Source organism: Sunxiuqinia indica (assembly GCF_009847015.1).
Taxonomy (GTDB): Bacteria; Bacteroidota; Bacteroidia; order Bacteroidales; family Prolixibacteraceae; genus Sunxiuqinia; species Sunxiuqinia indica.
The window spans coordinates 1-114,002 of the sequence record NZ_WVEM01000015.1 but is presented as its reverse complement, the minus strand read 5'-3'; the positions used below and the strand labels follow the sequence as shown (position 1 = coordinate 114,002).

The 114,002-nt window shown below is 41.1% G+C and carries 85 protein-coding genes and 1 tRNA gene; 38 read left to right on the top strand and 48 right to left on the bottom strand.

Features of this window, described 5'->3' with window-relative positions; all coding sequences use genetic code 11:
* Window positions 1–562 precede the first annotated feature (562 nt).
* The 15 genes from modC to nifH form a co-directional block, all read right to left on the bottom strand.
* Entirely contained in the window at window positions 563–1,654 is a 1,092-nt protein-coding gene (gene modC, locus GR929_RS18510; protein WP_159522635.1) for a molybdenum ABC transporter ATP-binding protein, read from the bottom strand.
* A complete protein-coding gene (gene modB, locus GR929_RS18505) occupies window positions 1,651–2,358 on the bottom strand; it encodes a molybdate ABC transporter permease subunit (protein WP_262886061.1) in 708 nt (235 codons plus the stop codon). The genes modC and modB overlap by 4 nt, the downstream gene beginning before the upstream one ends.
* The gene (gene modA / locus GR929_RS18500) at window positions 2,355–3,095 is read right to left on the bottom strand and encodes a molybdate ABC transporter substrate-binding protein (protein WP_159522633.1); all 741 of its coding nucleotides are present in this window, start codon (window positions 3,093–3,095) and stop codon (window positions 2,355–2,357) included. The genes modB and modA overlap by 4 nt, the downstream gene beginning before the upstream one ends.
* 10 nt (window positions 3,096–3,105) lie before the next feature.
* On the bottom strand, window positions 3,106–3,504 hold the full coding sequence (locus tag GR929_RS18495; protein ID WP_159522631.1) for a hypothetical protein: 399 nt from the start codon (window positions 3,502–3,504) through the stop codon (window positions 3,106–3,108).
* A gap of 92 nt (window positions 3,505–3,596) precedes the next feature.
* Window positions 3,597–3,941 (bottom strand): LysR family transcriptional regulator, encoded by a 345-nt coding sequence (locus tag GR929_RS18490; protein ID WP_159522629.1) that lies wholly within the window; start codon window positions 3,939–3,941, stop codon window positions 3,597–3,599.
* Window positions 3,938–5,074, bottom strand: coding sequence for a homocitrate synthase/isopropylmalate synthase family protein (locus GR929_RS18485; protein ID WP_159522627.1), 1,137 nt, complete (start codon window positions 5,072–5,074; stop codon window positions 3,938–3,940). The genes GR929_RS18490 and GR929_RS18485 overlap by 4 nt, the downstream gene beginning before the upstream one ends.
* On the bottom strand, window positions 5,075–5,380 hold the full coding sequence (locus GR929_RS18480; protein WP_159522625.1) for a (2Fe-2S) ferredoxin domain-containing protein: 306 nt from the start codon (window positions 5,378–5,380) through the stop codon (window positions 5,075–5,077).
* Between the two features lie 225 nt (window positions 5,381–5,605).
* The gene (nifB, locus tag GR929_RS18475) at window positions 5,606–6,865 is read right to left on the bottom strand and encodes a nitrogenase cofactor biosynthesis protein NifB (RefSeq protein ID WP_159522623.1); all 1,260 of its coding nucleotides are present in this window, start codon (window positions 6,863–6,865) and stop codon (window positions 5,606–5,608) included.
* Window positions 6,866–6,938: 73 nt separating this feature from the next.
* On the bottom strand, window positions 6,939–8,348 hold the full coding sequence (locus tag GR929_RS18470) for a nitrogenase component 1 (protein WP_159522621.1): 1,410 nt from the start codon (window positions 8,346–8,348) through the stop codon (window positions 6,939–6,941).
* Between the two features lie 87 nt (window positions 8,349–8,435).
* Window positions 8,436–9,764: a nitrogenase iron-molybdenum cofactor biosynthesis protein NifE gene (gene nifE / locus GR929_RS18465; protein ID WP_159522619.1), complete on the bottom strand. Its 1,329-nt coding sequence runs from the start codon at window positions 9,762–9,764 to the stop codon at window positions 8,436–8,438.
* A 150-nt stretch (window positions 9,765–9,914) separates the two neighbouring features.
* A complete protein-coding gene (nifK, locus tag GR929_RS18460) occupies window positions 9,915–11,297 on the bottom strand; it encodes a nitrogenase molybdenum-iron protein subunit beta (RefSeq protein WP_159522617.1) in 1,383 nt (460 codons plus the stop codon).
* 17 nt (window positions 11,298–11,314) lie between these two features.
* The gene (gene nifD / locus GR929_RS18455) at window positions 11,315–12,946 is read right to left on the bottom strand and encodes a nitrogenase molybdenum-iron protein alpha chain (RefSeq protein ID WP_159522615.1); all 1,632 of its coding nucleotides are present in this window, start codon (window positions 12,944–12,946) and stop codon (window positions 11,315–11,317) included.
* A gap of 15 nt (window positions 12,947–12,961) precedes the next feature.
* Window positions 12,962–13,336 (bottom strand): P-II family nitrogen regulator, encoded by a 375-nt coding sequence (locus tag GR929_RS18450; protein WP_159522613.1) that lies wholly within the window; start codon window positions 13,334–13,336, stop codon window positions 12,962–12,964.
* A 20-nt stretch (window positions 13,337–13,356) separates the two neighbouring features.
* Window positions 13,357–13,683: a P-II family nitrogen regulator gene (locus GR929_RS18445; protein WP_159522611.1), complete on the bottom strand. Its 327-nt coding sequence runs from the start codon at window positions 13,681–13,683 to the stop codon at window positions 13,357–13,359.
* A gap of 55 nt (window positions 13,684–13,738) precedes the next feature.
* A complete protein-coding gene (gene nifH / locus GR929_RS18440; RefSeq protein ID WP_159522609.1) occupies window positions 13,739–14,563 on the bottom strand; it encodes a nitrogenase iron protein in 825 nt (274 codons plus the stop codon).
* A 540-nt stretch (window positions 14,564–15,103) separates the two neighbouring features.
* Here nifH and GR929_RS18435 point away from each other — a divergent pair.
* The 6 genes from GR929_RS18435 to GR929_RS18410 all read left to right on the top strand — a co-directional run bounded on the left by GR929_RS18435 (window position 15,104) and on the right by GR929_RS18410 (window position 23,033).
* Entirely contained in the window at window positions 15,104–16,144 is a 1,041-nt protein-coding gene (locus GR929_RS18435) for a CNNM domain-containing protein (RefSeq protein ID WP_159522607.1), read from the top strand.
* A gap of 183 nt (window positions 16,145–16,327) precedes the next feature.
* Entirely contained in the window at window positions 16,328–17,827 is a 1,500-nt protein-coding gene (locus GR929_RS18430; protein ID WP_159522605.1) for a glycoside hydrolase family 10 protein, read from the top strand.
* A 3-nt stretch (window positions 17,828–17,830) separates the two neighbouring features.
* Complete coding sequence (locus tag GR929_RS18425) at window positions 17,831–19,285, top strand: glycosyltransferase family 2 protein (protein ID WP_159522603.1); 1,455 nt, start codon at window positions 17,831–17,833, stop codon at window positions 19,283–19,285.
* 4 nt (window positions 19,286–19,289) lie between these two features.
* Window positions 19,290–20,267, top strand: coding sequence for a DUF4922 domain-containing protein (locus GR929_RS18420; protein WP_159522601.1), 978 nt, complete (start codon window positions 19,290–19,292; stop codon window positions 20,265–20,267).
* Window positions 20,264–21,595: a SpoIID/LytB domain-containing protein gene (locus GR929_RS18415; RefSeq protein WP_159522599.1), complete on the top strand. Its 1,332-nt coding sequence runs from the start codon at window positions 20,264–20,266 to the stop codon at window positions 21,593–21,595. Before GR929_RS18420 ends, GR929_RS18415 begins: the two co-directional genes overlap by 4 nt.
* A 160-nt stretch (window positions 21,596–21,755) precedes the next feature.
* A complete protein-coding gene (locus GR929_RS18410) occupies window positions 21,756–23,033 on the top strand; it encodes an AmpG family muropeptide MFS transporter (RefSeq protein ID WP_159522597.1) in 1,278 nt (425 codons plus the stop codon).
* A 50-nt stretch (window positions 23,034–23,083) separates the two neighbouring features.
* Here the strand turns inward: GR929_RS18410 and GR929_RS18405 are convergent, their stop codons facing one another.
* Window positions 23,084–23,962: a sugar phosphate isomerase/epimerase family protein gene (locus GR929_RS18405; RefSeq protein WP_159522595.1), complete on the bottom strand. Its 879-nt coding sequence runs from the start codon at window positions 23,960–23,962 to the stop codon at window positions 23,084–23,086.
* 219 nt (window positions 23,963–24,181) lie between these two features.
* Here GR929_RS18405 and GR929_RS18400 point away from each other — a divergent pair, with 219 nt between their 5' ends.
* Window positions 24,182–26,653 carry a TonB-dependent receptor domain-containing protein gene (locus GR929_RS18400; protein ID WP_159522593.1) on the top strand — a complete coding sequence of 824 codons (2,472 nt, stop codon included), beginning with the start codon at window positions 24,182–24,184 and terminating at the stop codon, window positions 26,651–26,653.
* 158 nt (window positions 26,654–26,811) lie between these two features.
* On the opposite strand, the gene GR929_RS18395 is transcribed toward GR929_RS18400, so the two are convergent.
* Window positions 26,812–27,342: a peroxiredoxin gene (locus GR929_RS18395; RefSeq protein ID WP_159522591.1), complete on the bottom strand. Its 531-nt coding sequence runs from the start codon at window positions 27,340–27,342 to the stop codon at window positions 26,812–26,814.
* A 295-nt stretch (window positions 27,343–27,637) separates the two neighbouring features.
* Between GR929_RS18395 and GR929_RS18390 the strand changes: the two genes are divergently transcribed.
* The 14 genes from GR929_RS18390 (at window position 27,638) to GR929_RS18320 (ending at window position 53,775) form a co-directional block, all read left to right on the top strand.
* Window positions 27,638–29,152, top strand: a complete 1,515-nt coding sequence (locus GR929_RS18390) for a Gfo/Idh/MocA family protein (RefSeq protein ID WP_159522589.1) — start codon at window positions 27,638–27,640, stop codon at window positions 29,150–29,152.
* Window positions 29,153–29,313: 161 nt separating this feature from the next.
* Complete coding sequence (locus GR929_RS18385; RefSeq protein WP_159522587.1) at window positions 29,314–30,801, top strand: Gfo/Idh/MocA family protein; 1,488 nt, start codon at window positions 29,314–29,316, stop codon at window positions 30,799–30,801.
* A 234-nt stretch (window positions 30,802–31,035) separates the two neighbouring features.
* Window positions 31,036–35,307, top strand: coding sequence for a hybrid sensor histidine kinase/response regulator transcription factor (locus tag GR929_RS18380; protein ID WP_159522585.1), 4,272 nt, complete (start codon window positions 31,036–31,038; stop codon window positions 35,305–35,307).
* 136 nt (window positions 35,308–35,443) lie between these two features.
* On the top strand, window positions 35,444–38,536 hold the full coding sequence (locus tag GR929_RS18375) for a SusC/RagA family TonB-linked outer membrane protein (protein ID WP_159522583.1): 3,093 nt from the start codon (window positions 35,444–35,446) through the stop codon (window positions 38,534–38,536).
* Between the two features lie 21 nt (window positions 38,537–38,557).
* Window positions 38,558–40,099 carry a RagB/SusD family nutrient uptake outer membrane protein gene (locus GR929_RS18370; RefSeq protein ID WP_159522581.1) on the top strand — a complete coding sequence of 514 codons (1,542 nt, stop codon included), beginning with the start codon at window positions 38,558–38,560 and terminating at the stop codon, window positions 40,097–40,099.
* 67 nt (window positions 40,100–40,166) lie between these two features.
* On the top strand, window positions 40,167–41,165 hold the full coding sequence (locus tag GR929_RS18365; protein ID WP_159522579.1) for a glycoside hydrolase family 43 protein: 999 nt from the start codon (window positions 40,167–40,169) through the stop codon (window positions 41,163–41,165).
* A gap of 11 nt (window positions 41,166–41,176) precedes the next feature.
* Window positions 41,177–42,178, top strand: coding sequence for an arabinan endo-1,5-alpha-L-arabinosidase (locus GR929_RS18360; protein ID WP_159522577.1), 1,002 nt, complete (start codon window positions 41,177–41,179; stop codon window positions 42,176–42,178).
* 29 nt (window positions 42,179–42,207) lie between these two features.
* Window positions 42,208–43,815 carry an alpha-N-arabinofuranosidase gene (locus GR929_RS18355; protein WP_159522575.1) on the top strand — a complete coding sequence of 536 codons (1,608 nt, stop codon included), beginning with the start codon at window positions 42,208–42,210 and terminating at the stop codon, window positions 43,813–43,815.
* On the top strand, window positions 43,808–45,442 hold the full coding sequence (locus GR929_RS18350; protein ID WP_235934474.1) for an arabinan endo-1,5-alpha-L-arabinosidase: 1,635 nt from the start codon (window positions 43,808–43,810) through the stop codon (window positions 45,440–45,442). The genes GR929_RS18355 and GR929_RS18350 overlap by 8 nt, the downstream gene beginning before the upstream one ends.
* A gap of 38 nt (window positions 45,443–45,480) precedes the next feature.
* The gene (locus GR929_RS18345; protein WP_159522573.1) at window positions 45,481–47,013 is read left to right on the top strand and encodes an alpha-N-arabinofuranosidase; all 1,533 of its coding nucleotides are present in this window, start codon (window positions 45,481–45,483) and stop codon (window positions 47,011–47,013) included.
* Window positions 47,014–47,585: 572 nt separating this feature from the next.
* Window positions 47,586–49,607, top strand: coding sequence for a transketolase (gene tkt / locus GR929_RS18340; RefSeq protein ID WP_159522571.1), 2,022 nt, complete (start codon window positions 47,586–47,588; stop codon window positions 49,605–49,607).
* A 66-nt stretch (window positions 49,608–49,673) separates the two neighbouring features.
* Complete coding sequence (tal, locus tag GR929_RS18335; protein ID WP_159522569.1) at window positions 49,674–50,792, top strand: transaldolase; 1,119 nt, start codon at window positions 49,674–49,676, stop codon at window positions 50,790–50,792.
* Between the two features lie 469 nt (window positions 50,793–51,261).
* Window positions 51,262–52,221 (top strand): CorA family divalent cation transporter, encoded by a 960-nt coding sequence (locus GR929_RS18325; protein WP_159522567.1) that lies wholly within the window; start codon window positions 51,262–51,264, stop codon window positions 52,219–52,221.
* Window positions 52,222–52,863: 642 nt separating this feature from the next.
* Entirely contained in the window at window positions 52,864–53,775 is a 912-nt protein-coding gene (locus GR929_RS18320) for a nuclear transport factor 2 family protein (protein ID WP_159522565.1), read from the top strand.
* Window positions 53,776–53,891: 116 nt separating this feature from the next.
* Here GR929_RS18320 and GR929_RS18315 read toward each other — a convergent pair whose 3' ends face one another.
* Window positions 53,892–56,429: a glycoside hydrolase family 95 protein gene (locus GR929_RS18315; protein WP_159522563.1), complete on the bottom strand. Its 2,538-nt coding sequence runs from the start codon at window positions 56,427–56,429 to the stop codon at window positions 53,892–53,894.
* A gap of 283 nt (window positions 56,430–56,712) precedes the next feature.
* Between GR929_RS18315 and GR929_RS18310 the strand changes: the two genes are divergently transcribed.
* The 6 genes from GR929_RS18310 (at window position 56,713) to trxA (ending at window position 64,504) form a co-directional block, all read left to right on the top strand.
* Complete coding sequence (locus GR929_RS18310) at window positions 56,713–57,408, top strand: energy transducer TonB (RefSeq protein WP_159522561.1); 696 nt, start codon at window positions 56,713–56,715, stop codon at window positions 57,406–57,408.
* A gap of 173 nt (window positions 57,409–57,581) precedes the next feature.
* Entirely contained in the window at window positions 57,582–57,812 is a 231-nt protein-coding gene (locus GR929_RS18305) for a putative signal transducing protein (protein WP_159522559.1), read from the top strand.
* Between the two features lie 385 nt (window positions 57,813–58,197).
* Window positions 58,198–59,754, top strand: coding sequence for an ATP-binding cassette domain-containing protein (locus GR929_RS18300; protein WP_159522557.1), 1,557 nt, complete (start codon window positions 58,198–58,200; stop codon window positions 59,752–59,754).
* 38 nt (window positions 59,755–59,792) lie between these two features.
* On the top strand, window positions 59,793–60,260 hold the full coding sequence (locus tag GR929_RS18295) for a regulatory protein RecX (protein WP_159522555.1): 468 nt from the start codon (window positions 59,793–59,795) through the stop codon (window positions 60,258–60,260).
* Between the two features lie 238 nt (window positions 60,261–60,498).
* The gene (gene dnaE / locus GR929_RS18290) at window positions 60,499–64,140 is read left to right on the top strand and encodes a DNA polymerase III subunit alpha (RefSeq protein ID WP_159522553.1); all 3,642 of its coding nucleotides are present in this window, start codon (window positions 60,499–60,501) and stop codon (window positions 64,138–64,140) included.
* Between the two features lie 46 nt (window positions 64,141–64,186).
* A complete protein-coding gene (trxA, locus tag GR929_RS18285; RefSeq protein ID WP_159522551.1) occupies window positions 64,187–64,504 on the top strand; it encodes a thioredoxin in 318 nt (105 codons plus the stop codon).
* 147 nt (window positions 64,505–64,651) lie between these two features.
* Here trxA and rpmH read toward each other — a convergent pair whose 3' ends face one another.
* The 4 genes from rpmH to GR929_RS18265 form a co-directional block, all read right to left on the bottom strand.
* Window positions 64,652–64,810 carry a 50S ribosomal protein L34 gene (gene rpmH / locus GR929_RS18280; RefSeq protein WP_159522549.1) on the bottom strand — a complete coding sequence of 53 codons (159 nt, stop codon included), beginning with the start codon at window positions 64,808–64,810 and terminating at the stop codon, window positions 64,652–64,654.
* A gap of 284 nt (window positions 64,811–65,094) precedes the next feature.
* Complete coding sequence (rsmG, locus tag GR929_RS18275; protein WP_159522547.1) at window positions 65,095–65,718, bottom strand: 16S rRNA (guanine(527)-N(7))-methyltransferase RsmG; 624 nt, start codon at window positions 65,716–65,718, stop codon at window positions 65,095–65,097.
* A 35-nt stretch (window positions 65,719–65,753) separates the two neighbouring features.
* Window positions 65,754–66,365, bottom strand: a complete 612-nt coding sequence (locus tag GR929_RS18270; protein WP_159522545.1) for an RNA polymerase sigma factor — start codon at window positions 66,363–66,365, stop codon at window positions 65,754–65,756.
* A complete protein-coding gene (locus tag GR929_RS18265; protein ID WP_159522543.1) occupies window positions 66,356–67,492 on the bottom strand; it encodes a glycosyltransferase in 1,137 nt (378 codons plus the stop codon). The genes GR929_RS18270 and GR929_RS18265 overlap by 10 nt, the downstream gene beginning before the upstream one ends.
* 140 nt (window positions 67,493–67,632) lie before the next feature.
* On the opposite strand from GR929_RS18265, the gene tgt reads away from it, so the two are divergent.
* The 4 genes from tgt (at window position 67,633) to GR929_RS18245 (ending at window position 71,972) form a co-directional block, all read left to right on the top strand.
* Window positions 67,633–68,763 (top strand): tRNA guanosine(34) transglycosylase Tgt, encoded by a 1,131-nt coding sequence (gene tgt / locus GR929_RS18260; protein WP_159522541.1) that lies wholly within the window; start codon window positions 67,633–67,635, stop codon window positions 68,761–68,763.
* A gap of 24 nt (window positions 68,764–68,787) precedes the next feature.
* Window positions 68,788–69,876: an LptF/LptG family permease gene (locus GR929_RS18255; RefSeq protein WP_159522539.1), complete on the top strand. Its 1,089-nt coding sequence runs from the start codon at window positions 68,788–68,790 to the stop codon at window positions 69,874–69,876.
* Window positions 69,877–70,075: 199 nt separating this feature from the next.
* Window positions 70,076–71,620 carry an acyl-CoA carboxylase subunit beta gene (locus GR929_RS18250; RefSeq protein WP_159522537.1) on the top strand — a complete coding sequence of 515 codons (1,545 nt, stop codon included), beginning with the start codon at window positions 70,076–70,078 and terminating at the stop codon, window positions 71,618–71,620.
* 16 nt (window positions 71,621–71,636) lie between these two features.
* A complete protein-coding gene (locus tag GR929_RS18245) occupies window positions 71,637–71,972 on the top strand; it encodes a biotin/lipoyl-containing protein (RefSeq protein ID WP_159522535.1) in 336 nt (111 codons plus the stop codon).
* Between the two features lie 63 nt (window positions 71,973–72,035).
* On the opposite strand, the gene GR929_RS18240 is transcribed toward GR929_RS18245, so the two are convergent.
* The 5 genes from GR929_RS18240 to GR929_RS18220 all read right to left on the bottom strand — a co-directional run bounded on the left by GR929_RS18240 (window position 72,036) and on the right by GR929_RS18220 (window position 77,529).
* Window positions 72,036–72,281, bottom strand: a complete 246-nt coding sequence (locus GR929_RS18240; protein WP_159522533.1) for a hypothetical protein — start codon at window positions 72,279–72,281, stop codon at window positions 72,036–72,038.
* Window positions 72,282–72,409: 128 nt separating this feature from the next.
* Entirely contained in the window at window positions 72,410–73,222 is an 813-nt protein-coding gene (gene ispE, locus GR929_RS18235) for a 4-(cytidine 5'-diphospho)-2-C-methyl-D-erythritol kinase (protein WP_159522531.1), read from the bottom strand.
* A gap of 54 nt (window positions 73,223–73,276) precedes the next feature.
* The gene (gene gcvP, locus GR929_RS18230) at window positions 73,277–76,141 is read right to left on the bottom strand and encodes an aminomethyl-transferring glycine dehydrogenase (RefSeq protein ID WP_159522529.1); all 2,865 of its coding nucleotides are present in this window, start codon (window positions 76,139–76,141) and stop codon (window positions 73,277–73,279) included.
* A gap of 88 nt (window positions 76,142–76,229) precedes the next feature.
* Complete coding sequence (locus GR929_RS18225; protein WP_159522527.1) at window positions 76,230–76,871, bottom strand: MBL fold metallo-hydrolase; 642 nt, start codon at window positions 76,869–76,871, stop codon at window positions 76,230–76,232.
* Between the two features lie 7 nt (window positions 76,872–76,878).
* The gene (locus GR929_RS18220) at window positions 76,879–77,529 is read right to left on the bottom strand and encodes a protein-L-isoaspartate(D-aspartate) O-methyltransferase (RefSeq protein ID WP_159522525.1); all 651 of its coding nucleotides are present in this window, start codon (window positions 77,527–77,529) and stop codon (window positions 76,879–76,881) included.
* Between the two features lie 141 nt (window positions 77,530–77,670).
* Here GR929_RS18220 and GR929_RS18215 point away from each other — a divergent pair, with 141 nt between their 5' ends.
* Complete coding sequence (locus tag GR929_RS18215) at window positions 77,671–78,507, top strand: hypothetical protein (protein ID WP_159522523.1); 837 nt, start codon at window positions 77,671–77,673, stop codon at window positions 78,505–78,507.
* A 91-nt stretch (window positions 78,508–78,598) separates the two neighbouring features.
* Window positions 78,599–80,014, top strand: coding sequence for a sugar transferase (locus GR929_RS18210; protein WP_159522521.1), 1,416 nt, complete (start codon window positions 78,599–78,601; stop codon window positions 80,012–80,014).
* Between the two features lie 143 nt (window positions 80,015–80,157).
* Here GR929_RS18210 and thpR read toward each other — a convergent pair whose 3' ends face one another.
* Together thpR and GR929_RS18200 are read right to left on the bottom strand one after the other, a co-directional pair.
* Window positions 80,158–80,721: an RNA 2',3'-cyclic phosphodiesterase gene (gene thpR / locus GR929_RS18205; RefSeq protein WP_159522510.1), complete on the bottom strand. Its 564-nt coding sequence runs from the start codon at window positions 80,719–80,721 to the stop codon at window positions 80,158–80,160.
* Window positions 80,722–80,735: 14 nt separating this feature from the next.
* Window positions 80,736–81,326, bottom strand: a complete 591-nt coding sequence (locus GR929_RS18200) for a DUF4294 domain-containing protein (protein ID WP_159522508.1) — start codon at window positions 81,324–81,326, stop codon at window positions 80,736–80,738.
* 112 nt (window positions 81,327–81,438) lie between these two features.
* Between GR929_RS18200 and GR929_RS18195 the strand changes: the two genes are divergently transcribed.
* On the top strand, window positions 81,439–82,713 hold the full coding sequence (locus GR929_RS18195) for an arginine deiminase (RefSeq protein WP_235934473.1): 1,275 nt from the start codon (window positions 81,439–81,441) through the stop codon (window positions 82,711–82,713).
* Window positions 82,714–82,719: 6 nt separating this feature from the next.
* Window positions 82,720–83,250 carry an RNA methyltransferase gene (locus GR929_RS18190; RefSeq protein WP_159522506.1) on the top strand — a complete coding sequence of 177 codons (531 nt, stop codon included), beginning with the start codon at window positions 82,720–82,722 and terminating at the stop codon, window positions 83,248–83,250.
* Window positions 83,251–83,327: 77 nt separating this feature from the next.
* Here GR929_RS18190 and GR929_RS18185 read toward each other — a convergent pair whose 3' ends face one another.
* The 6 genes from GR929_RS18185 to GR929_RS18160 form a co-directional block, all read right to left on the bottom strand.
* Window positions 83,328–83,582: an LPXTG cell wall anchor domain-containing protein gene (locus tag GR929_RS18185; protein ID WP_159522504.1), complete on the bottom strand. Its 255-nt coding sequence runs from the start codon at window positions 83,580–83,582 to the stop codon at window positions 83,328–83,330.
* Window positions 83,583–83,600: 18 nt separating this feature from the next.
* The gene (locus GR929_RS18180) at window positions 83,601–85,673 is read right to left on the bottom strand and encodes a tetratricopeptide repeat protein (RefSeq protein ID WP_159522502.1); all 2,073 of its coding nucleotides are present in this window, start codon (window positions 85,671–85,673) and stop codon (window positions 83,601–83,603) included.
* The gene (locus GR929_RS18175; protein WP_159522500.1) at window positions 85,673–86,602 is read right to left on the bottom strand and encodes a glycosyltransferase family 2 protein; all 930 of its coding nucleotides are present in this window, start codon (window positions 86,600–86,602) and stop codon (window positions 85,673–85,675) included. The genes GR929_RS18180 and GR929_RS18175 overlap by 1 nt, the downstream gene beginning before the upstream one ends.
* Window positions 86,603–86,707: 105 nt before the next feature.
* Window positions 86,708–88,057 (bottom strand): Gfo/Idh/MocA family protein, encoded by a 1,350-nt coding sequence (locus GR929_RS18170; protein ID WP_159522498.1) that lies wholly within the window; start codon window positions 88,055–88,057, stop codon window positions 86,708–86,710.
* Window positions 88,058–88,070: 13 nt separating this feature from the next.
* Window positions 88,071–89,597 carry an SUMF1/EgtB/PvdO family nonheme iron enzyme gene (locus GR929_RS18165; protein WP_159522496.1) on the bottom strand — a complete coding sequence of 509 codons (1,527 nt, stop codon included), beginning with the start codon at window positions 89,595–89,597 and terminating at the stop codon, window positions 88,071–88,073.
* A gap of 215 nt (window positions 89,598–89,812) precedes the next feature.
* A complete protein-coding gene (locus tag GR929_RS18160; RefSeq protein ID WP_159522484.1) occupies window positions 89,813–92,380 on the bottom strand; it encodes a LamG-like jellyroll fold domain-containing protein in 2,568 nt (855 codons plus the stop codon).
* 165 nt (window positions 92,381–92,545) lie between these two features.
* Here GR929_RS18160 and GR929_RS18155 point away from each other — a divergent pair.
* A tRNA-Val gene (locus GR929_RS18155) sits at window positions 92,546–92,620 on the top strand.
* 310 nt (window positions 92,621–92,930) lie between these two features.
* On the top strand, window positions 92,931–94,181 hold the full coding sequence (locus GR929_RS18150) for a site-specific integrase (RefSeq protein ID WP_159522482.1): 1,251 nt from the start codon (window positions 92,931–92,933) through the stop codon (window positions 94,179–94,181).
* Between the two features lie 121 nt (window positions 94,182–94,302).
* On the opposite strand, the gene GR929_RS18145 is transcribed toward GR929_RS18150, so the two are convergent.
* The 3 genes from GR929_RS18145 to GR929_RS18135 are packed head-to-tail and all read right to left on the bottom strand — an operon-like array spanning window position 94,303 to window position 96,216.
* Window positions 94,303–94,926 carry a hypothetical protein gene (locus GR929_RS18145; protein ID WP_159522480.1) on the bottom strand — a complete coding sequence of 208 codons (624 nt, stop codon included), beginning with the start codon at window positions 94,924–94,926 and terminating at the stop codon, window positions 94,303–94,305.
* Between the two features lie 41 nt (window positions 94,927–94,967).
* Window positions 94,968–95,873, bottom strand: a complete 906-nt coding sequence (locus GR929_RS18140) for a relaxase/mobilization nuclease domain-containing protein (RefSeq protein ID WP_159522478.1) — start codon at window positions 95,871–95,873, stop codon at window positions 94,968–94,970.
* Window positions 95,863–96,216, bottom strand: a complete 354-nt coding sequence (locus tag GR929_RS18135; RefSeq protein ID WP_159522476.1) for a plasmid mobilization protein — start codon at window positions 96,214–96,216, stop codon at window positions 95,863–95,865. Before GR929_RS18135 ends, GR929_RS18140 begins: the two co-directional genes overlap by 11 nt.
* Before the next feature lie 554 nt (window positions 96,217–96,770).
* Here GR929_RS18135 and GR929_RS18130 point away from each other — a divergent pair.
* Entirely contained in the window at window positions 96,771–97,835 is a 1,065-nt protein-coding gene (locus GR929_RS18130; RefSeq protein ID WP_159522474.1) for an IS110 family RNA-guided transposase, read from the top strand.
* A gap of 147 nt (window positions 97,836–97,982) precedes the next feature.
* Here GR929_RS18130 and GR929_RS18125 read toward each other — a convergent pair whose 3' ends face one another.
* From GR929_RS18125 to GR929_RS18080, 10 genes are all read right to left on the bottom strand, one after another.
* Window positions 97,983–98,417: a hypothetical protein gene (locus GR929_RS18125; RefSeq protein ID WP_159522472.1), complete on the bottom strand. Its 435-nt coding sequence runs from the start codon at window positions 98,415–98,417 to the stop codon at window positions 97,983–97,985.
* Window positions 98,401–99,345: a relaxase/mobilization nuclease domain-containing protein gene (locus tag GR929_RS18120; RefSeq protein ID WP_159522470.1), complete on the bottom strand. Its 945-nt coding sequence runs from the start codon at window positions 99,343–99,345 to the stop codon at window positions 98,401–98,403. Before GR929_RS18120 ends, GR929_RS18125 begins: the two co-directional genes overlap by 17 nt.
* Before the next feature lie 43 nt (window positions 99,346–99,388).
* Window positions 99,389–99,691 carry a plasmid mobilization protein gene (locus GR929_RS18115; protein ID WP_159522468.1) on the bottom strand — a complete coding sequence of 101 codons (303 nt, stop codon included), beginning with the start codon at window positions 99,689–99,691 and terminating at the stop codon, window positions 99,389–99,391.
* Between the two features lie 1,084 nt (window positions 99,692–100,775).
* Window positions 100,776–102,290, bottom strand: coding sequence for an SLC13 family permease (locus GR929_RS18110; RefSeq protein WP_159522466.1), 1,515 nt, complete (start codon window positions 102,288–102,290; stop codon window positions 100,776–100,778).
* A 60-nt stretch (window positions 102,291–102,350) separates the two neighbouring features.
* Window positions 102,351–103,613 carry a mandelate racemase/muconate lactonizing enzyme family protein gene (locus GR929_RS18105; RefSeq protein ID WP_159522464.1) on the bottom strand — a complete coding sequence of 421 codons (1,263 nt, stop codon included), beginning with the start codon at window positions 103,611–103,613 and terminating at the stop codon, window positions 102,351–102,353.
* On the bottom strand, window positions 103,610–106,825 hold the full coding sequence (locus GR929_RS18100; RefSeq protein WP_201301060.1) for a YhcH/YjgK/YiaL family protein: 3,216 nt from the start codon (window positions 106,823–106,825) through the stop codon (window positions 103,610–103,612). The genes GR929_RS18105 and GR929_RS18100 overlap by 4 nt, the downstream gene beginning before the upstream one ends.
* 250 nt (window positions 106,826–107,075) lie before the next feature.
* Window positions 107,076–108,554 carry a RagB/SusD family nutrient uptake outer membrane protein gene (locus GR929_RS18095; RefSeq protein ID WP_159522460.1) on the bottom strand — a complete coding sequence of 493 codons (1,479 nt, stop codon included), beginning with the start codon at window positions 108,552–108,554 and terminating at the stop codon, window positions 107,076–107,078.
* 33 nt (window positions 108,555–108,587) lie between these two features.
* Entirely contained in the window at window positions 108,588–112,031 is a 3,444-nt protein-coding gene (locus GR929_RS18090; protein ID WP_159522458.1) for a TonB-dependent receptor, read from the bottom strand.
* A gap of 112 nt (window positions 112,032–112,143) precedes the next feature.
* On the bottom strand, window positions 112,144–113,199 hold the full coding sequence (locus GR929_RS18085; protein ID WP_159522456.1) for a FecR family protein: 1,056 nt from the start codon (window positions 113,197–113,199) through the stop codon (window positions 112,144–112,146).
* A gap of 60 nt (window positions 113,200–113,259) precedes the next feature.
* Window positions 113,260–113,847 carry an RNA polymerase sigma-70 factor gene (locus GR929_RS18080; protein WP_159522454.1) on the bottom strand — a complete coding sequence of 196 codons (588 nt, stop codon included), beginning with the start codon at window positions 113,845–113,847 and terminating at the stop codon, window positions 113,260–113,262.
* Window positions 113,848–114,002 lie beyond the last annotated feature (155 nt).

Genomic DNA, 114,002 nt, shown 5'->3' with positions numbered 1-114,002 from the left:
TTAATTCGCAATTCTTCCTTATCTTTCTACTTTTTCAATATTTTCAATGAACTATTTGTGGCAAAAAATAACCGCAACTCATCACCGCGGCTTCTGTGTACTTCTTGCTGATATGTCGATTTTGAACTCCCTGTCAACCTTCCCGGTGTAAACCGTTTCAATCGTTCGGGGCGGCAAAGTTAGAAAGCTTTTTTATTTCTGCAAAATATATAAGCGCTTTTTCTATTCTTTTTTTTGTCGCCGAAAACCAGCTTCTCTGTTACGAAAACAAACCTAAAAAGGTTATAACTGATCCTCTCAAAATGTCGTTGAACGTTGCTCCGAAAAGCGAGTGCAAAGTAAAGCGTTATTTCTGAAACTTCCAAACGTTTTTGAAAAACTATTTTCAGCCTCCGCAATACCCCTCAAACCCCTTTAGAACGCTGCATCCAGAAACATCTGGCTGACCAGTATGTCTCTCAAAGCGGCTGCAAATATAGAGACCTTTTCCGGTCTCACAATACCTTTTGTAATTTATTTTTAACCTTTTTCAGAAGATGCTCCGGTACGCCCTAAAAAACAATCACTTACCAATGCTTAATATTTTGATGCTACTCGACTTGATCAGACAAAACACTTGTTTACCTTCTTCTAAATTCATTCGTTCCATTGATGAGCTGGTAATTTCAACTAAAACCGGGAAGCCAATATTAACCATGCAAAACACCTTTTTGCCTACTCTGTTTATCGAAGTTATTGCCCCTTGTAACTGATTTCTTGTTGAAATAGCATCAACGCGATCTAACGAAAGGCTAATATTTTGTGGAGCAATACTTATTATTAACTGGTCATCGGGGACTAATTGCTCCTCAACATCCACCATTAAATAATTGGAAGAGTAGTCAGAATAATAATAAAAGGCTGTCATTCCATTGACAACATCTATACTTTGTGCTTTCAACCGAACCGAATTTATTTCTTCTTCCTGTTGGAGAATCGGCCCGACAACGGAATCAAAAAGCAAGTCATAATAGTTTCCACTCCCCAGGATTCGTCCATTACTAATAATTATTAATTGGCTGGTGAGCATTAACAGGTCCGCAATATCGTGACTAACTACCCAGATGGGCAAGCGGTATTTTTCATGGATTTTTATGAGATACGGTATTATATTACGTCGCAAGCGTTGATCGAGCGCTGAAAATGGTTCATCCAACATTAACACCTCGGGGGAATTTAATAACATGCGACCAATAGCGATGCGTTGCTTTTCGCCACCAGAACATTGATCCGGCTTCTTATCCAGCAAGTGATCGATTTCCAGAAGGTCAACCACTTCTTTCAAACTAATGGAAGAATCGGAGTCGTGACCATACAATAAGTTCTTTCGTACAGTCATGTGCGGAAACAGTCGCCCTTCCTGAAAAACCAGTCCTACTTTTCGTTTTCGGGCAGGCACCTTTATTTTGCACGACCGATTATAAAACTCGTGCCCACGAATAATAATCTGCCCGTCGTCTGGAAATTCAATGCCAGCCAATATTTTTAGCAGCGAAGATTTGCCCGAACCAGATGGGCCAAATATGCCGACTATTCCTTCGGGAATAAAATCTTTCATCTGTAGCAGAAAGTTTCCGCGCCTGTATTTTATATCGACATAAACAGGCCTACTCATACTTTAACTGATTTTTGATAGCGACGATTAACCAACTCCGAAGCCAGCATGGCAATAAATGAGATCACAATAGAAATAAGCATCAGGCGAAATGCCTCACCTTCCTTTCCCGGGGTTTGCATGGCCGAAAACAAAGCCAATGGGATGGTTCGCGTTTCGCCAAAAATATTGCCGGCAAAGGTGATGGTTGCGCCAAACTCTCCCAAGCTACGGGTAAAGCTCAGCAGAAAGCCACTTAATATTCCCGGGAAAGCCAAAGGAACGGTGATCGTAAAAAAAACTTTAACGCGCCCTGCTCCTAAAATTTCTGCGGCATCTTCCAAGCGCTCATCCACCATTTCGATGGCCTGCTTAACAGCCCGAACAGCCAATGGGAACGACACAATAATAGAAGCAATAACGGCCGCGGTAAAACTAAAGGCTATTTTGATTCCGAAATATTCGTTTAAGAATTCGCCCAAGAAGCCGTGAGCACCAAATACCAAAAGCAACACGTAACCAGTGGTAACCGGTGGCATTACCATGGGAACATGCAAGAATGCCTCAACAAAAGCTTTTAATTTGAAATCCTTTCGAGCCAGAATCCATCCAAAAACAACGGCAAAAGGCAATGAAATAAAAGCGCAGAGTAACGACACCCTGACTGAAATTGCCAAAGCTGACCACTCTGCGTTTGTTAATCCTATGGATAATAATTCAGTCAATCGATAATAAATGAATAATTGGTTAACACGTTCTCTGTTTCTGCGGAATAAAGATAATCGTAAAATTGCTTCGCCAAATCTTTATCCGAAATTAGTGCTCGAAAGTATTCCACTGGTTTGTGTGTTTCCTCAGGAAAGGTATAAATCACTTTCACCTTTTTCGATTGCAGGGCATCAGTTTTATAGACCACGCCAAAATCAGCTTCTTCCAATTCAACCATCATTAAAGCGGAACGAACATTCTGGCTTTGCAAATAACGATCGTCGATATTGAGCTGGTAATAATCGAAAACCTGAATGGCATATTTACCAGCCGGCACAAAGCCCGGATCTCCAATTGCAATTTTACTCTCGGAATTCGTCAATAATGAGTCTACCTTTTCAAATCGGAAGTCCTTGTTCTGTGGTGAAATCAAAACCAAATCGTTTTTTGCAAAAACAGCTGTTTCCTTTGTCTTCTGATTGTCCACCAAAAAGTCCATCCAGTTTTTATTTGCCGAAAGATACACGTCGGCTTCAGCTCCCTGGTCAATCTGGCGAGCTAAAGTCCCCGATGCGGCTAAATTCAGTTTTACAGTTACATCGTACTCCTGCTCAAAATTTTCAGCAATGTCGGTAATGACATCAGTTAAGCTTGCTGCAGCAAATACCCTTAACTCCCTTTCATTCGATTTTTTCACCCCGGAACATGAAATAAAAAACGCCACTACTACGAATATGGACACATTTTTTTTCATGGCTCTAAAATTAACAGGATTCTTCCAAAACACCTATGCTTTTGTCAATCCAGTTTTTTAAATCCTCAACGAATTTGATCATCCGGTCGATTTCTTCGTCGGTAGGCTCCTTCATTTCGAGTACCTCTAACGAACAGAAATTCATGAATCTGTTAAAGAACCGACTTTCATCAGTGAAATATTCAGGCACCTCATATTTCTTCTTAATCATGCGTAACATGCTCGAGATGCTTGAGTGTTCGGGCAAATCGTTGTCTTTGGCAATAACGGCTGTTAAAAAACCTTCTAACGAAAGACCAACCATGTTGTAATAAACCAGATTTCCAAATGGCCGATTTTTCCTTCGTGCGCCTACTATGGTTTTATAGTACGCCGCTGCCTCTTCATAATAACCAATCCAAGTTTCCATAATTCTATTTTTTTTATTTTTCTGTGTATGATTTTCCTAATTCAAAGCTTGATAAAAGCGAATACCCGTTATTTATTTTTGAATAACGACCTCTAAAAAAAAGGCTCCAGATTCTGGTTCATCTCAACTATAAATTGATTAAACTGCTTTTGAGCTTTATTGAACACGCGAACAATTTGTAGTGCCTCTTCAGTTAGTTCAGCAAAACCGCCTCCAATGCCGCCTCTGCCTGAGACAATCATTTTCTTTCCGGCAGCACAATTCAGTCTTTCTATTTCATTGTATATTTTTGAATATGATGTTCCCAAATCTTGCGCTGTCCCCGATATTGATCCGGTACTTTTGATAGAGCAGAGAATTTGCATCCAAAAGTAGCATTTCACTCCCTGGTCATTCATGTCAAACCAAACGGCACCGTCGATCAAATTCCTTTTCATTTCTGTTCGTTTATTGAATACGAATTTAAAAGCATCAATGCATCTTCGTAATCCAGGGCTTTTTTTGCTTTATGGGCAATTTCCTTCATCCGGAACATGATATCCTGCAACTGCTCTTTCGAGATCAAAATTCCCTTCGACTTCAAAAAGTGGTTTAATCCACCGCTGCCGGAATGCTTTCCGAAAACCAATTCGGTTTCGCGACCAAAATCAGCTGGACTAAAAGCCTGGTAACTCAATTCGTTTCGAACCAAACTGCGGCAGTGAATACCCGATTCGTGACGGCAAATCATTTCGCCAACGATGGGCTTCGATTCGGGCAATTTGCGGAGCGACAATTCTGAAACCGTTTTGCACAGTTCCTGCAATTTATCGAGCTGAATTCCGCAGTCAGATTGAGCTGAAACTTTCATCGCCGCGGCAACTTCTTCTAAACAAGCATTCCCCGCGCGTTCTCCCAGTCCGTTTACAGTTAAACTTGTGGAAGCACATCCGGCAAGAGCAGCTGAAACCGTATTGGCAGTGGCCATTCCCAAATCATTGTGTCCATGAAATTCGAACTCAACACCAGGAAATTCCTGAACTAACCAACTAAACAAGTCCATTGTAGACATTGGGTTCAGGGTACCAACCGTATCGGCAATTCGAATGCGATTCGCTCCTTCGGTTAAACATGCCGTAATAAATTGGTGCAAAAACGCTCGGTTTGCGCGACTGGCATCCTGTGCGCCAACAGCCACAAAATCGAACCGTTCACGAGCAAAAGCCATCATCGGTTTGATGCGATCCATTACCCACTTCCGGTTTTTATCGATTGCTGATTGCTGAATGTCGGAAACCGGAAATGAAATATTCATCCGTCCGGCACCTGTTTTTTCGGCTGCTTCCATATCTTCTTCGGTTGCGCGCCCCCAACAGGTAGATTGAAACCGAAACCCCGCGTTTACAATTTCGCGAATAACCGTTTGCTCGTTCTCCCCCATAATCGGAGTGCCAACCTCCAGTTCCTTCACCCCCGCTTCGTCGAGTAAAGCGGCAATTTTCAGTTTTTCATCAAAGCTGAAAACCACTCCGGGGGCTTGTTCGCCGTCCCGGAGGGTTGTGTCAATTATATGGAGTGATCTAGCGGTCATTTAATCTGCAATCAAATATTCCTCTACTGATTCTCCTTCTTCCAGCGCATCTAAAATTTCATCGATGCGCTCTTCAGTAATTCCACCATACCATAAGTTTGATGGCTGGATAACCATAACTGGTCCTTGAGAGCAGACATTTAAGCACGCAGTTGATGAAATGGCTGCGTCAATTCCACGGTCGTTACATTCTTCCATGATGTATGGAATAAAATCAGAAGCGCCGGTTTTGTTACAAAACCCTTTGGCGTCGCCTGCCACCCGGTACGAGTTGCAAACTAAAATGTGATATTCAGGTTTTTTCATACGATTAAAATTGTTTATTTATAAAGTATCATATGGAACTCGCACTTTAATCGCTACCTTTTGTGTTTTGACTAAACGTGCTCGTTTCATTGTTGAAAATATTAAAAGGTTGATTTATTTATTCTTGTCCCGAACTCGTTTCAGGATCTCTTTCTATTTAAGGCGGGTTAACAGTGCTGACAGATCGCGAAACAACTTCGGAATGACTTGATCAGCCAAGATTGATCAACCGCAGCCGGTTCCTGCTCCCGAGCATTCGGCACCACAGCGGAAAACATCTGCTTTCTTAACCGTCTTCAGGCTTTTACCTTTGTAGATTGCGTCCAGACCATCGTCGATCAGCCCGGTCATTTCTACAATTTTAATTCCTGAACGACCAATAATCGATGATGGAGAGGGTCCAATTCCTCCCACTAACAGGGCACGACAGTCGTCAATGCTTTTGCCCAGCTCTTCCCAGCGGTTTTTACCGGTCCCTGATGGTGGCGTACGACGCTCTTCAACCAAACGGTAACCCGAAGGTGTTTCTTTGTATATATATAAGGAGTCGGCTTCGCCTAAGTGCTGATTAACCAGCATACCTTCGTTACTGGCTACAGCAACATATTTCCTGGTTTCATCAACTTCAACCGACATTTTTGCTACGTCGCTCAGCAATTTTTTTGCTTCCGGGTCATCCTGACCAAGCAGCCCAACCGCGTCTGCACGACAGCGGGCACAGTGTGTCATTGGCTTGATGTGTTGCGCGATTTTAGCACGTACTTCGCGCATGGTAATCGCTGATGGCTCTTCCAAATCTTCGAATGGCGTATCGGCAACCGGATAAAGAGGAATCGCATTCATCAGATCGGCTCCCAGTTCTTTCGCTTCCTTAGCAATATCACCAACCAGGTGGTCGTTGACTCCCGGCACAACGATGGTATTTATTTTAACCGTAATACCATACATTTTCAGCATTCTAATTGCTTCCAACTGTTTTTCCAACAACACTTTTGCCGCTTCTTTACCAACATATCCGCGCTTGTCTAATCTCACCCAGCTATAAATATCTTTGGTTACGTCAGCGTCCAAGGCATTCATGGTAATGGTAACGTGGCTTACTTCAAGCTCAGCCAACTCATCAACATACGGAGCTACATTCAACCCGTTTGACGAAAGGCATAAAATCATTTCGGGAAACTCTTTACGAATCAAACGTAAAGTAGTCATGGTCTCTACCGGATTCGCAAACGGATCGCCGGGACCGGCAATCCCAACCACTGAAAGATGAGGCATTTTCTCCTTCAACTTTATCAGGTAAGTTAATGCTTGCTCGGGTGACAAAACTTTACTGGTTACTCCCGGACGGCTTTCGTTAACACAATCATTATCCCTTTTGCAATAATTACATTGAATGTTACATTTGGGAGCCACAGGCAAATGAACCCGGGCATATTTTCCTTTCGCGTCTTTGCTAAAACATGGATGTTTTTCAATATCAATCATAGCTTTCAATTTTTTAGTTTCAAGTGCCGAGTTTCAAATTTTTCTGAATTATCACTCCTGACTCAATACTCGGTTACATATATTTATAGCCGACCGGAGAATGGTCTTGTTTATATTCTATTAAAGCGTTTACAACTTTGTCGAACAGTTCCTGAGTGCCCGAATAGCCAACATGCTTAATACGCTGTCCGCCGATACGGTCGTGAATTGGAAATCCGCATCGAATAATTGGTACGTTCAGTTCGCGGGCGATGTAGTAGGCTTTACTGTTTCCCACAAAAAGGTCGGGTTTGTTTTCCTGGCACCACTCATGAATATTTTCGTAGTCGAAATGATTTTTAGCCAGAATCTTTTCTCCCCGCTCGGGGCAATACTTGCGAATTTCAGATTCCAACTTTCCACTCTCGCCGCCAGTAGCAGCAAGCACTACTTTTATTCCGATCTCATCAAGAAAAGTCGTCATCGCAATTACAAAATCTTCTTCGCCATAAACCACTGCTTTCTTTCCGAAAATATATTTGTGCCCATCAGCATAAGAATCGATCAAACGACCACGCTCACGTTTGTAGCGGGTAGGCATTTCCTTTCCCGAAATTTTCTCCAGAGCATTAAAAAATGTATCGCTTAACTTCACTCCTATTGGCATCGGCATTTGGTGATTTTCAACCCCAAATTCATTTTCGAGGTATGAGGCCGCCGTCGATGACAAGCTCTTACTTCTGACCCGACCAGAGAGTGATCCTTGGTTGATAATTGTACCAAACTCAATAGAGGCTGCTGCTGAACCACAGGTTTCAATTTCGCTAATTGGAGTACCACCTTCAGGAATTCGCTTGTAGCTTTCCCAAATTGGGTTGTCAAGCGTGTCCGAATAATCGGGAAGCATCACATAATCAAGACCAAAATCACTCAAAATATACTTTAGCTGACGTAAATCTTCGGTAGAAACAAAACCAGGGAACAGGTTCACATGCTTGCCTTTCGCGCCTGCTTTGGCAAAGGTTTTTACTGCGGAAGCAACCGCTTCATGAAATCCGTCCATGTGTGATCCCTGGTAGCTCGGGGTAGATGCAGTCACGATGTGAGGTAAATTTTCATGCTTATTATCTTCCTTGTAATTGTGCATGTATAAATTAACATCGTCGCCAATTGTTTCTGAGAGACAAGTGGTGCACATGGCAACCACTTCGGGGTTGTACTGGCCAATTACATTGTTGAGCGCCGTGTAGCAATTGGCACCGCCACCAAACACGGTTGCTTCTTCGGTGAAGTTTGACGAAGCAATATCAACCGGTTCTTTGTAATGGCTGATCAGGTAGCGACGAATGTAGGTCGCGCAGCCTTGCCCGCCATGAATGATGGGGACACATCCGCGAATTCCTTTGAAAGCGATGCTGGCACCTAGTGGAGCACAGAGCTTACAGGCATTCCGCGTGGCTGTATAGTCTTTTGTAGATTTTAATATGGGTGCATTTTCAAACATATTCTTCAATTTTTTTTGAGTTACGAGTCGAAAGTTTCGGGTTACAACTACCGCTTCACCGGCCTTCGTTTTCCCTTTTCCGCCTTTCTACTTCATGAATTGCCAAACCGGACTGCAAACCGAAGCGTGTACTTCCTTTGCAAAGTTCAGCATGCCATCATATCCCGCGAGAGCTTCTTTACGTTCGTGGTTGTGATCGCAAAAACCTAATCCCAATTTGTAAGCAATTGGTCTTTCTTTCACTCCACCGATGAATAAATCAGCACCGGTTTGTTTCACGAATTCTGAGAGTTCATTTGGATTGGAATCATCAACGATGATTGTTCCTTCATCGCACAAGTCTTTCAATAAATCATAATCGTCCTGATTACCTGTTTGTGAGCCAACCACAACAGCTTTCATTCCGATTAAGCGAAGTGCTTTTACCAGAGAAATAGCTTTGAAAGCGCCGCCAACATAAATGGCTGCTTTCTTGCCCTCCAGATCCTGACGATACTTTTGTAAGGCAGGCAGCAATTGGCTGAGTTCCTCTTTGACCAGCTTCCGGGCTTTTTCCATCATTTCGTCCGACTTGAAGAACTTGGCCACTTCGTAAAGGGCGTCCGACATATCTTCAATCCCGAAATAGGAAACTTTCATAAACGGAATGGCGTATTTCTCTTTCATCTCTTTTGCCAGACCAATCATTGATCCTGAACATTGCACCACATTTAACTGGGCCGTGTGCGCTTTGCGAACATCATCTATCCGGCCGTCACCAGTCATGCAGGCAACCATGTTCACTCCCATTTTTTTGTAATATTCTGATAACATCCAGAGTTCTCCAGCCAAGTTAAAATCTCCGAGAATGTTAATACTGTGTTCCGGTGCTTTATAGGTCGTATCGGTACCCATTAATTTTACTAAAGCATCGCAGGCTACTTTATAGCCATCTTTTTTACTTCCTGCGAAACCTGCTGCCATTACCGGAATAACATCGATGCCTTTTTCGCGTGTAACCCGCCTACACACAGCTTCAACATCGTCGCCAATTACTCCGACTATACAGGTTCCATAAACAAAAGCGCCTTTGGGTTTGTATTGATCAATCAAACTAACCAAGGCGTTATACAGTCGTTCTTCGCCACCAAAAACGACTTCTTTTTCTTTTAAATCCGTGGTAAAACTCAACCGGTGAAGTTGTGGTCCGGAAGAAAGAGAACCACGAATATCCCAAGTGTAAGCAGCACAACCAACCGGGCCATGAATTAAATGCAAGGCGTCGGCAATGGGGTACAACACAACACGTGATCCGCAGAATACACATGCCCGCTGACTGACCGATCCGGCCACACTGGCTTTACCACAAGCGATTTTCGTATCGCTATTCCCTTTGGTGAGAATTTGGTTTTGCCTGTCTTTTATAAATGTATTCATACGTTTAATTTTTTGAAGAAAAGGGGGCTGCGGGTAGCCCCCTTTCTTATTTGACATTATGAAGAACATGTTTAGAGGGATGTCTCCCTGAAGATCCTTCCAATTTGGCTGAAGAGAAGGATATCTTATATATGTAGAGATAGATGTAAATTACATGACCAGTTCGAATGACTCTTCAGGAGCTGTTGCATCGATTTTATCCATGATACCACTCAGGATTTTTTCGACGATACGCAAACCACCCAGGTAACCCACCGTTGGGAAATAACTGTGTCCGATACGGTCGATGATTGGGAATCCCATGCGAACGAATGGAATATTCTCATCGCGAGCAATGTATTTCCCATAGGTATTACCAATAATCAAATCAACCGGCTCTTCCTTAATCCACTGGTGCATCAAGAACATATCCGCTTGAGGTCCGTTTTTGTACTTGGCTTCCGGGCAACGTTCCCCAACTAATGCTTCCATTTTCTTCGTGAAGGCTTTTCCCGGAGTTCCTGAAACAGTGTAAACTGGTTTCATATCCATATCCAACAAGAATTCGACTAATGGAAGAATGTTATCAGGGTCGCCATATACAGCTACACGTTTTCCGTACAGGTATTGGTGCATATCGGTAATAGCGTCAACTAAACGTCCGCGCTCATCGGCAATGCTTTCAGGAATCGAAACTTTACCTGCAGTTGCTAAAGCCTGAATAAAACGGTCAGTTGCTTTCAATCCAATTGGAAGGTCAGTGATATCGTAAGATACTTTGCATTTGTTGTCTAAAACTTTGGCAGCTTTTTCAGTTCCCCAAGTTCCTAGTCCAACAGTTTTCATGCTATCACCCATACTGACCATTTCAGGAATAGTTGTTCCACCTTTTGGGTACATTTCGTATTTTCCTACCATTGGAGTATCCAATACATCCGAAGTATCCGGAAGAAGTACAGATTTAACTTTCATTAATTCTGTGATTCTTTTCAACTCGCGCATGTCCGAAGGCTCTACCCAACCAGACAACAAGTTTATTTGCTTAATTTTATCGCCCGATTTTTCTGCGAAGTATTTTGCAAATGCTTCCAACATGTTGGCATAACCAGTAACGTGAGATCCAACATATGAAGGTGTTGAAGCTTGAATTACGTGTCTTCCTTCCGGAATTCTACCATCATCTCTTGCTTTCGCTACGATTTGGCCAAGGTCATCACCAATTGTTTCAGACAAACAAGTTGAGTGAACAGCGATGATTTCAGGTTCGTAAATTCCAAAGATGTTGTCGACAGCTGTCAGCAAGTTCGCTTGTCCTCCGAATACGGAAGCTCCTTCGGTAAATGAACTTGTTGCAGCCATTACCGGCTCTTTGTAGTGACGGGTTAATGCACTTCTGTGATAAGAACAGCATCCTTGTGAACCATGACTATGTGGTAAACATCCGTGCACTCCTAATGCGGCGTACATTGCTCCTACCGGCTGGCATGTTTTTGCCGGGTTAACGGTTAGGGCTTTCCGCTCTCTTACTTGATCTGTTGTATGTTTTAGTAACATGATAATTCCTCCTGTTTTTATGCGTCAATAGTCATACTTCCAACGATTTCAGGCTCATTCTTCCATGGTGTATCAACCAGTTTCCAAATATTTGTAGCCAACATACGTTGCATTTCTTTGTAGAAGTTAATTGCACCATCGAAGGCCGTATAAGGACCACCGTAGTCGTAAGAGTGCAACTGTTTTAGAGGGACGCCATATTTTTGAACAACGTATTTCTCTTTGATACCAGCACAGAATACATCCGGCTTGTAGAATTCAATCAACTTTTCAGTTTCCCAGTGGTTTACATCGTCGATAACCAGTGCGTTTTTGCTCATCTCGGGCATCATTCCAACGTAATCGCTGAATTTGTATCCGGCTTTTTCAAGCTCTGATTTTTTTGTGGCTAAGTCGTCGCGGAACAATTCTTCGTCTTTTGAAACCACGAGATCTTCGATGTTTCTGGTATCAGCGTCAATCTTGATGTTTGGAATAACCTCACGTCCTTCGTAGTCATCACGGTGGGCAAACTCATATCCGGCAGAAACAACATTGATTCCTAGTTCTTTAAAAAGATCTTGATAGTGGTGAGCACGCGAACCTCCAACAAACATCATTGCCAATTTACCTTCGACAGCCGGTCTTACTTCGGCAACAACAGCTTTCACTTTGGCCATTTCGCGTTCACAAATCTCATCAACCTTTGCGGTCAATTCAGCATCGCCAAAATACTCAGCAATCTTCTTCATTGATTTTACGGTTGACTCAGCACCAACAAAGCTGACTTTGATCCATGGAATACCGTATTTCTCTTCCATCATCTCCGCAATGTAGTTGATAGAACGATGACACATGACCATGTTCAGGTCGGCCGTATGAGAATATTCCATGCTTTCGATGGTTGAGTTACCTGAGAAAGTGGACAACAGGCTAATACCAGCTTCTTCGAATAATGCTTCAATTTCAAAAGCATCACCACCAATATTATACTCACCCAACAAGTTCACCTGGAACTTACCTTCGCGGGGGCGGTCGTTGTTACCAACAACGTTTTTAAATACACCGTTGTTAGCGATATGGTGACCTGCAGACTGAGACACTCCACGGTAACCTTCACAACTAAATCCGAAAATGTTGATTCCTAATTCAGCTTTCATTTCGCGAGAAACAGCGTGAACGTCATCACCAATCAAACCAACCGGACAAGTTGAGAAAATACCAATTGATTTTGGGTTGAACATTTCGTATGCTTCGCGAATCGCTTCTTTCAGTTTAGTTTCTCCACCAAAAACAATGTTTTCATCTTGCATATCGGTAGAGAAAGAATAGGTGATGAAGTTATCACCGCCTTCTGGAACACGTGTTTGGTTACGACGAGTCAGCCAAGCGTAAAAACTACATCCGATTGGTCCGTGCACCAGGTTAATGATGTCACGTGTTGGGCCTAATACTACCCCTTTACATCCGGCGTAAGTACAACCACGTTGTGTAATGATACCCGGAACCGTTCTTACGTTAGCAAGAATTTCCTGCTCTTTCCCCGGCTCATTAATAATCATTCCTTTGTCGCGTTTTTTAGCGACTTTTCGGGGATATTTTTTCAGAATCTCTTCTTTCAGTTGAGAAGGATCTGGTAATCCGTTAGTATAATCTTTTTTCTTAACCATAACTTTTCAATTTTATCAAAGGATTGTAGTTCCTGTTTCACCGGTGCGGACACGAATAGCGTCGCCTAAAGGCAATACGAATATCTTTCCGTCGCCCGGGCTGGACGTTTGGTTCACCTCAATGATGGTGTCAATCGTAGTTTGAATGTTTTCGTCAGAAACAGCAATATTTAAAACACGCTGAGGTCTGAGTCTGGGTTCTTTTCCAAGGAGAGCTAATGCTTCGGGTTGGTCGTTTTTCACACCTTCCAAAACTTTAGCATCCCATAATCCTTTTCCACGTCCGAAGACTTTTCCTGTGGCAGTCATTGAAGTAATGCCTGCTTCGGTTAAGGCCTTCTTGGTGGCGTTCATTTTATCGATGCGTATAATCGCTAATATCATTTTCATAGTCCTGGATTTTATCGGGTTTATAACTCTTTCGATCCACGACTAATGGTATAAGCTTCATCGACTGGGGTCACAAAGATTTTTCCGTCTCCGAATGCTCCTTTGGGTTCGGTAATCGCTGCATCCATGATGGCTTTTAATGCGAAGTCTTTGTCTTCGTCGTTTACCACCACGATCAACATTTCCTTTGGTAGCTCATCGTAAGTAACATCGCCAATTTTGATACCACGTTGTTTTCCGCGACCAACAACTGGAATTTTGGTTACCGCGGGATACCCAGCTTCAAAAAGGGCTGTCAATACTTTACTTGATTTTTCGGGGCGGATGATTGCTCTGATCATTAACATATCTGTGTTCTCCTATTTTTTTTGTTAGTTGACTTATTAAAGACGGGGTGATAAATTAGTTGGCGATACCGAAATCGATCAACAGTTTCTCCAAGGTATCCATTTCTAATGGCGTTGGAACAACGAACATTTCGTTTGCATCGATAGCAGCAGCAAGTTGAGCGTACTCAGCAGCCTGTGGGTGGTCAGGAGCGAATTCGATTACTGTTTTACGATTAATTTCTGCATGTTGAACCATATTGTCGCGAGGTACAAAGTGAATCATTTGAGTTCCCAGCTGACGGGCAAGCTCTTGGATCATCTCTGCTTCGTTATCAACTTTACGAGAGTTACAAATCAATCCACCTAAACGTACTGAACCAGCTTGAGCGTATTTCTTAATTCCCTTACAGATGTTGTTTGCAGCATACATCGCCATCATCTCACCAGAAACTACAATGTAAATTTCTTCAGCTTTACCGTCACGAATAGGCATGGCGAATCCACCGCATACAACGTCACCAAGTACATCATAAAAAGTATAGTCAGTTTCATATTTTTCATCCCAAGCGCCTAATTGCTCCAACAGGTTGATAGAAGTAATGATACCACGACCGGCGCAACCAACACCTGGTTCAGGACCACCTGACTCAACACAACGAACATCACCGTAACCTCTTTTGATTACATCATCAATTTCAACATCTTCACCTTCTTCACGAAGTGTATCCAAAACTGTTTTCTGTGCCAGTCCACCTAATAAAAGACGGGTTGAATCGGCTTTAGGATCACAACCTACTACCAATACATTTTTTCCCATTTTTACTAATCCTGCTACTGTGTTTTGCGTTGTGGTAGATTTACCAATACCACCTTTTCCATAAATTGCTATCTTTCTCATCTTTTAAAATTTTTGAGGGTTTAACATTTTTCTCTTTGGCCTTCCCCTTTACGAGAAGGATGCCAAAACTCCAATAGAGGAATCCAATGACACCATAAACAAAATCTATATTCTTGATTTTATGAAACTTAAACCCGCTACACTTTTTTGGCACGGCTTTTTACACCTTCCGGATTTCCTACATTTTTGTAAGAAGCGCCTATTTCAACTACATTTCATGTTAAAAAGCATAAAGCCCTAAATTTAGGGCGTTCCGAGGGTGTTAATATAGGCTTAACCTACATTTATGTGGGAAATGGCGATTTAGGAAAACGAGTGCTCCGGTTGGATTCTACTTCTTCTATAATCCTATCTGGCGATGCCTGTACCAATAAAGAAAATTCTTGAAGCTGACTATCCCCGCGGTAAAGTCTCGTGGAATTATTTGATTGAAAAAATCGCAAAAAATTAACCTCTCCCATATTAAAAGCGATCTTCTTTTTTGATCGTGTTGGATTGTCCGATACAATTCTTATCTTTTCAAAAAAACAAATTACACCTATGGGTATGCTCATCTTTTATCTGGTATTGGCATTGGGAATTTCATTTTTGTGTTCCATTCTTGAGTCGGTGCTTCTTTCGGTCAACATGTCTTTTATCTATTTAAAAGAAGAAGGTGGCAGTCGGCCTGCGAAAGTTTTGAAAAAACTAAAGAACCAGATCGACCGCCCTCTCGCAGCAATCTTAACTTTAAATACAATGGCTCATACTATTGGAGCAGCAGGTGTTGGATCGGAAGCCACCAAGTTGTTCGGTGAAGTTTATTTTGGAATCATTTCAGCCGTGCTCACGATCCTGATTCTGGTATTCTCCGAAATCATTCCCAAAACGATTGGCGCTCAATTCTGGAGGCAGCTTTCATTGCCTTCCGCCAGAATTATACAGGTACTTATCGCTATCACCTATCCATTGGTTCTACTCACTGAGTTTATAACCAAGCTAATTTCAAAAGGAAGCAAAAAAGAATCCGTTAGTCGGGAGGAAGTCGCCATGCTGGCATCTCTGGGACTGGATGAAGGTATTTTTAAAGAAACTGAAAGCAAAATAATCATCAACCTGATCCGGCTGAGAGACATCAAGGTCAAAGACATTATGACTCCCCGAACCGTTATGCTCACAGCCGCTGAAACCATGACACTTGCTGAATTTTTCGGGCAGGAAAATTTTTTCCAGTTTTCACGCATTCCTATTTTTCAGGAAAGCGTTGATAAAATATCCGGCTATGTACTCAAACAAGATGTGATGGAAAAGCTGGCTGCCGGAGAAAATAACAATCAGATTAAGAACCTGAAAAGGGATATTATTGTGAGCTACGAAAATATCACCGTGCCAGTACTTTTCGAAAAACTACTTTTCAAAAAAGAACACATCTCCCTGATTATAAATGAATATGGTGGAACAGAAGGACTGGTAACGATGGAAGATATTATTGAAACGATTTTGGGGCTTGAAATCACCGACGAAAGAGACATTCAAACCGACATGCAAGAACTAGCCCGCGAGCGTTGGGCAAAACGGACTAAACACATCAATATTAAGTGAGCGACAGCGACAGATAATGGTGTAGCAATAGCCTAATTCAATACTAAAACTCTTTAAAACAGCAAGCTATGCAGACGCCCCATGTGATACCTGCAAATACTTAAATATTTATTGCTCATTTGGTACTATATTTGGCAGAATAGACCTAATTTTAGGTTTGAAAATCGTTTTAATGATTGATTTATGCGCATAAAACTATCTATCCTATTTTTATTTCTTTTCCTAACAGGTTTTTCACAGGTAGCACCCAAACGAGAATTTAGAGGAGCCTGGGTCGCAACGGTAAATAATATTGACTGGCCTTCAAAGGCAGGGATGAGCGCAGCGCGGCAAAAATACGAAGCGATCGCGATACTTAACCTTCTTCAAAAAACGGGAATGAATGCCGTAATTCTGCAAATTCGTCCTTGTTCCGACAGCTTTTACCCGTCAGACCTTGAACCCTGGTCCAGATACCTGTCCGGAAAACCCGGAGAGGATCCAGGCTATGATCCGCTGCAATTTTGGATCGAACAATGTCACCTGAGAAATATGGAGTTCCATGCCTGGATAAACCCATTCAGAGTTGCTTTGAAATACGATGAACCATTGGCTTCAAACCACATTGCTTTTCAACATAAGGACTGGGTACTCAAATATGGTAATTCGCTGTACTTTGACGCCGGTATGCCAGAAGCCAGGCAATTTATCACAGACGTGGTCATTGATATTGTCCGCCGATATGACATTGATGCTATCCACTTTGACGACTATTTTTACCCCTACCCGATTATTGGTGAAGCCTTCCCTGATAGCACTTCTTTTAAAAAGCATGGTGGAAATTTTGCCGAAAATCAACTTGAAGACTGGCGGAGAAATAATGTTGACCTTACGATTGAAAAATTGAGCAATGCCGTTAAATCAGTTAAGCCGTGGGTGAAATTTGGCATTAGTCCGTTTGGTGTCTGGCGTAACATTGCAAATGATCCACTTGGCTCGAAAACATCAGCTGGCAATACCAATTACGACCACCTGTATGCCGATGTCGTCAAATGGATGAAGAATAGCTGGATTGATTACTTGATGCCTCAAATTTATTGGCACATTGGACATCCGGCAGCCGACTTTGAAACGCTCTGCCACTGGTGGAAATTACATACCTACGAACGAGCCCTCTATGTTGGCCATGCGCTTTATAAAATAAACCCGTCATCATCAATCATTGAGTGGCAACAAGCTGACCAACTACCCAAACAGGTCAGACTCGTGCGCCAAATTCCGGAAATACAAGGTAGTGCTTTTTTTAGTGCCCACCATTTTTATCGCGACATAATTGGGTTTCAAGATACCCTGGAAAATCAGCTCTATAAGTATCCGGCATTAATCCCTGAAATGCCTTGGATTGACAACCAGTCACCGACGGAACCACGAAAAGTGAAAAAAGGATGGGGAAAAGTGCTGAAATGGAAAAAAGACAAATCGGAAATTGAGTTGGATAAGACAAATCGTTACATCGTATACAGGAATAAAGTTGGACAACAATTTGACCCCAATGACCCGCGATTTATTTTCAAAATAACTCCGGAGAACAAGATTCACCTCACAAAGAAAGACAATGAGGTGGAATATGAATTTAGGGTTTCTGCACTCGATAGGCTGAACAATGAAAGTAAAATCTCGAATCCTGTTATTATTAAATTGTAATTCATGACTCAGCAAATTGATTGTTTTATTGCTTTCACGGGCCAATCAGAAACACAAGATGTCATCAATCAACTTCGTAAATCGAAACAGGTTCAATCTATTTCTGTGATTAGCACTGAAAAGCAAAACCTAACAGGAGCAGAATTAATACTTGCCGACCAGATTTATTCAACCGACTGCATCAATAAAATTGCAGAAGCGACAACAAATCAATATGCATTTCTGGCTCTTCAAAACACCAAATTGGGTTTTGGGCAGTTCCCAATCGAACGACTTCTTCAACTAGCACATGCGAGCCAGGCAAGCATGTGCTATTCCGATTATACCGAAGTGAAAGAAGGCGTCCGGTCAAATCATCCGGTAATTGATTATCAACTGGGAAGTCTTCGTGACGATTTTAACTTTGGGCCCGTTCAACTATATCGCAACGATGTGTTGAAAGCATTTTTGGCTGAAAAACATCCCGATTGGAAACAGGCCGGATATTATGCTTTGCGTTTACAAGCTTCGAGAATGGGCGACATTTGCCGTGTGCCTGAATTTTTAGTTGGCATGACCGAAACCGACATCCGCAAATCGGGCGAAAAACAATTTGATTACGTGAGTGACGATGCCCGCGAAAAGCAAGTTGAAATGGAGCAAGCCTGTACAGAGCATTTGAGAGCAATTGGAGGTTTTCTGCAACATCCGTTCAAGTCGATTCTTTTTGAAGGCGAGTTTCCCGTTGAAGCCACCGTGGTTATTCCTGTTCGCAACCGGATTAAAACGATTCAGGATGCCATAGATTCGGTGCTGGATCAAAAAACCGAATTCCCATTCAACCTAATTGTTGTTGATAATCATTCGACTGACGGAACAACAGAGCTATTGAGCAAATATGAAGATGAACGTCTGATACATGTAATTCCTGAATCAAATAGCTTAGGAATTGGTGGCTGCTGGAACGAAGCAGTTTTCCACCCATCATGCGGAAAGTTTGCCGTTCAATTAGATAGTGATGATCTGTATTACGACGAAACGACCCTGCAACAGGTGGTCGATAAATTTTACGAGGAGCAATGTGCCATGGTCATTGGATCGTACCAAATGTATGACTTTCAATTGGAGAAAATTCCTCCCGGCCTGATTGACCACAAAGAATGGACTGCAGAGAATGGTCCAAACAATGCCCTTCGGATTAACGGACTTGGAGCGCCGCGTGCTTTTTACACTCCTGTGTTGCGAGACATTCGCATTCCAAACACCAGTTATGGAGAAGATTATGCGGTAGGCCTGGCTATTTCCCGAACCTATAAAATAGGCCGTATTTACAATCCGATTTACCGCTGTCGACGTTGGGAAGAAAACTCGGATGCTTCGCTGGATATTTCCAAAGAAAACACGCACAATGCATACAAAGACAGCTTGAGGACTTTTGAGTTAAAAGCACGCATCAAACAAAACAAAGAAAACCACTGATACTTTGAGTAGCCGCAACGAAAATAGACCTTACAATTTGCCCGATGAAGTAAATAAGCTCATTCAACAGCAAAAAGAAGGATGGGAGTTGGCTCGCAAGAACTATGAAGGGCTTAAGTCCGTCAAAACAAAAACCTTCGACTTCGAAGTCTTTAAGATTATCGCTCAATTCAACCCGAAACGAATCCGATCATCTGCTGCAAAAACCGATTCCAAATCGATCCGCAAGCGGCCATGTTTTCTTTGCGAAAAGAATAAACCACAGGAACAAACCGGAATCGACTTCAATTCCAACTATTCCATTTTAATTAATCCATTTCCCATTTTCAGCGAGCATTTAACGATTCCGTTAAAAGAACATCTCCCACAAGAGATTGCCCCTTATTTTGACGATCTGCTGAAAATAAGTAGAAAATTGCCACAATTTACCTTCTTCTACAACGGACCAAAATGCGGTGCATCAGCTCCCGATCATTTTCATTTTCAGGCTTGCACTAAGAATAAAATGCCGGTTGAAATAGAAAAAAACGGAATTGCAGCAGCCTATGGAGATCTTCTTTTTCAAGATCAAACCTCAACAATTACCGCGATTGGTAACGAGTATCTTCGAAAGTTGATCCATATAAGCTCAAAATCAGAACAGGATATGATTCATCATTTTAAAATTATCATTAATTCTCTGGCAGAAAAGGGGCAAGAAGGCGAGCCAATGCTAAATCTACTTGCTAACTTTGAAGGAGATCGATGGGAGATTATTCTTTTCCCGAGAGACCAACAACGACCAACGCAGTTTTTTGCTGAAGGGCTCGATCAGATGTTGATCAGTCCGGCTTCGGTAGAAATGGGCGGCCTTGTTATTCTTCCCCGGAAAGAAGATTTTGAGAAACTCACCCAAGATGACCTGAAGGATATCTACAATCAGGTGAGCATGAACGATGAAGATTTTGAGCAATTAAAAGAAAAATTAAGAGTGCGCTTATGACAGTACAACCAACCCTGCAAGTAGGCATAATGGCCGAAGAAACCATCAGCTTCGAACTGTCTGGCGACTATACGTTGAATGGTGAACGATGCGAGTCTTATTATCAAGCGACCATTGAAGACGACCTGATCATTGTAAAATCGAAAAATGAACCAATACTCACCGATAAAGAATTCATCTTTCACTCAACCAATATTGACGATTCTTTTTTGCTCGAACAGGTTACCATTGGCATTAACTTCCATTGGGAACAAAGAGAGAACCAACGCTTTCGCGGCGACTTAAAACTACTGATTGAAGACGGTAAAGTGAGGGCTGTTAATGTTGTTCCACTTGAAGAATACCTTCGGTCGGTCATTTCTTCGGAAATGAGTGCGAGCAGCTCGACCAGCTTACTCAAAGCACATGCGGTTATTTCGCGAAGTTGGTTGCTGGCTCAAATGGAAAAGAGCAAAAGGTTAAAAGCTGCTTCAACAAATTCTCCTTCAACACAGCAAAACGAAACCGAACACATCCGTTGGTACGATCGAGAAGACCACCAGCTGTTTGATGTCTGTTCCGACGATCATTGCCAACGCTACCAAGGCATTTCCAAAATCATCGGCAAAAAAGCCAGCCAGGCTATTGATGAAACTTTTGGAGAAGTGTTGGTTGCCGGCGATGAAATTTGTGATGCCCGTTTCTCAAAATGTTGTGGAGGCGTTTCCGAGAATTTTGAAAACGTTTGGGAACCCGTGCGACACAGTTATCTGACAAAAATAGTTGACTCGGAGCAGGCAGCAACAACCTGTATTGACCTGCGGCAAGAGGAAGAAGCAGAGGATTGGATCAGAAATAATCCACCTGCATTTTGTAATACAGACAACAAGCAAATACTATCGCAAGTATTGCCCGACTTCGATCAGAAAACCGTTGATTTCTATCGTTGGCAAATCAGTTATCAGCAACAGGAACTTTCAGCCCTTCTGCAAAAAAAGACCGGTATTGACTTTGGCAAAATCATCCGCTTAGAAGCTGTTCAGCGGGGTCATTCTTCTCGTATCATCAAACTGAAGATTACAGGCAGCAAGCAAACGTTAGTAATTGGCAAGGAGCTGGAAATCCGTCGGGCACTGTCCAAATCTCATTTGTACAGTTCAGCTTTTGTGGTCGATCATTTGGGTGAACAAAATGGCATTCCGCAACAATTTGTGATCAACGGAGCCGGCTGGGGACATGGCGTTGGCCTCTGCCAAATTGGGGCAGCCGTAATGGGCGAAAAAGGCTTCAACTACCAATCCATATTAAAACACTATTTTCAAGGATCAGATTTGAAGAAAATATATTGAAAGTTGACACGAGCATGTAAAAGTCATTCCATGCCAGTTCCATCAAATACCGATAAAAATTAAATTTAAAATGAAACGAGCATGTTTAGTCAAAACACAAGACGTAACGATTAAAGTGCGAGTTCCATATGATACCTTATAAATAAACAATTGTAATCATATGAAAAAAGCCACAACCCGCAATGCCTGGGCTTGGATTCCCTCTCTGTATTTTGCTGAAGGTTTGCCCTACGTTTTTGTAATGACCGTTTCGGTAATCATGTACAAGCGGCTGGACATTTCCAACACCGACATTGCACTATACACCAGTTGGCTTTATTTACCTTGGGTCATCAAACCCATTTGGAGCCCGATTGTGGACAACCTCCGCACCAAACGATTCTGGATCATCAGCATGCAAATACTCGTTGGCGGAGCACTTGCCGGAGTGGCGTTTACCCTACCCATGAGCAATTTCTTGCAATACAGTCTGGCCTTCCTTTGGTTGATGGCTTTTAGCTCGGCTACCCATGATATTGCTGCCGATGGCTTTTACATGCTTGGGCTTTCCAAACACGACCAGGCATTTTTTGTGGGCATTCGAAATACGTTTTACCGTTTTGCCATGCTAGCCGGACAAGGGCCCTTGGTTATTCTGGCGGGCCACATGGAAACCATCGCCAACAATACGTCGTGGGCATGGAGCATCACCTTCTTTATTTTTGCAGCGCTGTTTGCTGCCTTTTCGCTCTACCACCTGTTCATTCTGCCCTACCCAAAAACCGATCAGAAACGGGGAGACAAAAGCATGCAAGAAATAATGGCCGACTTTGGAGAAACTTTTGTTTCTTTCTTCAAAAAAGAAGGCATCTGGACCGGACTAACTTTCATTTTAGTTTTTCGTTTAGGAGAGGCACAACTAGCGAAATTGGCTTCTCCGTTTCTGCTTGATGACGCATCGGCAGGAGGCCTCGGGCTCACGACCAGCAACATCGGCTTCGTATACGGAACTGCCGGCATTATTGCTCTAACACTTGGGGGGATACTGGGAGGCATTGCCGTTTCAAAACATGGAATTAAAAAATGGCTTTGGCCAATGGTCATTGCCATGAACTTACCCAATCTGGTCTACGTTTTTCTGGCCTTTGTTCAAACGCAACAACTCGGAATCATTACCGCTTCGGTTGTGATTGAACAGTTTGGCTATGGATTTGGGTTTACCGCTTATATGCTCTACATGATTTACCTTTCGGATGGCGAGCACAAGACAGCCCACTACGCGCTGTGTACCGGTTTCATGGCTTTGGGAATGATGTTGCCGGGAATGATTAGTGGATGGATCCAGGACATGATTGGCTATCAATATTTTTTCATCTGGGTCATGTTATGCACAATCCCCGGCTTTGTGATTGTCAACTTCCTGAAAATTGATCCGAATTTCGGCACGAAAGAAAAATAAAAAAAGCCTGACTTTAATGAGTCAGGCTCTCAAAATACTTTTTGCACAAACTATTCCGTGTATTCGGCATTGTTCAAGAACTCGTAACTTTTCTCAACACTCACCATCGGCTCAAAGTTGTATCGTTCAACCTCAACAATATAATCTTTCATTCCCGCTTTTTCAGCAGCCTCGAAAATTGGTTTGAAATCCATCTCGCCACTTTCTCCCAGCTCTTTTTCATCCTTTACATGGTATAGCTCGAAACGACCAGGATATTTTTCGAAGTAGTCCAATGCGCTTTTTCCACCTTGCTGAATCCAGTATAAGTCCAATTCAAACATCACCTTATCCGGATCGGTATTCTCAACCAGATAATCGTAAAAAAGATGTCCATCCAGCTCTGTTTCAAACTCATGAGCGTGGTTGTGGTATCCAAACCGAATTCCCGCGTCATTACACATCGCTCCAACCTTATTGTAATAGTCACAATACATTTGCAAGGTATCCAAACTCCGGTAGGCTTCCTGTCCCATTGATGGTTTAACAATCCATTCAGCCGCGGCTTCTTTGTGAGCAGTAATGCATTGTTCCCACCAAGTCATGGCTTCATCCCACTCATCTTCCTTAGGCAAGTTTATCCCGGTATGAGAACCTTTCATACTCATACCATTTTTCGCCAAAAGAGCTTTGAATGCGGAAGGCTCCATTCCATAAAATTTTCCATCACCATATCCTGCTGCTTCAACATAAGCATAACCAATCTCTCCAAGTTTCGCAATTGTTAACTCGGGGCTACTTTTCATGTCATCGCGAACCGACCAAAGTTGAATACCAATTTCCTTCTCGTTATCAGAACCGGTCGTACAACTCGAAAAAATTAGTGACGTGCATGTGGCAAAGAAAAGGGCAAAGAACAACGCTTTACCGTAAAAAAAAGACTTTTTCATTTTTTAGGTTTTAATAGATTATAGTTGGTAAAAAAATCAGTTTCAAAGATAACGAAATTCATTTTAATGCTCAGACCAATGCTTAAACATAAACACGAACTGAAAATCGAATCAAATTCCTCCTTTCTATTCACAATCATTAACAACAAAATACCTCTACGTCTTTAAACTATTGTCCAATGGCAGTGTCATAATGGATAGATAACCAAAATATTTAAAATGAAAGTTAATTTACTCTTAGCCATAACAATCTTATTTACAAGCTACACAACAATTGCTCAGCCCCCAAAACCGAATCCCGATGAATCTCCTTCGCTTAGCAAAGCAGTTATCAGCGGTAAAATTATTGATGCCGGAACCGGCAAAGCAATGGAATATGCTAATTTCTCCATCTTCTTATCGCAAGACTCATCGCTGGTTTCGGGCGGTATTACCAACGCAAATGGCGAATTTGTAATTCGGAAAATTGATTTTGGCACCTACTACGCCGAAGCTAACTTTATCGGGTTTAATAAAGTGCGTATTAACAATATCACGATAACAGCAGACAATCGACAAGTAAACATGGGCGTGTTACGGCTTGAGCCTTCGAATCAGGAAATTGGAACGGTTGATGTTGTGGCGGATCGTTCGAGAGTTGAATATAAAATTGATAAAAAAGTAATCAACGTCAGTCAGGACATAAATGCAACAGGAGGAACAGCTGTGGATGTGCTGGAGAATACCCCTTCAGTTGAAGTCGATATTGAAGGAAATGTCAGCGTACGAGGGTCTTCAAATTTTACGGTGCTTATTGACGGTAAGCCAAGCGTACTGGAAGGCAATGATGCCTTGCGGCAACTACCGGCATCAGTAATTGAAAACATTGAGATCATTACCAATCCGTCAGCAAAATACGATCCGGATGGGATGGCAGGAATCATAAACATTGTGATGAAGAAAAATATCCTTTCAGGATTCAATGGTATTTTAAATGCCATGATTGGCAGCCGTGATAAATACCGGACAGACTTAACGCTGAATTACAAAACAAAAAAAACCAACTTGTTTTTTGGAGCCGACATTAGCGATGAAACCTATTATGGAAGTGGAAATTCGTATCGGGAAACCTACCAAGGCGACACCACGACTTACCTCATATCAGACGGCGACCGCAATTATGGGCGAAGTGGACACCGCTTAAAAGGTGGAGTTGACATCTACTTAACTGATTTAGCAACCTTAACTTTTTCAGGAACGTACGGCGAATATGGACGAGAAAGTGGTGGAATGGGTAATGTCCACGAATATAAAGTTCCGGGAGATTATGACGTTTACTCGGTAGAAGATGAAAACTCGAAAAGGGAAGGCACCTACTACAACACAAACATCAACTTTCAACAAAAATTTAATGAAGACGGAACGCATAAACTGGATGCACTATTTTACTATTCGAATAGTGTAGGCGACGATTATGAATTTGAAGACGAATATTATACGAACGAAAATTATGAGCGAACTGAAGGCTATTTAGCCCGGGTAAAAACCCTCGAAACAGAGGATGAAGACGAATATCGAATTGAATTGGATTACACCAAACCAATTGGAGATGATGGTCGCTTTGAAGCCGGTCTGCAAAGTCGTATCGATCGCGAATTTGAAGATTATTCGTTCAACGATTGGGACAATAGCGCCAATGATTATATTGATAACCCACAGTTTTCGAGTTCGCAACATTTTAAAAGAGATATTATCGCCGGGTATTCCACTTTTGCCAACGGAATCGGTAATTTCAAATATCAACTCGGACTACGCGGAGAATATACCAACCGGAGTATTGAACACGAGAAAGCTGCAACCCCCGCAGAAATTAACCGTTTCGATGTATTTCCAACGCTTCATTTCTCGTACGAATTTCTGAACAAATTACAATTGATGACCAGCTATAGCCGACGTATTGACCGTCCCGGAGGTCGTGATCTTGACCCGTTCCCCAATTACTATAACCGCTACACCATCCGCTACGGGAATCCGGAACTAAAGCCGGAATATACCGATTCATATGAGTTGGGAGTCATGAAAAACTATGGCAAGTCTTTCGTCTCTCTTGAAGGTTTTTACCGGGTAACCAACAATTTAATCACCCGAGTTACTGAACTGGGCGACGATGGCATTTTCTATCTTAATACGATGAACCTGAACAACGATTATTCCCTCGGATCTGAATTGATGGGAAATCTGAATATCGACGACTGGTTGATTTTCAACTCCAGTTTATCTGTTTATCGTTACCGTATTGAAGGCGAAGTTTTAGGCGAATCAATTGACAGAAAAAGCACCAACTATACCGGACGCTTAAATACCACGGTGAAATTTGCTCCGGATTCTCGTTTGCAATTAACAGGTTTTTACAGGGGACCGTCAGTTTCAGCTCAAGGCGAGCGTTCCAGTTTCTTTTTTACGAACATTTCCTATCGACAGGATTTACTAAAACGAAAACTAACTGCAACGCTTAGCTTGAGAGATGTCTTTGGTACAATGAAATTTGAACGAACTTCATCCGGAATCGACTTCACCGATACCTATAGGCGAGAACGAGAATCTCAAGTTGTAACTTTAACCCTGAGTTATAAAATCAATAATTTCAAAATGGATCGCTCAAGTGGTGCCGATGGTGTAAGAGAGGTAGAATATGATGATGGAGGATTTTAATTCGTTTTTTTTACAGTTTTAGAGTTAGTTTGTTTGTTAAAAAGGAGGTCATATCGACCTCCTTTCTTATCCAGTTTAAAACATAAAAAAAGGATGCTCGAACGAACATCCTTTTGATACTAATATAAACCTCTAATCTTACTTGTTATGGTATTTTCTTACAATGTTGCTTGTCCTGGCTCCCAGTCACAAGGAGTTAGCTGCCCTGTTTGAAGCGCTTCTAAAACACGCAATACTTCAGGAACATTCCGGCCTATCGCCAGATCATTTACACTCACCCAACGAATGATACCTTTATCATCAATTATAAATGTTGCCCGGTAAGCAATTTTCTCATTTTCTTCTAAAATTCCAAGATCCTCTGCCAATGACTTCGAAGTATCAGCCAACATCGGAAATTTCAATTTTTTCAAACCAGCATGATCATTTCTCCAAGCTAAGTGAACGTATTCTGAATCTGTAGACGCTCCAATTAAATTGGCATCCAATTTTTTAAAATCCTCGTAATGATCATTGAATGCTGTAATTTCTGTTGGACACACAAAAGTGAAATCTTTAGGCCACCAAAAAACAACACTCCATTTACCATCGATATCTTTATTTGAAATAGTATCAAATTCTTTACCGGCATCTAGCGAAACTACGGCAGTTTTTTCGAACTCTGGAAATTTTTGTCCTATTGTTAACATGATCTTATCGTTTTTAATTGTGATTGAATAAAAAATTATAGAACAAAGATAAAGGTAGACGGCATACCAATCAAATTGATTTTTTTTATTCGAAATAGACAAAAGCTATATTCAATAGCAACGAAACAAACTCCTCTTATCAACACAACCCGCAAGTAATTAACAAAAAAAAGAACTCCTGTTCGCCAAACTAATAATTTGTGCTTATGTCTAAAGAATTATATCTTTATCGCGTCTTTCGAATTTCTTAAATTTTCGAAAAACAGATACACCTAAATCAAATAAATAGTAAACCATGAAAAAGCTTTCAAAAGAATCGAAGCAATTTTCTAGAAGGTCATTCCTGGGCACTGCCGCAACGGCAGCTGCCGGAATCACAATTCTTCCCAGCAATGTTATTGCTGGTCTTGGGCACAAAGCTCCTAGTGATAAACTAAATATCGTTGGAGTTGGAGTCGGCGGTATGGGCTTTGCAAACCTGAAAAATCTGGAGTCGGAAAACATCATTGGTCTTTGCGATGTCGACTGGAAATATGCAAAGAATTGTTTCGACCATTTCCCAAAAGCCAAAAAGTACAAAGACTGGCGAAAAATGTATGATGAGATGGGCAAAGAGTTCGATGCTGTAGTAATTGCCACAGCCGACCATACCCATGCCATTACTGCTGCCCATGCCATTACTATGGGAAAGCACGTTTACCTGCAAAAACCTTTGACCCACACTGTTTATGAATCACGTTTGCTGACCAAACTTGCTGACCAATACAATGTGGCAACTCAAATGGGAAATCAGGGAGCCTCAGGAGCAGGTGTTGCTGAAACATGTGAGCTGATTTGGAGTGGTGCCATCGGCGAAATAACAAAAGTTGAAGCATTTACCGACCGTCCGATATGGCCTCAGGGTTTGAATACTCCTGAACAGGGTCAATGGGTACCTGACACACTGGATTGGGATCTCTTTGTTGGGCCTGCAAAAATGCGTCCTTACAACGAAATTTACCATCCCTGGAACTGGCGTGGCTGGTGGGATTATGGAACAGGTGCGTTAGGAGATATGGCCTGCCACATCCTTCACCCCGTGTTTGAAGGATTGAAATTAGGCTATCCAACAAAAGCACAGGGCAGTTCAACCTTGTTGTTAAACGACTGTGCTCCAACTTCGCAAGCTGTAAAACTAACTTTCCCCGAAAGAGAAAAAGTAGGAAAAGTAAAAATGCCTGAAGTAGAAGTAAACTGGTTTGATGGAGGTATTAAGCCGATGTTGCCCGACAATTGGCCAGCCGGTAAAAATCCAAACAAATCTGGTGGCGGTACTTTTTTCTATGGAACAAAAGGGACACTGCACGTTGGCTGTTATGGTGTACAACCCGAAATTATTGGAGGCGAAACTCCTAAGGTTGCCAAAACAGAAAGAAGAGTGGAAGACGAATTAGGCTTAGCATGGAACAAAGGAGCTCATGAAATGGACTGGGTTCGTGCTTGTAAAGAAAAAGCTGAGAACAGAAAACCAACCACTTCCGATTTTGCTGAAGCAGGCCCATTCAACGAAATGGTTGTTATGGGAGTGCTTGCTGTTCGCTTGCAAGCTTTAAACAAAACACTTGAGTGGGACGGTGAAAACATGAAATTCACAAACATTGGAGATGATGAGGTTATTAAAACCGTTGTAAGAGATGGTTTCAAAATCCACGATGGTCATCCAACTTTTGATAAGACCTGGACTGATCCGGTTCCTGCAAAAGAATTTGCAGCTGAATTGATCAAGCATGATTATCGTAAGCCATGGAGCTTGCCAGATATGCCAGCTTAATTAGTGAATTCAATTTCAATTAGATAACAACGGGGTAAGATTTTTTCTTATCCCGTTTTCTATTTACGGTGAAACCCCGGTTTCACTTCCCAAAAAATTGCACTTCACAAAACCAACATTTCTTACTAAATTGCTTTCCGCATTTTCAAACAATCAACCCGATGAAATCAAAAAATAGTGCACTGAGCCGCAGACGTTTTATCCAATCGACAGGTGTCGCTTTGGCCGGATTCACCATCTTACCAAGCCACGTTGTTGGGGGAATGGGACATAAAGCACCAAGCGACAAACTCAACATCGCAGGTATTGGTGTTGGAGGAATGGGCTACCGCAACCTGAAAAATATGGAGACTGAAAATATTGTTGCCCTATGTGATGTGGACTGGAAGTATGCAAACAGAAATTCGTTTCGCGAATGGCCAACTGCTCCACAATACAAAGACTACCGGGTAATGTTTGAAGAGCAAAATGACATTGATGCTGTTATGATCGCAACGCCGGATCATTCGCATGCACTACCAGCGTTAATGGCTATGCGCCAGGGAATGCATGTCTACCTGCAACAACCGCTGACGCATTCGATATACGAAAGTCGGGTATTAACAGAAACCGCCCGGAAGTACAATGTGGCCACACAAATGGGGAATCAGGGCAGCTCAAACGATGACATTCGCAAAATTTGTGAATGGATATGGGCTGGAAAAATTGGCGACATCACCAGAGTAGATGCCTGGACAAACCGACCGATTTGGCCTCAGGAGTTAGAAAGACCAAAAAAGGAAATGCGCATCCCGAAAACGCTGGATTGGGACTTATTTATTGGTCCGGCCGAGTACCGTCCATACAACGAAATTTACACCCCCTGGAACTGGCGTGGCTGGTGGGATTTTGGCACAGGTGCTCTTGGCGACATGGGCTGTCATGTTCTCGCCCCCGCTTTTAAAGCGCTGAAACTGGAATACCCTATTTCGGTGCAAGGAAGCTCCACTCCTGTAAACACGGAATCGCCTCCTAATGCTGAAATGGTGATTTATGAATTCCCGGCGCGCGACAACTTGCCCAAAGTAGCCATGCCGCCGCTGACTGTTAATTGGTACGACGGAGGTCTGCTACCTCTGCGACCTGAAGAGTTAAGTGAAGGAGAAGGAATGGGCAATGAGAGTGGCGGTTGTATTTTCTACGGCACTAAAGGAAAAATCATGTGCGGATCATTCTCTGAAAACCCAACGCTTCTGCCAAGCTCAGAAATGGCAAACTTTAAACAACCCGAAAGAATCATACGTCGAATCCCCAATGCCATGAATGGTGGTCATGAACAAGACTGGATTCGGGCTTGCAAAGAATCACCGGAAAACAGACTAGCACCATCTTCCAACTTCGATTATGCCGGCCCGTTAAATGAAATGGTGGCTATGGGCAACCTGGCAGTTCGTTTACAAAGTCTTCAACGCAAGTTATTGTGGGATGGAACAAATATGCGTTTCACCAATATCGGAAGTAATGACCAATTACAAATACTGACTCGTGATGATTTTGAAATGACTAAAGGCGATCCGAAATTCAACAAGGAATACACGACACAATCGGCAAAACAAATGGCTGAAGAATGGATTCGCCACACCTACCGCCAAGGTTGGGAGCAGATTTAAATGAATTCTTTTGTTCGTTAAACTCAATGGTACCAGATATCCACATCACAACTCTTTCATAATAAATTCGGGGATCAGCCCATTAAGGATCGTCATGGTTGTTTAATTATTCGAAGCACCATTCTGCATGACTTAAGTGGTATTTTAATCTAGACTAAGAATAATAAAAATAGATTAAGGGTTTTGTCTTTTATTGCATAGATTTACACCATCACTATACAACGAATAACCAGCATGCTGATTATTTTGAGAAATACGCTAATAACCCTTTCTTTTCTAGCAATTAGTTGTGTTGCTTTTGCTTTCAATTCGGATATACATCCTGATCAAATCAGATTTAGCTATATCACAACAAATGATGGACTACCCCAAAATACAGTTGACTGCATCTTGAAAGACAGCCGTGGTTTCATGTGGTTTGGAACCGGTAACGGGGTTTGCCGCTACGACGGATATACCTTTAAAACGTATCAACAAAATCATAATCTGGGTTCACTTCCCAGTAATTTTATTCAAACCCTATGCGAAGACAGCTACGGCAACATATGGATAGGCACGGCCAAAGGACTGGCACATTTCATCTATGATAAATCAAGCTTTGCGAGTAACAATTTGCTGAACGAAAATGTGGCTAACTTTTCCATAACACATGTAATAACAGACAATGCCAGTAATTTATGGGTGGCGACCGAAAAAAACGGACTTTGGAAAATAAGTTATCATGAAAACGGAGAAACGGCAGCCACAAAAATGTTTGGTGAGGTACTTTCAAATCGAAATATCAGCAATCTATGTCTGCTAAACGATCAGCATTTGCTGATTGGTACTGATTACGGCCCCGTAGCAGTTCATTTAAACAACGAAAAAACAGCCATGGTTTGGAAACAGCTTGAAGAAAATCTTGCGGGGCAGAGTATTACTGACCTATTCCAGGATTCGAGAGGCAATATATGGATCGGCACCAATGGCAATGGGGTATTTCTATACGACACCAAGCGGCTTCAGACCACCTATTTTGGAGCAGAAAATGATATCGATTCTGATTTGAACCACCTAACCGTTTACGATATTATTGAAGACATAAACGGGGTTGTTATTGTAGGAACACTCGGAGGGCTAAACTACTTTGACTACAGCTCAATGGTTTTTTCGAGTATCTCGGATAAAACAGAATCGAAAAGATACCTGAATACTCCTTTTGTCAATTCGCTTTATGCTGACGAGCTCGGAAATATCTGGATTGGAACAGAAAAAGGTGGCGTTAATTATTACAACAGCTTTCAAAAACCGTTTTATTCAATTCAGCATAACCCAAGCAATAGCAATACAATTAGCCATAACACCATCAACTCCATTTACATCGAGAAAGATAATTTGTGGATTGGAACAGCTGGCGGCGGCCTGAATAAGCTTAGTGCCAATGGGAAAAAGAACATCCGTTTTGAGCTTGACCCAACGATAAGGGGTAGCATCAACAACAATTTCATTTCTTCGCTTTTGCGGGATCAGAACAAAAACATGTGGGTGGGTACCTGGGGGGGCGGTATCAACCTAATGCTTTCTGAAAATAAGAACCAGTTCGCCACTTTTCTTAACGACCCTTTAGATTCGACCAGTTTATGCAACAGTTTCGTTTCATCATTAAAGCAACTCGATAAAAACAGAATTTTAGTAGGTACCCGAGACGGACTCGATATTTTTACCCCTTCAGAAAACACGTTTCGGCATGTTCACGAAAAAATGCAACTTGAAAGTAATTTAGAGGTGGGCTGCCTGTTGGCCGATCAAAAAGAACGAATATGGGTTGGAACACGAGATGGGCTATACCGTTTATCACGTACTGATCTACTCGAGCTCACCACAGAGACGAAATCGATAGAATTCCTTAAGTTTTCCAACAACATCAACAATCCTAATTCACTGGCAGGAAACTATGTGATCTCACTTCGCGAAACGAAAGCCGGGATTATTTGGCTAGGCACATACGGTAACGGAATATGCAAATATGTGGAAGATAGCGACACCGGCCATTTCATCAGTTATTCAGAAGAAGACGGACTGTGCAATAATTTTGCCTACGCGATAGAAGAAGATTTGCAAGGAAATTTGTGGATAAGCACCGATAGAGGGCTCTCTAAATTCAACCCAAAAACAGAAGAATTTCAAAATTTCTATACCAGCGATGGGCTGTTAAGCGATCAGTTTTACTGGTCAGCCTCTTTCGCCGACGAAAGCGGAGATCTTTACTTTGGAGGAATTGAAGGAGTAAACTATTTTTCGCCAGAGCAAATTGAATCCTACCCCAATACACCGACGCCAGTTTTTACTGAATTATCAGTTTTTAATTCCCCTGTTAAAGTTGGCGATAAATACCATTCAAAGGTAATTCTTGAGAAACCCATTGAAGAAACTGAACACATCGATTTATCTTATAAAGATGCTGTATTTTCGATTGAATTTTCAGCATTGGATTATTTTCACCCTGATAAAATTAAGTACCAATATAGGATGGAAGGTGTCGACCAGGATTGGGTAGAAGTACCGTCGACAAGGCGATTTGCCAATTACACGAACCTTTCGGGTGGCAACTACCGATTCATGATAAAAGCAGCAAACAGCGACGGAGTGTGGTCGAAAACTCAACGACAGCTTTTGATTACCGTAATTCCCGCATTTTGGAAAACTGCCTGGTTTCAGCTTTTAGTCATCCTCCTTCTATTATTAACAGTAATGGCCTACATCCGTTACAGAACCCGTTTTTTGAAAGAACAAAAACAAAAATTGGAAAAACAGGTACGTGAAAGAACATACAAAATAGAAGAGCAAAAAGAAGAGCTTGCCAAGCAACGCGACGAAGTCATTGAACTGAACGAGAAAGTGAAACTTGTAAATCAATTGCGGTTACGCTTTTTTACCAATATCTCGCACGAATTTCGGACTCCGCTGACACTGATTATTGATCCTTTGGAACAATTAATGGAAACGTTAAAAGACGATCAAAATGCAAAAAATACGATCACCATTATCAATAGGAATGCACAACGCCTGCTCCATTTAATCAACCAACTCTTGTATTTCAGGCGGATTGAAACAGGTAAACTGGATTTAAATGTAAGTAACGGGAATATGGTACAATACCTCAACGGTATTTTTGAATCGTTTAAAGACCTCGCCGAGCATCAGCAAATTGACTATCGTTTTTCAGCAACCGAAATAAATGAAGAGACCTGGTTTGACGCCGAAAAAGTAGAGAACGTATTTTACAACCTGCTATCTAATGCGTTTAAAAACACACCTGTGTCGGGAAGCATTAAAATGAAAGTTGAATTTATCAACAGCAAAATCAACAACTGCATTGATTTACCTTATGTTTCCATCAGTATTCACGACTCTGGTTCAGGAATCTCGAAAGAACATCTATCCAGCATTTTTAAGCGATTCTACAAAGCGGAGGAAACCAGCAAGGATTCGTACTTTACCAGCTCGGGAATTGGACTGGCACTAACCTACGAAATTGTGCAGGCTCTGCATGGCGAAATTAAAGTTGAAAGTGAAAAGGGAAAAGGCAGCACATTTACAGTGTGTATCCCCTGCACCAAAGATCGCTTTTCGGAAAATGAGATCAATCAAACAGCAGTTCCAACAGACATAAACATTGAAGGCCGGGTAAATGTGCTAGCCGAACACATTATCGCCGAAAAATCGGGTTATAAGCAGGAAGAAGAATCACACAATGACAAATCCAAACCGACAATATTAATTGTAGAGGACAATTTTGACCTACGAAGTTTCTTGTTACAAACCTTACGGTCAGACTATCGGGTTTTAGGTGCCGAGAATGGGAAAATTGGTTTAGCAATGGCTAAAAAGTATTCTCCCGAATTAATTATCAGCGATGTGATGATGCCCGTTATGGATGGCATTGAGCTCTGTAGCCGACTAAAGAAAAACATACAAACAAGCCATATTCCGATCGTGTTGTTAACAGCAAAAAATATGGTGGAAAGTTGGATTGAAGGATTAGAAACCGGTGCCGACGATTACATTCCAAAACCGTTTAACTTCCAAATTCTTCAGGTAAAAATGCGCAATCTGATTGAATCACGCAGGGCGATTAAGCGATTGTTTAGCAGCCCCGACAATATTCCTTCCGAACAAATAATGCCCAACACGTTGGATCAGGAATTTATAAACAAAGCATACGAGGTACTCGAAAAAAATTACATCGAATCTCAATTTTCAGTCGATCAATTCGCTAAAGAAATGTTTGTCAGCCAAAGCTTGTTGTATAAAAAAATAAAAGCATTGACCGATCTTAACATCACCGACTTTATTAATTCATTCAAATTAAAAAAAGCCATCGAACTAATAAAGACAACGAATGAGCCATTATCAGAAATTGCTTATAAAGTTGGTTTCAACGACCCTAAATACTTTAGCCGTATCTTTAAAAAGTTTTACGGTATGAGTCCAAGCGAATTTTCAAAAAAGCAGGCCATCCGATAAACACAGGGCACAAGCCCCCATCAGAAACGACTTCTTTCTCAATTTGTCCACTTCATTTCACAATTCGTCCTCCCCTTTAATGTAATAGTCTGGGTAGTTTTATACCAGATTTTAACGCTAACTAATTTTTGATCTTATGAAAAAATTCTTAACCAGTGGATTAATGTTCTGCTTCCTGCTTATTGCAGGTACAAATTATGCGCAACATACGGTAACGGGTGTTGTTTATGATGCAGGTGATAATAACAATACATTGCCTGGAGTTAATGTAGTTGAAGAAGGAACCACAAACGGGACGATCACCGACGTCAATGGCAACTTCTCCATTTCTGTTTCTGAAGAAAATACAACCCTTCAGTTTTCATTTATAGGTTTTATTGCGCAAGAAATTCAACTTGATGGAAGATCAAGTATTGAAGTACAATTACAACAAGATGTATTTGGAATCGAAGAAGTAGTTGCCATTGGCTATGGCACTCAAAAGAAATCGGATCTTACCGGTTCTATTTCAATTGTTGAAACTGATGAAATGGCCAAAGCCGCAACAAACGATGTTAGTAAAGCTTTACAAGGTAAAGTGGCCGGTGTTTCCATTCAAAGTTCCGGCGATCCGGGTTCTGCTCCAAAAGTAAAAATTCGTGGTGTTACTTCCTTTACCAATAACGATCCGCTCTATGTCATCGATGGTGTTTTTGCTCCGGCAAATGATATTCCAACCGAAAACATCGAATCGATTCAGGTATTAAAAGATGCATCGGCAGCTGCAATTTATGGTTCGCGTGCTGCAAATGGTGTAATCATTATTACGACAAAACGTGGTACAAAAGGCGAAATGAACGTTTCGTACAGCGGATATTACGGTTTTCAGGAAATTACAGAAAGAATGGATGTACTTGGACGGGAACAGTATCAAACACTGGTCAACGAGTCAACAAACAATGCAAAAGCATATCCTGAGTATAACGAGCTGTACATTTTCCCTGCAAATGATCCATCGAGCCCATACTATGTTGACAATGTAAACACCAACTGGCAAGACGAATTGTTTAAAACAGGCCATATTAACAACCATACGGTTTCGGTTAGCGGTGGAAACGATGTCTCGAATTTTAGTATGAGCTTGAACTATTTTGACCAAACAGGTACGGTCGAAGGAAACGGACCAAATTACACAAGATACGGTATAATGGTTAATTCCGATCACCAACTGGGTAAACTAAAAGTTGGCGAATCGCTCCATTACACTTATGCTGATCGTGATCTGATGTCGTTCCTTCACGATGGAACGATGTTAGGTTACACGGCTTCTGCTATTCCTACACTCCCGGTATACGACGAAACTAAAATGAATGGTTACTCTTCGGCCAGCGCCGATTTGCACGGAGCCTATTCTGCCAACGTTGTTGGTATGAATAATTTGATTGAGAGTAATACAAAAAGAAATCGTTTGATTGGCAACGTTTATGGTGAGTATGAAATCATCAAAGGATTAAAATACAAGCTTAGTTTAAGTTACGAGCGGACCGACTGGCGCGACTACCACTTCGAACCACTTTACGACTTGGGTTGGTTTGCCGGCTTTTCAAACACCATTGCAAAAATGGATGACAACCGCGGTTACGGTTCTACAGGTACTATTGAAAACACCTTGTCGTACAATACAACAATCGACAAGTTTACGTTAAATGCTTTGCTCGGACAAAGTGCACTCAATACATTCATGTCAAGATCTTATGGACATGCTGAAGGTTTCTCAAAACCGTATTTCAAACAATTGAGTAACGGTGAAGACAGAACAAGCAGTGGAGACGAATTCCAGTCACGTTTGGCTTCTTATTTCGGTCGGGTAATTGTTGGATACGACGATAAATACTTGATGACAGCAACAATACGTCGCGATGGTTCTTCACGATTCAGCCCGCAGAACAAATGGGGTAACTTCCCGTCAGTAGCAGTGGCCTGGAAAGCGCATAAAGAAGACTTTTTGGCTTCAAGCGAATTTATCAGCCAGTTAAAAGTTCGTGCTAGTTACGGTATATTGGGTAACCAAAACATTGGAGATTACCTCTACCAGGGTTATATCAACCCATACGCAACTTATGTGTTGAATGGTAGCCCAGTCGCTGGAGGAGCTCAATTTATTCCTGCTTCAACAGACATTAAATGGGAACAATCGAAAACCACCAACATTGGTTTGGATTTCGGGTTTCTCGAAAACAGAGTCCTGATTACTACAGAATATTACGTAAAAAGAGTTGACGACCTGTTAGGAACTGTTCCTACTCCAACTCACCTGGGATGGTACGATTGGGAATCGCCTGTACAAAACGCTCTGTCGGTTAAAAATCAGGGATTTGAATTTAACGCAACCTATCGCAAGGCTGAAGGTCAATTCAAATACAGCGTTAATGCTAACTTTTCGACTCTTAAGAACGAAGTATTGAGCCTTGGTGAAGGTATTAACCCAATTGACGGAAACTGGAGCCGTACCGATGTTGGTACCGAAGTTGGTGAATTATATGGTTATGTTGTTGAAAAAGTATTCCAAAGCAAATCAGAAGTTGAGGCATTGAACGCCAATGCTCCTGACGGACTTTACCAGGAAAATCTGACCGATGCTGGTGACTTCATGTTCAAAGATCTTAATGATGACAACGAAATTACGGAAGACGACCGCACACACATGGGTAGTGCATTACCAAATTTCTATTTCGGTTTTAATTTCAACGCGGAATACAAAAATTTCGACCTTACTATTTCAGCTCAAGGTGCTACCGGAAACAAAGTTGTTAATGCAATAGGAAATGGTCTTCGTGCCGGTGCCGGTTTAGAAAACATGAGTACTGACCTGATGAACAGATGGATAACGAATAATACCAATACCGGAAGACCAAGAATTATCCGAGATGATCCGAACCGCAACACAAGAGCGTCAGATTTCTGGTTAGAAGACGGTGATTACCTAAGATTCTCGAACATTGAGTTAGGATACACACTACCTGAGTCAGCACTCGATTTCTTAAGTCTCTCTTCAGTTCGCGTCTATGGTTCACTTCAAAATGCCATTACAATTACCAGTTACTCGGGCTACGATCCTGAATTTGATAACGACGGATTATTCGATAGAGGAACAGACAATGGCGTAACAGCAAACAGAGCATTTACCGATTTCTCAGGTGGATTACCTACTCCTAGAACAATTCTGTTCGGCGTAAAAGTTGGATTTTAATAATATCTAAAAAGCATTATCATGAAATTAAAATATATTTTCCTCACCTTTTTAACTTTGTTCATGGCATCATGTAACGAAGAGTGGTTGGAGTTAAGCAACCCAAACCTGCAAACGACCGAAACCTACTGGCAATCAGAAGCTGATGCAAAAGCTGGCGTAAGTGCCACATACATGGGATTACTTTACGATGGTACCTGGCTACGTTTTGTCCCTTTCGCATTAAGTCTTAAAGGCGACGATATTCAAAGTTTCAGCCCATGGCGAGTATTAAGTTTAACGGGTAAATTTAACCTGGATGAAGACCCGATTATGGCACAATGGCCATGGACAGCATTTTACGGTGTAATAAACAGAGCCAACCAGGTTCTTGAAAATATCGATAACATAGAGTTTGCTAATCAGGCAACTTACGATCAATACAAAGGAGAAGCCTTATTCCTAAGAGGTTTATCAAACTATTACCTTGTTTCATTTTTCAGAAATATTCCTTTGGTAATGAATACGTACCAAAGCGAAGAAGACCTGTATCCTGAACAAGTAAGTCCTGAAATTGCATGGAAAGCCGTAATAGATGATTTTAAAGCAGCAGCTGATTTATTGCCAACAACTTATCCTGAATCGGACTTGGGCCGTGCTACAAAAGGTGCTGCACTTGCATTTACCGGGAAATCATATTTAATGAACCACGACTACGAAAATGCTTCTATTTATTTGAAAAAAGTGATTGACCTTGGCATTTATGATTTGGTACCAAATTACGCTGACAATTTCACCACTTCAAATGAGAACAATTCTGAATCGATCTTCGAAATTCAGCTCGACCGCAGTGTAGGTGGAACAGAACTTGGGTGGGTAAGCCAACCTGCTGCCGACTGGTCGAAAACAACAGCCCATGCCATTACTTTTGCACCAACTCCGTTTGGATTTGGTGATGCTGCCGCAACACAATGGATTTTTGATGAATATATGGCTGAAAAAACTGTTGACGGTGAAGTTGACCCACGTGCTGTTGTAAGCATGAGCTACGATACAACTGCAACAACCATGTACGGAACTCCTTTCAGAGAAGCTTTTAATGAGTCGAGATGGGACGGCGTTTACATCCGTAAATACACCAACGCTTATTCATCCGAAAGAGAAAATGAATTGGATTGGCGTTCAGACATTAACGAGAGAGTAATGCGTTATGCCGAAGTGATGATGATGTATGCAGAATGTCAGTATGAACTTGGAAATCCTGAAGTAGCAGCAGAATACATCCAAACGGTACGTGACAGATCTAATTTGCCTGATATATCATCTGATATCGCTGCAATGGGAGACCAGGAATTCTACACTCAGCTTTCACATGATAAAGTGCTGGAGTTTGCGTTCGAAGGAATTCGTTTTGAAGATATCGTCCGCTGGGGTTGGTTATACAACGCAGACAGACTTCAGGAACTGAAGGATCATGATTCAGAATTTTCAGGATTTATCGAAGGGCGTGAATACTTCCCTATTCCACCTGCAGAACGCGATAAAAACCCGAATTATACTCAAAACCCAGGTTGGGGGATTTAATAAATAGATAAATCAGAAAAGGCAGGTTCCTTTAGCTTGCCTTTTCTTTTCATAATCACTCAATGGCATGCGCACATTAATCAAAATATCACTTTCGGTTCTGTTTCTGGCATTAAATTTCAGCTGCACACAGAGCGTTAAAACCGAGGGAGAAAAGACCTCTTCCAGAGATTCCACTCCAACGCAGATCAATAATCCCATTATCACGGATAAATACACCGCCGATCCGGCTGCATTGGTATACAACGATACGGTTTACTTGTATGTAGGACACGATCAGGCTCCTGTAGAAAAGAATTTCTACGAAATGAATGAGTGGCTGGTGTATTCATCAACCGATCTGGTTAACTGGAAAGAACATCCGGTTCCGTTGAAGCCCTCCGATTTTGAGTGGGCTGCACACAGTGCCTGGGCTGCTCAGGCAATCGAGCGCAACGGAAAATTTTACTGGTATGTAACAGTTGAACACGGAAATATTCCGGGAAAAGCGATTGGGGTAGCTGTATCCGACAGTCCTGTAGGTCCGTTTAAGGATGCCCTTGGGAAAGCTTTAATCACAAACAATATGACCACAGATCAAACACAGATTAGCTGGGACGATATTGATCCGACCGTTTATATTGACGACGATGGCCAAGCTTACCTGTTTTGGGGAAATACAGCTTGCTACTGGGCAAAACTAAAAGACAATATGATCGAACTGGATGGCAATATACACACGCTTGATTTGCCTAACTTTACCGAAGCGCCCTGGATTCATAAACGTGGCGACTGGTATTATCTGTCATACGCCTATCAGTTCCCGGAGAAAACAGCTTATGCTATGAGCAGATCCATTACCGGTCCATGGGAATTTAAAGGTATCCTGAATGAACTGGCTGGCAATTCAAACACAAATCATCAAGCAATTATCGAATACAACAATAACTGGTACTTCTTTTATCATACTGGCGGAATTCAGCCACATGGTGGCAGTTTCAGGCGCTCGGTTTGTATCGACCAACTTTATTATAACACAGACGGCACGATGAAACGTGTTGCTATGACCTCAGAAGGAATTCAATAAACTTTATCAAAATGAAAAAAGGAATCACCCTAATTATCGCCCTATTACTTTTATCAATAAAAGTTTTCCCAAATGAAATTGTTGTTCACGATCCCGTAATGATTCAGCAAAATGGAACTTATTACTTGTTTTCCACGGGATGGGGAATTAGTGTGTGGTCATCACCAGACATGAAAAACTGGACCAGTGAAGACCCGGTCTTTGATGAAGCCCCACAATGGGCTCTGGAAGCAGTAAAAGGATTCAAAGGGCACATATGGGCGCCCGATATTGCTTTTTACAATGGAGCTTACTATTTGTATTATTCGATATCAGCTTTTGGAAAGAATACCTCGTGCATTGGCTTAGCGACTAACAAGACCCTGAACCCTGAAGATCCGGATTTTAAGTGGGTCGATCATGGAAAAGTTATTCAATCAATACCCGGAGAACACAATTGGAATGCCATTGATCCGAACTTAATTATTTCTGAAGATGGAACTCCGTATTTAAGTTTTGGTTCTTTTTGGGACGGATTGAAGCTCGTAAAACTGACGAAAGACGCGATGAAAGTGGCTGAAGATTTAACGAACATTCCAACCATTGCCTCACGAGAAAAAGATTCCGACGAGTCCAACCCTCCGTCTATTGATGATAATCCGGTTGACGCCGGCGGAAATGCTATTGAGGCTCCATTTATTTTTAAAAAGGGAGATTACTACTATCTTTTTGCATCGATTGATTATTGCTGCAAAGGAGTTGAGAGCACCTATAAAGTGATTGTCGGACGATCGAAAACTATACCGGGTCCATATCTAGATAAAGCAGGAAATTCTCTGGCAAAAGGTGGTGGTTCCATCTTGCTGAAAGGAGATGAAAATTGGCACGGTGTCGGTCACAATTCGGCATACACATTTAATAAAAAAGACTATCTGATTTTTCATGGTTATGATGCTCATGATGATGGTAAACCGAAATTGATTATTAAGGAATTGTCATGGGATGAGAATAATTGGCCTTTCATTGATGAGTAACAAAAAATGGAAACGATAAAATTGAGAATATGAAACATAGTGGTCCTGGTTTTGGGAAGTTCATTCTGGCGGTAGCAATAGTTTCAACAGTTCTTTCAGGAAGCTCAGTTGCTCAAAATGCACGCATAAAAATTGACGTTGACCGTGAGATAGGAGAAGTAGATAAAAACATTTACGGTAATTTTGTAGAGCATCTTGGACGATGTGTTTACGGAGGAATTTACGATCCTGGAAATCCGCTTTCCGATGAAAACGGAATCCGTTTAGATGTACTGGAAGCAGTCAAAGGATTGAATGTTTCATTAACCCGCTATCCGGGTGGAAACTTTGTTTCGAACTACAACTGGAAAGATGGCGTTGGCCCAAAAGACGAGCGTCCTCCAAGAATGGAATTGGCTTGGGCACGTTTAGAAACCAACCAGTTTGGCACCAACGAATTTATGGATTACGCCAAACGAATGAATACCGAACCCTATTTTGCCGTTAATCTGGGAACAGGAACCATTAAGGAAGCACAGGAATGGGTCGAATACTGCAACGTAAAAGAAGGACCGTATTATGCAGAGCTGCGCAAAAAGCACGGATATCCCGAACCTCACAATATTAAATACTGGAGCCTGGGGAACGAGATGGACGGTTTTTGGCAAATGGGACATCTGAATGCTGAAGATTACAGCAAAAAAGCACGTGAAGCCGGTAAATTGATGAAATTAACTGATCCGGATATTAAACTGATTGCAGCCGGAGCTTCAAATTTTCGCCCGAATAACGACCCACACGAATGGAATGCAACCGTCCTTTCTGAACTCAGGGACGTTGTTGATTACATTGCCTTGCACATGTATTTGGGCAACCATCAGGACAATTACTACAATTTTGTTTCGGCTCCTTTGGTTTTGGAAGAGCGCACGAAAGTAGTGAAAGGAATGATCGATCGAGAGATGGAAAAAGCCGACCGCGGCGATCGCGATCCGATTTACATTGCCTGGGATGAATACAACATCTGGTATCGCTGGAGGGCTAAAGAAACCATGACCGGAACCCGCGCCCTTGAAGAGCGTTACAACCTGGAGGATGCCTTGGTTATTGCAGGTTTCCTGAATGCTTTTGTACGCAATGCCGATATCGTGAAAATGGCAAATATGGCGCAGTTGGTAAATGTTATTGCCCCAATTTTTGCTGAAGAAGATGGTGTTTTCTTGCAAACAATATATTATCCACTTCAACTGTTCGCCAACAATATGTTTGGTACCTCGCTCGATGTTTTTGTTGATTGTGAAACCTACAACACGGGCCATTTTCAGCTGGGACTTGCAGAACAGGTTGCCCAAATTGACGATGTTCCCTACTTAGACGTTTCGGTAACTTACAACAATGGAGAAGTTGTTATCGGTGTAATTAACCGACATCGAGATGAAACGATTACGACTGATATTATTTCGCAGGAAGGACTTTTTGATGGTGAGTTTGAAATATTTGAAGTCAACGGTCCTGATATTAAAGCGGAGAACGACTTCGATCAAACCAAGGTTAAAACGGTTCAAAAAGAATCAGTTAATATCAAAAAGGAAGATGCATTTACCTATAATTTTCCTCCTCACTCATTTACAATGCTAAAAGGTAAAATTGTTGAATAGATTTATTTCCGACAAGAAAATGAGAAAATACCTGCTTTATATAGTCGCCCTTACTATTCTGGTCGTTTCCTGTAAAAAGGATGCGGAGATCGAGGAGCCGAAAATTCCTGATCCTGATCCGGCTGACGAGGTTTCTCCCCCGCGAAACGAAGATTTTATTGGTCCAACGTATGCTGACAACTATATTCCATTAGCAGGCTGGGAAAACCGCTCTCAATGGAATCTCGCCAATGTGCACGATCCAACTGTTGAAAAAAGCGGGGAATATTATTACATGTACCAAACCGATGCATCGTACGGAAATGCCCACGATGGACATGGACATTTTCCATACCGTCGCTCGAAAGATCTGATAAACTGGGAGTTTCAGGGCATGGCTTTTCAAACCGTCCCGGCATGGTTAAAAGACTCGTTAAACAACAAACGATCTCGAATGACGCCTGCCCTTCCGGCGATTGAAAATCCAAGTTATGCTTTCTGGGCTCCTTGCATTCGAAAAGTTGGGGATATATACCGGCTTTATTACAGCATTGTAGTTACCAACCCAATTGTTGGGAATAACACGGAAACATCGTGGACAGAACGAGCATTTATTGGATTGGCAGAAACCGACGATCTTGCTTCAAATAATTGGGAAGATAAAGGAATGGTGGTATGCTCTGAACCGGATGGAAAAGAAACATACACCCGAACAGGATCCAACGACTGGAGTGGGTATTTCAAGTTCAACGCCATCGATCCAAGCTTTATTGTTACACCCGAAGGAGAACACTGGCTGATTTATGGCTCATGGCATTCCGGCATTGCCGCTGTTCAGTTAAACCCCAAAACCGGAAAACCTGATAAATTAGAAACACCCGAAGATTATGGCGTTCGGATTGCCGGGCGGGGAAATGTAAATAGCAACCGCTGGCAAGCACTGGAAGCACCCGAAATAATCTATAATCCGGAAACGGAATATTACTACCTGTTTTTAGCGTACGACGAACTTTCGGTAGCCTACAATACGCGGGTAGCACGTTCAAGAAACATGACCGGTCCTTTCCTGGGAATTAATGGCGAAAACATTACCAATGGCGATGAGTGCTGGCCCATGCTCACCCATCCTTACGCATTCAATGCACACACCGGGTGGGTTGGAATATCGCACTGTTGTGTATTTCAAAATCCGGCTACAAAACAGTGGTACTTTTCATCGCAAGGAAGATTGCCCGAAAATGTGCCGGGCATTAATGCTTCAAATGCGCTAATGATGGGACATGTGCGCGAGATGAACTGGACCGATGATGGTTGGCCGGTAGTTATGCCCGAGCGTTTTGCCGGAGTTCCACAACTGCCATTAACCGATGAGGCAATGATTGGCGAATACGAAATAATTCTCATGGAATACCAGTACCAAATAATTAAAACCTCAAGAACGTTTAAACTTCACCTTGACGGAACTGTAAGTGGGACACTATCTGGAAACTGGACGTTAGATGACACAAAAGGAATTTTACGTATTGGTAACTTGCAACTGATTGTTCGCGATGGCTATAACTGGGAGTCACACCCACGGGAAGCAACACTCATCTTATCTGGGTTAACAGATCAGGGAAAACCAGTTTGGGTGAAAAAAAATAACTAGTATTGCAATAAGAACAAATTCAATAGAAATACTTAATCATGAAAAAACTAAAATTTAGCCTTTCAATCTTATTCTTAATGTTTGCGATGGCAGCATTTAGTCAAACTACGCTTAGCTTACATACCGACCAGGCGAAGACCCAAATAAGCAAAGACATTTACGGGCATTTTGCAGAACACCTGGGACGCTGTATCTACGGAGGTATTTATGTCGGTGAAGATTCTGAAATTCCAAATATCAGAGGATTCCGCGATGACGTGATCGGTGCGCTGATTGATATGAAAATTCCATTATTACGATGGCCAGGAGGTTGCTTTGCCGACACGTACCATTGGAAAGACGGAATTGGCCCCCGCCAAGAACGCCCATCAATGGTCAATGTTCATTGGGGTGGAGTTACTGAAGACAATAGCTTCGGAACACACGAATTTCTCGATTTCTGTGATTTGATTAAAGCAGAACCATATATCAATCTGAATGTCGGTTCAGGAACTGTACAGGAAGCTTCAGAATGGGTTGAATATGTAACGTCGGCAAACATTAGCCCGATGACAGACTTACGCAAAAAGAATGGTCGTGAAGAACCATGGGACGTAAAATACTGGGGAATTGGCAACGAGAACTGGGGCTGTGGTGGAAACATGACTCCGGATTACTATGCCGATTTGTACAACCGGTTTGCCAGCTATTGCCGTGGTGATTTGTACAAAATTGCCGGTGGTCCAAATGTTGACGACTACAATTGGATGGAAGTTTTGATGCGCAAAACAATGCGTCATCCGCACCTGGTTCAGGGAGTTTCGCTACACAACTACACATTTACAACAGGCTGGACCGACAAAGGCCACGCTACCGATTTCGGCGAAAAAGAATGGATTGCAGTATTAAACAATACCCTAAAGATGGAAACACTGGTGAATCGTCATTCAACCATTATGGACAAATACGATCCACAAAAACGTGTCGGTTTAATTGTTGACGAATGGGGAAACTGGTTTAATGTGGAAGAAGGAACAAATCCAGGCTTTCTTTATCAACAAAATACATTGCGTGATGCCTTGGTAGCTGGAATAAACCTCAACATTTTTAACAATCATGCCGATCGTGTAAAAATGGCAAATATTGCGCAAACCGTAAATGTTTTGCAATCGGTTATTTTAACCAAAGAAGATGAAATGGTACTAACACCGACTTACTATGTGTTTAAAATGTACAGTGTTCATCAAAATGCAAAACTGATACCGGCAAACCTCGAAACAGGAACCTACGAATTAGATGGCAAATCAGTTCCTGCGGTGCATGCTTCGGCATCAACAAAAGACGATGTGGTTTCGATTACACTGTGCAACCTGAACCCGAATAAAAGCGAATCAGTCGATATAAATATAACCGGCAATGACTTTTCTTCAGCATCGGGACAAATTATTACGTCAGAAAATATGAATGATCACAACGAATTTGGCAGTGAGGAATCGGTAAACATCAAAACCTTTGAGGTGTCAAAACCAAAGAATGGAAAACTAACTGTTGATCTCCCAGCAAAGTCAGTTGTATTAGTACAAATGAAGTAAAACTTACTGCTCACGATATGAAAAGGCTGTCCAATTTTGGGCAGCCTTTTTTTCGCTTAAGCAGTGCATCTTCGAATCAACTGTTGAGTTCCGGACAACGCTTTTTATTATTAAACACTGTTGCCCGGGAAAAATAAAAACTTGGGTGATGCGAGAAACGAATAAAAACAGAACGACTGATATTCAACAAGATGGAGTTATGGACTAAAGCCCGGACGCTCTAGTGCGATACCTATGACGCGGGCTTTAGCCCATCATTTGAAATTTCAACCCGGACACTAATGATTATTAAACCCCATCCTAATCAATTCCATTTCCGACCCCAACCCCACCAGAAAAACAAGCCATTCCCTTCGTATTCGTTTCAATTCTACTCATTTGTCGCAATTCTTCCACACTTCGGAGAAACTAAAAAAACAGCTCATATTCCGAATTCCTTTTGCACAGTTGGTTATCAAGAGTAAACCCTACATTGCAAAATACTGGCATGGTTTTTCTCCTATATCCTGTAAAAGGTTATTACCGAATTCAGTTTAAACCGAAATAACCTTATCAAACTAAAAACAGAGATTATGAAGAAAGAAAATATTGAAACCCGATCGATTAACACGATAAGAACCTTGGCGATGGATGCTGTACAGAAAGCTGGCTCAGGTCATCCGGGAACAGCCATGTCGCTGGCACCGGCAGCCTATGTTTTGTGGAATAATATCATGAAGTACAATCCTAAAAACCCCCATTGGTTTAACCGCGATCGGTTTGTGTTATCGAGTGGTCACGCGTCCATTATTCAATATGCTATGTTGCATCTAACCGGCTATCCGTTATCGTTGAATGATCTGAAAGATCTTCGACAGTGGGGCAGCAAAACCCCCGGTCACCCCGAATATGGACTCACCGAAGGTATTGAAACAACAACGGGACCACTGGGACAAGGATTTATGACTGCTGTGGGAATGGCCATGGCAGAAGCACACCTTGCTTCACGATTTAATAAACCAGACGCCCCAATAATTGATCATCACGTTTATGGCTTTTGCAGCGACGGAGACCTGATGGAGGGAGCTTCAAGTGAAGCCGCGTCACTGGCTGGTCATTTTGGATTGGGAAAACTTATTTTTCTTTACGACGACAACCACATCAGCATTGACGGGGACACCGAAGTAACCTACAGCGACGATGTGAAAAAACGATTCGAAGGATACCACTGGCACGTGCAGGATTTAGGTGAAAGTGCCAACGATACCGAAAAAATTACCAAAGCTTACGAGGCCGCTCAACAGGAAAAAGATAAACCCTCGCTGATAATCTTACGTACCCACATTGCTTATGGCGCACCCAACGCACAGGATACAGCAGCAGCACACGGCTCGGCGCTGGGTGAAGACGAAGTAAAAGCAACCAAAAAAGCCTATGGCTGGCCCGAGGACAAATCCTTTTATGTTCCGGAGGAAGTGGAAACTCACATGCAAAAAGCCATTGACAGAGGCGAGGAGCTCGAAAAAAAATGGCAGACGATGTACGACCAATACCAGCAAAAACACCCGGACTTGCATGCGTTGCTGGAACAAGGGAGAGCACTTGAGCTCGATAAAGACTGGGATAAGGATATTCCCGAATTCAAGCCCGATGACGGCCCTGTGGCAACGCGTAAAGCATCGGCAAAAATTATTAATTCATTTGCGGAGCAGGTTCCTTACCTGCTGGGTGGAAGTGCTGATCTGGCAGCTTCAACAAAAACATTGATGGAAGAATCGGGGTATTTTGGCAAAGGAAACTACCAGAACCGAAATATCGCCTGGGGAGTCAGAGAACACGGAATGGCAGCGGCCACTTCAGGAATGACACTTCATGGAGGACTTCGGGCTTTTGCGTCTACATTTTTCATCTTTTCCGATTATGCCCGCCCGGCGATCCGGCTGGCAGCATTGATGGAACTGCCAGCCATTTATGTGCTCACCCACGATTCCATTGGTCTGGGAGGCGATGGCCCCACTCACCAACCCGTGGAGCACCTGGCTTCGTTTAGAGCCATGCCCAACATTTTTGTTTTTCGTCCGGCCGACGCCAACGAAGTAGCTTACACCTGGCGAGCCGTATTAAAGCGAAAAGAAGGTCCCTCGATGATGGTATTGACACGGCAAAATGTTCCGATTGTAAACCGGAGTAAATATGCCTCGGCTCAAGGTGTAATGAAAGGTGCTTACATCCTTTCGAACGAAAAAGGCGATACGCCTGATGCAGTTCTTATGGCGACTGGTTCCGAAGTTTCGCTGGCACTGGAAGCACAGGAAAAACTGCGCGACATGAATATTGACTCGCGGGTAGTGAGCATGCCTTGCTGGGAACTATTTAAGGTGCAGGACGAAGCCTACCGTAATGAAGTATTTCCGCCCAAGGTGAAAGCAAGAACAGCAGTAGAAGCAGGTGCTTCACTCGGCTGGAAAGAATGGGTTGGCGACAGTGGCACCGTGGTATCGGTGGAACGTTTTGGCTCAAGTGCTCCTTATCAGGAAAACTTCAAACATTATGGCTTTACGGTTGACAATGTGATTGATCATGTAAAACGATCAATAGAACAAAGTAAATCATGAACGTAAGGCTTGCCGTGCCGAAGAAAGAAAACAATTCAATCAGAAAAAGTAACATAAAATACAGCTATGGAAAAGTTTGATAAACTATTGGAATATGGACAAAGCTACTGGCTTGACAACTTATCGAGAGAAATAATTACAAACGGAGAACTGGAAAACAGAATCAAAAATGAAGGTTTGAGAGGAATTACCTCTAATCCGAGTATTTTTAATAAAGCGATTTCCAGCGGTCATTTGTATGACGACCAGATAAAAGCGCTGGCCGGAAAAGGAAAAAAACCAGACGAAATTTACGAGGCACTGGCCATTCAGGATATTCAGAAAGCCTGTGACCTGTTGCGCCCCGTGTTCGATGCATCAAACGGCGAAGATGGTTTCGTAAGTTTAGAAGTTTCGCCTTATTTGGCAAGGGAAACAGAAAAAACCAAGGCCGAAGCCCGACGACTGTATAAATCGGTTGACCGCCCAAACTGTATGATTAAGATACCCGGAACCCCGGAAGGAATTCCGGCCATTGAAGAAATGTTGTATGAAGGAATTAACATCAACATCACGCTGCTTTTTTCCATTGAAAGCTATGAAGCCGTTGCCGAAGCTTATTTGAAAGCTCTGGAACGTCGGGCTGAAGAAGGCAAACCCATTGATAAAATAGCATCAGTAGCCAGTTTCTTCTTAAGCCGGATTGATGTGCTTACCGATAAAATACTGTCGGATGATATTATTCCCAATTCACACGGCGATAAAAAAATATTAGCAGAAAATCTGCTGGGTGAAACGGCTATTTCAAGCGCCAAAATTGCATACCAAAGTTTCTTGAATGCATTCAGCGGCGACCGCTGGGAGAAACTGGCCTCGAAAGGCGCTCGGGTGCAACGTCCACTTTGGGCAAGTACCAGCAATAAAACCGAGGGATACAGTGACACCCGATATGTAGAACCACTTATTGGTCCGTTCACTGTAAACACAATGCCCGCCGAAACCATCGAAGCATTTAAACATCATGGTAAAGTTCTTCCCAATACCGTCAACGAGGATGTTAAAAAGGCTTTAAGCGTTTTTAGTGATCTTGAAAAAATTGAACTCAATTTAGACGCGATCACAGATCAACTGGTGAAAGAAGGTATCGAAAAATTCACCGACCCGTTTGACAGCTTACTCAAAAGCATTGAAAAAGAAGCAAATTAAGACTTAGCGTGTGAGAATTATTACTTGACACGGAGAAGATACTCAACATAACGGTTTAATACAGCTATGGAAAAATATGATTTTGGATTGATCTGATTCAGGCGCAGCGCGAATATTTTGGTTACCAACGAATTGGAGAAGAGGGTACCTTTCATACCGATTGGTAGAACTGTATTTTATCAAAAACGCTACACGTTCCTGCATACTCGGATAATGGTTGCCGAAGTTTGAACGTGAACGTATTTATACGATTATTCAATACACCAATTTCGCTGAAGTAAAAGGTTCAGATGTCGGTTTGATTTAACCGTTATACTGTGTAAATTGTTAGCTCATTAATATCGGGTCGCAGCAGACACCAAACCCGAAGGGAACATGGCTTGGCTATTGCGGTATCTGAATGGCTTGGCTTTTCACCTGGCTGCCTGTCCGCAACCCATTTGTTGTCCTTCACTCAAAGCGAACAACTATGATAGAAATATTATTAAAAAATAAGGAATGCTTGACTTTTCAAGCCGTTAGCGACATTTCGTCTTCCAAGCTCGACTTTCATTTAATGCAGTTTCATGATTCCACGGATGTTGAATTGGATTGGCTATCGGAGAATTATGGGCTCGACTTCACAATCATGAAAAATTATGAAGACATTGAAATCAGCTCTCACTTTTTAGAAACCACCTACCAGGCCTCATTCCATTTTTCCATTCCCTACCTGGATCGTGAAAAGAAAATGGTTGAAGAGCCTGTTTTTATCATTGTCACGAAGGATGGCGTTTTTCTGTTTTCAAGTTGCAAGCTGGATACGGTTTTTAACGAAGCTTATTCCAACAAGATCAGATCCATCCAGGAATCATCGGATACTGAAGGTATCTTTAAATTCCAGTTTGAGTTCATTTCAGACTATTTCGCAGATATTACTGAACATCAATCGAAAAAAATTAAAACGCTTGCAAGCAGAATTTTAATCGAAAAAGAGTTTTCGAAGGAAGAGCTGGATGTCATTACCACCTACAATTTCAACAACCTGTTAATCAAAGAGGCACTGTTGGAAACCTCCAGGATTTTCACATTGTATATGAAGAGCAATTGGGAACAAACAACCAGAATAAAAGAAAGTGTTTCTGTTGAATTGACCGACTTGTCGGCTGTTTCCGACTATATCCATTTTAATTTCGAGCGCCTGGACGATTTAAAAGAAAACGTATCGAATAAGATTGATTTAGAGCAAAACCATATTTTTAAAATGCTCACAGTGGTTACCGTGTGTATTTCTCTACCAACCTTTATAGCAGGTGTCTACGGAATGAACTTTGAAACGATGCCTGAACTTGAATTGACTTATGGCTACCCAATCGCTCTGGTGGCTATGATCTTATCGGCCCTGTTGCCTTTTATCTACTTCAAAAAGAAAAAATGGTTGAAGCAGTAGCCCCGCTGGCGCAGGTCTGTGACCCGGGTCTTGCTTTGAAAAAGCAAAAGTAACCTGTGGGTCAAACAATGACAACTTCAAGTCGTGCAATGGGCGCTTTACCTGCATCAACGCCTATTCCAAGTGAAACAACGACCTCTTTTCACCTCGTGCAACTCCTGCTCCCGAGCAAATCTTTTCGCGTGGTTTGGCTTCGCGTTTGTTGGAACAAGGTATTGATTTAACATTCATACAAGAGCTTTTAGGTCACTCTTCGTCCAAACCAACTAAAATAGATACTCCTGTTTCTTTACGGGAGTTAAAACCAATTGTCAACCCACTGAAAAACTGATGGGATGACACAAACATAACAGAGTCAACAATACTTGCTAATTATGGTAGGTATTGAGCACTTTTAAATTCGATAGAGAAAAAATAAAATGAAGAGTTATATTGCTAGACGAAAACAAAATCGCTCATGATACAGCTCCTGTTGTCAACGCAATAAACAAACGATCCAACCCCCGAAATTAAAAAACACAATTACCAACTAAAAATCAACATGTTAAAAAGCATTTCTTTTGAAGATTCTTTTGCTTATTTTTATTTAGACTGTATCTAAATAGTCAGCTTGCATTTATTAATCTTAAAACTGAATTGACGATGAAAAAAATTCCTATTCTTATTGTACTGCTATTGGCTATGATGGCCGCTTTGGCACAGAAAAAAAACGGCGAAGTATTTATTGAGCATCCAGCAATGGATAAAGTGGATAAACTATGGAATGCCCTCGAAAAAGGTGATAAAACAACTTATGGCAGCTTGTTGGCAGACACTGTAATGGTTGTTATCAACGGAAATCGAAATTTAAAAACTCGTGATGAACAGGTCAAGAGTGTTGATTGGTGGAACAAAGAATTTGAAGATCTGAAAGTTGCAACGGACACTCCTGCTTATGCCGATGCTATTGATTATAAAGAGAGTGGCGTATGGGTTCAGGATTGGTTACGATTAAAAGGGACGCACAAAGAAACAGGAATTAAGCTCGATTTATCTATTCATAATTTGTATAGTTTTAATGATGAGGGACAAATAACCTCAATCCATCACTATTCAAACAACGATGTTTTTCAGGAAATAAACAGAAGTAAAACAACGAGAGAAAACGGTAAAGTCTATATCGGACACCCTTACATCACCAAAGTTCGAAAACTTGCTAATGCCTATTGCGACAAAGATCTTGACGCCATGAAAGCGTTCTATGCAGATGATGTTTTCTTCTCAAACACCACCATGAAACTGAAAGAACAAAATGACATGGAAGCTCAGACTAAGGTATGGGAATCACAGTTTTCTGAAATGGACGACATCAACATGAAGCAAGTTGGATATCCGGATTGCATCTACTATGCTTTAAATGATGACTATGTTGTTTACTCCTGGTGGGTTTTTACGGCAACGTCGATTGCAGATGGGAAGAAAATAGAATTCCCAATGATGCTTTCGCATACTTTTAACGACGAGGGAAAAATTGTGAATTCGATGGGCTACTACAGCAGCAATCATTACGAATAATTGAATAACATCAATTATTGAAAAGACTCCATTATTCGAATAATGGAGTCTTTCTTTTTATCTAGTTATGCCAAGGAAGTTAATCCTAAAGCACGCGTTTGCATACAAAAATCAGATCAATCTGCCCTTTCAACCAAAACATGCTCTCCCACTTTCGTTTCAAGTTCGTATAAAAAATATGTTTTCAGCTCTTTCGGTTGCAAATCAGGATCACCAGCTATTTCAGGCTCTGGAATCGCTGTTGCTTTCATCAACGAATTCGCTTTCCCGGAGCCCGGATCGTACCCGGGCAAATTAAGTCGCCACTCCGAACGAATAATTGCTTTTCCCCCCAAAGAAGAATAAATGGTTGCACGCTCAAATTTTCCGTCAGCCCAACTCACGTCAATAGTAAAACCACCCCGAGCTTTTAACCCCTTAACTTCGCCTTTTGACCAGGAACTGGGTAATGCAGGCAAAAAGTGAATGGCTCCGGCATGACTTTGCACCAGCATTTCGGCAACACCGGCAGTTACACCAAAATTACCATCAATTTGAAATGGCGGGTGAGCATCAAGCATATTTTTATAGAGACCTCCTCCTGAATGGCCAGCTTGATCTCCAAAATTAATGGGAGTAAACAAATTCTGAATAATCTTTAAAGCATGATCACCATCTAACATTCGTGCCCACATGTTCGATTTCCAGCCCATAGACCAACCAGTGGCCTCATCACCTCGTCGCTCAAGTGAATTTCTAACGGCCGTAAACAATTCCGGGGTATCCCATGGATTAATTTGGTTCCCCGGATGAATTCCATACAAGTGGTTCAAGTGTCGATGATGCGGGTCTGTCTCTTCAAAATCTTCGTTCCACTCCATCAAAATGCCGTTGTCATTAATCCGAAAAGGTTGCAACTTAGGAATCAGCATTTGTAACTCCGACTGGAACTCCGGATCAATACCCAAAACAAGCGTTGCCTTTAAACAATTGTTTAACAACTCATTGGTCATAGCCAAATCGCATGCAGGCCCCGCACAAACAGCCACCGCACGGCCAGTCTCCGGATCGATGAATTTATTTTCAGGAGAGGTCCCAAACTGGGTTTCCAGGTAACCACTATTATTTGTATTCAACATCCCAATAAGAAACTGAGCGGCTCCTTTCATTGCCGGATACATCGTTTTCAAAAAATCCTGATTACCCGTAAATAAATAATGCTCCCAAACATGACTGAGCATCCAAACGCCTCCCATACTCCAATTCGCCCACGCCGGGTCAGCAGTTCCTCCTTCGCCAACAGGTGCACAATGCGCCCAAATGTCGCCATTATGGTGCGACGCCCAACCTTCCAAGCCATAATACGAGTCAGCAATAGCCCTCCCTTTTAGGCTGTTATTCGTTACTAAATTCATCAGCGGGTCGGTCAACTCTGACAAGTTGGTTACTTCGGCCGGCCAATAATTCATTTCAACATTAATATTTTGGGTATAGTTACTACTCCACGGAGGCTGAACGGTGCTACTCCAAATCCCTTGCAAATTGGCCGCTTGCGTTCCAGGTCTTGATGAAGATATAAGCAAATAACGACCATACTGAAACAACAGCGCAACCATATCCGGATCTTTGTTTTCCTTGAATGAAATAATTCGCTCATCAGTTGGAAAACTGTCTACATGCTGCTCCTCGCCCAGTGTCAGGGCAACCCGATCAAAAAGCTGCTCATAATCCGTAACATGATTGCTCTTTAAGGTCTCCCAGTCCAACTGAGCCGCTTCTTTCAAATTTCGATTTGCAATCGTTTCAAAATCTTTCCCCTCCAAGCCCGGAGACTTAAACGGCCCGTTAAAGCTGGTGGCCGCTGAAATTAATACAATTGCTTCTGTTCCACTTTTCAGGGAAATTTTGTCATCGGCTACCTGGACTTCGCCGTCTTCCGAGCGAATCTGCACATTCACCTGAGCCTTCATCCCTTCTCCAGTCCAATCATCATAAACAATGGGTTGATCAACATCCCGATAATTAGGTGCTACCTGTTTCGGAGCCTGAACAATCATTTTATAAACCCCATCTTCTGAAAGAATTTTATGTTTCAGCAGGCTATTCAGCGACAACGAAAAACTAAGTTGACTGGGCTCTGAAGCTGTAAGTTTTACTGCAATGACTTGATCGGGATAACTGGCCAAAACCTCACGCTTGTATCCAACCCCGTTTGTTTCATAAGTCACCTCGGAAACAGACTCAGAAATATTCAACTGCCGCTTGTAATTCGAAAATGTCTGATGTCCGGTTTCAAGCACTAAGTCTCCCAGGGGCTGATAGGATTCGGTGTAAGGCCCCTGGATGTTTCGTATTACTTCATCGGCTTCCGTATATTTTCGATCCTCAACCAATCGGGCAACCTTCGCAGCATAGCCGGCAGCGTCCGCATTTGTCAAATCCCGTGGATATCCCGACCAGAATTCGTCATGATTCAATCGAATAACTTCATGATCAGGCCGCCCAAAAATCATCGCTCCAAAGCTGCCATTTCCAATAGGCAAGGCTTCCATCCATTCGCTGGCGGGCTCATTGTACCAAAGTTTGAGATCTTTTTTTACTTCTTTTTGCCGACAAGAGAAGAAGGTGCTCGACACCAATAAAACAAGCATTAGGTTTAGGAGTATTGATTTCATAGTAGCTAAATAGTTTTCATCAAAAATAGAAAAAGTAAGTTGAATGAGGATAGTGAAACAAATACTTTCCTACGAAATAAACACAAATAGCTGTCAATAATCATATTTCTTTTGTTGAGTAAAAGGAAACACACTGAGCCGGGAAAACGTATATTAAACCAAAACCGATACGCTTAAAAGCAGCTCATGAACCGTGTTCATATCCTTTTCCAAAAGGACATTTAATCGCCACCATCGTTCCTGCACCGCCCCCTATCATCCAAATAAATTAAAACTAAAAATCATGCAAGTCAAGAAGTATCCATATTGCGATTTGAATCGTTATCGGGGTCTACTTATTGAGGTTGGTTTAATCCTCTCTCTTGGGATTTGCTTATTGGCTTTTGAGACGAAAACAACGGTCAAAAAAAGTGAAATTACCGGCTCAATTGTTACTCAGGATATCGACAACGAAATCATACCAATTACCAGACAAGAACAAGTTAAACCGCCACCTCCTCCTCCGCCTCCAAGAGTAGTAGAAGTTCTCAACATTGTTTCCGACGATATTGAAATTGATGAGGAACTGGAAATTGAAGACACGGAAGCCGATGATCAAACAGCTATCGACATTACTCCGGTCGTTACCGCCTACGAACAAGAACAGGAGGAAGAGGAAGAAGAACAGATCTTCTATATTGTTGAGGAAATGCCGGAATTTCCGGGCGGCGAACTTGCCCTGAGAAAGTTTCTGGCCAATTCCATCAAGTATCCGGTTATTGCTCAGGAAAATGGTGTCGAAGGGAAAGTGTATGTCTCGTTTGTTGTAGGCAAAGATGGCTATGTTACCAATGCAAGAATAATCCGCAGTGTTGATCCATCGCTGGATAAGGAAGCATTGCGTGTTGTAAACAGCCTGCCTCAGTGGAGCCCGGGCAAACAACGCGGGCAACCTGTCCGGGTGGCATTTAGCGTACCCATAACGTTTGTATTACAATAGGAAAATAAGTGGTTTGCTCCAACCAACAGCGGCTTCCAAATTGGGGGCTTTTGTTCGTTGATAATAAATACCAAGCGGAAAACATATTTATTTATCACTGCAGTTGTTTAACACGATTCATTAACTTGTACAACCATAAGTGTCTGCAATTACCACCATAAAAAAATTAAACAATGCGAAAAGCTAAAACAGTAAGAATATTTACGGGAAACAAGGTCGACATATCCTATATTAAGGGAGAGCTCGAAAAACAAGGAATACCATCCGTTATTCAAGATGATTTTAATTCTGGTGCAATAGCGGGCTTTTCAGGAGGAATTCCCTCTGCAATCGACCTTTACATTCAGGAGGAAAATCTGGCACAAGCAAGCTCAATCATTAAAGACCTAACACAGAACTCGTAGAAGATAGTTTAAATACTACTTTTTGCTTTTCTACAGCAGTTGGGAATTGTCTTTATCCCCCAGGGGCAAGGCCCGATCCTCAAGGTACTTCTTGTTTTCCCCAAGGGGCGCGACATGATCCCCGAGGTAACTGGAGCAATCCCTTTGGGGCGCAAGCTTATCCCCGAGGTAACTGGAGCAATTCCCTTGGGGCGCAAGCTTATCCCCAAGGTAACTGGAGCAATTCCCTTGGGGCGCAAGCTTATCCCCAAGGGGCGTGCGACAAATCACAAGGGGAAAAGGATCATCCCCAAGGGGCGAGAGCTTATCCCCAAGGTACGCGTGGCAAGTACCGCGTCAATTATCTCTCGGTTTTGTATCTTTGCTTCTCCTGAAACTCATGTTTATGCCAATTTCAAAATACCAGCTGGAGGCAACTAATATCAATCTGAAAATTGACGGTGAAGCCATTCTGGAAAACGTTAATTTCCGATTAAATCCCGGAGAATCACTCACAATCACGGGGGCTTCCGGAAGTGGAAAAACCACACTGGGTCGGATATTAGCCGGCATTCGAAAACCGACTTCCGGAGAACTTTTTCTTGGTGGAATTGAGAACCGTCTTATGGTTGATCAGCAAGACCACTTCATTGCTTATTCGGGTCGCCGAAGTATGCACCACGGGCAGCGCTACGAAAGCTCAGGGATGGAAAGCGTTCCCACTCTTTTAAAATTCCTGGAGCGCAGCCTGGCGCAAAAACCCAACCGACCGAGCATGCAAGAACTAACAGGTATGCTGAGTGAATTGGAGATTTCACATCTGGCAAACAGCAAGATTCTTGAACTGAGTAATGGCGAACGCAAACGAACCCAACTGGCTTTGGCTCTTCTAAAAAAGCCGGATTTACTGGTACTCGATCAACCTTTTGTGGGCTTGGATTTTCTCTCGCGCAAAAAATTAGCAATACTACTTGATGAAAAAATCGATGCCAAAACGTGCCTGATTATTATCACCGATCCCCAAACGATTCCCGAAAATTCAAGCTATGTGTTAGAATTGGATCAAGGGAGAATCACACAACTTACGCAACGCAATAAGTACATTCCCAAAATCGATCATTCACCTCAACTCCGGCATGAAATTGACCTAGGGCTCCTTTCATTGCTTCCGACTAAGAACGAAGTTTCGAACGATGTTATTTCCATGAAAAACCTCCAGGTCGAACTCAATGGAAAATCGATTCTCAAAAACATCAACTGGCAAGTTAAGAACGGAGAACAATGGGCATTACTGGGGCCCAATGGAGCCGGCAAAAGTACTTTACTAAGCTTGATAACAGCCGACAATCCACAAGGCTACAACAATCATCTCATTTTATTCGACCGCCAGCGGGGAAGTGGTGAAAGCATTTGGGACATCAAAAAACGAATTGGCTTTGTTTCTCCCGAGCTGCATCTTTACTTTCTGCGAGGCGCGGGCATCTACAACACCATCCCGGGACTTTCAAACCCGAACACCACCATCCACAGCTCTCTATCGTGTTTAGAGGTCATTCTTTCGGGCATAAATGACGAAGTTGGATTTACTTCTTCCCCAACCAGTCATCAGCTAAAAATGGGACAAACCTGGCTCAAAATACTAGGGCTGGAAAAATTACACAACCGTGCGTTTACCCACACTTCGCTCGGCGAACAGCGTGTTTTGCTACTAGCCAGAGCATTGGTAAAATTGCCGCAACTGCTTATTCTGGACGAACCGTGCCAAGGTCTGGATCAGCAGCAAACCGCCCGTTTCAACCACCTGCTAACGATCATCAGTCAACAGTTTCAACCAACTTTAATTTATGTCTCCCACCGAATAAATGAAATCCCTTCTACGGTTACCCACCTCCTGGAGCTTGAAAAAGGGAAAGTCAAAAATCAAGGCCCGTTTAATCAAGACAGTTTTCAATGGAATGCTTAAATTTGAGTCCACAACTGCTTTCAATTTGAATTTAAAATATGGAATTGAACCGAGAACAAACACAAGCTTTCCATCGCGCAGCAGCTCTTTGCAGCCGGGCCGAAAAATGTTCCAACGACATATTGGTAAAACTCAGCCAGTGGGGCGTAAATGAAGATGATGCCGAGTTAATCCTCGATCGGTTAATCGAAGAAAAGTACATCGATGATGAACGTTTTGCCCGTAGCTTCGTGCGCGACAAATTTCGGTTCAACAAATGGGGAAAAACGAAAATCGCTTATCAACTTCGAGCTAACCGGATCAATTCAACAACCGTTAGTGCAGCCATGGAAGAAATTGACGGCGATGATTACTGGGAGGCTTTGATTGACCTTGTTAAAGAAAAGAACAAAAACATAAAAGCCGCGAACCAATACGATCGAAAAGGCAAGTTGGTTCGTTTTGCCCAAAGCCGTGGATTTGAAATGGATTTGATTTATATGGCATTGGACGAAATTTTGAAATAACATCCCACTGAAGCAATTCGAATATATGGAAATTGTCCGGCTCCCATTAGGACTTGGGCGAACCGGAAAATCAGAAAAAGCCCAACTAAAAAAGCCTCAACTTACTACCTGAAAACCAATTCCGGTTTTATCACGTTTTATTAACAATCGGTTTCATAAGCACAATGAAAAACTTAATTTTAGGGGGCTGATTTATTCAGTGGAAAAGATAGTTGGAGAACGACAAAACAGATTGAAAATGATTCCTTTTACTCACTTACACGTACACTCGCAATATTCAATTTTAGACGGAGCCGCCAGCGTTAAAGGGCTTGTTGCAAAAGCAAAGGGCGACGGCATGAAAGCCCTGGCCTTAACCGACCATGGAATGATGTTCGGAATAAAAGAGTTTTACGACGCTTGCAAACGCGAAGGAATCAAACCAATTTTGGGATGCGAAACCTATGTGGCCAACAGAGCAATAGAGTCGAAATCAGACAAAGTCGACCGCTCGGGTAATCACCTGATTTTGCTAGCCAAAAACATGAAAGGCTACCGCAACCTGGTGAAACTTATTTCCATAGCCAGCAACGAAGGATTCTACTACAAACCCCGTATCGATAAAAAGATACTCGAAAAACACAGCGAAGGAATCATCGTCTCTTCAGCCTGCCTTGGTGGCGAGGTTGCTCAGCATATCATGAAAAATGATCTTGAAGCTGCCGAAGAAACAATCAAATGGTTTAAATCAGTTTTTGGTGAAGATTATTATCTGGAATTGCAACGACACCAGTCAGATGACCCCGCACGTAACGAAGATGTATACAAAAACCAGGTGATTGTCAACAAGGAAATTATTGAGTTGGCAAAAAAGCACGATGTCAAACTGATTGCCACCAACGATGTCCATTTTATTAATGCTGAAGATGCCGATGCACACGACTTGCTCATTTGCCTGAATACCGGGAAAGATGTTGACGACCCCAACCGGATGCGATACACCAAGCAGGAGTGGTTTAAAACATCGGCCGAAATGAACCAGCTCTTTGGCGATGTACCAGAGTCGCTCACCAATACGCAGGAAATTGCCGATAAGGTTGAAGAATACGAACTCAACTCCTCGCCCATTATGCCGGAGTTCCCCATTCCTGAAGAGTTTGGAACGGAGGAAGATTATGCAAAAAAATATACCGAGGAAGCATTAAAAGAAGAATTTAAAGACGGAGCTTTTGAACGGCTGGGTGGTTTCAAAAGCGTACTCCGTATTAAACTGGAAGCTGACTATTTAAAGCATCTGGCTTACCAAGGAGCCCAGGAAGATTATCGCTATGGAAATCCAATCCCTGACGATGTTAAAGAACGGCTCGACTTCGAATTAGCCACCATTAAAACAATGGGATTTCCCGGTTACTTCTTGATCACGCAGGATTTTATTAACGCAGCACGCGAAATGGGAGTTTTAGTTGGTCCCGGGCGTGGTTCCGCCGCGGGAGCTGCAGTTTCGTACTGCGTTGGAATTACCAATATCGACCCAATCAAGCACGATTTGCTGTTTGAGCGTTTCCTAAACCCCGACCGGATTTCCATGCCCGATGTCGATATTGACTTTGATGATGATGGCCGACAACTCGTATTAGACTGGGTAACGGAAAAATATGGTCGCGATCGTGTGGCACACATTTGTACCTTCGGAACAATGGCCACAAAGTTAGCCATTCGCGATGTTGCCCGCGTGCTAAAGCTGCCACTTCCCGAGGCCGACCGTTTGGCCAAGCTGGTTCCCGAAGCTCCAAAAATGAGTTTTGTAAAAGCTTATAAGGAAAGTCCGGAATTGAAGAAAGAACGGAAATCGGATATTCCACTGGTGGCTGCCACCTTAAAATTTGCCGAAACGCTGGAAGGCTCTGTTCGCCAAACCGGCGTTCATGCCTGCGGAATTCTGATTGGTCGCGACCCATTGAACGAGCATATTCCTCTGATGCCCACCAAAGAAGAGGACTTGTACACAACCCAATACGATGGTCGTTATGTTGAAGATATCGGACTTCTGAAAATGGACTTTCTGGGCTTGAAAACACTCTCGATTATCAAGGAGACACTCGAAAACATTCGTCTTTCCAAGGGATTAGAAGTAGACATTGATGCAATTCCCGACGATGATGAAAAAACATTCCAGCTGTTTAGTCATGGAGACACGACTGCCATCTTCCAGTTTGAATCGCCCGGAATGAAAAAACACTTGCGCAACCTGAAACCCAACCGGTTTGAGGATCTGGTAGCCATGAACGCCCTATACCGCCCGGGACCAATGGAATACATTCCCGATTTTATTGACCGGAAACATGGCCGCAAAAAGGTAGAGTATGACCACCCAATGATGGAAAAATACCTGAAAGACACATACGGAATTACAGTTTTCCAGGAACAGGTGATGTTACTCTCGAGACACCTGGCCAACTTTACACGTGGTGATTCCGACTCGCTGCGTAAGGCAATGGGTAAAAAGATTATTGCCATGATGGACAAACTGAAAGTTAAGTTTATCGAGGGATGCAAGGCTAACCCTAAGTTTGTTGAAGGCTGCGAAGAAAAGGGCAAGGACCCCGAGGTAATTATCGAGAAAATATGGAAAGACTGGGAGGCCTTCGCTTCCTATGCATTCAACAAATCGCACTCGGTTTGCTATGCACACATTGCCTATCAAACAGGTTACCTGAAAGCACACTTCCCATCAGAGTTTATGGCAGCCAATATGAGCCGAAACCTGAGTAACATGATCGACATCACGAAACTGATGGGAGAATCGCAACGAATGGGAATCAACGTACTTGGACCGGATGTAAACGAAAGTTTCAACAAGTTCATGGTAAATAAGGAAGGTCACGTTCGCTTTGGAATGGCAGCCATCAAAGGTGTTGGTGCTGGCGCCGTGTCCGATATCGTGAAAGCCCGCAAAGACGGTTTATTTACTTCCATTTTCGATTTTGTTGAACGGGTTAATCTGCATACCGTCAATAAAAAAAACCTGGAAGGACTTGCCATGGCCGGAGCCTTTGATAGCTTTGGGCTGAAGCGCAGCCAGCTTTTCGCAAGCAACGAGGAAAACGAACCCTCTTTTATTGAACGAATAGTGAAATACGGGCAACAGATGCAACTGGAAAGCAACAATGCGCAACAATCGTTATTTGGCGAGGCAATGTCGGCGCAGGCGGTTAAAACACCTGACATACCCAATGTACAGGAGTGGCCAAAAATTGTGCTTCTGGAAAAAGAAAAAGCCTTGATCGGTATTTATCTTTCGGCACACCCGCTGGACGATTACAAATTGGAGATTGATAATTTCACCAGCAAGGAATTTGCACTGAAAGACCTCAACAACAACATTGAAACCCTTCAGGGAAGAGATATTACATTTGCCGGCATGGTTACTGAAAGCCGGGAAGCAGTTGGAAAAACGGGAAAGCCATACAGCACACTAACCCTGTCGGACTATACCGACTCCTATACCTTCTTCTTTTTTGGGAGAAACTATGTCGAGTTTTCAAAATACAGCAAAACCGGTCTCTTTCTAATGATAAAAGGACAGGTTCAACCTCGCTTTAACTCCGACCAGCTGGAATTTAAAATCCGAAGTATTGAGCTTCTTTCTGAAATAAGAAAGAATAACATCAAGACGGTTACTCTACAAGTTCCTCTTCAAGTGGTTACACCCAAATTAATCCAGGAAATTGAAAGCATCAGTATTAAAAATAAGGGAAAAGCTCTTTTGCGATTTAATATCTGGGATTCAGAAACAAAAAGTATGGTTAACCTGTTTTCAAGAAACACAAGGGTTGAAATGACTCGCGAATTGGAAAAGTTTTTCCGCGATCATAAAAATCTGAATTTTAAAATTAATTAGCTTTACGGCTTAAAATAGAATAATTACTCATAAAAATATTTGAATTATGGCACAAGAAGTAAATGATGCAAACTTTGAAGAAGTTGTACTTAAATCAGACAAACCGGTTTTAGTTGATTTTTGGGCTGAATGGTGCGGACCTTGTCGCATGGTAGCTCCTGTTGTTGAAGAATTGTCGCAAGATTATGAGGGAAAACTACTGGTTACCAAAGTAGACGTAGACAGCAACCCTGAAACCGCAACCAAGTTTGGCATCCGCAATATTCCAACCATCTTGTTTTTTAAAGATGGCGAAATAGTTGACAAACACGTTGGAGCAGCACCAAAATCGGCTTTAGCAACCAAAGTAGACGCACTACTGTAAGGAATATAGATTGAGAAAAGAATTATGGGCGCTCGTTGAGTGCCCATTTTTTTGTGTGGAGCCAGAAAAAAGGCAAAACAAAAACCGTCTCAAATCAGATTTGAGACGGTTTTTGTATGTATCTTAAATTTTACTGTTGCCTACAGCTTAACGCTTGTGACGAGGCTCGTCAGAAACAGTCAATTTCTTTCTTCCTTTTGCACGACGTAATTTTAATACTTTACGACCGCTGACAGAAGACATTCTTTCGCGAAAACCATGTTTATTTTTGCGCTTTCTGTTTGATGGTTGAAATGTCCTTTTCATTTGTCAATATTTTTATGTGTAATTCTACTCTTGTTTTATTTCGGACTGCAAAAATAATCCTTTTTTTATTCCATCCAAAATAGTTGATAACTATTTTCTTCTATTTGTTCCACAATCAATTCCACACATAGCGCTGTAAAGTTAGAAAGGCTCACAAGCTATCTGTTTTTCTTACTCAATAGAGCTGGATTTACGCCAAGCGGGAAACTGCTCGGCAGAATATCCGGGCGACCCCTCTTTGGAGATCTAGACTGGGCTCAAAAGCCAACGAAAGAAATGAACCGCTAGCGCAAAGGCAAATGAATCACCTTTTTAGTTTCAAAAAACTCTTCGTCAAATTGATCACTCAGATTATAAATCTGCACTGTTGACTTAAACGATTTTAGCTCTTCGTCAAAATCGCCTCCCTTGAGATATAGAATGCCATTTGCCAACGTGTTTTTTTGATTCACCGCAATCTTCTTTCGAACCAGCGATACAAATTTCGGAAAGGCGGTAACAGCACGGCTCACCACAAAATCAAATTGTCCGCTCACTTTCTCAGCCCTGTTTTGTTGAGCCTTCAAATTTTCTAGTCCCAAGGCTGAACTAACTTCTTCCACTACTTTTATTTTTTTGGCAATCGAATCGACCAAAAAGAAATTCGTTCTGGGGAATAATATGGCCAACGGAATCCCGGGAAATCCACCACCACATCCTACATCCATAACCGATGTTCCCGGAGCAAACTGAATGTATCGTGCTATTCCCAGCGAATGCAACACATGACGCTCGTATAATTGATCAATATCTTTACGCGATATCACATTAATTTTTTCATTCCACTCCTGATAAAGTGGCTCCAGCCGGCTAAATTGTTCAATTTGATGAGCTGTTAAATCAGGAAAATATTTTTTGATGATTTCCATAAAACTTCACGGTTTGGGCAAGAAATGAAATACGATCAGGACTCGTGATCGTCCATTTCGGTAGATTCAATCATTCTAAAAAGCATTTCCCGGGCACGAAACAATTGTGCTTTTACCGTACCAAGCGGCAGATCAAGTTCCTTGGCGATCTCTTCGTAAGAAAACTCCCGGAAGTACCTGAGCTCCACCAAGGTTCGGTAACGAGGCTTTAACTTATGAACGATGCGACGCAGCAAAATGGCTTTTTGAATGCGGATCAATTTTTCTTCCGGATCGGGATCTTTCGATTTCAACCTCACCGATTGCTCATTATCATTACCGTCCTGGCTATTCTCGATCGAGACGTGAACTCCTTTCTTTTTACGCAAAAAATCGATGCAATTGTTTGAGGCAATTTTAAAAAGCCACGTGCTAAATGCGTAACTCGGCGAATATTGATGAAGGTTTTTAAAAGCTTTTCCAAACGCTTCAATGGTTAAATCTTCTGCATCACTCTTATTATTAACCATTTTCAGCAACATGAAATAAATGGCATCTTTGTATTTACTCAGAAGCTTTGCAAATGCTTTTTCATCCCCTTTTAGTGCGGATTCAACCAAGGCAAAATCTTGTTGAGCCTTATCTGATAAATTGGGGTTCAATTCCATTTATTACTTTTAATCCTTTTATCGTATAAATAAATTTCGAAAGCCCTGACAAAATACAGAACCGGCCGAACATAAACGTATGCTAACGAAGATAAAAAGATTTTCCTTTCCCGCAAACGGGTAGTCATTCTTTTAATGATAAAAATCTGAAGACCGATTAGAACTGCCATGGGAGTTGACACAAATAACCAATTTGCAGGTTCAGTAACCAACATCCAAGTCAACGATATGATTAGGGTTAGCTTACCAAACTCCTCAACCCATTGAATAAGGCGCTTTCCAAATCCAACTTGCTGATTCAAACGAATTTTCTTTTTCAACAATCCAGAAAAATCCCCCTTTTGAAGAGTCGCATTTTCCCTGATAAAAGTTTCTGGTTCAATCGAAACAAGTACTTTCTTCTTAAACCGGTCGTTAAAAATGAGCTCCAGATTCCCAAAATGACAGTTCATTTTTCCGCGAAAACCCGACCGCTGAAAATAGACTGTCTTTTTAAAAAGAACGTTTGTATCATTAAAAAAGACGGGGATGCCTGCCAAAGAATAAGCTGCTGAATTTAAAAACGACAAGAAGCGTTCTATCCGAATCAGTTTATTGATAAATTTCTTCTGAGGAATGATGTTTGAATAGTTGATCAAAAATTCTGATTCGTCTGAAAGATCGTTCATCTTCTTAAGAAAGTTGGGGTCAATCTCTCCAAGCTCCGGACGCAACATAATCACCTGCTCCGAACTTGCTGCCTTCATGGCCAGGTTAATGGCCAGTTTTTCAGAAAAATTTGTTTCCTGATTGATCGAGGTAAATTTCAGTTTAGGATACTTCCTGGCCAACTGAGCTACTTTTTGAATGGTATTGTCTTCTGAGAAATCATCAACCAAAATAATTTCGAAATTAGAATAGTTTTGCTTCAGAAGCCGGGTTAACACCGCTTCAATTTGCTCCTCTTCGTTACGCACACACATACAAATGCTCATCGGCTTCTCAAGCAGCGTATCCGTAGTTCTTTTCTGAAACAGTAGCCTCAAATAGAAAAACAACAGAAAAAAGAGCTCAGTCAGAACAGAAAAAAAGAAAATAGCCGGAGCAATCCATTCCGCGCCCGTTCGGTCAAAGAAATCAAGAATCATATTTTGAGTTTGACAGCAAAAATAACAATCACACAGACTATATAAACATCATTTTTAAACTATTTTAACTCGTACAGAAAACAGGTATTCTCTGGCCGTTTAACTTTTATGCCTATCTTTGAGCACTCAAAAATTAGTGCATGGATTTTACGCTTCATCATCAAGCAGTTAACAGCAGCGCCCGGGCAGGAACACTGGAAACCGGACATGGGAAAATTGAAACTCCGATTTTTATGCCGGTCGGAACGGCTGGGTCTGTAAAAGGCATTCATGTAAAGGATTTACATGAAGATATTCAAGCCCAGATCATCCTTGGAAATACTTATCATTTGTATTTGCGCCCCGGAACTGCAATTATTGAAGAAGCGGGCGGCCTGCACAAATTTAACGGATGGAATGGCCCAATTTTAACCGACAGCGGTGGCTACCAGGTTTTTTCATTAGGCGATATTCGAAAATTGACGGAAGAAGGAGCAAAATTCCAGTCCCACATTGATGGCTCGCGTCATTTATTTACACCGGAAAGTGTCATTGACATTCAGCGAAAGATTGGAGCCGACATCATTATGGCTTTTGACGAATGCACACCCGGCGATGCAGAATATGATTACGCTAAAAAATCGTTGGAGCTCACCCAACGCTGGCTTGACCGTTGTGTAAACCAAATGGAAAAAACAAACCCGTTGTATGGACACGGCCAGTCGCTGTTTCCAATTGTGCAAGGAGCTGTTTATCCGGATTTGCGAGAAGCAGCGGCTAAATTTGTGACGAATATCCCAAGTGATGGATACGCTATTGGCGGCCTTTCGGTAGGTGAAACTGAAAAAGATATGTACGCCATGATTGAAGTGGTTACGCCAATTCTGCCAAAGGAAAAACCTCGTTACCTGATGGGAGTGGGAACCCCGATCAATATTTTACAAGCCATTGACCGCGGTATTGATATGTTTGACTGCGTAATGCCAACCAGAAACGGTCGTAACGGAATGCTTTTCACAAAGAACGGACTGATCAATATAAAAAACAGAAAATGGGCCGATGATTTCTCTCCGATTGACGCAGATGGAACTTCTTTTGTAGACACGCAATATTCGAAGGCTTTTTTACGTCATCTAATTGTTTCCAACGAAATGCTGGGATCTCAAATAGCCAGCCAACATAATTTGGCATTTTATTTATGGTTGGTAAAAGAAGCCCGAAAGCAAATATTGGCGAATACGTTTAAAGATTGGAAAGAAGAAATGGTACAAAAACTAGGAAACCGATTATAAATTCTCAGAAAATTAGTGGTGGATATGAAAATATCAGGACTAAAGACAATTGACTTCTATATTATTAAGAAATTTCTGGGAACGTTCTTTTACGCTATTGCACTCATCATTAGTATTGCAATGGTGTTTGACATTTCTGAAAACCTGGATGAATTTATCTCGAAAGATGCGCCTTTAAACGCGATCGTCTTTGATTATTACATGAACTTTATCCCATTTTTTGCCAACCTGTTTAGTTCACTTTTTACCTTTATTGCAGTTATTTATTTCACCTCCAAAATGGCATACAATTCAGAGATTATTGCCATCCTGAGTAGTGGGGTTTCCTATCGGCGGCTAATGCTTCCATACATGGTTGGGGCGTTTATTATCGCTCTGTTTTCGTATACACTTGGCAACTATATTATTCCTCCTTCAAACAAAAAGCGAATTGATTTTCGGAATACGTACATCGATTCGAACCGCAGCTATAACGAACGAAATATTCACCGCCAAATATCACCCGGAGTTTATATCTACATCAGCAGTTACAATACCTCGAGTGATGTCGGCCATCGGTTCACAATTGAGGAATTTGCAGAAGGAAAACTAAAATCAAAGCTACAGGCCGACTATGTCAAATGGGATCGGGAAGAAAAAAAATGGGTGATACACAATTACGTCATCCGCGATTTTGATGGATACGAAGAAACCTTAACAACGGGCACTAAAATGGACTCAACCCTTAATATGTCGCCGGAAGATTACCGGGTTGTGAAAAACATTGTTGAAACGATGACACTCCCCAAGCTGAATGAAGAAATAAAAGACATGAAGCTACGGGGAGTAAATACCCTTGAATTTGAGATTGAAAAACACAAGCGACTTTCCGGGCCATTCTCTGCTTTTATACTTACACTAATCGGAGCATCGCTGGCATCCAGAAAAGTAAAAGGAGGTATTGGATTTCATTTAGGATTGGGAATTTTACTCGTATTCACGTACATCATGTTTATGCAGATATCGACCGTTTTTGCTCTTTCGGGGGCCGTCTCCCCTCTTTTAGCAGCTTGGATTCCGAACATGATTTTTGGTGCGCTAGCCGCTTATTTATACAAAATGGGAAGCCGATAAATGAAACTTCAAACCATTCAATTAATTGTTCAAAACCAAATTACAAGCCACACGTAAGCCCAGAGGGTATAATGTTGTGAAATAATTCCTTGATGTGTGAAAAAGTTATAATTTTGACACTTCTTAAAAAGAAAAAAGTCAACTATTTTTCAAACTCCGGATTTTACCGGAGCATTTTTTTTAATTAAAACTAAATGATATGTCGTTGAAACGGAATATCCTGGACCTTAGAAAAAGGAAAAGTGAAGTTCTCAAAGGTGGCGGAGAAAAAGCCATTGAGAAACAAGTTGCAATGGGGAAACTCACTGCCCGCGAACGTATTTTATACATCCTTGATGAGGGTTCATTTCATGAGTATGATCTGTTCGTTGAACATGTTGCACGCGATTTTGATATGGAAAATAAAAAATTGCATGGCGATGGTGTTATCATCGGAACAGGAACCATTCATGGTGCTCCCATCTGCATCTTTGCTCAAGACTTTACCGTTGCCGGTGGATCGCTGGGATTGATGCATGCACGTAAGATCACCAAAATTATGGACCACTCCTTGAAAATGCGAGTACCATTAATTGGAATCAATGATTCGGGTGGTGCCAGAATCCAGGAAGGTGTGAACTCACTGGCTGGGTATGGCGAAATTTTCTTCAGAAACACACTGGCCTCCGGTGTTATTCCTCAAATTTCGGTTATTCTTGGCCCGTGCGCCGGTGGAGCAGTTTATTCTCCTGCATTAACCGACTTTGTTTTTGTGGTAAATAACATTTCAAAAATGTTTATCACAGGCCCAAGTGTTATTAAAACTGTTTTGGGTGAAGAAATTTCAATGGAAGCTTTGGGTGGAGCAAAAGTACATGCCGAGATTACCGGAAATGCTCATTTCTACGCCGAAAGTGAATTGGAATGTTTTGATCAAATCAAAAAGCTCATGGAATTTCTTCCATGGAACAATAAACAAAAGGCTACCAGAGTTGAGCCTGCCAATCCAAAGAGAAGAAAAAAAGTCGAGAATATCGTTCCCAGTGATCCTAAAATGCCTTATGACATTCGGGATATTATTGAGGCTATCACCGACAAATCCGAGTTCTTCGAAATCATGGAATTGTTTGCGCCAAATATTGTGATCGGGTTTGGACGATTAAATGGAGAAACTGTCGGATTTGTTGCCAACCAACCTAAAGTGCTAGCAGGTGTTTTGGATTGTGACAGTTCTGATAAAGCTGCTCGTTTTATTCGCTACTGTAACGCATTCAATATTCCAATTATCACTCTTGAAGATTTACCGGGCTACTTGCCGGGAGTTGACCAGGAGCATGCTGGAGTTATTCGTCACGGTGCAAAAATTCTATATGCATATAGTGAAGCTACCGTTCCTCGAATTACAGTTATTATTAGAAAAGCCTACGGAGGTGGTTACATTGCGATGAACTCACGCCACTTGCGTGCCGACTTTGTTTTCGCATGGCCTACTGCCGAGATTGCTGTTATGGGACCTGAGGGTGCTGCAAACATTGTATTCCGCAAAGAAATTGCTGAAGCAGAAGATCCGGATGCTATGCGCCAGATTAAAATTGATGAATACAAAGAAAAATTTGCCAACCCATATGTCGCTGCTGGCAAGGGATACATTGACGAAGTTATTGAGCCTGAAGATACACGCAAAATGCTTTTACATGCCTTACAGGTTTCTGCAAACAAATCGGTAATGGGACCAAACAAGAAGCACGGAATTCCTCCGTTTTAATCGAAATTTTAATAGTATGGCTGAGAAAAAAGTTGAAGAAAAGCAATACGATACGATAATTGTACACAGCGCCGTCTACAAGACAGAATATACGCAAAAGTACATCAATCGTCCAGTTTGGGAATACCCAAATGAAAATCATATTTTTTCTTTCATGCCGGGATCAATTATTGATGTTCACGTAAAACCCGGTGAGAAATTAAAAGAAGGCGACAGCCTTTTGATTTTGGAAGCAATGAAAATGCACAACAATGTACAAATGCCTTTTGATGGCAAAATTGTAAAGATACATGTTAAACCGGGACAAAAAATACCGAAAAAACATTTAATGCTAGAAATCAAACGATTATAAAAAAAAGAAGGGGTTAAAACCCCTTCTTTTTTTATTTACTGTTTGCTTGCCAGTAATGGAAAGTTACCTAGAATAATACTTCCAATAAGCATCATCGTACATCCATTTTTCAATAGATAAACTCTTTTCAGTAGCTGGAGTTAAATCAATTAACTCATCATTCCAAAATGCTGCATCTACCATCCAACTTTCAATTTGCAGTTCTGGTTCAACTTCAACATTACTTAATAAACCTGATGATTTTGCCTGAACTCCGGTTAAGACGATTACTGCAATTACTAAAGCTAATTTCCCAAACTTTGTTTTCATAACCTTAAAACTTACTTGTTTGTGTTTCTAAATGTTTTCTAATTAGATAGACCAACAAACAGCACAAAGGTTAAAGCGGAAAATGTTAAAGCTTGTAAAGAATTTCTTAATGAAATCTTAAACGCAAACTAAAGCTTTTGGAAGAAAAAACGATAGTTCTCCGGAAAATAAGATTGAATAGATTTTTTTTCGGTACGAAATAAACCATATACAGCAGAACCACTGCCCGACATTAACGAAAAAACGGCACCCATGTCATATAACTTCTGTTTAACTTCTCCAATCTCGAGGTGTTTCTCAAACACATGTTTCTCAAACTGGTTGGTTATATTGCCCCGCCATCGGCGCACCGGAAACTTCGATAATGCCTTTAGCGATATCCGACTGTGAGCAGGACGAACATGCTGATATGCCTCGGCAGTGGAAACATGAACCGGAGGCTTTACAAGCACCAAATAATAGCCGGACAGATCAAGTGGAATCTCCTCCAGTCTTTCTCCCCTACCTCTTGCAAAAGCAGGCTTTGGTTGAATAAAAAACGGACAATCGCTGCCTAATTTCAACGCATAGTCCATTAGTTTCTGTTGGTCAAGTTTTAGCTGAAATAAGTCATTTAACAATTTCAACATGTACGACACATCAGCCGATCCGCCGCCAAGTCCTGCTCCAACCGGAATATTTTTGTGTAAATGAATACGAACCGGCGGTAAGTCAAAATCATCCTTTAGTAACCGATAAGCTTTTACTACCAGGTTTGATGTCGGGTCTTCCTGCAAATCAATACCGGTAATGGTTATTTGAAACTCATTCGCATGCACAACCTCCAAGGCATCCTGAACAGGAACCGGATAAAAAATGGTTTCAAGGTTATGAAACCCGTCGGCCCGCTTTTCGGTGATCAGCAAGCCTAAATTTATTTTTGCAATGGGATAAACAATCATGGCATAAAAAAATGGCTGCTGTAAAGATACAAAACAGCAGCCATCAAATATCGATTATTGATAAGTTTCGATCGGATCGCAGGTACACATCAGGTTTCGATCTCCATAAGCATCGTCGACACGTCCTACAGGGGGCCAGTACTTATTTTCAACCAAATAAGGTAAAGGAAACGCAGCTTGCTGACGGGTGTAAGAGTGCTCCCATTTATCTGCAACCACCGTTTCGGCAGTATGTGGTGCATTCTTCAACGGATTATCCACTTGATCAGATTCTCCTTTAATGATAGCCTGAATCTCCTTATAAATTGACTTTAATGCAGAAATAAACCGGTCAAGCTCTTCTTTCGATTCACTTTCAGTTGGTTCAATCATCAACGTACCATGCACGGGAAAAGACAAGGTTGGTGCGTGGAAGCCATAATCCATCAATCGTTTAGCGATGTCCGCCTCCGTAATTCCTGAGTCAGCTTTAAAATGACGGCATTCTAAAATCATTTCATGAGCTACTCTCCCTTCTTCTCCAACATATAAAATTCCGTATGAATCTTTCAATTGGCTGGCGATATAGTTGGCATTTAATATGGCAACTTTGGTCGCCTGGGTCAATCCGTCGGCACCCAACATTTTGATATAACCATACGTAATTGGCAGCACCGAAGCACTTCCCCAGGGAGCGGCCGAAACAGCTGAAATTCCCACATGTCCGTTATTCATCACCGGATGGGAAGGTAAAAAGTCGACCAGGTGTTCAGCCACAGCAATTGGCCCAACACCGGGACCACCACCTCCGTGAGGAATGGCAAATGTTTTATGCAGATTCAAATGACAAACGTCAGCGCCAATACGCTTTGGATTAGTTAAGCCAACCTGAGCATTCATGTTGGCACCATCCATGTACACCTGCCCTCCATTTTGATGAATGATTTCACACATCTCAACGATTGATGCTTCGAAAACACCGTGTGTTGACGGGTAAGTCACCATAAATGCCGATAGCGAATCTTTGAACTCTTCCGCTTTCTGGCGAAGTGCCTCCACATCAATATTTCCTTTTTCATCGCAAGGCACAACAACGACTTTCATTCCGGCCATCACTGCACTCGCTGGGTTTGTTCCGTGAGCTGATGATGGAATCAGAACAACATTCCGTTGCTCATCACCTCGACTCAAGTGATATTCGCGAATTACCATTAAACCCGCATACTCTCCGGCAGCACCTGAGTTTGGCTGCAAGCTAACATCTGAAAAACCGGTTATCTCGGCTAAATCACGGCGCAGTTCCTCCATCATTTCCTGATAACCCCTTGCCTGGTTTTTGGGTACAAATGGGTGAATGCTTCCAAACTCAAACCAACTTAATGGCAGCATTTCTGTAGCCGCATTCAGTTTCATCGTGCACGATCCCAATGGAATCATGGAGTGCGTCAGCGATATATCGCGATGTTCCAAGCGTTTAATGTACCGAAGCATTTCCGTTTCCGACCGGTATTTATTGAATACGTCCTGCTGCATAAAAGCAGAAGTTCGCAAAAAATCTTTATCGATATTGGCATCTTCCGGGTAATTTACAATGTTTGGATAAGGCCTATTTGCCGCTTTGGCAAACACTTCTATCATCCAGTTGATATCATCGAGATTGGTTGTTTCGTCAATACTCAGTCCAACTTCTCCATTTTCCAGGTAGCGGAAATTCATTTCCAACTCATGCGACAACCATTCAATATCTTCTCGTTTCACATGTTTTGGTAATGCAAATCGGATGGTATCAAAGTAGTTGGTATTGAGCTGCTGATAACCAAGAGCAGTAATTTCTTTATCGAGTAAAACAGCAATGCAATGCACCCGGTCGGCAATCGCACGAATTCCTTCCGGTCCATGATAAACACCGTAAAATCCGGCCATTGTTGCCAAAAGTGCTTGCGCTGTACAAATATTTGATGTTGCGCGTTCGCGCTTAATATGTTGCTCACGAGTTTGCAAAGCCATTCGCAAAGCATGGTTGCCATGTTTATCTTTTGAAACACCTATGATACGTCCCGGCATATTTCGTTTGAAATCAGCACGAGCAGCAAAAAAGGCCGCATGTGGACCACCATATCCCATGGGTACTCCAAAGCGTTGCGAGTTTCCAAAAACCACATCGGCACCCCACTCTCCCGGAGGAGTAAGCAAGGAAAGGCTCAGCAAGTCAGTTGCCACAGCCACTTTCGCATCAACGGCGTGCGCTTGTTCAACCAAATCAGCATAGGACAAAATTTCGCCATTCGAATTTGGGTACTGAACAATCACCCCAATGACATTTTCATCAAACGAAAAGTCAGAAGCTTTCCCAATTTTCAAATCAATATCTAATGGAGTTGCCCGCGTTTGCAATACATCGAGCGTTTGAGGCCAAATGTGCTTATCAACAAGAACCACGCTGGCACCAGCTTTCGCTTTCGCCCGTGATCGGGAGTTAAACATCAATACCATAGCTTCTGCCGCAGCGGTAGCTTCATCAAGTAATGACGCGTTGGCCAATTCCATGCCGGTTAATTCACAAACCATGGTTTGGTAATTCAGCAAGGCCTCCAGCCGACCTTGTGAAATTTCAGCCTGATAAGGCGTATATGACGTGTACCACACCGGATTTTCCAGCACATTCCGAAGAACTACAGCCGGAGTAATGGTGTCGTAATAGCCCATTCCGATGTAGGTATTAAAAACCTTATTCATTTTAGCCAGATCGTGAATCCGGCGATAATACTTTCGTTCAGTTAAGCCATCGGCTAACTGAAGTGGTTTCTCCATCCGGATATTTGCAGGCACCGCCTGATCAATCAGTTCATCCAAAGAAGATACCCCAATGGCCTCCAGCATAGCTGTTATATCCGAATCACGAGGCCCAATATGACGGGCTACAAATTTATCACTTCCCATGTTTTTGTATGTATTTCTGAAATTTGAGACAATACTATATAGAAGATGCGGATAAAAAAATGATTTTTATCCGTTTACAAAGTTCTTATCAGTCAATAAGAAAGGGGTTGTTCTCTTGCTCAAACCCAATGCTTGTTTCGGGGCCATGGCCACTGTAAACAACCGTTTCGCCGGGGAGTGTAAACAACTTACTTTTAATGTTGCTTATCAGCTGCTCGAAATTACCTTTGGGAAGATCTGTGCGACCAATGCTTCCGTAAAACAGGACGTCGCCTGCCAGCATAAACTGCTGACTCGGCTGATGTAAAACCACGTGACCCGGAGCGTGACCCGGAACATGAATAACATCCAGGGTTGATTCACCAAAAGAAACCTGATCTCCCTCGTTCAAGAAGTGGTCTGCCGGATCAACAGGTTCCACGGGAACTCCAAACCGATCGCCACTCGCCACAATGCCCTCTACTAAAAAAGCATCTTCTTCATGTGCATAAAAAGGAATATTATACTTTGTCCGGCAATGGTTGATTCCCAAAATATGGTCAAAATGACAATGGGTATTCACCAACTTAACCGGTTTTAGTTGGTTCTCTGCTATAAATTTATCCAATTCCTGACATTCATAATCAAAAAAACACCCCGCATCAACAATAATGCATTCCTTGGTATCATCGTAAAGAACGTAGGTATTTTCCTGAATTGGATTGAACGTAAACTTTTTAACTTGAATCATTTTAATATTAGTTTGTTGTTCCCTTTAACATCGGAACAAAAACAAATGTTCCGTGCTTTTCCTTTTCAAATTCATCTTCGGAAACCCGTGTAACTTTGTACATAATTTGTTTTTCGGTTGGCCCTATTGGTGCTACCAAAACGCCTCCAATCCGAAGCTGCATCAACAAATCCTGAGGAATCATCGGTGCTCCGGCGGTAATTATAATCTTATCGAATGGGCCATAAGTAGGCAGTCCCTTGTAGCCGTCGCCAAAAAAGAATTTGGGATTATACCCTAGTTCAGGTAGCAGCACCTGCACTTTCAGGAACAACTCGCGCTGACGTTCGATGGTGTATACCTGAGCTCCCATTTCAACCAAAACGGCTGCCTGATAACCACTTCCGGTGCCCACTTCCAGTATTTTTTCGTTAGGTTGTACATCGAGTAATTGAGATTGAAAAGCAACGGTATATGGCTGAGATATTGTTTGGCCGGCGCCAATCGGGAAAGCTTGGTCTTTGTATGCAAACTGAATAAAGCTGCTATCCATAAATAAATGGCGTGGAACTTTGGCAATTGCATCCAATACCCGTTGATCCCGGACTCCTTTTATTCGAATGCCATCGATTAAGCGTTTTCGTAAGCCCTGATGTCTTAAACTGTCGCGGGAATCCATCTGTTTTTAGTTTTTTTGTAAAAATAGTCCAAAATGCTTATTTCGCCCAGCGCTGAATAGCCTACATTATCAACAAAAAGCGTTGAAAAGTTCTGGCATTTTGAGCCCATTAAAATAGCTTTTTATTTCTAATTTGCAGCTATGATCAGAATCGGAATTCTTTCAAAGGTGGCTTCGCCATCAGCATCAATAAAGTTGATCCAACATTTTAAAAGTTTCAAGATTACCGGAATTGTTGATGACATTGTAAGTCAAGACAATAGTCACCAAAAATATACCATTGAAGAACTGATTACCAATTCGGATGCTTGTTATATTGATGTTGGCCAGCCTTCTTTTGATTTAATTCAAATGGGAATCAAAAAGAGTAATCATCTTTTTTTACGGTCTATTCCGGCACTATCCATCTACGAAACCCGTCAGCTAAATAATCTGGTGAACGAAGCCGGAACATGTCTGATGATCTTCAATCCGCTCACCTATGTGAATGAAAACATCCAAATTCTGGATCATTTAACCAAGCTCAAGCTAATTAGCATCAGGCTCAAACTTGATCCGGAGGAATTCGAAAAACAGATTCTAAGCCTCTTGCTTTATCTCAAAACCATTGAAAAGAGCGAAATTAAACGAATTGATGTTTTTGCATTAGAAGGAGAAACCCAATTGAGCCTAATTAATTTGCGGATTTCGTTCTCGACCGGCTCAATTGCCCAAATAGACCTGAGCGAAAAATTCAGCAGCAAGCACGCGTTTATTGAGATTTTTCAAAATGATGAGTCAATTATCTCATTACCGTCCAATCATATCGAAAATCGTGCGATCCAGAGCACGGAAAAGAATGCCCTTCAGAATTTCATTCACTCCATTCAGAAAAACCCAGCTATTATTATATCTCTTAGCGAGTTAGAAGAAGCTTTAACATCGTTAAATGAAATCAAGGACAAATTAAAGTACCTGAACAATACACCCTTGATGTAAAAAGCCTATTTTTACCGCAATAAATAAGGTGTTTTGTCGTTTTCGAACTACTAAACACTGAAGGATTGACCAGACAAAACTCCGCTTTCTAATGAGCAAGAAGGTACAAGTTGCCAAGTACTTATTTTTTGACTTGTTTGCAGCAGCTGCAAGCTGGATTCTGTTTTACATTTACCGTAAGCTTTATATTGAACCTCAATATTTCGGAACAGACGTTCCGCTTGAGTTTAATAATCGTTTTTTTCTGGGCCTAATTATTATACCAGCGTTGTGGATTTTGTTTTACTACGTTACCGGCTATTACAGTAATATTTATCGCAAATCAAGATTGATTGAACTGGGACAAACCTTCTTAACTTCGCTAGTTGGCGTTCTAATAATCTTTTTTGCACTGATGTTGGACGATTTTATCGGCTCGTATAAAAACTACTACAGTTTATTCCTCACTCTTTTGGGGCTTCATTTTGGCTTAACCTATATTTTTCGCTTAATACAAACCAGTCGAATTATTCATCGGATTCATAATCGGAAGTTTGGATTTAACACACTATTAGTTGGCGGAGATGAGAAAGCTTTAAAAATATATAAGGAGTTAAACACCCAAATTCGACCTACCGGGTACAAATTTATCGGCTTTTTAAGTGTTGATGAAAGCGAACAATACCCGCTGGAGAAGCACTTGCCGAAGCTAGGTACAATTTATGAGTTTTCAGGAATTACCGACAAATATGATGTGGAAGAAGTGATCATCGCCATTGAATCATCTCAACACGAGTTACTGTCATCAATTTTAACCAGATTACAAAATCGAACCTTGACCATATGGGGAATTCCCGACCTCTTTGACCTGCTCTCAGGCAATACAAAGACGAACAGCATTTTCAGCAGCCCGCTTTTAAAAATCTCAAACGGCATCATGTCGGCTTGGCAAGCCAATATGAAACGATTGATCGATGTTAGCTTTTCAATTCTGGCAATCATCATTTTTCTTCCGGCTTTTTTACTTATTGGCCTACTCATAAAGCTGGAAAATAAGGGACCGATTTTATACACGCAAAAGCGCATTGGACGATTTGGCAAGGCATTTACAATTTACAAGTTTCGTACAATGATTCATAATGCCGAGACAAATGGCCCAAAATTATCCAGCAATCACGATGACCGGATAACAAAAATCGGACAGTTTCTAAGGCGGACTCATCTGGATGAAATACCGCAATTTTACAATGTCATTATAGGGGAAATGTCGTTGGTTGGACCTCGCCCCGAACGTAAATATTTCATTGACCAGCTTGTTAAAATAGCCCCCCACTATACTCACCTGCATAAAATAAGGCCTGGCATTACATCGTGGGGGCAAGTTAAATATGGCTACGCCTCTACCCTGAATGAAATGCTTGAACGGCTTCCATACGACATGGTTTACCTGAAAAATATCTCATTATACATCGACTTTAAAATACTCATCTATACGATCATCGCTTGCTTTAAAGGAGATGGCAAGTAGTTGTTGGTGAACCCGAAGAACAACCTATTTTAGAACAGCAGAACAAGCCTGAAAACAATTTACAAACGAGTGAATTTTAGATGCTTCCCATTTTCTAAATTCAAACCGGGTTGCGGCAAGTTTTTTTTTTAGTGATGCGCTATTTATGACAATCTATATTCATCTAAAACATGATATTCAGCTCCAGAAGGCTTTAAAACACTCTCATAAAAAACAATTCGATCCACCTTTATCTCCTGAGTCGGTATTTCCTTGTATTTATCAACGACATGATAGAAATTAGAAAGGCCTTTAATTTTCTTTATTCGTGCCAATGTTAAATGCGGAGTAAACTTTTTGTTCGAAGAAATACCTTTCTCATCCAATCTTTTCTGAATGATGCCGGATAAACAAATGAGATCTTCAACGTGATCTAAATTGAAAAATAACACAGAAGGATTTCCCCGGTGTTTGAAAAAACCAACCTGATGCAATTTGAAACCAAAAGCTCTTCTTTGCGAACAAACCTGATCCAAAATCAATTTTGCGATTTCTATCTGATCTGGCTGAAGATCACCTATAAATCGTAAGGTAATATGAAAGTTATTTTCAGGCACCCACCGAATCCGTTCACCTTCCAGTTCATCTTTCAGTTCTTGAAAAACACGCTCAAGGTCACAATTTAGCTCAACGTTTACAGCAATAAAAACACGCTTCGTTTTCATCATCAACTACCATTCTTTTAAATGATACCAGCTTCAATTTTAAAAATAATTTGCTCAATGAGAATATCCTCCTCAACGGGATCATATTCATCTTTTAAATTGTTTCCAAAAATCCGAGCCACTCCCTGCCAAAAAAAGGCGACTAACCCTCCTTTTAAATCTTTGATTAACTCATAAGAGGTATGCCCGGTTTCCCGATCAATCAGTTTAATCAAGATCCGACCTTCAGAAATCGACAGTTTTTTCAACTCATCGCCATATTCATCAAACAACTCTTCCTCAACCTTCTTGATGTATTTTTTTTGCTCGCGCCTGCTTTCGGCTGCTAAATATTCATCTTCGTATTTTTTAAGTAACTCAGCTGCTTTTTGAGCATAGGGATATACTTTTTTTACTTTCCGTTCAAGTCGATAATAACGTCGCTCCCACCTTTTCGATTTAAAAACAATTTTTGGATACACCGATATCGTTTTTAAATCCTGATGCGGCAGCGTATCTCCATTCTCTTCAACTCCTTCCAGAAAATGAAGTGTATCAGATTCCTGTCCGAGTCCAAGTCCAGACAAAATCAAAACAAATATGGAGGTAATCAACAGCTGTTTCATCATTCAAAATACGAAGATAATCACATGTTATTTAACCTGAAATGAATCATAGAAGTTTCAGATTATCTTCCGGTTTAGAGTTACTATATTTGTGCCAAACTTAAGAAAGGGGTTAATGATGTCTGAAAGACTAAAAGTAAACGTAACTTCAGAGTTTGGGGAACTCGAAGGCGTTATTGTACATACTCCGGGGCTCGAAGTAGAGGAAATGACACCGGAAACCGCTAAGCGGGCACTGTATAGCGACATCCTGAATTTGGCTGTTGCCGGGAAAGAATATCAGCAACTAAAAGGCGTGCTATCAAAAGTTAGCCGGTGTTTTGAAGTGAAGGATTTATTAAGCGATGTTTTAACGAATGATGCAGCGCGCAGCAGCTTATTGCAGGAGATTTGCCACACCGAAGGAGCTTTGGATATTCTTCCCTCATTACGGGAAATCAATGCTGACGAATTGGCAAAACAACTCATTCAGGGGGTTCCTATAAAACGAGACAACCTGACCCGTTATTTAAGCCAAGAGCGTTTTAGTCTGGCTCCTTTGCACAATTTTCTGTTTACCCGCGATGCTTCGATGTCGTTTCGCGATGAAGTTGTGATTGGTAAGATGGCTAATAAAGTACGCGATCGGGAAGCTTTGATTATGGAAGCAATCTTTAATCACCACCCATTGCTGGAAGCCAAAACGGTGAACCCACTTCAAACAAACCGATTGAACTCAAGTCCGGATATTATGATTGAAGGCGGCGATTTTCAGGTTGCCCGCGAAGATGTTCTTGTCATTGGAACCGGCCTCAGAACAAGCACCACCGGCATTGACTTTATTCTGGAACAAATTCAATCGAAGAAGGAAAAAATCAGACACGTAATTGTTCAGGAACTGCCTGACATGCCGGAATCTTTCATTCACCTGGATATGGTTTTTACCTTTTTAGACCGCGACACCTGCATGGTATACGAACCGCTCATCCTGGGAACAAACCGGTATCATACCATTCATATCCAAATTGAAAACGGAAAGGTTTCACATATAACAGAAAGAAAGAACCTCCCAAAAGCATTAAAAAAACTAGGCATTGACTTAAAGCCGGTGCAATGTGGAGGTAGTAAAGACATTTGGACACAGGAACGCGAACAATGGCATAGCGGGGCTAATTTCTTTGCCATTGCTCCAGGCCAGGTTATTGGCTACGAACGGAATGTCAACACCGTAGAGGAACTCAACAAGCACGGATTTGAAGTTATAAAGGCGAAAGATTTTATCAACGGAAATGCCGAAATTACGAAAGGCCAAAAATGTGTGATAACCATTGCCGGTTCGGAGCTCGCTCGTGGTGGAGGTGGAGCCCGATGTATGACCATGCCCTTCCGTCGAAAACCACTTGAATGGTAGTTAATTATGCGAAAACTTAGAACAAACGAACTGGACCGGATTAGCACCGAAGAATACAAGCGAACAACAAAAACGCCCCTAATTGTTGTGCTCGATAATATTCGGAGCTGCAACAACATCGGATCAGTTTTTCGTACCTCCGATGCCTTGCTAATTGAAGGGATTCATTTATGTGGCATAACGGCAACTCCTCCGAATAAAGAAATTCATAAAACGGCACTGGATGCCGAAAAGTCGGTTCCATGGACTTACTTTGAGCGAACAGAAGATTCGGTACAAAAGTTAAAAGCAAAAGGATACCAAGTTTTTGCCATCGAGCAAGTTGAAAAGAGTATTATGCTTCCTGATTTTGAAGTTAAAGAAACCGATCGTCTGGCATTGGTTTTTGGGAACGAGGTGAAAGGTGTTCAGCAACAAGTTGTAAATATGTGCGATGGAGCCATTGAGATTCCGCAATTTGGTATCAAGCATTCATTCAACATTTCGGTGAGTGCCGGCATTGTTTTATGGGATTTATTTAAAAAATTCCGTTATTAACGAATCGCTATCAAAAAGAAGACATAAAAAAAAAGCGGCCTCATCTGAAGCCGCTTTTCTTTTTTTTACGCAGATTGTTATTTCTTTTTCTTCTTTGAAACAAAATAAATACCGGCGCCAACAATCACCACTGCAGCTATAACTACGATTGTCACCGTCTGGCTGTCCTTGGCTTCCTCATTTTCCTCGTAAAAAACCGGATCCATATCGTCAATTGATAAGGTATCTGCCATTTCAAATAAATCATCTTCTTGTTCCTGGGCAAGTGCCGGGCTCATTCCACCCACTGCCAACATACCAAAAAGTGTCAAAATCATGAATAATTTTTTCATCGTATCGTATTTTAGTTATCAATTAAATGTATTCAAATATTCCTTGTATTTATCCACAATTTCGGGATGTGTTTCCTGATAGGTATCAGCCAAAGCCCGAATTGCCGGTTTATATTGCGGATAAATCTTTAAACAACGCTTCAATACTTCCCGAGCTTTTTCAGGTTGGGTCGTTTCATAAATTTCTGCCAAATTAACGTAGGCACTGAAATACTTTGGGTTAACATCCAACAAATGCTCAAGATAATATTTTGCTTCCACAAAACTTCCCTCCTTTTCCTTCAATCGCCCCATCAAACTTAATGTAGGCTCATAATTCGGATTTACCTTCAAAGAACCCTCAAGGGCTAGAATTGCCTGATCATTCTTGTTTTGCAAACTTAAGGTTTTTCCCAAACGATAGTAAATATGTTCATCTTTTTTATAAAACTCCAACGCCTTCCAAAAATAATCTTCGGCTAGCTCATAGTTCTCGTTTCGAATGGCCTTTACGCCAAGGTGAGAAGCTTCTGACTTTCTTTTTACAACGGCGCAAACCGGCACCTCATCAACCTCAACCACATGAATTGTTCCTTCAGGTGGGAAGTTTCCATTTGCCAATTGATCAGGTGAAATATAGCTGTTACCGATAATCGCATAATCCCAATCCTTATCACTCCGGAGCCGGTATTGAAAATACGTAAATTTCAGATTAGGCTGATCTCGAAAATACCAATCCACAGGGAAATTACTGCCCACAACGACCTGCCCGCTCACATTATTCTCCTCCATATAATCGTTCAACCATTCGGCTCCACTTCGCATGGTATGGTAATAATAATCAGTCTCATAATCTCCATATGCACCTTTTAATCCACCAATAAACTGATTGTAATATAAGTAGTAATATGGATGAGCTTTTACCATAAACCTTAACGGGTGAATTAACAAGAATAACAAAATGACGATTGACGTAATTTTTACCGACTTCAATTTAATGCGGCTGTAAAATTCGTGAATTCCAACGGCAGCTAAAATTACGATACCAGGGTAAATAAAAAGGAAATGCCGCCAGGCACCATACAAATTAGCTTTCAATAAAATTACAAAAACCACTGGAAAGACAGTGGTCAGGATCAGAAAAAAGTAGGTGAAGCGATGCCTGCTGTTACCAGACACCGCTTTCCAATGATAAAAAAACATGACCACTCCAACAAAAACAATTATTGGGATGGTAATTAACATGTACTTGGGAAGATAATACCACGGCCGAAAGTCTGACCAAATAAATTCGCCCTCGAAAATCTGTCGAACTGTAGTCGGAAAATCTGTCATCACCTGATATGATTTCCAGGGGTTGACAATTGGATTTTGGAGGGCGTACGGCCAAAACAAAAGACCGAGCAAATAACCTGCAATTGAAAATACAACTAACTTAACAACTGTTCGTTGTACCTGAGCCCAATTTATCTGCCCTCTGTCGAAGTACTCAACCAAATAGAAGAGCACTCCGGCCAGGAGCAAATAAAAAGCTAATAAGATTCCTCCTGCCCTGATACTGACGGAAAAAGCAATACTCGCAATTAAAAGTGAAATCGAATGCGACGAGCTGGTTTTAAATCTGGCATAGGTTAATTTCAGTGTGTAAAACACACCGGCAATATAAGCCAGGGCAAAAGGAATATCTTTTAAATTATTTTGTAAATGTCCGATAAAGCGGGGGGAAACTGCAAAAAGAATAAGCGTAATAATACCGACGCGATACCCTTTTAGCCAGGTAGCAAACAAGGCTGTAACAAAAATGCACAGCCAACCAATAACGCTGCTAACCAGATGTCGAAAACCATAAACATCTTCAATATTGAACCAGTGGATTAAAAAGGTTGCAAGATTATCGGGGAGCTGTCCATAATATTGAAGATGGGTTTTAGGGGTTTTCAATGCGTCACGATCTTTACCCATCGATGCAAAATAGTCGTACACTTTTTCTGAATGCAGATAGTGTACCTGCTCATCTCCTGAAATACCTGCATCGCGGCTAATAAACAGCAAGCTCAAAAGCAGTGCTATTGCCGACGCATAAAATATGATCTTCAGGTGACGTTGTTGCATTATTTTTTTTCTTCGTTCTGATATATTTTCCTGATAAAATAAAGTGGTCGCTTTTGCGATTCTTTATAAATACGATAAACGTACTCGCCAATAATTCCTAAAAAAATCAGTTGTATTGAGCCTAAGAAATAAATGCTCAAAACTGTTGATGGCCATCCAGTAATGGCAAATCCCAATATTTTAGCGGTCAACACATAAATACCTGCAAACATGAAAACAATGGTTCCGACGAAGCCTAAAATGAGGCATAAGCGAATTGGAAATTTTGAAAAGGAAAAGATGGCATCAGCTGCTAAAAGCGATAGCTTCCCAAAGGTCATTTTAGCCTGCCCTTGCAAGCGTTCGTCCCGCACATAATCTACAAATCCCTGTTTAAATCCCACGAAACTTCGTAAGCCGGGAAGATAGCGAACCCGTTCTTTCATTGATAAAAGCGCCGTTAACGCCTGGCGGTTCATCATGGAAAAATTGCCGGCATTTTCAAGATCCTCCAGATTGGCCACTGACTTAAAAACCTGATGAAACAGGCGTGTCATTCCATTTTTCGTTTGGCTCCCTTTCCGATCAGACCTTCTACCACTTACAATATCGTAATCTTCGTTAACGATTTTCTGATACATCGCCTCAAGCACTTCGGGGGGGTCCTGCAAGTCTCCATCCATCATAGCTACATAAGCTCCCGAAGCATTCTCCAAGCCCGCCGTAAAAGCTGCTTGATGTCCAAAATTCTTGGATAGGGAAATAACTTTTATCCTGGAATCATGCTCCTGATGACCGATTAATTTGTGTAAGCTCGTGTCGGTACTTCCATCATCTACAAAGATCAACTCAAATTCCTCAGAAAGCTTTTCGAGCACACTGACAGATCTTGAAACTAATTCATTAATCAGTTCTTCTTCGTTTAATATTGGAACTACCAGAGATATCATTTACTTCATTTTTAGTTCGTTCTTTTGCTCGTTTCGAAATGGAGAAGCCAAATGGCTCCCCCAATTCAGGTTAATAGTGGTTTAGTTGGCTTGCTAGTTATATACTCAAGCTTTGTGTGCTGTTCCCGGCACAGGAACCGGAAATTCAAGATCAACAGGACCAAACTTGATTTCTTTTGGCCCAAGATCCATATCTGATTTAAAAATTTCGTCGTAGCTAACTTTTTGCCCGGTGTAAGCCGCAGTTCGTCCCATAATCGCAGTCAGGGTTGAAATTGCCGTTTGTTCTGCTTCATTAACATACTCTCCGGTTCGAATGGCATGCACTAAATGCATATGTTCCTGAACGTAGGGTGGGATTTTCACCTTGCTCATTGGTTCACCATCTTCCCCCAGCGGGTATTCAAACTTCCATTTTACCGAACCATCCAGGTTCCAGATTGTGTTCTGGCAATTCGTGTAACCTTCAGTTCCAACAACCATTTCGCCGGTTCCATTGGCACAGTTATCAATCTGGCGGCTCATACTATGGGAGCTCACTCCGTTTCCAAAGTCAAAATCGACACTAAAAAAGTCGTACTGATCGCCTGTAATTCGCCGTGCTCTTCCTCCATAGCCTATTGCACTTTCGGGATGTTTGCCGATGAACCAATTCACCACATCAATGTTGTGCACGTGCGTATCCAAAAAATGGTCGCCACACAACCAGCAGAAATTATTCCAGTTACGGATCATGTAAGTCATATCATCCCAATCGTCTTCCCGCGTGCGAAACCAAACATGATTTTGATTCCAGAAAGCTTTTGCTGAAGTGATTTGTCCAATGGCTCCATTGGCAACCTGCTTGTAGGTTTCGATATAATCTTCCTGATGACGACGTTGCGTTCCGGTAACCACATTCAAGCCAATCGCTTCCGCTTTTTTAGCCGTCGCAATTATTGAACGAATTCCAACTGGGTCGACTGCCATAGGTTTTTCTAAAAAAGCATGCTTTGTTTGTTTAACTGCTTCCTTAAAATGCTCCGGCCTGAATTGTGGTGGTGTTGCTAAAATAACGACATCGACTTCTTTCAAAGCCATTAATTTCTTGTAGGCATCAAATCCTACAAAGCAATTCTCTTCCGGGATTGGTCGCTTGTAACCTGCAAATCGCTTCCGACAAGCATCAATTTTATCCTGAAAAACATCAGCCAAAGCAACAATTTCCAAATCGGGTCCGGCACTGATAAAGTTTATCGCAGCCCCCGTTCCGCGATTACCAACTCCAACCAATCCTGCTCGTAGTTTTTTGCCACTTGGCGCTGCTCTTAGTATTGGCGGCAATCCAAGTTCACTTGCATCTTTCGTTGACTTGCACGACGATAAAACTGCACCTGCTCCCATTGCTCCAATTCCTGCCAAAGCTGTTGCTTCGAGAAACCGGCGACGATTAATATTTTTTGATTTATTTGTCATTGTTCACTGAGTTTTATTGCTCTAATGTTTCATCTACTTCACATACAACGCGGAAACCCACTTCCACGACATCAGAATACCACCAAATTGATTTAGGCATCTGCGGATCAGTCATTAACCAGGCTTTCGTTTTTGTGTAATCCCGGGCAGCACATCGCACATCTTTAGCATCGCTTTTAAACGATCCGCCACGAATGACATGCTCTCGTCCTTTTTGTGGTCCTCTTGGATTTACCACTATATCTTGCTCGCTGTACTTCTGGTAGATATGAGGATCGTAATAATCCAAACAGAATTCAGCAACATTCCCCGGCAAATTTTTCAACCCAAAAGCATTGGCTTTCACCTTAGCAGGATCTACTGTCATCCCCTCGCTGTTCATCTCATAGGCAACAAACGAATTGATAATTGCAGTATCCGGCGAAAATATCTTTCTCAATATTCCTTTTGAAGAATAGTCTTTTGGATTGCCTTTAAACGGGTATGGGGTTGACTGACCGGCACGACATGCATATTCCCATTCCGCCTCTGTTGGTAAGCGATATTTCTTGCCAGTCACCTGGCTTAACCACCTACAATAAGTATTAGCGGCATGCCAGCTCATGGTAATAGCCGGTTTTGCTCCTTTTCCCCATCCCTGATCAGGTGCTCCCCAAGGCGGTGTTGGCCCGGTAATTCCATCAACCTCTTCATCAATGTCCATTGCTTCTTTTCTTCCTTGCGAAGAGGTTGCTTTAAAAAATGCCAGATATTCATCCCAGCTAACTTCTACTTTTGCCATCCAGAAGTCAGAAACTTTTGCCTGAAAAACGGGTCCTTCATCTTCATCTCGCAGCGGTTCATCTTTAGGACTTCCCATTGTAAAAGTCGCCCCCGGAACAGCAACCATCTCGAAGGAAACACTTGTGCCTGGAATTTTTTCAGTAAAATCGCTAAATGAAGTTACTTCAGTTGGTTTTTCGTATACTTCAGTATTTATTTCCGGCACTTTGCCAAAACCTAAGTTGTGTTCGTGTTTAGCATTAGGGTCATAATGGCCAACATGTAAATGACAATTGATGCATCGCAACTCATCTTCGCTCGTCAGGTAATATAAATGAGCATCATCTCCTTCGGTGGAAAGCGTTGTAGGAAATAAGTTTTGATGACACTTTAAGCAAGCATCTTTGTAAACAAAGTGTTTGGCATTTTCAAGCTTTCGCTTATCCTCCCAGTTGTAGTCTGCACTATCCTTAAACAACATGCCATAAACATCATTAAAGCCGTGTTTGGCTTTGGCTGCAAGATGTCCATGTCCTTTTGGTGGCAAATGGCACTCAACACAATGCACAATTACACCTGCGCTGTTGTTGTAGTGAGTTGAAAGTTTCCAACTTTGTTCAGCATGTGGATGAACGTGGCACGACATACAATAGTCATCAGTAGAAGTATATTCAATTGCTTGATTACTTAATTGAAGAATAACCACACATGCAACAACTCCGATCAATACAAGACCCAAATAAATTCGCTTACCACCCAAAATGCTTTTCCGTTTCATTAAGTTTCCAAATATTTACAGTGTGCTGTATAAAGACGAAACGAATCTAGCATACACCAGTTACTCAAACCTTAACAACGGCTTAAACAAAGGTTACTTTCGGGTTATAAAGCGGGTTAATTTTATGCTCTTCAGCAATTCTGAAAATACATAATGCACTAAAAAACAAACGAATAAAAGATTAATAAAATAAATTAACCCTGATGAATACTTAGTTAATTGCGAGTGTGAATTAGTTCATCAAATGAGAGCTCAAATCGTTCACCATAAAGTTTCTCGTAAAGCACTACGAACTTCTCATAGGTATATTTTGCTGTATTGAGGTTGTTCTGAACGACCAATGCTCGAAGCTTATAAGACAGTGCTTGATCATTAATCGGATCGGTAAGCAAAATACGATCTGCCAGTTTTAAAATCAAGTCGTGATCAACTTCCAGTTCCAATCGGTGAATAAACTTTAGTAGATTGTCTACAATATTATTTCCAACAAAACCTTTGTAGTCGTCAAGCCAATCGTGGTTCTCATCTTTCAAAACTTCCCCAGCACGGACAATTTTATAAAAATCGGGGTAAAATGTTGGCTCTTTCTCTTTATTCTCTTTCAATATTTTCAAGCATTCTACATAATCACAGTAAACCGAATTTCCAAAATGAATATTCCAACAGTCGACGTTAAAAACAACCTCAACAGAATCCAGTCTTTCAAGAATAATCCGCAACTTCCGGATTGTGACGCCCCTACTATTCTTTGCATTTTGATAGCTCATTCCCGGCCACAAAATCTCTGATAGCTCCTTTGTTGAAATCCCTTTCTTTCGGTGTTGCGAGTAAACCAGAATCAATAAAAAGAGCTGCTTTATTTTTGGAGTAAACTGAGGTGTAACATCATCTCCCTCTTTATCAACTACCCGAAAATCCCCAAAAAGCTGGATGTAATTCCGCTCTGGATAGTCATTCTGTAGATCCTCCAATTCCTTAAGCTTTTCTTTCGGAAGATAGCTTTTTCGTCCCAAACGCATGGGAAGCTTTAGGTAGATCAGCAACAGTAATAATAGCGCCAAAGTAATTATACCGATTTTCGATAATAGCGGGTAGCGTAGGAAAATATTCTTGCTTTGAGCCAAATCAACCAAATCCTTACTCAAACTCCAGATTTCTTCATCACCCAAAGTACGCGACCAGATTACCAAATCGTCAATCCGACCATTCATATGCGTACTGGCACTATAACCGGTCATTCCAACATAAATATTTTCGCGGCCTTTATACGACGGATGTCCGAGCGAACGACTATCCAGTTTACCATCCACATAAATGGCTTGCTCACCCGTAAGTTTGTTGTAACGCCAAACCAAATGATACCATCGCCCTGCTTCTATTGTCGTATTTCCCTGCAGGTCATTGGCATAAAATCCGAAATACGGTTTTTGGTTTCGCAACACAAGGTGAATGGATTGTTGGTAGGAACTTCCTTTGGTTCCGAGAATACTAATGTCACGCTCAGTCACATTATAGTCCTTTATTTTTATCCATGTTGAAACCGTAAAATCATGATCTCTGAGCTTCAAATCTTCAGCCTTCGGTAAAATAATATAGCTGTCTTTTTCAAAAACTGCGACCATGTCACGTTGCTCATCATCTTGATATTGCATATCAACATCTTTCCCATTAAAGCTGTTGATACTATAGTCCATTGAGCCGTTCTCAAAACTGTAATAGGCCTCCAGCCCTTCCGTAATTTCCAATGGTATTGCAACAAAATGTTGCTGTTTGTTTTGTTCGGGCTCTTCAAAAACAACCGATTCCGGCTTAAACTGATATCCCGGGCTTTTAGGAGTTAAAACCAGTGTTTCTCCCGGCCCTACAGGAAAACTATAGTTGCCAAAGCTAAGACTATTTGTCCCTGCCCAACTCACGTAATTTAAAGGTTGTGCATTAAACGTAACCGTTCCTTTTATTGTTTTGAAATCTCGAAGTTGATATAGCACCTGCAAAATCCAGTCTTGATAGCGATCAAGCATAATAAAATTCGGAGTCTTTCCGGTACTTTTCCAAACACTCTTAATATGCTCAATCAAGTATGGGTTCTGAGTTGTATTGAAAAATGATTCATCTGGCTGACCGGCTCTTTTGGGGAAGTTATAGTCGTTATAAATCAATAAGCTGTTTTTAGCATCTCCTTTTAAAAACTCACCGGCAAAATCCGGAGCTTCCAAAATTGAAAAATAAGGTTCAACCGCATAATCCCAAACATAGTGCAACCACTCGGGACTGTTTCGGTGTTGTTGCATCGTAAAAATAACAATTCGTTTCCCGGTCTCTACCATGTTTTTCAAGGTCGGCCATTCATTTTCCTCCTCATGCACATAGAGATAAGGCAGAATACCGGTCTCTCCTATAATCGTTGTTAACTCGTTCGCATTAACGTTAAAATCGAGAAATAAGGTCAGAATTTTATCCGGCTCATTTTCAAGTGCTTTACGAATAACAACCAACGGGTCCTGCAAAGGTTGATATCTCCCATAAGCATCACGCAACATCAACTGACTTTTCTGCCGATCCCATTCCAAATAAAACCGAAAGCCTCCAACATTGGCATCAAGCAACTCTGATACGGTTTTATTTTCTCGTGTTGTAGCATCAATTCCTGAAAAATTGGAAACCACAAATATACTTTCATCATAATGCTTAAAAACAACATCTTCAGCTGCTTTTCCAACTTGAAATGTTATACAGAATGAAAATAAAAGAAGAATATATTTTATTGCTCGTTGTTGTATCATAGACTAATGACCATCCACCATCAAATTTATAATCTAACAAAGATATAAAAAGGCTTGATTCATAACGATACCATTCAATCAGTAACAAAAAGTAGTAAGAATCACCCGCAATTCAAGTAAAAAATGATCACCGAATCATATTTTTTCTATTTTTGTGGCTCAAACGGGTTGTTAGCTCAGTTGGTTTAGAGCATTACCTTGACAGGGTAGGGGTCACTGGTTCGAATCCAGTACAACCCACTTTGGGCAAACTTCAAATCGAACTAAAATCCAGTAAATCAAATGTTTATTGGATTTTTAATTTTTTTCTTACACCAAAATAATCCAATCAAATTCAATGTTCTCGTGAGTGATCCGGTGAGTGATTTATTTATGTTATATTTACTCACCAGCATCGCTGTAATAATTTGAAATACTGACTTATACGTTTTTCAAACTCTACTTTTAATACCCCTAAAATGAACCATTTTGGATCATGTTTTAAGAAGTTGGAGTGAGTAAACGACTAGGAAATGACATTTTAAACAAAAAGAGGTCAAATTGAATTGACATGGAATCGACACAATCATTTGGTATACAGTTCGTAACAAGATCAAACAACGACAAAAACAATCAAATCATTTATGCCCGAATTACAATTAATGGTTCGAGGTCAGAAATTTCACTGAAGCAACGAGTCGAACCTAGCGACTGGAATCCTGTCGCCGAAAAAGCTAATGGCAGAAAAAAGAAAAACAAGGAACTGAACCAGTTTTTGGAGAAGGTTAGAACTAGGCTGAATAATATTTACCGGGAGCTTCTGGTTGAAGGAGAATTACCCACCGCAACCATGGTTAAAAATCAATTTTTAGGTATTGAAGAAGCTGGCAATACCATCCAGGATGCATTTGATTACCATAGGAAGATATCAGAAGGAAATATATCTAAGAATACCCTCCATCATTATTCAACAACCGAAAAATATGTAAAGGAATTTCTGTTATCTCAATATAAAACTGAAAATATCCTCTTGAGAAAAATCAACTATAAACTGATCACAGATTTTGACCATTTTCTACGAACAAGAAAACCCACCGATCATCAAAAGCCCCTTCAAAACAACGGCGTAATGAAGCACATCGAACGCTTTCGGGTTGTTGTCAAGCTTTCCCTCAAGCTCGACTGGATTAAAACTGATCCATTCAGAAATTATCAAATCAGATTCAAGAAGGTCGAACGGGGCTACCTAGAAGCTGATGAACTTTTAAGAATCGAAGAAGCAGAATTTAAGCTTCCACGACTTGTACTCGCAAAAGACTTATTTGTGTTTAGCTGCTACACAGGTCTCGCTTATATTGACACAGTTCAACTAAAACCTGAAGATATTCATTTGGGGACCGACGGAAATCATTGGATCATCTCGAGCCGGCAGAAAACCGGTGTTTCTATGAGAATTCCGGTACTCCCAAAGGCATGGGAACTTATTCAAAAATACATTGACAATCCCCGATCAAAATTCAATGGGACTATTTTCCCTGTTATTTCAAACCAAAAACTAAACAGCTATTTAAAAGAAGTGGCCGACTTTTGCAACATTCCTAAATACCTGACCTATCATTTGGCCCGTCATACTTTTGCAACGACAGTTACTTTGAGCAATGGTGTTCCAATTGAATCTGTTTCAAAAATGCTCGGGCACACTTCAATTAAAACAACACAAATTTATGCCCGGATTGTAGATTCCAAATTGTCGGATGATATGGAAGCGCTAAAGTCAAAACTTTCAGTGCAAAAGCCTAACCAACAAAAAGCAAGTGGATAAGTGAGAATATGTACATCAAAGTACTTACTCATTTTGTTGTTTAGAAACAACATATTAATCAAATATTGTTGTTTTCAGAAAACATTCTATATAAAATTGACTATCTCTGTAATTTTAATTATTAGTTTTCATTCAACCTCTTTTTTTCAATATACTCAGCTCGTTTCCTCACTTTCATTTCAAATTCTTCAACCTCTCCCCTAATCTTTTTGATCAGATTTTTATCGCGATGGTAATTAAAGATATCCTCCAATTTTGAAAGGTCTTTCGAATTAATCCCATCATGGACTTTGATATAACGGAACATTAAGTCATTATCACCCATCTGGCTATTCATTCTATACTGGTAAACATTGCCTACAAATGACCCAAGCAAAACAAACCCCAATACAATAAACGCCAGAACTACTTTAGAAGACTTGAGGTCAATGACATGACGATGGTGAATTGTGCTATCTTTTTCTTGTTTAGTAACGATTGCCTGAACTTGTTCCAAGCTGGAAAGGACTTTTTGTTGAGATTCCTGTATTTTCTCGGGAATTCCAGTAGCTTCCAAGTGAATGGTTGAAAGATAGGTGGAAATCTGCTTTAATACAGATGCAATGGCTGTCCTGTTATTTCTGAGCCTTCTTTCTTCATCGATCACTTTTGGCCTGTCCTCCTGGCCATTAAGTTTCGTTTCAATTGCTACAAGCCGGGATTTGATCTCCTCGAACATTTCGCTAATAATGGCATTGTTTTTCATGACTACGTATTTTTCTATTATGATTTTCTGTTGCTCGCTGGTTATCTCCTTAGCCCCTTTCTTCTTTTGATTTTTGGGATTGCATGTTTTTTATCCCATTGTTTTCTTTCATCAGCGTATTTCCCCATTTTGTAAATGAGACTGGCCAAAAAGTTTCCAGCAACCATTCTATCCGATATTTGGGCGTGGGCTTTATGATCTAGTTTCATTTGTTGAGCAAGATTCTGTTTCATTTGAAAGGTAATTTTCGAATAGCTGAACTGCCTATCGACCTTTGATCCATTAAAAGAATAACCATTTTTAATAAAGCTCACTCCCTGTATCTCGCTGGTTTTGCCCCTGAACTTAAAATCAACCGTTATATTTTGTTCTTTGAGTCTTCCAATGACATGATCCCAGTTTTGGCATTGGGGAATAAGATTCTTTAAAGCTTCATAAATTTCATACTTGGTTTTGTCCGGTTCTTTGAGCCGCTGAACCTTAACATTTTCCTTCCCTTTGGCAAAGTATAATCCATATTTTGTGGTCAGTTCTTTGCAGATCTTTTCACTTCGGTAGCGGTCATTCCGGTCGGAAATTGTTCTTCCAGTATTGTCAACTCTGTTGAAAATAAGATGGACATGTGGATGTTCCTTATCGTAGTGACGGGCAACTATGTATTGGGTATTCTCAATTCCCATCCTCTGCATATATTCCCGGGAAACCTCCACCATGAGCCTGTTATCAAGTTTTTGTTTGTCTTTTGCCGAAAAGTCCAAAGAAATATGACCAACTGGTTTCTTGATCCGGGGATTCATTTCAGACTGGAAAGCGAAACTTTGAATGATGGACTCCCGGTCTTTGAGCCTCACTCCCTGGCTCTCCAATAGCTGGGTGCCTTTCTCCTTATCAAGTACATAATTAACGACTCCCCTAAAATCCTGTCCTTTTACAATCTTAGCCATCATTGCGGATCTGTTCTAAAAGGTTATCGATCTTACCGGCAAGAAAAAGGTATTCACTCCTGGCATCCGCGTATCCCACTGCATTAGCTTTTCGTGCAATCTGGTTCAGGTTATTGGCCATTCCACATAGCTTTCGCACCAAATCAAGTATTTCCGTTGATAAACGTTGTTTAATGACACTTTTCTGGATGCTCTTCCTGATGAACTCGCTCCTGTTTATTCCTGCTTCTCTGGCTTTGGCTTTTAGTGAGTAGTACTCGGCAGTGGCCATCTTAACACTGACCCGGTACGATTTCTTTTCACCTAGTTTTTTGTTAGGCCGGCCGGTTTTGTACCTGTTTTTCATTTTCTGCCATTTTGAATTGAGACCAACGGGATGAAAAGGGAGTTTTGGTAAGACCAAAACATAAACTCATACTTTTACAAAATCATGTATTTAGAACGTAAAGCAAGAAACAGCAGAAGAGCATCAAACACATCTTTTAGCTCCACCGCAGTGGAGTATGTTTATCTGCAAGAATCTGCCTCTGCTGTCTTGCTTGCTTCTTCGTCATGATAAAAGTTAAGGGAGAGTATCGAACATAAACCTGCAACAGAGAAGCCTGTGTATGTATAGCAAGATTATACCTGCCTTATCCTTTGCCTGTTCGTATTTTTGAAGAAAGATTAGTTAAATTGCTGATATATAGAGAAACAGCAGAAGAGCGACATGCACATCTTTCAGTTCCACGGGCTGTGGAATATGCTTATGCAAGAACCGGCCTCTGCTGTATTCTTTATCCATGAGTCCGGATAGTATTTTAAGCCGTGGTATAAACTTCGAGCCTGCGTAGTACATGAGGATGGACGGTGGGATAATAGCTCTCTAGATATCAAAATCAAACCATTAAAAACATTTCTATGAACACAAAAACGATTCTTAAGCAATGTGTGGGTATTGATGTATCCATGAAAAAAGTGGACTGTTGTCTCGCTGTTTATACGCAGGATCTGCAGGTAAAAGTAGTGTCGACAAGCAGGTTTGAGAACAACGGTAAAGGGCTGCTGAAACTCAGGCAATGGATTGAAAAGAAAAGTGACAAGGCGGTTTACCTGCATGTTAATATGGAAGCTACCGGTGTTTACCATGAAGAGGCAGCTTATTTTTTGAGTGACCTGGGCTTTAAGCTGAGTATTATCCAACCTGCCAAAGGAAAACAATATGCCAGAAGCCTGGATGAGAAGAATAAAACAGACCGTATTGATGCCATTATGCTGGCACGCATGGGACTGGAAAGAGATTTGCCTTTGTGGAACAGGCCAACAGAAAACCTGCGCATTCTTAAACGGTTGAGCCGGGAACGGATCAGTATCATCCGGGACAGGAATGCCCTTACCAACCAACTGCATGCTCTAAATCATTCCCATAAAGCGTATGCCAAAAGTATTAAACGCCTGAAGCAACGGGTTAAGTTAGCCACAAAACAACTGGCTGAGATTGAAGTACAGATGCAGGAACTGGTTGCCGAATCGCCTGTGTTGCACGAAAAGATGAAACATGTAATTACTATTCCCGGGATCAATTTTGTAACTGCGGCAACGGTTATTGCCGAAACCGATGGCTTCTCCAATATTGGCAACCGCAGGCAACTGGTCAGCTATGCCGGGCTGGATGTGGTGATCCGGGAATCAGGGACACTGGCATGGAGGCCACGGATATCCAAAAGGGGAAACGCATATATACGGGCTGCCTTATACATGGCGGCCGTATGTTCCATTATCCACAACCAAACCCTGCGTATTTATTTCAACCGGATGAAGGAGAACGGGAAACCCGGGAAAACTGGCGTTATCGCCCTGGAACGTAAATTGCTGATCCTTATTTACACGCTTTATAAAAACAATACGGACTATGTTTTAGGCCACACGAATAACTCTCAAAAGAATATTGTTCTGCAAGACTCTCAGGAACCGGTAGCGGTATAAAAAAGTAGCCCGGCAAAGCGGGCTACGGTAGATGGTCTCTACCCGATCCGCAGAAAGGGTATAACCTCTTATGTACAAAGATAAGGTGTAACAAACGATTTTAATAACCTTTAGCCGGACAATTGTGTCCTGACAATATTTTAACGATTAAAACAATAGGATCAGCAACAGAATGACAAAGCCGGCCAGCAAGCCATAACTAACCCATTTGATTTGTGTAAGAAGTGGTTTGTTACCTTGCTCTACGGCACTGGTTATCTTATCCAGTGCCCCGGGCTCAATGCGGATGCCATGTTCGTCAATCTCTTTCAATTTACGGACTATAGGCATGGATAGATCCGTCATGTAACGGTTTTGTTCTGCCGAGAACTGTAAATCTTTGATACTCCCGGCAATCGCCTGGTCCCGCTGGTGCATACGTTTAATCAGCAACCCTATGTCATTGTACCGGCTCAGGATCTTTTCTGTGCTTTCCATGATTACTTCATGCGAAGTGTTGAACTTTGATAGTTCCGTTACGATGATCTCTGCCAGCATCGCATCTTTGACCGACTGCGTCCGTGGATTAGAATTTCGGGCCATATCTTCGTTTCTTTTTTAGGTTTTGTTTTCGCTTTCTTTCCTCTTCACTTATCCTGGAATCATTTTCCCGAAGTAATTGCCGCGGACCGGATATATAAGCGATACCAGACAAAATTGCATTCCTGACCGATTTACCTTGTGATTGTTCCTGCTTGTTTAGATGCCCGGAATCCTGACTGAGGATCTCTCTGTTTTCCTTAAATGTATTCAGCAGGGTACGGTAGCCAAACTCTTTGCCGATCTGAGAGGCTTTGAAGGTCTGATTGTGACCGGTAAACCGCAAACCATAGGTGTTTCCTTTTTTATTGACCGCCTGCTGAACAGCGATATCATGCTTTTTCATCATTGCTGTAAATTCTTGCAGGGATGTGGGATGCCCCGATAACACTTCTCCGGCAGCCTTGCAGATCAGTGTTTTGGCCAGTATCCGTTCAAAGCCCATTACTTCAGGCCGGTACTTGCTTTTACGTTTTACCTGGTTGGCAATGGTCAGTCCCAGTTCCCGGCTGATGCTTTCTGCAATCTTTCCGGCCCGTTTGCTGATAAAACTGGTATCATAAACACGTTGGTCTATCCCGATCCGGTTAACGATCATGTGCATATGTAAATGCTCCGTATCCCGGTGGATACATCCAATCCACTGGTGATTCTCAAAACCAAAACGACTGCTAAACTCCCTGCAAATACCGGCAAGGTCTTCCTCTCCAAGTTTCTTCTCATCTCCGGGGGCAATGCCTATCTCGATCCGGATAAACTTATTCCTGCAACGCGTATTACATTCCTGCAGCTCCAGAAACTCGTTGTAAATCGCGCCGGGCGTTTCGTTTTGAACCAGGTTGGATGCCACCAAAGACCCCTTCTTTGATTCCCGCAGTGCATATTCTATCGCCCTGCTTCCATGCGCTATTGCTTTGGCTTTGGCTATCATCTGTTATAACGGTTTTATAAAACATTAATCCCTTTTGCTCTCCTTAAACAATGCGTTGCTGAAGCCGGGTCAGCTCACTTACCAGTTGCCTTATATCTTCAACCAATGCAGGGTCTTTTTTTCGTATCAGGCTGCTTATCCGGTTAAAATGGGTACTGTAAGTCTTCAACATCCGGAAGTATTCAATCTCCTGCTGCGTTAGTGCGGGTATGGCTTTTACTTCACCATGCATGGCCTGCCTGCGGCAATACTCGGAAAGCGTTAGTCCGCTTTTCTTTGCCAGCTGATGTATGATTCTCTTTTCTCCAACACTGCACCTGAGAATAATATTTTTGGTCTTGTTCATTATTCCAGACTCCTTTTATGACCCCATTTGGGTGTCATCACTTAGCGGAAGCGGGCAAGAGCAGTTTGTATATACAAACTGACATCTTGCAATGCCTACGCACTTAATGACTACCCGCACAAGATACCTTCCAGCCCGCTTCTACTTTGAAGCAAAAAAAAGCTCATTAATTGTTGCTTTTTAAAATAGTATCTTGCTATCCGCACTTTTCTCTAATATTGTCACCAGTAAAACTAGGGGATAGAAACAAAAAACAAAACAGTAAAACAACACAATATCAATCAATTGACATGCACCCAAATTCCTCAAAGAAAAAGAAAAAACAGTCAAAAAAATAAAAAGAAAGTCCTTTCAATTGCCAGTCCGGTGAAAAATCAAGGCTGTCCTGCCAAACTGGATTTACTGGGTCCAAATCTTATTAAAAATCGTAAACGGCAGGACACTTGTCTTGGCCTTGTACTTTTTAAGTAACGGACTGGCTAAATTGGGGCTTCTTTTTGAGGTTTGATGGAGATGAATAGAATAGCAAAACATTCCTTTCTCAAAAAGTCCTTCGAAAAAGTGTATTGCAGGACGAAAAAGTCGTTCGAAAAATTGTAAAATTTTAAGTGCCAATGCCTGTCTACATCCCAAAATCAATGATCGCCCAAATTGATTGTTTGCCATTGATCAGTACAGAAAACCTGCAAAAAAATAGCCTAAAATCATTTTGCCAAAAACACTCCCCCCCCTGTCTATCAGAGCTTTAATGTCGGACCTTAGAAAAGAAGAATGGATGACAAATCTACCATTGGATGCCATCGATGAAATTATAAACATGTTTAATTAGGATCCAATCTATATGGGAAATTAAATTTTAGAATCAAAACTTAGTACCTGTAAATAGGAAACCATTAAAACGGCAGAGCACTTTCCCTAATCTTGCATTTTTTATGAATAGACTGACTATGTTGAAATCTCTCTCTAAAATTGACCGTATCAAATTATACAGCAACAAATGACAAAAAAATAATAGATAATTACTGAGATTAACATTTCCTGGTTAAATCCGTTAATTCTTTTCCTTAAAAAATTTCATGAGAATTTATTTTAAAATAGCCCACGAAGGCAATTCATGAACAGATATTTCAAATACCCATTTCAAGAGCGTAATTGAAATAAGTAAAACTAATAGTACTCCAATCATATTCAACAAAATACCTGTTTTCATCATTTGTCTAATCGAAATTTTACCAGTCCCGAATACGATTGCATTTCCGGGTGTTGCTGTTGGTAACATAAAAGCCAGATTTGCAGCCAAGGTCAGAGGGATCATATAAAAATAAGGATGAATATTCTTTGATATTGCAATTCCTGCAAATACTGGTAATAAGATAGTAGTACTTGCCACATTCGATGTTAATTCTGTAAGAAAAGACATTAAAATAATAATCAGCAGGAGAGATAAAGCACTTGGGAAATATTCTCCAAACTGCATTTGTTCTCCTAACCAAACTGACAAACCCGATGATTCAAATCCTTTAGCAAGAGCAAATCCACCTCCAAAAAGTAAAACAATATTCCAAGGCAATTTATTGGCAGTTTTCCAGTCCATTAACATCTTTCCTTTCTTATTTTTTGACGGGATCAAAAATAAAATTACTGAAAAAAGAATTGCAGTTGTCCCGTCACTGATAAAGTTTTTATTGGAAAACAAATCAGCCCAGCCGGGGAGGAAAAAATCATTTATTTTAATCCCAGGACGGAAAATCCAGGCGAGAACCAGCATCCCAAACAAGCTTAAGACCCATTTTTCTTCATAAGTCATCTTTCCCATTCTCTTAAAATAAACGTCAAAGGAATCATAATTCAGTTCATGCCACCTTTTTTTCGGACGAAAGATAAAGTAAATAAGCAGCCACGTAACTCCAATCATTGTAACAGATAGAGGCAAAGCAAACATCAACCACTGTGTAAATGAAATCTCAGGGGCACCAGCAAAAAGAATATCCTGAATTTTGACCATTACCATATTAGTAGGAGTACCTACCAAAGTTGCCATTCCCCCAATAGAAGAACTGTATGCAATACTTAAAAACAGTCCAATAGCGTAATGACTAACCGACTCTTTACTGTTTATTAAATCTTTCAGTTTGGTAGCCACTGACATGGCTATCGGTAGCATCATCATCGTAGTGGCCGTATTACTCATCCACATCGATAAAAATGCCGTAGAAACCATAAACCCCATCAGGATTCTTCCGGGACTCACGCCAATCCAATTGACAATTTGAAGCGCTATGCGATTGTGAAGATTCCAACGCTCCATAGCCAGAGCCATTATGAAGCCTCCCATAAACAGAAAAATGATATTATTAAAATAGGTAGTCGTAATGGCTTTCCCATCCATAACTCCCAAAATTGGGAAAAGAATAACAGGAAGTAAAGCTGTAACAGCCAACGGAACTGCCTCAGTCACCCACCAAATAGCCATTAGAACCGTAATCGCCAAAGCTTTGCCCACAACAGGGTCTTTCGGTTCTACATTAAAAACGAGTAATAATGTAAAAGCCAAAAGTCCTGTTACACTCCATAAGGAATGCTTTTTTAATACTTTCATTATATGATTAAATAAAATGATATGATTAACAAGAGATTTCCTGTTAACAACAAAAAAGAATTATCCTTTTACAATCTCATGTTTTTCTATATAATCAGGATCAAGATCGACCCCCAGCCCCGGACCGGTTGGAACCTTTACAACTCCATCTTCGCTTACTAAAGATGATGTCTTACATTCAAACGGAATGTCTTTACTCAATTCCTTAAACTCATGATAAGGCCCTGAATTGGGAATACTGGATATAAAATGCATCATATATACATAACCAAAGCCATCGCCAGTAATATGCGGAGTACATACTTTCCCTGTAATATCAGCCATTCGAGCCACTTTCATCGAACGAACCATGCCTCCAAAATAAAACATATCCTGTTGAAGAACCTTTAATGCATTATTCGCAATCAACCAGCGAAAATTATGCAAGCTCGGTTCCTGCTCTCCGCCAGCAACCGGAATAGTAAGGGCGTCGGCAACCTGTTTAGTCTCTTCATACCAGTCAAACGGAACAGGCTCTTCATAGAAAGCATAGTTGTATTCTTCCATGATTTTCCCAATGCGAATAGCCTCCGGCACATCGTAAGACCCGTTTGAATCGGCAGAAATAACCATGTCATCGCCAAAAGTTTTTCGAACTAATGGAATGAGCTTTTCCGAACGATATGGAGGATATTCGGGATGACTCATACGACCACCCAATTTAAATTTGATGGCTTTGGCATGTGTCCGGGAAAGTTGCTCTTTTAAGTGATCAATTGTCTCTTCGGGAGTGATCCCTCTTTCGCTGTTAGCCTGATAAACGGCGATTCCTTTGTTGTGGATTGTACCAATCAGTTCCCCGATTGATTTTCCGGAAATCCGTCCCATCATATCAAGGATGGCAAACTCAAGCGTAGCAATCGGTACCCAAAGGGCAACACTTTGCAGTTTGTAATTACTTCCGTACACATAAACCTGATCTAATAAATGTTCTAAGTCCCGGGCATCTTTTCCAATGAAAAACGGTTGAACCCTTTTTACGAAAATAGGATAAAGCGACCGGAGTTGGAGGCTGTTGCCCACCGAAATTCCTTCTGCCCCATCTTTTGACCTAACACGGCAAAGAAAAGTATCTTTATAACGAAGAAGTTCAACAGAATCAATAATAACCGGAGAGGGAAACAACTCCCTTTTGAAAACAGGTTGTTTGATGGCATTATCCAACTTGGAATAAATCGAATCAATATTTTGATTTGATCCTTTTGAATAAGATAAAAACGGGAATGCGGTTGCCACACTTCCCAATGCTGTTGCTGAAAGGAAATTACGTCTACTCAGTTTCATAATGTTGGTTTGTTTGTGTGATGGTACCTAATCTTTACGACTACTTTTTTTACTGGGTCATAGCCGGGAATTTCAATATTGGGGCGATGTGCATTGTCCGGAAAAAATATGAAGAAATTACCTGGTGTCGCTTCGTAGTAGCTCCTGCCCCCATGGTCCTCCCAAAACATGATTTCTTTTTCCGGATCATAAGCATCCCGTATGGTCAGTGCCAACAGAGGAGACATACCAATCATCTCCTTCCCTTTTATGACATGATGGATGTCAATATACTCATGGTGCGATTCCCATTTTGACACGTCGATTTTCTTGGAAGGAGCCAATGTGACTGTGGCAAAGACACTGTCTCCAACAATCGGATACCGACCTGGAGGAATCGAATCCAGATTAGTGTTCGCCAAAAAATCGAAAGCTTTGTCCCATAGTGACTTGTTCGTCTTTATTTGGAGGGCGAGTTCATCCCGGTTAATAGACGGATGGGGCAATGCCTTCCAGCCATGAAGCCAATCCCTTGATTCCAGATACTGATCAGTGGTATATGCAGTGATTGTAACAGGTCCCATTAAGCCCGATGGCACGGGGTCCCAATTGGAAGCGTCAAATGGCTGGTATTTAATGTTCACAAAATTAATCTCGTGATAGTTCCGCCATTTAACCCCACGCCTGTCCATATCCCGGATACGGTTTGCCGACAGGTTGGCAACCTCAATTTTCAGGGTATTGGTTCCGGTTTTCAGGAATTGTTTTATTTTCAGTTGGAAGGGAATACTCCAGGCAATTCCTGCATCTTTCCCATTAATCCAAACATGTGCACTTTCGCTAACCTTTCCTAAATTAAGCATATACTCATTGGCAGAAATATAGTCCATTTCAAAAGTTGTCGTATATACTCCACTTCCGGAGAAAGCAACAGCCTTAGCGTCGCCCAATAGCGTCCATGATTTGAGTTCATCAATTGTTTTATCTTCCGGCAATTCAGGCCCCCCTTGTGTAAAGTGAAGCTTCCATGGGCCAGTGATCACAGTGCTAGCCAATGGTGATCCCCAATAGCTCCATGGGTTTACATTGAAACTATTCTTTGAGTTGGTATAAGTCCGCACAATCATGGCTTCTCCCGGTTGTAATTGTATCCGAACTTCTAGCTTACCATCATCCGTTTTTGAAGACGCGATACCAAATGTCCCGGTCTGCGGGTTCATCAAAATGGCAGCATCATCTTTTACATGAAGTGGCACAAAACCATCAATGGCATTGGATGAATGGTTGACTAGGTAATAATATTTCCCGTCATCCAGTTTCCTCCGGATAAACTGTAGCCCAAAGTCAGTTATTTCTTCGGGTAAAACAGAATTTGTTTCCAGTGCACCAGTTAGGTCGGTTGCCAAAATGACTTTGCCAGAGCCTATCCTCATGGACTTGATCCCTTTAGCATCGGGTGCAAACTGCAGTCCGTTTAAATCCTTTGTGAATTTCTTCCTATTGACATCAAGGTTTGCATATCCTGGCACATCTCTCGGAAGGCTTTTAAATACCACCAGCACGCCACTTTTTGCCAATGCCAAAATATTCTCCAGAGTTTTAGCAGGCATATAATGGCATTCGGGAACGATTAAAACTTTTTCTGAAAAACTGGCCTTATGCTCTCCGCTTGCAGCTTCGGCAATCATTTTGTCCGATACAAAGTCGGTAGAAAAACCATCTCGTTGTAATATATTAACTGTTTTATAAAAATCTGTTGGAAATAACCATTTATCCAAATCGTGCATGTTGAACCTTTTTTCCATACCGTCAGCCTTATTCCATTGGTCGTAGACTGGCCAGTACACCAATATTTCATTATCCGGTTTACCTATTTGTAATACAGATTGACAACGAGTGATGTATTTATTCATGGCCTCTAAATGGGGCCAAGTACTGTTGGCTGGCACAAAATTAGTTGATGCATAAAAAGTCCAACCAGGCCATACTGCATCTTCAGGAGAAAAAGTACTCCCATGAAAATAGACATGATTGACCCCCGACAGGAAAAGCTTTTCCACTTCCGGCTTACACCGTGAAAAAGCCGTTCGAAAATGCTCAGTTTGCCAAACAAAAGTTTCAGATGAAGTCATCGATTTTTCATAAAAATGCGCAGCAGAAGAAGCATACTTGAAAATCACCGGATTATGTTCAAATTGGTCTCTATCAAGATCAGCTTCATCATATATTAATTCTGGTATTGAAAACTTAGATATCCCGAAATAGGCTTCGCATTCAGGAATATCCGCAGCACTGTACAAATCCAACAGGTTTCCCGGAGAACCGTGGGCTTGATTTTTGGCTTTGGCACCATTCTGATGTGCCCAGTCAACCCACTTTTTAGTAAAATTATGGAGTAACATATCTCCCAGTACTTCATTGTAATCACACTTTAAGCGTGCCACCAGATCAGTTTCTTCATCACCCATAAGTTCTTTGATATACGGCCGAAGATCATATCCCTTCTCTTTTTCAAATGTTTCAAAAAGATCGGGCGACCAGTTGGCTTCATAGACTTCATAGCTATCGTTAAAAAATGCATCGATTCCTTTACGATGTCCCTGGAAAGCATCAGTAAATCTTTTGAGGTAGATCTCTACCGGCTTTTTGGTGTAATGATCCATAACAAAACCTTCCCCTCCTGGAGCAGCCCGTTTAACTTTCTGTCCTGTTTTGCCACAAAACGCGGCATAAATGGTCCATTTCCCTTCTTCAGGTGTCCATGTTAATAGTTGATCCGCATCCACTTTATCCGTAATGGAAATCCTTTTGCCCTGCTCATTAATGGCAATCACGGTTTCCAATGGAGATCCGAGTCTCTCCTGCATTGGGATTCCTGTAGTCAGTTTTGCTGTAAATAATTTTCTGGCAACTGCTTGTCCAGGTTGTGTTACGATAAGCTTGGCGGCAGCGAAGTTACTTGTAATCTGAGGTCCGCCAAAAGGCCAGCCTGTACCTGTGTTCATGTCTACCCCCATTCCCAACGAATTTGCTTTCTGTTCTGTAAAATCAAGCATGTCCATCCAGGTTGGCGACAGAAAATCAATGTACCTGTCTTCATATCCTTTTACACCGTAGATTGGGGTGATTTCAACACCTCCAATCCCGGCATCGGCCATTTGGGTTAAACGCAAGTCAAGGTTTTTCTTATCCACGGCGCTTCCCATCCACCACCAACGAGTCCAAGGCTTCATTGCCTTTTGTACTTCTGGCCAAATCCTTTCATTTACATTAGATTTAACACTTTGACTTTGAGAATGTGTATTCATCCCAATTATGAGAAAACACACTAAAAATATGGCAAATAACTGTTTTACAAATAGCATTTATGTATATATTTTATATTAAAAACTACCAGTATTAATCAATTATTAACTATTTAGTAAAAGGCAGCACCTTATAGGTTTAGATGTTACAAAGTACTGCCTTTTATGATCAAAAAAATCAATATCCTGGATTTTGTTCCAATTTATCAGGATTCAATTGCACTTCATATTGTGGAATTGGAAATAGAAGTTCATAGTTTTCAATTGTACTAGTTGTTGTTCCACTATAACCAGTCTCCTCTGCAGGGTATTTTGCTCCATTCGCGAAATGTGCGTTCATTACTGTCTGTAAACGTCCTGTCCTAAGCAAATCAAACCATCTTTGCCCTTCGGAAAAGAATTCAATTCTCCGTTCATGCTCAATTGCCAGGTTCATTGATTCTTTACTATCTGCAATGGAATTATCAGTTGGTAATCCTGCACGAGTGCGAATTTCAGCTACAAAGGGTAGAGCTTCTTGAGGTTTATCTAAACCTGCTTTCGCTTCCGCGCACATTAGCAAAACATCAGCATATCGTAAAATCATTAGGTCGCTCCCTGAATCAGTCACTGTAGTCTGCCCAAGATCAATATATTTTTTTGAAATATACATATACCTCGGTGCATGTGTAATACTAGCAAGACTATCAACATAAATCATTCTTTTATCAGAGTCCTCAAATGACCGAATTAACGACGTTGTCAACATATATTCTCCTGTTCCCATCTTAAGATAAGGAGCAGTCCCTATTTGTTCATTTGGGAAATGCCTGACCTGAAATGGGTTTCCCATTGAAGGCGAAAATCCGCGAGCATATTGTACAGCAAAAATGATCTCACTATTATTGGGATTTGCAGCATCAAACACATCGAAATAATTATCTAACAAATGATGGACTTCTGCGTCTATTACTTCTTGTAGAACGTCATATGCATCTTGGTATTGATGGAGTGTGAGATAAACCTTTCCCAATAAAGTTTTAGCGGCTAGGCTTGTTGCTCTTCCCTTATTTTCATTTTCAATATATTGATCAGGCAATAAATTCATTGCATCAGTCAAATCCTGTATGATCTGAACATAAATATTATCGACAGTCTCTTTCCCAATAGAGAATGCTTCCTGAGTTGTTTTGATATCTGTTAGTACCAAGGGAACCGATCCATAAATCCGTACCAAATTAAAATACATTAGCGCTCGTAAAAATTTGCTTTCACCTTCAAACCTGTCACGTAAAGTTTTGTCCAAGTTAACGGGCTCCATCTTTGTTAAAATCAGGTTTGTTCTTGAAATCACTTGATACGCTCCGTCCCATACATCAGACACAATCCCGTTTGAAGCAACAACATTAGATTCATTCATACTAATGTTGTCAGCACTATTATTGAATTTTAGATTGAATGCATTATCGGTAGGTAAATCTCCGATACCTAAATAATTGGCGTACGCAACTCTTAGAGAGCTATAGGCATCATTCAGTCCATATTCAAGTTCTTCTTGAGTAGAATAAAAACTACTCTCCGTTAGGGAATCCAACGGATACCTGCCAAAATAACTTTCACTACAAGAAACAGTGAAAATTACTATGATTATCAAACTAAGTAAATTATTTATTTTCATTTTATTTTGTACTTTTTAATATCATTAGAAAAACTAAAAACTAAGATTAATCCCTAATGAGCTATTCCTTGAAACAGGATAAGCCCCGATATCATACCCATTCGAAGTCGCATTATCTCCATTAGTATTTCCTTCAGGATTCCATCCTGGATATTTGGTAAAAGTGTATAAGTTAGCGACTGTTAAAAATATTCTCATATTTTGTATTTTCAACTTTTGTAAAGTAGACCTTGGGAGTGTATAGCCCAATGATACGTTTCTAATCCTTAGGAAATTTGTTTTATAAACATACCGGCTGTTAGTTGTAATATTTGTACTTAAATGCTGTGAACCAGCCCTCGGAGTTTTGCCATCTCCTGGGTTTTCTTCAGATTGCCAGCGGTTTTTGGCACTGCTTGCCGTCATATTTTCCAAATGCCTATTTAATGTAATAGCCCTTTCAAATTGGTTTACAACATAACCACCATAAGAACCATCAAGAATTATATTTAAGTCAAAACTTTTATATTGAAAAGTGTTAGTCAAACCACATACAAAGTTGGGTTGAGCATTTCCAATAAGGGTCATATCATTCCCATCAATTTTACCGTCCGGAACCCCATCTGGTCCTGTAACATCTTCGAATCGAAGATCACCAATCCCTTGTGTGCCAAATTGTGCATAATCGATCAGATCCTGCTCATTATTAAATGTTCCAATCACTTTGTAAGCATAAATATCGGCCATGGGGCGTCCTAAATAGTTCCTAATATAGCCATCTTCAGTTCCAAAAACTTTTGCGTCTCCATTCAACTCTGTTATCTTATTCTTATTGAATGAAATATTGAAATCGGTTTGCCAATGAAAAATTTCAGTAAAGTTTTTAGAGTTCAGAGTGATCTCAACCCCTTTGTTTTGAACATTCCCAATATTCTGAAGGGCGCTCGAAGCTTTTCCGTTAATTGTTGGAATAGAGGCTTCAATTATTGTATTACTGTTTCGTTCATAGACATCGATATTTAAATTGAGTCGGTTTTTTAATACTCCTATATCGATCCCCATATCAAACTGTTTATTTTTTTCCCACCCCAGATTGGCATTTGAAAATCCAGAAGGAGCATAAGTCAATACACGGGCATCAACCGTGCCGAAATTATAATAATCTTTATTTAAAATTGTCAACCAAGGATATGATCCAGACAATCTGTCATTACCAGTTTCACCGTAACTTAACCGGACCTTAGCTGTTGAGAATAATTTTTGTTCTTCCATAAATTGTTCTCGACTGATATTCCAAGCAGCAGATACAGACGGAAAAATTCCATCTCGATTATTAGGTCCGAAGCGACTTGACCTATCTTTTCGAATAGACGCAGATAAAAGATATTTTCTGTCATAGGAGTAGTTGACTCTAGCAAAAAAAGCATCAAAAACATACTCATCCTTCAGTGAAGCACCTGAGGTTAGAACAGCCCCTGCGACACTCTTAATGTTTGTGTTAATAAAAGCTACAGGATTATCAGCGTCCGTTCTCGGAGTTACCTCTAAAGAGTAATTTTCCTGTTTTGAAGTATCATAGCCAAGAAGAGCAGTGAATAAATTTTTATTCCCTAACTTGAAATCGTAAGTTGCTGTATTAGACCAATACCAATTCAGATTTGTCACATTTGTTCTTTTTGCTGTTATCTGTGCCAAATTAGGGGTCGAAATATTTCCCGTGTTTCCATTACCCAGAGCCAAAAATGCTTCCGTATACATTTCATTTCGAAAATTTGTATAACCCACATTAAATGTCGATTTCAATGTCAATCCTTCAATTGGAGTATAAGAAATAAATGTGTTGGCTGTTTGCATAATCGAATACGTAAAATCACGATATGCATCAAGTTTGTTTAATGGATTAGACACTTTCGTATTGAAAATAGCTTTCATTTCATCATCCTGGATATTGACATAATAATCACCATTTTCTTTCCAAACAGGAAGCATTGGAATGTTATTCAGAGCGTCAGCAAGTACTCCGGTGACTCCACTACGAGTATTCCCTCCTGAAGTATTTTGGGACCGAACGACAGAATAAGTTGGGGCGATGTTGACTCCAACTTCCAATTTTTTTGTAAGCATTGAATTAAATGAAGCTCTCATCGAATATCTTTTTTCAAAACTATTGACAAGTACTCCTTGGTTGTCCAGATACCCAAAAGAAATATTGAAATTCATTTTCTCACTGCCTCCGGAAGCACCAATTTGGAAATTCTGAAAAGGGGCTGTACGAAAAATCACATCTTGCCAATCAGTATTAGCCCACCTTTCCGGTTGGTTTAAAAAATCGGGAATATCCAGTCCTGAATTTACTCGAGACTCCTTAGCAACTTCAGCAAATAATTCTGGTCCAGCCATTTCATATCTTTGTGTCACTTGCTGAATCCCTGTCGTAGCATCAAAAGTAAATTTGGTTTTCCCTAGTTTCCCCTGCTTTGTTGTCACCAGAATGACACCGTTTCCTGCCCGGGACCCGTATATTGCAGCTGACGCAGCATCCTTTAAAACATCAATGCTCTCAATATCATTAGGGAGAATTGCATTAAATAGGCTTGCATCATCAGTAGGATATCCATCAATAACAAAAAGGGGGCTATTACTACTTGTCAATGAACCATTTCCCCGGATCCTGATGTATGGTGCGCTTCCAGGATCTCCACTAGCTTGCTGAAATCTGACACCGGCAATCTGTCCAACCATTGCTTCCGCCGGACTAGTTACAGGAATACTTGATAATTTTTCTGAATCAATGGATGATATTGCTGTTGAAACCATTGTTTTAGTTTGAGTTCCATATCCAACAACAACAACATCCTTTAACCCAATCGTTTCTTCACCAAGCATAACATTTATTTGCTGCTTCCCTTTCACGGGAATTTCTTGTGATCGCATTCCAACAAATGAAAAAACTAATACTTGATTAGGAGACACATTTGTCAATTCATAATTTCCATTAGAATCTGTAATTGTACCTTTCGTTGTACCTTTTATTACAACCGTTACACCCGGAAGGGGATCACCTGATGAATCAGAAACCTTTCCGCCAACCGTAATATCTTGAAGTAAAGCCAAATAGTCTTTTTCAGCAAGAGGAGAAAGAACAATCTGCCTCCCCTTAATCACATAGCCAATTTTTTGTTTTTTTAAAACCTGGTTGAGGATATCCTCAATATTGGAATTCTGCACGTTTATATTAACTTTCCTTGAAACATCAATAAGATCGTCGTTATACAAGAAATAAAATTTCGACTGGTTTTCAATTTCCTTTAGAACGTTCTTTATTGAAACATCATAGACGTTGAGGTTCAGCGTCGTTTCCTGAGAGTAAGTTTGAATAGCAAAAGACTGTACCACTAAAAGTAAACTTAAGACGATTGTTAACTTCATTGTGATTAAAAATTTAACCCACAGGATTGGTTCCCCAATTCCCATGAAAGGATTACGTTTTTTTTTCATAAATTTGAATGATTTTATTTTTAATAAATATAATTAGCCGTTTAGGCGGTTTAAAAGAGGCAGTTGGCAGACTGCCTCTTTTGTTTTATAAATCAGTTATTCCATAAGCGTTTCAGTTTTGTTTTATGAATTCGATATTGGAACTTTTACGTATTCTGACTAGTTCTTTAGTAAATGAGTTATCATCAGTTTTTGATCTTTCTTTAATGGTATATTTTATTGGGGCTGAAAGTTCAAGTAATTCCATCACCTGCTTTAAACTTTCATTTGTAAAAGTAGCTGTATACCTGTAGTTTGCGATGGAAGGATCAACAAGCTCAATGTCAGCATTAAACCAACGTCCAAGAGCTAAGACTACATCTGATAATGGTGTTTTATCAAATACCAGGCGGCCATTTTTCCATGCGATAACATTTTGAACATTAACCTTTGACTTCTTGAATTTATTTTCGGATACCAGAAAATCGACTTGTTCCCCCGGATTTATTAAAAGTGTCTTATTTAAAGAAATTTCAGTTACCTGAATTTTTCCTTCCTCAAGAGTAGCTGAAAACCGTCGATCTCCATCATAGGCACAAAAATTAAATGCGGTTCCTAATGCTCGTACCCGGAAGCCATCTTTTTGTACAATGAACGGCTTTTTCTCATCCTTATATACTTTAAAGTATGCTTCCCCATCCAACTCAACAAGTCTTGTTTTTCCTTTGAATATTGAAGGGAATTTGATGGAACTTGCTGTATTCAGCCACACCTCAGTACTATCAGGTAAGAAGAAATGACTTCTAGTACCGGGTTGTGCATAAATATTCTGTACAACAATTGATCTGGAAATATCTTGTTTTAAATGAATAGTTTTGTATATGAAAAATGCCGCAGTCAAAAGCACAGGAACGAGCAAGACAGCAGCATAGCGTTGCAACCTATGGAAAAATACTATCCTTTTCCTTTCTTTAATCTCAAGTTCAACTTTTTTTCTTGCAGTCTCAATATTAAAAGAACGATATAATTTTAAATCGTTACTAAGCATATTGATTGTCTTAAGTTGTTTGTATAACTGTGCATTTTCAAGATCAACCAACCATTGGTCAAGTTGCTCTATTTCTTGCGCTGTCGCTGATTCATTTAGACAGGCAAATACAAAATCGGGTATATTTTTAATTTGATTCATAATGATGACACATAAATATGACGAGTATATAAAACAGTACCCTAAAAGGAAATCAGAATTTTATTGTAGGGTTAGGAAAAGAAGAGCTAATAGCAAATACTCTTTTAGGTCTTCACGCAGTAATGAGATGGCTCTACTCATTCGGTATTCGATAGCTTTTACAGAAACTCCTTCTTTTTCTGCTATTTGCTGATAAGTCAAACCGTCAATACGATTCATTATATAAGTTTCCCGAATACCCTTTGGTAATGAATCAATAGCTTGTTTTAGCCTTTCCTCTAATTCGAAATCCATCAGCGGATAATCTAACAACTCTGCCTCAGAGAAATGACTTAAATGATAGGAACGATGACTTGCTTTTATGTTTTGATGAGCAATAAAATCCAAACACTTGTTATGGACTGCACGCAAGAAATATGATTTTACGTTCGCCTTGATAGAAAATTTACTTCTGTTTTCCCAAATTTTAACGAATAAATCTTGTACGAGGTCTTCAGCTGCACTCTCAGAGCCAATCATCTTATAGGCATAGACACATAGCCCACGATAATATTTATCAAAAAAATAAGAAAAATAAAGATTATTCCCATTCAGAAAATCTTGAAATAGTTCATTATCACTTTTATTTTTTTCATTTTCAACAGACATGAACACCAGATAAGTGACAACAATATTAAATATTTTAATGGGGGTATCCAATCAATACCCGTGATTTTCTTTAATTATTTTTTCATATGTTACAGGCTCTGCAATAACAGCCTGTTCAAGCAATCGCATAAATAATAAGCCCCTACTATTTGATG

Coding starts and splice junctions, on each gene's coding strand:
- GR929_RS18110 (WP_159522466.1), bottom strand. CDS start 102,290: ATGAAAGTATTAAAAAAGCATTCCTTATGGAGTGTAACAGGACTTTTG.
- nifD (WP_159522615.1), bottom strand. CDS start 12,946: ATGGTTAAGAAAAAAGATTATACTAACGGATTACCAGATCCTTCTCAA.
- trxA (WP_159522551.1), top strand. CDS start 64,187: ATGGCACAAGAAGTAAATGATGCAAACTTTGAAGAAGTTGTACTTAAA.
- GR929_RS18300 (WP_159522557.1), top strand. CDS start 58,198: ATGCCAATTTCAAAATACCAGCTGGAGGCAACTAATATCAATCTGAAA.
- GR929_RS18220 (WP_159522525.1), bottom strand. CDS start 77,529: ATGGATTCCCGCGACAGTTTAAGACATCAGGGCTTACGAAAACGCTTA.
- tkt (WP_159522571.1), top strand. CDS start 47,586: ATGAAGAAAGAAAATATTGAAACCCGATCGATTAACACGATAAGAACC.
- GR929_RS18375 (WP_159522583.1), top strand. CDS start 35,444: ATGAAAAAATTCTTAACCAGTGGATTAATGTTCTGCTTCCTGCTTATT.
- GR929_RS18140 (WP_159522478.1), bottom strand. CDS start 95,873: ATGATGGCTAAGATTGTAAAAGGACAGGATTTTAGGGGAGTCGTTAAT.
- GR929_RS18395 (WP_159522591.1), bottom strand. CDS start 27,342: ATGTTAACAATAGGACAAAAATTTCCAGAGTTCGAAAAAACTGCCGTA.
- GR929_RS18150 (WP_159522482.1), top strand. CDS start 92,931: ATGGAATCGACACAATCATTTGGTATACAGTTCGTAACAAGATCAAAC.
- GR929_RS18310 (WP_159522561.1), top strand. CDS start 56,713: ATGCAAGTCAAGAAGTATCCATATTGCGATTTGAATCGTTATCGGGGT.
- tgt (WP_159522541.1), top strand. CDS start 67,633: ATGGATTTTACGCTTCATCATCAAGCAGTTAACAGCAGCGCCCGGGCA.
- ispE (WP_159522531.1), bottom strand. CDS start 73,222: ATGATTGTTTATCCCATTGCAAAAATAAATTTAGGCTTGCTGATCACC.
- GR929_RS18125 (WP_159522472.1), bottom strand. CDS start 98,417: ATGGCCCGAAATTCTAATCCACGGACGCAGTCGGTCAAAGATGCGATG.
- GR929_RS18435 (WP_159522607.1), top strand. CDS start 15,104: ATGGGTATGCTCATCTTTTATCTGGTATTGGCATTGGGAATTTCATTT.
- GR929_RS18195 (WP_235934473.1), top strand. CDS start 81,439: ATGATGTCTGAAAGACTAAAAGTAAACGTAACTTCAGAGTTTGGGGAA.
- GR929_RS18265 (WP_159522543.1), bottom strand. CDS start 67,492: ATGATTCTTGATTTCTTTGACCGAACGGGCGCGGAATGGATTGCTCCG.
- GR929_RS18425 (WP_159522603.1), top strand. CDS start 17,831: ATGACTCAGCAAATTGATTGTTTTATTGCTTTCACGGGCCAATCAGAA.
- GR929_RS18325 (WP_159522567.1), top strand. CDS start 51,262: ATGATAGAAATATTATTAAAAAATAAGGAATGCTTGACTTTTCAAGCC.
- GR929_RS18215 (WP_159522523.1), top strand. CDS start 77,671: ATGATCAGAATCGGAATTCTTTCAAAGGTGGCTTCGCCATCAGCATCA.
- GR929_RS18190 (WP_159522506.1), top strand. CDS start 82,720: ATGCGAAAACTTAGAACAAACGAACTGGACCGGATTAGCACCGAAGAA.
- GR929_RS18120 (WP_159522470.1), bottom strand. CDS start 99,345: ATGATAGCCAAAGCCAAAGCAATAGCGCATGGAAGCAGGGCGATAGAA.
- GR929_RS18105 (WP_159522464.1), bottom strand. CDS start 103,613: ATGAAACTGAGTAGACGTAATTTCCTTTCAGCAACAGCATTGGGAAGT.
- GR929_RS18370 (WP_159522581.1), top strand. CDS start 38,558: ATGAAATTAAAATATATTTTCCTCACCTTTTTAACTTTGTTCATGGCA.
- GR929_RS18240 (WP_159522533.1), bottom strand. CDS start 72,281: ATGAAAACAAAGTTTGGGAAATTAGCTTTAGTAATTGCAGTAATCGTC.
- GR929_RS18495 (WP_159522631.1), bottom strand. CDS start 3,504: ATGGAAACTTGGATTGGTTATTATGAAGAGGCAGCGGCGTACTATAAA.
- GR929_RS18385 (WP_159522587.1), top strand. CDS start 29,314: ATGAAATCAAAAAATAGTGCACTGAGCCGCAGACGTTTTATCCAATCG.
- GR929_RS18485 (WP_159522627.1), bottom strand. CDS start 5,074: ATGACCGCTAGATCACTCCATATAATTGACACAACCCTCCGGGACGGC.
- GR929_RS18380 (WP_159522585.1), top strand. CDS start 31,036: ATGCTGATTATTTTGAGAAATACGCTAATAACCCTTTCTTTTCTAGCA.
- GR929_RS18360 (WP_159522577.1), top strand. CDS start 41,177: ATGAAAAAAGGAATCACCCTAATTATCGCCCTATTACTTTTATCAATA.
- GR929_RS18085 (WP_159522456.1), bottom strand. CDS start 113,199: ATGAATCAAATTAAAAATATACCCGATTTTGTATTTGCCTGTCTAAAT.
- GR929_RS18255 (WP_159522539.1), top strand. CDS start 68,788: ATGAAAATATCAGGACTAAAGACAATTGACTTCTATATTATTAAGAAA.
- GR929_RS18320 (WP_159522565.1), top strand. CDS start 52,864: ATGAAAAAAATTCCTATTCTTATTGTACTGCTATTGGCTATGATGGCC.
- GR929_RS18130 (WP_159522474.1), top strand. CDS start 96,771: ATGAACACAAAAACGATTCTTAAGCAATGTGTGGGTATTGATGTATCC.
- nifB (WP_159522623.1), bottom strand. CDS start 6,865: ATGATTGATATTGAAAAACATCCATGTTTTAGCAAAGACGCGAAAGGA.
- GR929_RS18295 (WP_159522555.1), top strand. CDS start 59,793: ATGGAATTGAACCGAGAACAAACACAAGCTTTCCATCGCGCAGCAGCT.
- GR929_RS18480 (WP_159522625.1), bottom strand. CDS start 5,380: ATGAAAAAACCTGAATATCACATTTTAGTTTGCAACTCGTACCGGGTG.
- nifE (WP_159522619.1), bottom strand. CDS start 9,764: ATGAATACATTTATAAAAGACAGGCAAAACCAAATTCTCACCAAAGGG.
- GR929_RS18470 (WP_159522621.1), bottom strand. CDS start 8,348: ATGTTTGAAAATGCACCCATATTAAAATCTACAAAAGACTATACAGCC.
- GR929_RS18315 (WP_159522563.1), bottom strand. CDS start 56,429: ATGAAATCAATACTCCTAAACCTAATGCTTGTTTTATTGGTGTCGAGC.
- GR929_RS18245 (WP_159522535.1), top strand. CDS start 71,637: ATGGCTGAGAAAAAAGTTGAAGAAAAGCAATACGATACGATAATTGTA.
- GR929_RS18225 (WP_159522527.1), bottom strand. CDS start 76,871: ATGATTCAAGTTAAAAAGTTTACGTTCAATCCAATTCAGGAAAATACC.
- GR929_RS18400 (WP_159522593.1), top strand. CDS start 24,182: ATGAAAGTTAATTTACTCTTAGCCATAACAATCTTATTTACAAGCTAC.
- GR929_RS18305 (WP_159522559.1), top strand. CDS start 57,582: ATGCGAAAAGCTAAAACAGTAAGAATATTTACGGGAAACAAGGTCGAC.
- nifH (WP_159522609.1), bottom strand. CDS start 14,563: ATGAGAAAGATAGCAATTTATGGAAAAGGTGGTATTGGTAAATCTACC.
- GR929_RS18170 (WP_159522498.1), bottom strand. CDS start 88,057: ATGACAAATAAATCAAAAAATATTAATCGTCGCCGGTTTCTCGAAGCA.
- GR929_RS18445 (WP_159522611.1), bottom strand. CDS start 13,683: ATGTTAATGATCAGAGCAATCATCCGCCCCGAAAAATCAAGTAAAGTA.
- GR929_RS18250 (WP_159522537.1), top strand. CDS start 70,076: ATGTCGTTGAAACGGAATATCCTGGACCTTAGAAAAAGGAAAAGTGAA.
- nifK (WP_159522617.1), bottom strand. CDS start 11,297: ATGTTACTAAAACATACAACAGATCAAGTAAGAGAGCGGAAAGCCCTA.
- modC (WP_159522635.1), bottom strand. CDS start 1,654: ATGAGTAGGCCTGTTTATGTCGATATAAAATACAGGCGCGGAAACTTT.
- GR929_RS18210 (WP_159522521.1), top strand. CDS start 78,599: ATGAGCAAGAAGGTACAAGTTGCCAAGTACTTATTTTTTGACTTGTTT.
- rsmG (WP_159522547.1), bottom strand. CDS start 65,718: ATGGAAATCATCAAAAAATATTTTCCTGATTTAACAGCTCATCAAATT.
- tal (WP_159522569.1), top strand. CDS start 49,674: ATGGAAAAGTTTGATAAACTATTGGAATATGGACAAAGCTACTGGCTT.
- GR929_RS18165 (WP_159522496.1), bottom strand. CDS start 89,597: ATGAAACGGAAAAGCATTTTGGGTGGTAAGCGAATTTATTTGGGTCTT.
- gcvP (WP_159522529.1), bottom strand. CDS start 76,141: ATGGGAAGTGATAAATTTGTAGCCCGTCATATTGGGCCTCGTGATTCG.
- GR929_RS18355 (WP_159522575.1), top strand. CDS start 42,208: ATGAAACATAGTGGTCCTGGTTTTGGGAAGTTCATTCTGGCGGTAGCA.
- GR929_RS18095 (WP_159522460.1), bottom strand. CDS start 108,554: ATGAAAATAAATAATTTACTTAGTTTGATAATCATAGTAATTTTCACT.
- GR929_RS18270 (WP_159522545.1), bottom strand. CDS start 66,365: ATGGAATTGAACCCCAATTTATCAGATAAGGCTCAACAAGATTTTGCC.
- GR929_RS18405 (WP_159522595.1), bottom strand. CDS start 23,962: ATGAAAAAGTCTTTTTTTTACGGTAAAGCGTTGTTCTTTGCCCTTTTC.
- GR929_RS18365 (WP_159522579.1), top strand. CDS start 40,167: ATGCGCACATTAATCAAAATATCACTTTCGGTTCTGTTTCTGGCATTA.
- GR929_RS18160 (WP_159522484.1), bottom strand. CDS start 92,380: ATGATACAACAACGAGCAATAAAATATATTCTTCTTTTATTTTCATTC.
- GR929_RS18415 (WP_159522599.1), top strand. CDS start 20,264: ATGACAGTACAACCAACCCTGCAAGTAGGCATAATGGCCGAAGAAACC.
- GR929_RS18450 (WP_159522613.1), bottom strand. CDS start 13,336: ATGAAAATGATATTAGCGATTATACGCATCGATAAAATGAACGCCACC.
- GR929_RS18180 (WP_159522502.1), bottom strand. CDS start 85,673: ATGCAACAACGTCACCTGAAGATCATATTTTATGCGTCGGCAATAGCA.
- GR929_RS18135 (WP_159522476.1), bottom strand. CDS start 96,216: ATGAAAAACAGGTACAAAACCGGCCGGCCTAACAAAAAACTAGGTGAA.
- GR929_RS18410 (WP_159522597.1), top strand. CDS start 21,756: ATGAAAAAAGCCACAACCCGCAATGCCTGGGCTTGGATTCCCTCTCTG.
- GR929_RS18200 (WP_159522508.1), bottom strand. CDS start 81,326: ATGATGAAACAGCTGTTGATTACCTCCATATTTGTTTTGATTTTGTCT.
- GR929_RS18080 (WP_159522454.1), bottom strand. CDS start 113,847: ATGTCTGTTGAAAATGAAAAAAATAAAAGTGATAATGAACTATTTCAA.
- GR929_RS18430 (WP_159522605.1), top strand. CDS start 16,328: ATGCGCATAAAACTATCTATCCTATTTTTATTTCTTTTCCTAACAGGT.
- GR929_RS18390 (WP_159522589.1), top strand. CDS start 27,638: ATGAAAAAGCTTTCAAAAGAATCGAAGCAATTTTCTAGAAGGTCATTC.
- GR929_RS18090 (WP_159522458.1), bottom strand. CDS start 112,031: ATGAAAAAAAAACGTAATCCTTTCATGGGAATTGGGGAACCAATCCTG.
- GR929_RS18185 (WP_159522504.1), bottom strand. CDS start 83,582: ATGAAAAAATTATTCATGATTTTGACACTTTTTGGTATGTTGGCAGTG.
- GR929_RS18490 (WP_159522629.1), bottom strand. CDS start 3,941: ATGAAAAGGAATTTGATCGACGGTGCCGTTTGGTTTGACATGAATGAC.
- thpR (WP_159522510.1), bottom strand. CDS start 80,721: ATGATGAAAACGAAGCGTGTTTTTATTGCTGTAAACGTTGAGCTAAAT.
- dnaE (WP_159522553.1), top strand. CDS start 60,499: ATGATTCCTTTTACTCACTTACACGTACACTCGCAATATTCAATTTTA.
- rpmH (WP_159522549.1), bottom strand. CDS start 64,810: ATGAAAAGGACATTTCAACCATCAAACAGAAAGCGCAAAAATAAACAT.
- GR929_RS18100 (WP_201301060.1), bottom strand. CDS start 106,825: ATGAAGCCTTGGACTCGTTGGTGGTGGATGGGAAGCGCCGTGGATAAG.
- GR929_RS18175 (WP_159522500.1), bottom strand. CDS start 86,602: ATGATATCTCTGGTAGTTCCAATATTAAACGAAGAAGAACTGATTAAT.
- GR929_RS18145 (WP_159522480.1), bottom strand. CDS start 94,926: ATGAAAAACAATGCCATTATTAGCGAAATGTTCGAGGAGATCAAATCC.
- GR929_RS18345 (WP_159522573.1), top strand. CDS start 45,481: ATGAAAAAACTAAAATTTAGCCTTTCAATCTTATTCTTAATGTTTGCG.
- modA (WP_159522633.1), bottom strand. CDS start 3,095: ATGAAAAAAAATGTGTCCATATTCGTAGTAGTGGCGTTTTTTATTTCA.
- GR929_RS18115 (WP_159522468.1), bottom strand. CDS start 99,691: ATGAACAAGACCAAAAATATTATTCTCAGGTGCAGTGTTGGAGAAAAG.